The organism is Vibrio sp. Vb1127, assembly GCF_033338735.1.
Classification (GTDB): Bacteria; Pseudomonadota; Gammaproteobacteria; order Enterobacterales; family Vibrionaceae; genus Vibrio; species Vibrio alginolyticus.
In genome coordinates, this window is sequence record NZ_JAWOTF010000001.1 from 461372 (window position 1) to 576714 (window position 115343).

Genomic DNA, 115343 nt, shown 5'->3' on the forward strand with positions numbered 1-115343 from the left:
ATGCCGTGTTGACCGCTGCGAGACAAATGACCCTCGCAAAGCACGGCATCATTTACGTTTTGGACCAGACTGGGCAGGCGTTGATTCCAAGTACCGCTCACCATAACGATAAAACTATCGTTTCCCACCCTTGGGAAGCATTACAGTTAGACTCAGCCAGTGAGAACGATCCATTCAACTTTGCCATTCGTAATGGTGAAGTGGTGTTGATTAACGAGTTGTATAAGTACAACGGCTATGACTGCGAAAGCATCTATCAAACAGAACAGACACTGGGATTAAAAAGCGAGAACTTACTGGCTTGGCCTTTGATTGATAGCGAAAGCAAAACCATTGGGCTGTTAGTCTTACTCGATTTGAACGTCATCGACAACGAGGCAGCCTTGACGGAGTTTTGTCGAATGGCAGCGAGTAATATTCGCCAAGCCGTTTGGTTAGAGCAATATGGGCAAGTGATTAAAAATCTCAATGCCGACAATCAAGCCCTAGTGCGCGAGAACACTCAGCTCAAAAAACGTACTCAGAAAGCCTATCAAGGTCCTATTGCAGAGAGCGAAGAAATGCTCAATGTCTTGAATCGTCTTGATAAGGTGCTATCTCTTCCTGTCGACGTTCTGTTGCGTGGTGAAACGGGCGCAGGTAAAGAGGTGATCGCGAAATACATTCACGAAAACTCTAACCGTTCAGAACAGCCTTTGATCGTACAAAACTGTGCGGCAATTCCCGAACAGTTGTTAGAGTCTGAACTGTTTGGGCATAAGAAAGGTTCATTCACGGGCGCGGACAAAGACAAAGTCGGTTTGTTTGAAGCAGCCAACGGCGGCACGCTTTTCCTAGATGAAATTGGCGATATGCCAATGCTACTGCAAGCAAAATTGCTGCGTGTGCTACAGGAACGTAAAGTTCGCCCAATCGGCACTAGCAAAGAGATTGAAGTGGACGTTCGCGTTATCGCCGCAACCCACTGTAATCTTATGCAGCAAATCAAAGATGGCGGATTCCGTGCCGATTTGTTCTATCGTTTGAATGTGTTCCCTATTACATTACCACCATTGAGAGCTCGCAAGTCAGACATTATTCCCCTTGCCGAACATTTCGTGCAACACACCACCAACACGCTAGGTTTGCCGCAAGCACCAGGGTTAAGTGCCAACGTACGTAAACAGCTCCTTGCCTACCAATACCCAGGGAACGTGCGTGAGCTTAAGAACATCATTGAGCGCTCGGTGCTACTGTCCGATTTTGAAACTATTACTCACATCGAGTTTGGCGAACAAATCCCAGAAAGTGTGCCAAGTATCGACATGAAAGCAGCTTCATCTACCCCAGAGCAACCTACTTACGAGCAGCAAGCACAAGCGGATTTAGAAGACGTTTCAAAGAGCCTTAAGGACGTTGTCAGCCAATACGAGCGTACAGTAATCATCGATTGCTTAAATGCTTGCAATTGGCACACCAAGAAGGCCGCTGAGCAATTGGCGCTTCCAATGAGCACTCTCAACCATAAGATGAAGAAATACGATATTTCTGCAGCGGGTTAAGCGAGAAGCGAGAAGCGAGAAGCGAGAAGCGAGAAGCGAGAAGCGAGAAATCTTACTTCAGTTTCCATTGATAAGAAAAGAAAAACCGCCCGAAGGCGGTTTTTTTATTTATTGAGAATCGACGCTTCAATGATAGTTGCTAAGTATGGGTCTCTAATCCAAGTTACCAAACGTTCTGTACGCTCTTCAGGTTTCAGTTTTGCCCAGTTGATGTACATATCTTTATCAACTTTATAGCTTGGGTCTTCACAATCAGAAAAATAAGATAACTCATCTACATTTTTGTACTGCCTGCCCAACGACATCTCAAAGCTTTCAAGTTTAAACGGCGTTTTTTCCGCTGTATTACGTTGTACTAGAGAGGACACCTTTAGAACTGCTTCTTGGAATCGACCAGATGTCGAGACAACGGGTCCAAATGGTCGAAGCCCCTTGATTTCTTGCCCGTTCAGCGCTTTAAATGCGAACTCGAAACGAGACGCGTAGACCACCTTACCATCGAAATCTTCATCCATGTCTATGTTGGATAGAGCCTCAGAGACAAAATCTGCGTCTATATTTTTGTTAATCACATCGCTGTCATCTAGCGTCCATTTAGAACCGTCTTTCTTTAGTATCCCAATATAAGTAAGGTTACTTAGATACTCAGGACCAGCGGTAGTTTCAGATCCGAATACGGCTTCATTATCAAAAGTAGTAGATAGCTTTAGTGAAACTGGAACACTTTGCCATTCGAGGTTTTGTCCCTCATACGACTCTTTTCTGTGCTTGCCACCAATAAGCATAACTTCCATAGCGAATGACTTATTCGAAGTCCAATCAAAACCTTTGAGCTCATCAGCAGTAGTGAACATACTGTCTTCGTTCATAAACTGTCGTTTATTTCCGTAGTTGACCGCAATCGCACTGTGCTTAATGTCATCGATAACAGGCTTTGTCGGGCCTTTATGAACTTTACTATGTAAGACAAAATCTAGCGTTAACAAATCTTTCTCTGACACACTATTTCCGTTCGCAATAAAGCCCGATTTAGCAGAGAGTGTATAGTTATGGTTTGTATCGACTCCTACAGGAATCTGTCTAGGTGACGTAATAAATCGTCCGACTGTCTTGTCCACTCGTACTGGTAGCTTATAGTTGCTTCCAGATAGAGTGAACTCATAGGTCATATTTTTGAAGCCACCGCTGTTTACATATTCTTTGAGTACATCTTGTTGGGAGTCAATTTTTATCACCTGCCCAAAAATCGGACCGAGAGCAACTTGAGATAAGTATCCGCTATAATCGACTAAATCGTGCTTAGCGATCAAAGGCTTCACTCCAGAGAAGACATCATCGCCAAAGTAAAAATACGGTTCAAACTCACAACCAATAAGGACTTTGCCGTCTGCTTTTTCCGCCTCAAAAAATTCGGCCAACTCACCTTTGGGATCTACACTAAATTCCTCGTGTTTCATCGGCTTGAACATCAAATTAAACTTAGGTCCACTGGTATTAAGTAAACCGTCAGTGCGCTGATAAGACATCTCACACTGAAACACATTTGACGTCATCTGTTTCAGACTTTGTTTGCCTAACACCATTTGCCACTTCAAACGGTGGAAAGGCGATAATCGCACCTTTTTATTTGCTTTTAATCGTACCTTCTCCCACTCATCAAAGGTGACCCATTTAGAGTTGTCATGAGGCTCAGAGACTAATAACCTAACGAACCCTAGGTCCTCTTCTGATAATTTTTTAGACTCAACATTAAACTGTGTCGCAAACTCCACTAAGCCTCGTTGTTGATCGCGATTATAGAGCTTGTCTTGCACTGGAAACGCGACATTAAACGCCCCAGAAACGTCTTTCCTTTTTGGAGCAATATAGTTGGCTTTGTTACGAGTAATGATTTGTTCAGCTATTTCTTCACCGTAACTTTCAACTAATTGCTTGCGTCCCTCACGACGCATGAGTTCTTGGATCCACAAGTTGCACAAGTTTTCTTTTAACTCTGTGTTTAATATCCAACCATCGGTTTCAATATATCGCTGAATGTATTCATCGATAGCTAATATTCGCCACTGTTCTGTGAACTCTTGTTCGCCCTCAGCACAAGCTCTTTGAATCAAAAGCACCAAACCATTAATAGCAAGTGCACGGCGTTGATAGCGCTTAATCAGCTCCTTTGCACCCGTAGCTTTTCCTAAGTGCTCAACTAACGCATCTGATGACGTAAAATACACCTCAGTCAATTGCGTATTAATCTCAGCCAATGAATCAATAATCTCTGTGGTTTCATGGCTAAGTTGTTCAATTGCAGATACGCTTTTTCTAACCTCGTTGTAAGAAGACAAGTAATAATCAAAGAGTGCAGAGTCAAGCAACTGGGCACCACTCATCAGCATTTTTCCGCCTTCTTTGACAACGAAAAAGCCTCTTGCTGCCTGCCCTATTATCGGAACATAGCAAGCCATACCAACGATCATCTCGAAGATAGCTAGCTTGAGCTCTTTTGCAATTGCTTCTTCTCCCAAGTTCGCATTTAACTGAGCTAAACGCGCTTGCTCCATAGCCTTAAAGCCGAGTCGACTCGGTGGAATTCTCGCCGCAAACTCTTGTAGGTAGATTCGAACCTCAACACGTCGGTTAATATTAAGTTGCGCGTTTTCGCGTTTGATTTCGTTGTTTGGTACCTCGACTATCGGTCGACGTTCGCCAAAAAATCGAATGTCACTAACTGAAGAAAAGAACTCAGCAACATGCTGCGCTCGCTGTTGCGAAAGGTTTTGGTTATATTCTGAATCACCGTTTTGACAGGCATGCCCTTCGATTTCAACAACGGCATTTGGAATCTTAGATAATTCTTTATCGACAGCAGCCAAATATGACAAGTGAGGGGCTTGAACCTGATTGTTATCAAAAGGAAAAACCAAGCGTAAACCGGCACCTTTATGGTCTTTAACAAACATTGCACTGTCTTCAGCAACGTCATTCGGAATGCTGTCAGTAAACGTTACATTGTCGCCTAACTTATCTATGATTTGCTTAAGTAGTAATTCCCCGCTCTTCAGACTTTCTTTCCAGACTGGTACCCAGTTCAGATAATCGCGTGATACCTGCTCAAAATAACTTTTCCTGAGTTTAGCTTTCTCTTCTGCTAAGCGTAATTGCTCGCTTTTGTCAGTGATCTCTTTTATCTCATAGAAGGTGTTGATTGCATTGAGCCCTGCACCAGCAAAGGGCGACAAAAAGCTTTTGATACTGCCGTTACCTGTCAACCACGTTCTTGCAGCACTCCCCGCCACAACGTGGGCATTACCATTTCTCGCAGGTTCAATAACCTTGGTAAAGAACTTACTTTTGTCAAACCCCTTCTCTTTGAGGAGCACTTTTAAGCCCACTTGTGCTGCACGCTCGGATTCCGATGCCGCTTGGCGTAAATCTTGAAGAGTTTGGTAAGCTGCTGCGGTAGCCGATACCCCAAATGAAAACTCCAATGCCGAAATCATGGCTGGAGGTAATGCGCCCTTATCTACTTGCCCCCAAAACGTGTTTGCTAAACTTCCAACCACGTCGTGTTTACTGGAGGGATTTTGATGAATATTAATGCCAGCATTAACCAAACTTGGCGTAACTTTTGTACCAATCTCCCACAGCGCAGCACTCATACTGGCAGTCGTTCCGCTATTCTCTAGTTTTTCAAGCTCTCCCATTCGGAAGGCTTGTAGAGCTTTAAACTGCGTAGGAAATTGGTATATCAAAGACTCTTCAAGTGAGATCATGTCGCCCGCAACAACCGCGATCTTACCAAACGGTGTCGTTTGGCTAAGCGTGATGTACTCTCGTAGCTCGTAGGTGACTCTGGAGATAAGTCCAAACTCATCATACTCTTTGGTTACATTAGTGGCAGTCTGGGCAAATTCGGGAATTTTACCTGCTAACTCTCGGTCGAAAACCACTTCAATGGTGTACATGCCATCAGTAAAATCCTCTGACGCCAACGGAAACAACGCGATTGGACGATGCGAACCGCTGATTTTATCAAGTTTAGCCTGCGTTACAGTGTCCTCTTCTTGTAAGCTTTTATGTGTACTCGTTGTCTCGTCGAAACGCTTTACATCAACAATAGCGAGGTCATAATCATCGGTTGAAAACGCTACAGCGAGAAATGAAAAAGTTGGCACGATAAAACCACGAATGGGCTTATCTTCAGGTACAGAGTCATACCATTTGTTATATGTAACTTGCTCATCAGTTAGCGCTTGAGTACCTACTTCATATTTTGGTGCGAGCTGTGAACGCTTTACTTCTGTAACAGCATATTCCACTTTTTTTTCTAGCGAGTTAAGCGTTTGATCACCGCCATACCCCTTTAGCTTTTCTAAGATAGAAGCGAGGTCTGCGCACGCCTTTTTGATTGGGCGAGCCTTACTCTGCGCACCAATCGCCAACTCTGTAAGCATTGACCATTCAGGAAAAGACAGCTTATACGTCTTCTGTGTTAGTTCATGTACGGGCGAACGCAGTGCCAAAACCTGATTGACGTTGGTTTTTGGGTTTTTCTGCGTTGAATCACCGAGTACATGTAAACGGCCTAAATCGTCTGTCGCCCAAAGAGCAGCGCTTTCCTCACCTAAATTTATGGCAATAGGAAGACGTGACATAGGGCGGATATTTTTCAACTCTTCTAATGAGGTCAGATCTTTTTCGATATTAATCGCTCTATATTGAGGGTTCTGTGCATCCCCAATATTAGGAAAATCGACACCGAACAAATAGACATCTGTTGGTAAATACTTAAAGTTATTACTCATCGTTATCTACCTCCAGAAAGCGTCCATAATTAGCATCGGCATTATATAACACTGGTGTTATCGTGTTTTGACCAGATTGAATCACCTTCCATGACTGAGCACCATTTCCATTCATTTCATAACGGAGATCTGGCCCATAACGTCTTATGGTTATTATTGCTGCTCCTCTTTGTGTTTCATTACCGTTGTTACTGATATTGCCCACTTTAGCATAAACGTTCTTTTCATCGCCTTCCTTAGAAAACGCAAGCCACGTTTTTTCTTCAACGTTGATCAACACTTTACGGTACGAGTTTACTGCCCACACGTATTTTCCATTAGGGCTGATGGCAATTTGGCGGTAGATACGCTTTTCAATATCGACGGAGTCTTCAAACTCTTTTTCAGGTAAAATCGTGTATAAGCGTTTGAGTGTCTTGGCGTCATAAACTCCCACCCCCAAGCCCGCGGCATTGATTAACTTGCCATCTACAATGACCGTATCTTCAGACAACGGTACATCTACCTCTTCTTTGGTTCCCGTAGCTAGTGTGTATTTAAAACGCTTAAAACCATCTGAGAAATAGATGTAACTAGAGTCGTCCGCCCAGACTAAATATGGCTTGGTGCGCGCACTGCCCAACTGAATGGTCTGTTGCGTTTTTAAGTCAAAGATCGCTTTTATCAGAGGCTCGCCATAACTGTATGCGTATGCCACATAACGATTATTAGGGGAACGGCTCGTCACAAAGGTCTGAGGTGACGCCATACTTGGCATATCATCCGTAACTAAACGTAAATCTGTCCCATCAATTTTCACGCTCCAAATTTTGTAGCCATTTTCGTAATCGTTTACGAGAGGGTCTCGTGAGCTGACATTATTCCACCAAAACTGAATTCGAGGTTTGTCATAAGAGCTCGCATCAGACAAGTCTTCACGAGGCCACTCTTTTGCTCTGCGAACAGCATAGCCTGGTTTTACGGGAAGTGTACCTGGGTATTCAGGCTTGGACAGATCTTCAGAGTAAACAATAAAGTTGTGCTCACTTTGCCATTGGCAGCGTGGTCCGGTTACATCTATGCGATCGAGTGACGTTGTTTCACCGACATCGTAACAAGCCTTCTGAGTAGGTTCTTTTTCTACGGATTGTGTTGTTACCGTATTCGAAGTTTGATTACTTTCTTCACCACAGCCATTTAATAACATAACTGTCGAAAGAAGCGTGATACTTAACGTTGTTCGTTTCATTTTATAATAGTTCCGTGAGTTCAATGTCTTGATAAATAACTGATATTAAGACCGTTTTATCTGAGTTATGAGATCGGCAATGACGAGTGAGATTGACCCTTTTAACTTCTGGTAACCAACCGCTAAACACGACTTCTTTACAATACTCATCCACAAACTCAGCCTCGCGCAAAAAAATCTTTTGGCTCCATGTTTCATCAACACACGCCAGTTGGAAAAAATCATCCGGTTGATCGCACTGAGGGTTACTTTTATATGTGATTACAATGCCTTCACTTGGTGAGTTAACAACAGCGGCAGCAACACCTTGCTCGTTTTGGCTGATGATATTGTAATCTGATTTGCTTGGCGCTTGAGTATCTAGATTCGGCAGCGAAATCACAGGTTCAGAGCTCGCATCAAAGTTGTGAGCGGAAGAATAATCACTGAGGTTAACTTTAACCGCTTTTTCATTATTTCCACTCTTTAATTCATTGAGTTGCTGAGTATTGAGTTGAGTCCGAGAATAGAAGAGAGCAACATCACTTTGTACGCTACCGTTTATTTTGTATGGAAGCCAAATATGAGGCAAAGGAACACCAAGATGCTCTCTCTTTGTTTTACTTCCAGCCTTAAATGGACTCAATTCGGTTTGAAGTAATTCTGTGTATGTTTCGCCTTCGTTGGGCCAACTCGCAACCACTACCTCAACTTCTTCTGCAGTAAGACCAAAAACACGGGCGCAAGCATATTCGTCCAACACACCCTCAAAGACTTTTTTACCGTCTTGGTACAACTGAAACGCTTCCCCGGACAGAAATGCTTCGGAGTCTTCGTCATATAAGCTAATATCGACTGATCTTTGAGGCGAGGACTTAGTGCTTTGGTAGAGTGATAGATCGACATCAGAAAAGCGTCCGTCGTTTTGAACTTGGATTTCTCGCCAAACTTCTGATTGCCAAACGACATAAATATAACCGCGATCGATAGATACATACCCTGAATCACTCTTATGAACTGGAACCACAGGCACCAACACGTTATCCCACTCATCCATTTGAGTTTCTTTATCAACGGGTTGCAGGTCTTCGGCGAGTTTAAGCAAAATTGGCTGAGGCTGGTCAGTGCAAGGGATTTTGATATAGAGCGTTTTGCCCTCAGCTTCGAGATCTTTAAATATCGCGAGGCTGCGGTGTTTGTTTTCTGTATCAGCCTTGCCTACAGTCACTTTTTCTTTTTGAGCTTCGGTTTTTCCCAACATCAAACATGCCGCGTTGCTAGACCACTGCCCTGCAAACTCGACAACGATTTTTTGATCTGGGCTTGGCTCAGAGGGGACATGCGTGTAACTACGAACTAAAGCAACATCGTCGGTAACCTGCTTGTATCCTGCTTTAAAAGCTTTGCTTTCATTCGAAGCAGATACAGAGTCAACGAGTGATTTAAGTCTAGGGAAGCTTTGCAGCTGAGAGTCCGTCAATGGCGAACGACGAGCAACGGTAGATAATGACACCCAATTGCCTTTCCCCAATTCGATTCTTATCGCAGCTAGCAATGCGCTGGTCGTGTTTTTGGCAGAGATGGAAATCTTTTGCGCCAATTCTTTAGGGAGGTTTCTAAGGATGTCATCTGAATTTCGCAAACGCGAAAGCTGTCCTATACACTCGTCCGGTGTAAGAACATAAGATAGCTCGTTGGAGGATAGCTTCGAGCTAGGTATAAATTTGCAAACTAAATGCATTTGAATTCTCCACAACCAACATCGTAAATATGGCTGCGGTGACAATTAAGCTGATAAGGCTTACAAGTACGATTTGGTCTGCGTATCCTACTTACTTAGCCATTTATTTTCAACGAGATAGAAAAATCGCCCGAAATCAAAAACACCAAAAAAATGGCGACTTTTACTATTAAAACATGCGATTTAACCACAATAAAAGCCAGTAACATCACCCACTCTGTCAAAATGGTAAAATCTTACTATCTAAAAAAATTTAATTTATGGACTGAAGTTAACAAAAATTGTAGTCACGTGCGCTTCAGGTAAGCACGAGGAAATTCAGAAGTTTATGAGGTGCCCTCCTCAGCAACAAACAACAAATTGACTGTTACTGAGGAAGTTTAAATAAAAAGGTGAGCGCATTACGCACTCACAAAAGTAACTGCTCTGAAGCTTGCTAGGATTAAATTTGCTTCATCGCGAGTTAAAGAGGCGAGGTATTACCCATCGACCTCATGCAGAACACTATACTCAGAGTATAGAAACGAGCGTAAATATATAATATTTAAAAAGATTTTCAACGCGACACATTCACCACAGCACCTGCCGAGCGACCATCACAATCACTTCATACACACCTAAAAGCAACATTGGCCTAGTTATTATAGTTATTCAGCCTTGTATTAAGACGATTCATTAATTCGAGTAACTTATCAATAAAGGCAATTATTTTGATAAATATCACAAAAAATCCCAAAGAAATAAAGCGAGCTAAACGCTCGCTTTATTTATGCCGCATTTTTTAAAGTTTTGTTCTCACTAAAATATCGGTTGTAAACAGCACCTAAGGAGGCTGTACTTGCGAAACGATCATAGTTAAATGTTGCTTGAGCCTCTTCGGCAGAGGCGGAAAGCTTATTGGTACCATTTACATAAATCGTCACTACCCCCTCCTTCAGTCCTGAAAGATCTAAATCAGTTGTCCATGAGTCTGAAAGCACGGTAGCCATGCCTGTGGCTTCTGTACCATCAGCGTCGACTGCTTTAATATCTATGAACTCACCATCTTCAAACCGTTCACTGCTACCACTTACTGTCACGCTTTCCACTCCAGTAACATCGTTGATAACGTCTAGGTGTATTGTCGGTGTAATTGGCATGGAGTAAGCCGTGTTCTGGCCACCGGTATTTCCTGATAAGTCTTGGTAGTCACGAACAAGCAACGCCACATTGAGCTCTGACGTGCTTGGTACCACCACATCACCAGTCCAAACACTTGGGTCCGCGGTTGCCACTAATGAAGTGATCGTCGTGCCACCTAACTCCGCTGCGGCGGATTGCAGATCTTTATCGAATTCCAGCGTTACCGTCACGCTTTGGCCGATGGCTTGGTGCTCAGGCGTAAACGTCACGTTAGTCAACGTTGGCAGAGACTGCGCGAGTGTAAAGCTCTGGCTTTCACTCACTTCAATGCCCGCTGAGTTCGTCCCCTTCACCATCACAGTATAAGTGCCATTGGTTTGGTGACTCATATCAATCGCGTCACTGGTCCAAGTGCCACCGGCTTGTACCGTTGCACTGCTGCTTTTCAATACCGTCGCGCTGCCTTGGGCTTTCACGTCAACACGCAAGGACTGACCATCAAAACGTGTTGACGTACCTTCGAATTGTAGCGTGGCGGCATGCGTTTCATCCACACTGCCCACTGGCACAATAGCTAAGGTTGGCGTGATCGGCATGGAGTAAGCCGTGCTCTGGCCACCGGTATTTCCTGATAAGTCTTGGTAGTCACGAACAAGCAACGCCACATTGAGCTCTGACGTGCTTGGTACCACCACATCACCAGTCCAAACACTTGGGTCCGCGGTTGCCACTAATGAAGTGATCGTCGTGCCACCTAACTCCGCTGCGGCGGATTGCAGATCTTTATCGAATTCCAGCGTTACCGTCACGCTTTGGCCGATGGCTTGGTGCTCAGGCGTAAACGTCACGTTAGTCAGCGTTGGCAGAGACTGCGCGAGTGTAAAGCTCTGGCTTTCACTCACTTCAATGCCCGCTGAGTTCGTCCCCGTCACCATCACGATGTAAGTGCCATTGGTTTGATGACTCATATCAATCGCGTCACTGGTCCAAGTGCCACCGGCTTGTACTGTTGCACTGCCGCTTTTTAGTACCGTCACGCTGCCTTGTGCTTTCACTTCAAGACGCAGGGACTGACCGTCAAAGCGTGTCGACGTGCCTTCGAATTGTAGCGTGGCGGCATGCGTTTCATCCACATTGCCCACTGGCGTAATAGCTAAGGTCGGCGTGATCGGCATGGAGTAAGCCGTGTTCTGGCTACCGGTATTCCCTGATAAGTCTTGGTAGTCACGAACAAGCAACGCCACATTCAGCTCTGACGTGCTTGGTACCACCACATCACCAGTCCAAACACTTGGGTCCGCGGTTGCCACTAATGAAGTGATCGTCGTACCACCTAACTCTGCTGCGGCGGATTGCAGATCTTTATCGAATTCCAGCGTCACCGTCACGCTTTGGCCGATGGCTTGGTGCTCAGGCGTAAACGTCGCGTTAGTCAGCGTTGGCAGAGACTGCGCCAGTGTAAAGCTCTGGCTTTCACTCACTTCAATGCCCGCAGAGTTCGCCCCCGTCACCATCACGATGTAAGTGCCATTGGTTTGGTGACTCATATCAATCGCGTCACTGGTCCAAGTGCCACCGGCTTGTACCGTTGCACTGCCGCTTTTTAGTACCGTCGCGCTGCCTTGGGCTTTCACTTCAAGACGCAGGGACTGACCGTCAAAACGTGTCGACGTGCCTTCGAATTGTAGTGTGGCGGCATGCGTTTCATCCACATTGCCCACTGGCGTAATAGCTAAGGTCGGCGTGATCGGCATGGAGTAAGCCGTGTTCTGGCTACCGGTATTCCCTGATAAGTCTTGGTAGTCACGAACAAGCAACGCCACATTCAGCTCTGACGTGCTTGGTACCACCACATCACCAGTCCAAACACTTGGGTCCGCGGTTGCCACTAATGAAGTGATCGTCGTACCACCTAACTCTGCTGCGGCGGATTGCAGATCTTTATCGAATTCCAGCGTCACCGTCACGCTTTGGCCGATGGCTTGGTGCTCAGGCGTAAACGTCACGTTAGTCAGCGTTGGCAAAGACTGCGCCAGTGTAAAGCTCTGACTTTCACTCACTTCAATGCCCGCTGAGTTCGTCCCCGTCACCATCACGATGTAAGTGCCATTGGTTTGATGACTCATATCAATCGCGTCACTGGTCCAAGTGCCACCGGCTTGTACTGTCGCGCTGCTGCTTTTCAATACCGTCGCGCTGCCTTGGGCTTTCACTTCAAGACGCAGGGACTGGCCGTCAAAACGTGTCGACGTGCCTTCGAATTGTAGCGTGGCGGCATGCGTTTCATCCACACTACCCACTGGCGTGATGGCTAAGGTCGGCGTGATCGGCATGGAGTAAGCCGTGCTCTGACTACCGGTATTCCCTGATAAGTCTTGGTAGTCACGAACAAGCAACGCCACATTGAGCTCTGACGTGCTTGGTACCACCACATCACCAGTCCAAACACTTGGGTCCGCGGTTGCCACTAATGAAGTGATCGTCGTACCACCTAACTCTGCTGCGGCGGATTGCAGATCTTTATCGAATTCCAGCGTCACCGTCACGCTTTGGCCGATGGCTTGGTGCTCAGGCGTAAACGTCACGTTAGTCAGCGTTGGCAAAGACTGCGCCAATGTAAAACTCTGGCTTTCACTTACTTCAATGCCCGCTGAGTTCGTCCCCGTCACCATCACGGTATAAGTGCCGTTGGTTTGGTGACTCATATCAATCGCGTCACTGATCCAAATGCCACCGGCTTGTACCGTTGCGCTGCCGCTTTTTAGTACCGTCGCGCTGCCTTGGGCTTTCACTTCAAGACGCAGCGACTGACCGTCAAAACGTGTCGACGTGCCTTCGAATTGTAGCGTGGCGGCATGCGTTTCATCCACATTGCCCACTGGCGTAATGGCTAAGGTCGGCGTGATCGGTAATTCGTGAGCGGTGTTATCCTCACCTATGTTGCCAGTCAAATCTTTAAATTGACTAACAACCAAGTCGACACTTAACAGCGCGGTGCTCGGAACTTGTACATCACCAACCCAGACCTTTTTATCTGCCGTTGCTGACAGAGAACTAATGCGATTTCCGCCAAGCGTAGCGGTCGCCTCTTGGAGCTCTTTGTCAAACTCAAGCGAGACACTCACGCTTTGCCCCACGCTCTGATGCTCGGGGTTAAATGTCACATTGGTTAGTTTTGGTAAGGTTCCTTCAACCGCGATACTTAAGCTGCTTCCTTTTCCAGGAATTGTGTTGGTACTTTGATAGCTATCATCCTCTACCTGTATTGTTATGTTTTTATCTTGCTTTTCTGGACTGATGTAATTAACCGTCCACGTAACGTTGTCTGAAGTGGACCACGTATCTTGCTTTAACGTTCCTGTTGCGCCGTTATCACTAGCGACAAGATGGACATCTGAGATATCAAAGTTCGTAACTTCTTCTGTAAAGTTAAACGCGAGCGTAATCTCTTCGCCTCCAAAAAGAGGGGCGCTTGAAGCAGCAGATATACTTAGCCCGGGAACGGTTGCAGCTTCCACATGTGCGTCAATAGAACTCTCGTTCTTATTATCCACTTTGTCTGTTGCTGCCACCGTGATCGTATGATCGCCTTTCGGTAACAAATAGCTTATAACATAAGGCCCCGCTTCAGTTGTCGGCTCAGTAATCGCTTGAGGAGCCACAGTGCTGCCACCACTCACCGCTTTTGACGTGACGAGGTTTAAATTTTTATCTGTAATGTATGCGCTAATTTCTAGCTGATACTTATCGTTTGTCGGCACCTTAGAGGTTTGATTAGCACTTAAGCCCGAAATACTTGGAGCGTCATAATCAACAATAGATTCGATAACCTTTCCATCATAACTTTTGCCTAGTAATTCAAAGCTTGTATTCTCTCTTCCAACTGAGTCCGTCACCGTCACCTTAAGGGTATATGACCCTTGGTTATCGACGGCAAAGTTCATCATTCCATTACCACTAGATGAGATAACATCACCTGAGTAACGCAAGGAATCACCGAGGCTTGGAATAAGCTCCACAGAATATTGTGAAGCTTTCACTCTTTCTCCTTCCACCGTAGATACCGTAAACGGCTGGCTTGCCTTGGTTAAAAACAGTTTCCCACCCTGCAAACTCGTAATTCCATCGAAATCAACTGTGACTTTAGGAACACTAATATCAATGACTTTTCTGATATCAGAATACAGTCCGACGCTATCTGTCGCTTTGATGTCTACTGTGATTGAACCACGCCCCTCTAACTGAGATTTCGGTAGTTCAAAGTACGTAGATGAACCATTCCCATCCTCTACTCTTTCTTCTTGATAACTCGGGTTTAAAACCGAGTAGTTTACTGTTGCCAGGCTGCTACCAGTGTCCGTTATGTCAAAACGAAAACGAACATTATCAGGATTTGTTGGCGATTCGGTTACGATAATCTCATCGCCAACACTTGGAGGTGTGTTGTCAACTTTAATATCAACGGTCGCTTCACCGACTCTCGACCACACATCCGTTGCGGTAATCGTTGTCCTGATCGTTTTTCCATCCGCATCGCTAGGAAGTTCACTTGTAAATGTTGAACACTTGTAGGTTGGATCATCTGCACACACCTCTAATTGTGCAAACTTCTCCGGATTATCTTTATAGTTGTAGGATTCCGTTCCAAACCTGGCCATCACATTGTCTAGTCTAGAGTTTTCATACAGCTTAATTCTGAATTTGGCGACAAGCTGCTGACCATTAATGGTTGTGTTTCCGACCGGATCAGTAATTTCAACGACTACCGAACCTTTAGGTAATTCAAGCAGTAGATCGTGCTCTGGCGTCAAGTTTCCTGCTAAATCAGATAAGTTCTTGATTTTGTATTCTTGAGTTGTACTCAGGCCATCAATAATATCGGCATAGGATTCAGAATACGTACACTTGATATTTCCAACACCTTTGGCACAAGTCGTTGGTGTATAAGCTTTGTTGCCAAGATTACGAACCAACTTTGGATATTCATCTGAACTTTCGGTATTCACGCCTGATAAAGCATCATTGAAAGAGAGCTCAAATGTGAGCATCTTCTTCTTCAAAGCTTCATCAAACCAAACATCACTTCCTTTAAAACTGTATGAGTTACCATCTACGACTGTCGGTGCATCAATATCCACCATCGAGAAATTGAACTTGTTGATCGTTTCACGTCCATTTGTAGCCAAGGTTTTAGTGATCAAAGTAACAGGTGCTTTGGTCATGTTTTGCCCAACATTGACACTACAACTGTAAGGTTCTTGCGATACGTTGATAACACCAGAAGTTGGTTGCTCATTAGTTGGTGGCGCATCTAGAGAGTTGTATTCTTCACGAACCCAACACTCTAACGTTTTGGCTTTGACCGCACTCAATGTAGTAAAGGTGACATCAAGAACACCATCAGATAAGTAATTTTGGAAGTCCAGCGGGCTTTCAACTGTTAGAACCACGCCTTCACGCTGTACGCTAAAGGTTTGGTTTACTTTTCCAACCTTTCGGTCTTTTTCATCAAGGTAACGAACTTTGTTATAAACTTTGATATCAAGTTCATAATTACCATCTTTGGCAATTTGTGTAGAAAGCAACGTTGCAGTCCAAGTGCCATCTGCGGTTTCTGAGAACGTAAAGTTAGTCCCGTTTTGCTCTCCAGAGAATCTATAAGTTGAGTCAATTCGATCAACGCCACTATCATCAACAATATCAAGCGTAAGTACGATATTCCCATCTTGATAGATGGTGTTATTTGTAATTGGCGTTCCATCCGTGTAACTCATCGCCAGCGTCACCTGCGGGATTGAGTTGTACACTTTGACGGTAAAATCTTGCTCATCACTGGTTAAGGTTGTGTTGCCACGAACATCAGACCCTTTTAAACGAATCTTGTGTGTACCCGAACCTAAATCACCAAGACTCACTTTGAGATCCTCATTGATTTTTGTACCAGGAGAGCCAGGTAATGGTTCCAGATCGCTAAACGTCCAATACTCTAGGCTTTCTCTATTTACGCCATTAATTGAAACATCACCGTTTGCATTTAGGTCTAGCGCCGTTAGGTCAAAGACATAGTTACCTAAGTAGTAGTCATTCGCATTGAAACCACTTAATCCTAATGTTGGTCCATCACGATCAAGAATAACCTTGTGCGCGTTAGAACTAGACTCAAAACCATAAATATCGGTTGCTTTTACATACAATGACGTTGTTTTTTCATCTTCAGAAATGTCTATTTTATCTGTGTCACTCTTGATAAGAGACATGACAAACTCTTTAGATGAATCCGTTGGCACAATTGTCTTAATTGGCGAATCTTTACCACTTTGATACAGCGAGACTTGCTCAAGGTCTGAATCGTCTATTACGGATTTAAATCGCACGTTGAACTCACGCCCTATAACATAGTTCTCTTTGGACAATGTGTCTTCAACCCAAGGCGTATTTAGGATGATTTCAGGGCCTTTGTTATCGACTTGGAAGGTAAATTTCCCTGTTGTACTAACATTGGCAGGGTAAGCGTTGTCCGTCGCAGTGACGTAAAATTCATTCCATTCATCGTAATCAAATGCTTTTGAAACCAGTTGGACTTTGACGTCAGGCTGTTCACCAACTAGGTATGGTACGTCACACGCCTCTGTTAGAGGGTCACAGCTTTCTAATGTCAGAGCCTGACCAGATCCGCGGCGCAAATCTATTTTTACGTTATTGCCAGAGCTTAACGTCCCCCAATCAATGACAGGTGTCCATTGGTTATTACCACCTAAACGGCTTTGAACCTGCTCACTTTTTACAATAGGGGCTTCAGAGTCGATACGAATATTGAATCTCGGAGCGGTGCTAGTTAACTCTGAAACGGAGTTACCTAAGTTGTCCTCTGCTGCTGCAACAACTAACCAATCTCCATCACCAGGATAAATCGTAGAGCCTTGATTTGAACAAATCTCGCCCGTACATAGTTTGACTTTAAACGCGTCTTTCGAGTTACTTGCAAAGTTTTCTGGTGTATATGTTACTTTTTCACCGGTTTGCTGGTAGAAAACAAGGCCCCTCGAGGCAAGCTTATCACCAACAATATCCTCAACCTTGAAGGTTAATTCATGAGTATTGTTCGCATTTAAATAAATACCGTTTTCTACAGGTTTACCATCGACATCATTCGGTGGAAGGTAACTGGCCTTAGGGAAGTCGTTATCAATAAACACCGATTCTATAAACGGAGATTTACCATTGTAACCATACGCATTGCCATGTGGGTCCATAGCACTGGTCTCCACGGCAAACTCTATAATGTCTTTTAGTTCACTAGACTGGGAGTTGAGGGTGAAGAAGTACTCTTTTCGATAAGCATTGCTGCTGCCTGAGTTTTCTACGATGTTGATGTCCAGTGGTATTTCAATATTTGGCTCATTAGCTTGATACCACATCGTGCTAAACTTCGGGCCGTAAGCGTCGGTTCCTACAATACCAGAAGGATCGTCTAGGACAATTTTAGAAACAACCTCGCCAGCGATATAAAGCCTATTACCAACCATCGTCTCTCTACCGCTTTCAATGGTTAATTTTGGCTGCGGAGGCAAGGTATCGATACTGCTACCCTCTGTATCAAAAATGTTCTTACCATTTAAGTCAGGATTAGCCATCGAAATATCATCAGCATAGAGCTGCGCGATATTGGTCTCAATACCGTATTTGCTCGCCATGATTTCATAATACGATTGCGCCAGGTCTTTTCGGTAAGTTTCAGCGCCAAACGTGTAAGAATCGAGCGTAACTTGACTTCCTCCTGCCCCTATACCATTTGCTTTTCCATCGTAGCTAAAATCATCGTAAATAGCAGATGCAAAATCTAATGAGTTATTTCTTGGCATTCTCTCGGCAATACTATCAATTGCTTCAACAAGGAATCGGTGTAGATAGTCATTTGATGGCTTGTCTGGAATCGCTTTAGTTGTAAGCATTTCATTGGTTGCATAAGACACAACCGTTGGGTCAAACCCAAAGAATGAGTTGTTATTCGTACCTGATAACGCGTAGCGCACCTCATCAAGAATTTGAATCGCACGTTCTGAAGTTTTCTCTCCCGCTGTCACTTGATCCCACTGGAAATCAAACAAACCAGTCTGATATGTCGATAGTTCAGTAATATAGTAAGTTTGAGAACCTTTGAGCTTAAAATACACACCAATATTGGCCTTGTTTAAGTCAACCGTTACTTTCTTGGTCCCTGGATCTCTTTTCCATTGGTAATAGTATGGCTCACTGCCTTCGATACCAATTAAACGAACACGCATGAAATCATAATTCACTACGTCAGTTGTGGTTTCACAGCTCGCTACGTCAAGAGCCATAGACTGGTCACTTTCCAGTTGCTGGATAGTGGTACAACTTGCAAGTGAAGTGAATTCACCACTTGGGCTCAACCCTTCAAGTTGAGCTCGCGCACCAATAAATGGTGTCACCACTTTTATGGTTGGTAGGTCAAAGCTACTTCTAAAATATACTTCTCTTGGAGTGCTTTCGTTATCAGACTCATCGACGGTTTGAATGACTAACTTTTGACTACTGTTTTCTGATACCGATTTAAAGCTGTCACCCAAAATATCTCTTACAAAAGGAATGTAATAGATGACATCCTCTACTCGCCCATTGCTATCTAACAGCGTTTCGTGCGGAATTTTTGCGATGTAATCGTCATCGGATGCGGTTGTGTCAATAACTTGCTGAAGTGAGTAGTTGTTATCGTTGTTTTGGCTTACGTAGTACTTGACGACGAGCTTAAGCTTATTAGCGTTGGAGCCTAAAACCGTATCGGTGTTTACGTCTGATACTTTCACACGAACATAAGGGATTTTATTCTCTTTCAATAAATTAGCGTTGAAGTTACTAAAATCTATCCCTTTTAATGAGCTCTGAATCCCTAAACTTGCGTACGCATAGTCAATCTTCAGGAAATCGCGGCTTGCTTGAACATTGTCTGGGGTGTACGTATCTTGAGAGTAGATACCATCGTAAGTGGTTCGTTCACCATCTAAACCCACATTTACGTACGTCATTGACGTACCTTCAGGATAGGTTATCGTCTGTGCTGGCGCTTGATCGTCACGACTTACTGCATGCTGCGCAGAGCCCGTATTGCCTTTGCTATCCTTCGCTCGAACCTCAAAGACCGTCGTAGATAGGAATTCATCAGTTGGGTAAGCCTTACTAAACTCACAAGCATTTCCAGACTCTACAGTGACAGGAGAACATGTGACGCCCTCATGTAAGCCATCTTTAAATGAAATACTGACAGAACTAATCTCTTGCGAGCTTTCTTTTACAACCCCTTTCAGAACGTATTCTTTAAGTTGGTTATTAATTGCACTCGCCGATGTAATATCGATAACAGGCGCATCGTTATCCCATTCAAAGTTGATATGAAGACCCGAATGGCTGCCTGGAATTAACTCATTACCCAGTACATCCGCTGTATATAAGACTAACCGTGCTGCTGTTACGTTTGAGAGCCCTGTGGCAGGGTTCATATCTACACTATCGATCTCTTTAGTATTAATGTTAACTTTAACGTTGGTCTCTCGAAGGCCAACTTCAAAATCATCAAATTCAACCGAACAGAATGTGCTTCCAAAATCTTGTATGTCGTTACATTGAAATTCACCAGACCAAGAGCCATTAATCTGATACTGAATAAAGGCGGATACGTCTTCTACACCGATATCATCAACAATTTTTAGGTCAACTTTATCGGTGCCTGCAAGTACATCACGGTCAATGCGTGTCACGATAGGCGCTGTGGTATCAATCTCCGTCCCATCTCGCGGTGGAATGATGCCATCTGTACTGCCATATGTACCTAAGTCATTAAGCTTCTTACTAAAGTCGACATAGTCGGCAGCATCAGTACCAGAAATATTGATACTTGGGTCGTTTACCACGATCAAAACGTGCTGAGATAAGTCACGTGTGTAAACGTCGCTGTTTATCTTTTTCTGTCCAAAGCTGAGGGGAGTCACTGCTCCTGAAGTCTTGCTCACTTCAAGACCATCAAGAACACCATCTGCAATAACATCCCGATATTGGATGTCAGCGAAGTGCATCGAAGTGTAGACGTTATCGCTGTTGCCGTATTTTTTTATAAGATCGTAAGAGTAAGACGAGTATGCTGTTAATAAAGCACCGTATTGATGCCCAGCACTAGCAAAACTGCTTTGCCCACCTTTGGTAATATCAATAGGTTTGGTCTCATTTACGTCAAAACCATACATGCTATTGATACTATCCAAAGCGGTTGAAAAGGCACTTTCATCTGTGGCCCCCTGAGAAATTTTGTACTTTGCCAAGCCTGCTGCCAAGTTCGACAGCGGAGTAAGCATTAACTTTTGCTCACTCCCCTCTTTAAAGTTCACAACACCTTCAAATTTAAGTGTCTTCGCATTACTCACAGATACCGTTTCATTTGTAAACGGATCGGTATAACTCCCCTCTTTTGCAACAACAAAAAGAGGCATTGACGAAGATTCAAACTCTAGCAGATAGTTTCCGAAGGCATCAGACGTCGTGTTAGCCAACTTCCGACCTAAGTTTCCATTTTTGAACTCGAAAACCTCAATCTTGGCGCCATTGACTGGGGCGTCAAACACCATACCGGAAATGCTTCCTTTGCTTCTAGCTGGAGGTGTGTTGTCTCCTCCATCACCACCACCACATGCACTCAATAAAAGAGATGTAAGCGTAAGACCTAATGTTAATTTCAGCGTATTTTTAGCGAACATAGTAATTTGGCAAAATATATTTTCCCAAGATTATATTATTGAAAAATATTTTCTCAACGTGACATTAACACCAACAAAATAGGCATAAACACCAAGCCAACCGTCACTTTGACTGAATTATTAAAATTATTTTTACATCCTATAATTATTAACTTAGTGAAAACAGAGGAATTACTCATGCTTTAATGCTAGTTTTTATTTAAAATATTATACTCTACGCACAACTGTCAGTATTGATAAACCAACAAAACTAATGACTATTTTAATAATAAAAAGGAGTGTGCAAGCTCCTACCGTAGCCCTTATCACTACTGCGTTAATCATATTGATTAGCGTATCGCTTTCTCACTACTTCCTCACTCCTGTGGATAGGCTACCTACCATCAAGCCTTTAGAATTCGAAAGTGAGAATGTGCAGCCACCAATTAATAAGAATACTCGTAGGCAAAAAATCACTATCGGTGTTGTTGAATACTCTTTTGTCGCTTCATTATTAAAATCAGGAGTGAGTCAAAAAGAGATCAACTTGCTATTAGCACATATCAAAAGCAAGTTTAATATTATTGACTCTATTAAAAGAGGTGATAACTTTATCTTAAGAACTAAATTAAATAGTAAAAACGAAACTTACATTAGTTCTTTTTACTATTTAGGCAGTAAAACTGATTTATTTATTATCAATGATGGTCACGGTAACGTATTTGATGAGCATGGTGTGTCGATAAATAATCAGTTCATGTTTTCTTCACCCTTTGATAAAAACTACAGAGTGAGCTCTGACTATGACTTAAAGCGAACACATCCAGTGACCAATATAACGACTCCGCACTTAGGCACTGATTATGCCACACCTGTAGGTACACCGATTCGTAGTATTGCTGATGGCATCGTTTTAAAGTCCCGCTACAACCGTTTTGCCGGCAACTACATTAATATCCGCCACACAAATGGCTCTGTATCACGCTACCTACACTTATCTCAGCGCAACGTCCATGTTGGTGAGAAGATCAGCCGAGGACAAGTGATAGGGAAAACGGGTAACACAGGAAGAACAACAGGGCCGCATTTACACCTTGAACTGCACATCAATGGTATTCCAATTGATTACGAGCGATACATTCAAAGGCACCCAAACGCTGACGTAAATATAGAAATGCTGATTGCAGCGAGAAAAGAAAAAGCAGAGTTAACAGCGGAATGGCAACGGTATGAGCAGTCAAATAGGTAACAACAGTCACTTCGATTCGTGTATTCTTCCTACTGCCATTTATCCGCAACTACAGTAGACCATAACTTTGCTCTAAATCACATAAAACCTTTTCAAATAAGCGACTTTTACTGAAATTACATGTGGTCAATAAAAAATGATAATTTATCGATTTTACTGAAATAACCCAAGCATGTTCATACGCATGATGTTTTCTTGGATTTCTGAATCGTGCAAGTTACAGGTTGAGCACTTCTCTTTGCCTTCAATTTTGTATTTCAGACAGCACGTTTCTCTTCTCACGTAGAGCTTTTGAAAGCCATTAAAGATCACCTTTTTCACTGCGTTTAATTCACCGCCTTTTGGTGTAACCGCGTTAAATAGGTTTTGCTGCCACTTTGATGCCGCTTGCACATCTAGATCTAACGTGTCATTGGCCAATGGTTGATGCGCAAGTTTAGAAAATGCTAAATCACACGCGTACAAGGCATTCCCCCAAAACACTTTCGGGCTGACTTTCTGCTTTTTGTACAACGGCACCAATGGTTCTGAGAGCGTCTTAATGACTTGCGCGAGTTTCTCATCTAACGCCAGTTCCGATTCCACTTGCATCGCTTCGTTGTCACTTTCAAGAGAAAAGAAAAGTGTTGCACTCGACACTTCAATGCTTGCGACACGATGGTCTTCACCAATGGTCAGATACAGGTCATCGAGTGTTAATTGCAGCACACGATCAAATACTACCCGATGACCGACCAGCGACGTCAGCAAAATCGCGTTAAACACTTTCTGCCAGATCGGTACGGCAAATGGCAGCTTTGCCTCAATAGAGTTTGCGTAATCTTGCACAACAGCAGGAAACTCACGCTCAAACCATTCACTGGCTTTGATGCCTTTCGGCTGTTCAACAAAGCGCAAGCGGAAGAAAGGTTCATGTCGATTCAATAGGGCTTGCTGCTCTGCGATAGTCAGCGTTTTAACATTCTCAGGCAAAGCCACTAAAGTACGAAACTGATTAAACAGGTTTTCCATTAACGCACTTCCTCACGAACATAAGCTTTTGGTAAACAGTAAACGTAGCCATCAATGACTTCCATTTTTCCTTCCACTTTAAACACCGATTCAAGGGTCGATTCAGTGAGCACATCCAAAGGCGCTCCCTGTTTTAAGATCTGACCTTTTTTCATTAGTACCAGTTCATCGCAGAACTGCGCAGCTTGGCTCAGTTCATGCAGAACATAAACGATGGTTAAGTTGCGTTCCTTGTTCAACTTATCGAGTACTTCGAGTAACTCGAGTTGGTGACCTAAATCGAGATAACTGGTTGGTTCATCTAGCAATAACCACTGTGCTTCTTGCGCCAAACACATCGCCAGCCAAACGCGCTGACGCTCACCACCCGACAACGTGCTAACCACACGCTTTTCGTAGCCAGCCAACCCGACAGAAGCAAGTGATTCAGTAATCACTTCTTGGTCACGCTCGCTGTTGCCCTGATACCACTTGCGATGAGCAACACGACCAAGCGCAACAAGTTGCTCGACCAATACGCCCTCTGGTGCCGTAGGATGTTGAGGCAGAATCGCAATGTGTTTAGCGAGATCTTTAAGCTTCCATTGGTTAAGCGCTTTGCCTTTAAAAGTCACGTCGCCTTTTTTCGCTTTGATCGCACCGGTTAAGGTCTTCATCAGCGTACTTTTACCGCACCCATTTGGACCAATGAACGCCGTTACCTTACCTTCTTGAAGACGGATGTTCACATCGTTCAAGATCATCGTATCGTTGTAGCCTGAGGTGAGCGATTGCCCTTCAAGCCCTTTTGAAGATAGGGTCATTATGAATGTTTCCTTAACAAGAAGAGGAAAAATGGCACACCAAGCAGTGCGGTAATCACGCCCGCTGGAATTTCGGTTGGGAACAGTAAGTGTTTGGCTAAAACATCCGAAAGAGCGAGGAAGCCAGCGCCGAAAATCAAAGTCGTAAACATGGTTCGCAAAGGATCATTCGCACTGAGCAAACGTGCAATGTGCGGAATCACCAATCCCACAAAACCAGTTGGCCCAACAGCTGAAACGGCGGGCGCAGTAATAAATACCGTACCTAACAAAATCCCCAAACGCAGCAGATCACCATTGATACCAATACCACGCAAAATCGCGTCATCGTAGCGTACCCATTTCAATGGCAAATACACCAAAGCGATGAACGCTAAACAGGCCAAGAACCAAGGCAAAAGATAACTCACTTGCTCCCAACCTCGGCCATACATGCCACCTGCCATCCATTGCAATGCGATGTCGGTTTTACCCTGACCAATAGTGAAGATCAGCGCCGAACTCAATGCGCCAAGAATCGCCGTGATCGCCACACCTGTGAGTAGAGTTAGACTGGTATTTCCGATTCGGCTCACGATCAAAACAGGAATCGCACTGAGCAAACCACCCGCCATTGAAAACAGCAGCAATGCGCTTTCTGTGGTGATATTCCAATTAAACCAAGCGGGCAACAAAATCGCACAAACGGCACCAAGAGAAGCACCAGCGTTCACACCTAAAATACCGCTGTCTGCCAACGGGTTTTTAAGGGTGGTTTGCAGCAATAAGCCTGAAACTGCCAGCATCATACCCGCCATTATCGCCAGCAAAAATCTTGATAAGGTTAGCGACCAAAATGGGTGATAAGTACCATGAGTAATAAACAGCTCGCCTACTTGTCTAAGCTCTGAGTTAGAGGCGATAAACAGCGCAGGAGCGAACACCAGCAAAGCCAAGCAAGGGAATAAGAAACGTGTTTTCATTAATTCCCTCTCAGCTTACGGACAATCAACATAAGAAACCAAGGCGCACCTAATGTCGCGGTAATGACGCCAATAGGAATTTCCAGCGGCATAAGCAGGGTTCGAGAAAGGAGATCCGCTGCGGTGACGAGTGCCGCACCAATAACAGCTGCGCCGCCAAGCCCCAATCCCATCATGCGTGCGAGATGAGGGGCAACAAGGCCAACAAAACCAACAGGACCAAATGCACCAACCGCAACCGCAGTAAGCACAACAGAAACAAAACCAAACGCCAATCTATAACGGTTAATTGCGATACCTAGACCACGAGCAACCGTGTCATCCAGCAGTAAGTAACCACGCTGTCGATGTGTAACCGCAAGCAAGATAAACGCCGGAATGACGGTGTAGATAAGCGGCGTAAACACCGACCAATTCGCGCCCGCGTTACTGCCCGTTAACCAGAAAAACAGTGACTCACTGTCTACACGATCCGACAGCAGAATGTAGGTCACCGCAGCTTGGCAAAATGCACTCACAGAAATGCCAGCTAACGCCAACCGCGCTGGTGTGACGCCCTGTTTCCAACTGATGGATAAGGTAATGGCACCGCCAAGCAATCCCCCCACAATCCCCCAAAACAAAGTTGGCAATGGCAGCAAGAACATGGTCGCCGTCAACACGCTAAGCGCTGCGCCAGACATAACACCAGTCAGGTTTGGAGACGCTAACGGGTTGCGAACGATGTCTTGCATGAGCGAGCCTGATACCGCCAACGCCGCCCCACCAAAGAGTGCGATTAAGGTACGAGGTAAACGCAATTCCCAAAACACTAAAGATGCTTGGCTGCTTGAATCAGAAATCAAAAACGCCATGATTTGCAGCGCATCAAAACGGTAAATCCCACTCGACAAAGACGCATAAACCACTGCTAGCAGCAAAACCGTCGTCAAGCTGCGAACCATCACCGCACTTGGTTTGGTTACCCTAAGAGCATGAGCCATTGATCACCTCATAAACTCGTTCAACAGAAGGCGCTGGGAAAAGATCGGGATACACTTTGTGGGCGATATCCATCGCGACCCAAATTCGTGAAAGTGGCCCTTCTGGCTCTCGCCATGTCATATCAACCAAGTAAACTCGATTGTTCTTCACCGCTTTTAAGCTCTGCCAAATTTTCGATTCGGTAAATTGTGGCTCGGCGTTCTGGTACATGAAAATCACATCTGGATCGAGTTTCACCAACCACTCAAGACCCACTTGCCCAGAAAACGGCGTTTTCGTCGCGTACGGCGAGTCACCATTCGCACTTCGGATATTCAATTTTTCCATAAGAGCCACGGACATAAAGTGTGAGTAGTATGCTCGCGGAGTGACGCCTGCGCTTGTCAGAAATAGGCCAGAAAGCTGTCTTTTACCAAGCTTTGATTGCATCTCATTAAGAAAACCCTGAAAACACATATTTAGTGCATTGCCCTGCCCTTCTCGCCCTATTGCCATGCTTGCACGCTCTACCGCAGAAAAACTGTCTTCTAACGTAATCAAATCAAAGCCTAGAGGCGGTGCAATTTCGACGAAACGCTGATAATAAGGCTCTAACATTCGCCCCAATCCAACGACCAAATCGGGCTTCACATCGTACAAAGCTTCAAAGCTGGTTCTTGAGCGATTACCAAGACTTGGCACGTCATTTAAAGCGGAAAGATAAGGAGGAAATCCACCAGGGTAATCAGACACGCCAACAGGCGTCTCACCCATTGCTAATACTAGCTCCGCGCCAAAGGTAGATACGCTTGCAACACGCGGGAAATGAGTCACATTTGATGTTGAAATTGTATGGTCTAGATCATCGACGACCGATGCGTTCAAGCCACTTGCATAAGAAAGCTGAATAGACAGCATTTGGCTAATTATTGAAATGATAACGACTGCTGTAAAATTGCCCATTAAATTACAAATGATAATTATTGATATTTACATTACTTCTTTGCGTGCTAGACTACCACGTAATTACAAAGTGCTCAATAATCGCTAGCTAAATCAATTTATTAACAAGTTTACAAAAGACAACTTTTAGTTGCAGGAAGTTATGAAACTCAAACTATCTAAGCTAAATATTGCAGTGGTAAGTGCAATTACTCTTTCACCTTTCGGCGTTTCAGCGGAAAGTAACGACCAAGTCCAAGCAATGGAAACAATGGTTGTTACCGCAAGCCGTTCTCAACAGCTGCTTAACGACGTTCCTCGCTCTGTGACCGTTATCGACCAAGCACAACTTCAATCTCAATTGAACCAAAGCCGCAGCATCAACGATGTGCTTTCAACCTTGGTTCCAGGTATGGGGACTTCTGTTCACGGTAACCTGAGCAGCAAAGGTCAAAACCAAATCCGTGGTCGTCGCGTTTTGCTATTGATTGACGGTGTTGCACAAAACAACAGCTTCCTAGATTTTGGCCAAGAGTTGTCGGCGATAGATCCACAAAATGTTGAACGTATCGAAGTTATCCGTGGTGGTTCTGCGGTTTACGGCCTTGGTGCGCAGGGCGGTATCATCAACGTGATCACAAAAATGCCAAAAGAAGGCGCAGTAGAATACCGCACTAAAGTTGGCACAAGCTTCCAAGAGTTTGGTAGCGATGCGTTCACTTGGAACGTGTACCAAGAAGCGACAGGCGGTGATGAGAAAGACCAATGGCGTCTGGGTCTGGGTTACGAGCAACGTGGTGGCAGCTACGATGCTAACGATGACCGCCTACCTTCGGTAAACAACGAAGATGACATGGACAACCTAAACGTAAACGGCGTTTGGAACCATAACATCGACGAAGATCGTTCGCTTACTTTCACTTTCGGCGTTCGTAACATTACTGATAACGACGGCTGGTGTGCAGCGAATGGTGACGCAGCTAACGGCAAACCTGCAGAAGCGGTTCACTGTGGTTCAGGTTACAACAACGGCGTTGCAGGTAAAGATGGCGCGAAACCAAACGATGCAACACGCACGTTCGCTAACTACCAAGCACGTTACCAAGATCTGGGCTTTAGCCTAGGTATGCTAGATGTAACAGGTTACTGGATGACTCAAGACACTGAGACATTCACGCTTGCGATGAAAGACAAGAACCCAAATTCTCCAACCTTTGGTCAAACACTATACGGCCACAACGAGACAGATTTTGATCGTTTCGGCGTGAAAGCTAACATCTCTAGCCAAATTGATTGGGCATTCGTTACTTGGGGTATGGACGTTGAACAACAGTCGTTCAAACAGCCAAACAGCGTCGGTTTCTACAACAACACACCGGATGTAGAGCAATTTGCTATCGCACCATTCGCTCAGTTCATCACTGATGTAAGCGACAACACCGTTCTTTCTTACGGTATCCGTTACGAGTACGTACGTCTAAGCGTGGATGATTTCACTGTAGGTAACACGCACAACAACGCAGGTGACCAAGTTCAAGGCGGTGATCCGTACTTTGACGAGTTCCTATTCAACATTGGTGTGACACACGATCTGACCGACAACCACCAGCTGTTTGCGTCTTTCGCGCAAGGTATGTCAACGAACGAAGCACTACGTGACATTCGTTCTGGTAACAGCTCGACCGTTGAAGGTGCTATCAAGCCAATCACTACAGACAACTACGAAGTGGGTGTGCGCGGTTTCCTTGGTGAAGCAGACTACTCTCTTGCTGCGTTCTACAGCGAATCTGACCTAGGTTCGACACTGAACGTAAACGAAGCAGGCGATGCGCTAGAAAGTACTCGTGCACCAGAGAAAGTTTGGGGCGCGGAAGCAACGCTTGGTTACAGCATTCTTGCTAACCTTCGTACAGACAGCACCATCTCTTGGCAAGAAGGTGAGCGTAAGCTTAACGAAGACAGCGGCTGGGAACCACTAGACGGTACACGTATCGCACCACTGAAAGTAACGTCTGTTATCAGCTACGACACTTACGAATTCGGTCGCTACAACATGACGCTGGTTTACTCAGGCAACCGTGATAAAGAAGATGAAATCACTTCTGGCGCGAAATACGCAGTAGACAGCTACTTCGTTGCAAACGCAGGTGTGGACTACGATCTTCCATTCGGTACGTTAAGCTTCGCTGTAGAAAACCTATTCAACGAAGACTACATGACGGCGTACGCGCAATCAGAGCGTAACAACTCACGTTACTACAACGCACCGGGTCGTCGCTTCCACTTGAACTACGAAGTGAAATACTAAACTTAAAACACAGAAAATGCGCTTAATCAGATTAAGCGCATGTCTTTCACTTCTACTGTTAAATTCGTGATTTATTACCTTAAAATTCAAATTAGTGCCGGGTACTAGCTTTGTTTCCTAAATCAGGCAACTAAATCTTCAACCCATGAGCTGAGCAGCTAAGTTCACTCATATACTTAGGCTAACAGCCAGCCTCGCTACAGAACAACCAATTGGAAACACAACAACCAAGCTTTAATCACCCGCTGTTAACAGACATTTTTAATTAAGAGACTGTTCAGCTATGGAAGCAAATCAAGCAAGGGAACCAACCTGGAAGACCTCGCCTATTTAATGACTTAGCGATTACGATGGCTCCTATGGTTAAGCATGTATTTTCATTGCCGCTTAGTTAAGTTTGAGAAATTACAATGCTCAAGTTGGAAAAACCTACGCCATGATAGAAGTGTTAAGCAAACTCACTTAGCTAGGTATTTCATCCTAAAGCAGATATAAAATAGCCCCTTCAAAAATGTCATAAACTTAAAAAGCAATAGACTTATGAAGAGGCAATATCAAATTATGGTTGCACCAAATATCAATATATGGTTGCTTTTACACTTGTTACATTCAGTCGATTTACTCTTTACCGAACACGTTGTTCTCTTGTTCTTGAACGCGGATGAATGTAGTACGCTTGGTTAGCTCTTTAAGCTTTGCTGCACCTACGTATGTACAAGTTGAGCGAACGCCTCCAAGGATGTCTTGAATAGTACCGTGAACGCTACCACGGTATGGCAATAATACGGTTTTACCTTCGGCCGCACGGTAGCCAGCGACACCACCTGAGTGCTTATCCATCGCGCTCTTCGACGACATGCCATAGAATTTCATGAACTTCTCGCCGTCTTTCTCGATCACTTCGCCGCCTGACTCTTCGTGACCCGCTAGCATCCCGCCTAGCATTACGAAATCCGCGCCACCACCGAATGCTTTCGCTACGTCACCCGCACAAGAACAGCCACCGTCACCGACGATCATGCCACCAAGGCCGTGCGCTGCATCGCCACACTCGATGATTGCAGAAAGCTGCGGGTAACCAACACCCGTTTTTACACGAGTTGTACAAACTGAGCCTGGGCCGATACCCACTTTAACGATGTCTGCACCAGCTAGGATTAGCTCTTCACACATATCACCAGTAACCACGTTGCCTGCAGAAATGACCTTGTCTGGGAACTCTGCTCGCACGCGTTCAACATACTCGACCAAATGCTCTGAGTAACCATTTGCAATGTCGATACAAATGAAAATAAATTCATCTGAAAGTGCCATGATGTCTTTGGTTTTTTGGAAGTCTGCGTCAGATGTTCCCGTAGACACCATAACGTTATTCATGGTTACTTTATCTGCTGATTTAGCAAACTCAGCCCAATCTTCTACCGTGTAATGTTTGTGAACAGCGGTCATTACACCATGCTCAGCCAGCGCTTTAGCCATTGCAAAGCTACCAACCGAATCCATGTTTGCTGCGATTACTGGCACACCAGACCATTGACGACCACTATGCTTGAATGTAAAATCGCGGGTTAAATTTACTTGAGAACGGCTCTTAAGGGTAGAACGTTTCGGGCGAAACAGTACATCTTTAAAACCTAACTTAAGTTCTTGTTCGATACGCATTGTGTAATTCCTTGATTCATATGTATATGTGTCATTTCAGAGTGCGTAGTGATTTCGTTGGCAGACGAGTTCACTGTTCTTCGGACACAAAAAAACCGGAGCGTTGGCAGACGCTCCGGTTTTCAGCATTATAGGCTGTGATTTATTTCCTACAAGTCTGATATTTGAATTTTTTTTGTGATACCATCTTGATAATCGCATATCAAAAACGCTCCCCAAGTCATCAAAACCTCTTATTATTTATATCTATCAACAACTTGAGAAAGCACTTAAGTTAAACCTTTGCGTTATATCTTAAAAATCAAAACGCATCACCTCTCAAATCTGCCTAAAACTCAATCACCTAATACTAAGATGCCCTGCTAATTCGAAAAAAGTACTCAAAAAAATCGACGAATTTTCTCAGCAATGCATGAAATCTAATTAAACTCGATAGAGCTCTTGGGTGATAGCGGTACGAAGAGTGCTAACGACATCACTTGCCAAAAGACCAATTTGACCATTCTGACTCACGTTTATATCAGCAGCATGACTGTGAAGTACCACACCTAAACGTGCGGCAACAGAAATTGGTAAACCTTTGGCTAGTAATGCACCAATGACTCCAGATAACACATCTCCCATTCCCCCCGTCGCCATTCCGGCGTTACCCGCTAGACAGACGTACATTCTCGTTCCATCGTAAATAAGCGTCCCCGCGCCTTTTAAAACCACTACACCGCCATAACGCTCTTGCAGTTGTCTTGCAGCAGAGTATCGGTCACTTTCTATTTGTTGAATGGTTACATTTAGTAGTCGAGCTGCCTCTCCAGGATGCGGCGTGATCACTCGATGGTTGTCGCACACTAGAGTGCCATCGCATCGCTGGCTCAGCATCGCTAGAATATTGAGGCCATCAGCATCAACAACTTTAGGTTTCTGCTCTTGAGCCAGATATTGATAGGCTTGATAAGCCCACTCATCATCTCCAAAGCCAGGACCAAACACTAATACGTCAGCCCAGCGTATGCGTTTAGTTAAGTCGTTCTCAGTATCCCTGAGCAAGTCAGTGGTGATGCTCTGGCTCATTACTTCTGGGCAACCAACCTGCAGTGGAATAAGGCTACTCGTGTGAGTAATTGCGGCAGTTAAACCCGCTCCGGTTCTAATCGCTGCGGAGGAACATAAACGAATCGCCCCAGACATCCCTTGGTTGCCACCAACACAAAGCAACTTCCCGTTGTCACCTTTATGGACCGTTGGATTTGGCTTGGGCATTAATCTTGAAACAACCTGATGATCAATACCTAATGCACTTTCTACTTCGATAGTATCAAACTTAGTATTGACGCCTAAACCACAAAAGTAGAGCTCGCCAACGCGATCTCTCGCTTGTCCAGTGCATAAGCCTTGCTTAACCCCAATGAAGGTTACTGTATGCTCGGCACGAATAGCATCACCTAAAACTGCACCTGTATTAGCACACAGACCAGAAGGAACGTCGACTGCAATCACAGGGGTATGAATTTGATTAATTTGGTCAATATAGCGACGATACTCCGAACGAACCTCACCGCTTAAACCAGTACCTAACATGGCATCAATGATCACATCTGCCTCTAACAATGCGGTATTCCATTCATCCCAATCATTGTTAACACCGTCGATTGACTGCCAATCTTGGTATGCGCGCAAAGCATCACCTTTTAGCGCAGATACATCACCAATTTGGAAAACATGTACATTGAGTTGAGCTTGTTTCGCAAGAGATGCAAATACGTAACCATCGCCACCGTTATTCCCTTTACCGCAAATCACTAAGATATTTTTTGATTTAGGATACAGATGTAAAAAGCGCTCATACACGGCCATACCAGCGCGTTGCATTAAGCTATACATAGAAACACCAGCCATTTGCGCAGCCAGCGTTTCACCGTTTTTTACTTGCTCTGCGGTGTAGAGTTTTAGGGCGAGATTAAAGTCCATGTTCACGTTCTACGCATTGGGAAACACAATTATAAGTATACAAAAAAGCCAAGGCGGACCTTGGCTTTTGAGAAAGTTTTTTATCGCTATTGATTCTGAGACATCAGAGCTTCAGCAGTCGCATCTTGTATAGACAAAAACAACGAGTTGATTTTTCCAGTCGGTGTGCGCATTGGGTTCAACGTAACATTCTGGTACATAAACTCCGCTTGCTGCGTAACTGGTCGAACATTGCGACAGCAGAATAAGTAAGGTCGTTGTCGCCATGTGATGAAGCTGCGACAGCCTAGGTCATACACTGGTTTTGTTTTTAATTTAAACCACTCCTGTGGGATTTCAGGGAAGATATCAAATATAGAACGACCTATCGCATCATGAGACTGCAAACCACTGTGATGAGTCATAAACCCATTCCAGACCTGTACATTGTAATCTCGATCAATGACCACTAAGCCCATGTCAACGTTTTGTACCATATCCACCATCCAATGGAATTGTTCAAACTCTGCTGGCATATTCAACATTAGAACTCCTCCATTAGATAAGACAGTTTGTTATCAAGCAGCGGCAAGGATTCGTCCACAAACATAAACAACAAGTCACAACGAATCGACGTTCCTTCAATGTTGTAGCTCACTTCGAATGTCATCGTGCGGCTGAATGCTCCAGTTGTAGATTCAATGATCGAGTCAATTGAGATGTGCTGACCAAGGAGTACCGGTGGACTTTGGAAGAATCGGACTTCAGACTGCTCGCCTAAACCATTTAAGAACGACCCCACCAAAATATTAGAAATATCCATTAGCAGCTCAAGCTCTTCTAGCTCTTCGCTGTCTGCTGGTACTTTCATCAACTTTTTGAGATCAGATACGCTTGAATCACTCAAAATCACTAGCGCTTCGCCAGCAATACCTTCGCCACAAAATCCCTGACAAACACCCGATACGTTGTCATGCGACGCCAAGTCGCGTAGGGCCATGTGAAGTTCGCTCACTTCAAAGATATTGACGTTCGGCAGAGGTAGTTGCACAAACACATCAAAGTGACGCGCCAATGCATCGGCTGCTCGACCAATTGAAACGTTAGCCACTTCCATGTAAATATCGCGACGACGTAAAATCGGTAACTCAATAGAGACAGGCGTGATAATTTGAGGACGAGGTTCTGGCTCGACCAACTCTTTAAGCGCCTTCTTGAGTTCATCTTTGGCGATCGGTTTTTGAATAAACGCTTTTGCACCCAGTGCGAACACGCGCTCTTTCGCTTTAGGTTGGATATCCCCCGACACAACAACCACCGGAGTTTTATCCCCCAACCGTTGCATGTGCTCTAGTGTTTCAAAGCCATCCATTTCTGGCATGGTCAAATCAAGAAACATCAATTTAAACTCGTTTTTTTCGAGTTCTTCTAGCGCGTTTTTTCCGTGGATAGCAAACGTAATATCGGCATTCAATGTGGCTGGTAGTGATCTCGCCATCTGTTTGCGTGCTAACGCTGAATCATCACAGATGAGTACGGGAAAAGACATTCAATCACCTTTTTATATTCCACAATCTGCGCCGGAGTCTAACAGATTGTTACAGCATGTAATACGAGAAAACTGACGAGTTTTTTATTTCTTTATTATTCAATAAGCATACGCAATATGAATGAATGAGTGAACAAAATGACTAAAAAGCAAGCATCACATTCGCTGTTTAGTGACATAAAACAAACATGGGTAAAACTCCTCCACCCAAAGTAAGCAAAAAGTTGCAGCTAACATCCAAAGCCCATTTTTGCTCGAATTTCATTCTTTCCATTTCCATAATGGGTAAACAGTAACGCGCTAAAACTAAAAAGGCACCCTGCTAGAGGATGCCTTTAATAATAATTTCATCGATAAGATATCAATTCTATGGCACACCATGGCCTTTAGAAGCCACCCATACGCGATACCATTGCTCTCGAGTAAGTTCGATGTTCAATGCATTAACTGCAGTTTGCACACGCTCGATTTTACCAGAACCAATGATTGGAACAGGGTTAGATGGCAAACGACGTACCCAGGCATAAATTACTTGGTCAATACTCGCTGCGCCCACTTCTTCACGAATTGCTTCTAATTCGTTACGGACACGAACAGCTTGCTCAGTTTCACCGCTAAAAATTGAACCACCACCGAGGCAAGACCAAGCCATTGGTCGCGTGCGCAACATTTGCATTTGATCAAGCGTTCCATCGTGAGCAACCTCAAAGTTAAGTGGGTTGATTTCCACTTGGTTAGTAACCAACGGCTTACCTAAGCGAGATTGCAGCAGTTCAAACTGGCGTGGAGTGAAGTTAGACACACCAAAGTGCTTCACTTTGCCGACTTTGTGAAGCTCAGAAAATGCTTCTGCAACCTCGTCTGCATCCATTAACACGTCAGGACGATGAATTAAAAGTACGTCGATTTCATCCACATTCAAACGTTCTAGCGAGCTATTCACCGATTGGTAGATATGTGCTGAGCTCGTGTCGTAGTGATTGATCTTACGCTCTGGCGTTTTATCGCCACACAAATTGATGTCGCATTTCGTCACGATCTGAATTTGTTCACGAACACTCTTGTCTAAAGCTAGCGCTTCACCAAACAACGCCTCACACTCGTAATTACCGTAGATGTCGGCGTGATCGACTGTCGTAATGCCTAACTCAATGTGTTGCTTGAGGAATGACAAACGCTCTTGAGCCGTCATTCCCCACTCAACTGCACGCCAATATCCTTGAACCAGCTCTGAGAACTCTGGGCCTTTTGGTGCAGTTACTACTTTTGCAACCATGGGTTTTCTCCTTCAATTGATCTGCATTCATCGTAGTCTTGTTTTCGTACCGGCTCAACGGGTAAACTTTCGCAATTCGAACTGGAGTACGAAATATGTCTTTTGCCCAACGCCTAGCCACCCTGATCGGAGAAGAAAGCATCAGCGGGTTCGCTCGACGCGTCGATGTGTCTGAAGCTTTAATACGCAAATACCTTAAAGGCAGTGAACCTAGCCTAACTAAAGCAAATCAAATTGCAATGCGCGCCAATTGCTCTCTCGAATGGTTAGCAACGGGATGCGGTTATTTATATCGCCGTGCTGAAGTCGTGGATATGGATGCGTACAAACTTGCCTTTCAACACGTTATGAATCAGCCGTTGTCAGACGATGCAGAAGAGCTACACCGCAAGCTAATTGCAGGATATCAATACCTGCGCGCTCACAAAAAATCGGATGGTTTTTTGGATGAATCAGCAATGGCGACCTTCCTATCTCTCCATAAAGAATCTAAAAACGAGTCACTTTGACCTCGATAATTTCGCCATCACTGCGCAAGTGCACATTTAAGGACGGTGATGGCGTCAGAAACTCGTCCGGTTTTACCCAAAGCAAACTTCGAATCGTTTCTTGTGGATAGCGGTTCATCAACAAAATAACTTCTTTATCGACAAGCTCGGAAGATTTCTTTTCCAGAGCTTCAACGACATCATATTGCTCTTTTCCGATAGTGACTCTGCGTAAAACTAACCCATCCTTTCTTAAGTTGAGAAGTAAGTCATTCAGACGCTGCCACTCGTATTCAGTAAGAAACGAGAACTGAGCACTTTCTCTTCTCAAAATCACTTCACCATACAAGTGCTGCTGGTAGTACGAAAAATCATCCAAACAAAATGCGTTGATAAACGTTGAGTTGTCTCGCAACTGCACTTCGCAACCATACCAGCTTCCACTTTTTTCTATACGTTCTTTTAAATTGGAATATGGCATTGCTGACAACGTGTCTTGCCACCAGCTCGGCGTTGAAAGTGCCGGAAACGTTACCGAACAACAACATAAAGAAAGTAAGAGTCGAAGATAAAAGCGCATGCACTGCTCTAGTTGGTTGACATCGAACCAAGACATTACTAACTGCAAGAAAATGTTCAAGAGAAAAATAGTGGCAGGTGGCGATGAAAGTTATGGTGATGAAAGTTATAACGCAGAAATTAAGAAGGCGCACATGTTCGTGCGCCTCTACCTCGTTACTCAATCGTGAGTGTGCGAATCGGCGATGTCTATTGATGCATCCCGAACATAAAACGAGGACTTACCGTAGGGTTTGAATCCATCCAAATTGTGTGTAAAACCTCACATCCCTCCTTCTGAAGCAGTCATGTTGCTTTACAATTAAAGCATGGTTCATTTTTCTCAAAAAACAAGTTTTTTATCCTAAATTATGAGAGCAATAGCACAATCTGAGTGAATGAATAATATCGCGACACTTCGAACACTCAATAGTGAAAAGCTAAATTGCATCTTTATTGATTAGGTCTAGACTCTGCGAAGCGTATACTTTCTTTCGTCCCTTCCCCCAGCAACAGGAGAGCTTGTTAATGACCAAACGCGAGAGAATTGTGAAATCTGTGTTGGCGCACGTACCGAAAGATGCGATTAACCAGTTTGTCTCTCGAGGGTCAACACCATTTTCTGTTCTCATTATGGCCGCCATTGTGGGTACGTTGGCTGGTTTTGTCGGTACGTATTTCGAGCTTGCCGTTCATTTCGTTTCTGAAACACGAACAGAATGGTTAAGAAGCGAAATTGGTAATGTTCTACCGTTGTGGCTGGCAGCGGTTCTCATTAGCGCACTTTTAGCTTTTATTGGCTATTTTCTTGTGCACCGCTTTGCGCCAGAAGCGGCAGGTTCTGGTATTCCTGAAATCGAAGGGGCAATGGATAATATTCGTCCAGTGCGCTGGTGGCGAGTTCTACCAGTAAAATTCTTCGGCGGCATGGGCGCACTTGGCTCAGGTATGGTGCTGGGTCGTGAAGGCCCAACCGTTCAAATGGGTGGTGCTGTAGGTCGAATGGTGACCGATATATTCCGGGTAAAGGATGACGATACCCGCCACTCCCTGCTCGCTTCTGGTGCTGCTGGCGGTTTGGCTGCGGCTTTTAATGCCCCACTCGCAGGCATTATGTTCGTTGTGGAGGAAATGCGACCTCAGTTTCGCTACTCTTTGATCTCAATTCGCGCAGTGATCATTTCTGCCATTATGGCGAACATAGTGTTTCGCGCCATCAACGGGCAAGACGCCGTTATCACTATGCCGCAATACCAGTCGCCAGAGCTTCAAACCCTATGGCTGTTTTTATTGCTTGGCGCATTGTTTGGCGTGTTTGGCGTGATCTTCAATAAACTGATTACCGTGGCACAAGACAGTTTTGTCGCAATTCACAAAAACGATCGTAAGCGCTACTTGATTGTAGGTTCGTTACTGGGAGGCGTGTTTGGCTTGCTTCTTTTGTACGTACCCCAACTAACTGGTGGTGGTATCGGCCTTATTCCTGACATTACTAACGGTAACTACTCGGTATCCATTTTAGTTTTGCTTTTCTTTGGTCGTGTAATTACAACCCTGCTCTGTTTTGGTTCTGGTGCGCCGGGAGGCATCTTTGCACCTATGCTTGCTCTGGGAACCTTATTTGGCTATGCGTTCGGAGCAAGTGCTGATGTCTTACTCCCTGCGCTTGATATCGAGCCTGGTGTATTTGCGATTGCGGGCATGGGTGCCCTGTTTGCAGCAACGGTACGTGCACCGATTACAGGTATTCTGTTAGTGATTGAAATGACGAATAACTACTACTTAATCCTGCCATTGATCATTACTTGTTTGGGCGCTGTGATTATTGCTCAATTGTTGGGTGGACAACCTATTTACAGCCAGCTGCTGCATCGCACAATCAAAAACGAAAAGTTACGCCAACAGGATCTACCGGAGAATCAATCAACATAACATTCTCTTTGTTATCACTTCGCTCCAGACTATCGAAGGGTTTGGAGCGATAAACTCTGCATTTTTACATCTTTTCCCAAATATTCGATACCAAACTCACAAAATTATCATTCTCTGATATTTGCTCACCACCTTTCATGAGAAACCCCTCTCCATACTTGTTAGTATTCGCTACTTAAATAGAGCATTTCATCCAAATCGTCATGTTTCGTTTCATTCAGGCAAAAATCAAATGGAGTAGATTTGAACTGGAGAAGACTTGTGCAGTTTTATAGTGTCCCGCCGTCTCAAGCCGCGTTGGCACTAGGTATGATAGGTTTAGGGCAAGCTTGGGCACTCTATGTTCCTGAGATTGGTGAACCGATACGCCCATTTTTGGCGTCACTCGGCGCACTTTTACTCGCCCCTGTACTCATAAAATATGCCGCTAATCCACGATTATTCATGGTCGACATTCGTCACCCGCTGAGTGGTAGTTTAATGGCACCAATGAGTATGGCGTTACTGATCCTTGCAGATTATCTTGCCGCTGTAGCGCCTATCATCGCTTATCCACTTTGGTTTATGGCGCTTTTGCTGCATTTTACTATGATGGTGCTGTTTTTTAGCTTTCAGCTAATGAACTTTAAAATGTCCAATATCGTACCGAGTTGGTTTCTTTATCCGGTGGGGCTGATCAGTAGTTCACTAGCCGGTTCTCAACTAGGTCACAACTTATTCTCCGAAACGTTAGCGATGATGTGCATCGGCATTTATTTCTTCATGCTGCCACTCGTGTTGTATCGTTTAGTGTTTTTCGGCTCTCTACCAAGGCGAGCAAGACCGACCCTCGCGATTATGGCCGCGCCGGTAAACTTGTCATTAGCAGCATACTTGGTGAACTTTCCCTTACCAGATCCGATACTGACAGGCGCATTGGCCGGGATCGCCATCACTATGACGTTATTGATCTACTTATGTTACTTCCGCTTACTTCGCTTGAAGTTTCAACCTTCTATCGCGGCAGTAACCTTTCCTTCCGTGATCAGCGCCATCGCAATGCATCGCTTAACCTCTTTTTTTGCCGAATCGCACCCTCACTGGCACTGGCTACACGACTTTGGTTTTCTAGAGCTCAGTATCGCGACTGTATTGGTTGTTTGGGTATCGGCAGGTTACGTCAAAATGTATTGGCCAGAAATCATGAAGTCATTTTCTAAACAAGCATAAAAAAGGATGGCGTTTGCCATCCTCTTAGAATAGTGCTTGGTTACCTAACGTAAACCGTGCAGAAACTCGGCACGCGTTGCTGGGTTGCTTTTGAAGATACCGCCCAATGCTGTTGTCGTGGTTTCGCTGGTTGCATCCATCACACCGCGAGATTTCACGCAGTAGTGTGTTGCGTCAATCGTCACTGCCACATCATCGGACTCAAGCAACGTTTGAAGTGCAACAAGAATTTGCTGAGTCATACGCTCTTGAACTTGTGGACGCTGGGCAAAGAAGCGAACGATACGGTTGATCTTTGATAGGCCAATGATCTTGCCACGTGGAATGTAAGCCACTGCAGCCTTGCCATCAATGGTCACAAGGTGGTGTTCACAAGTGCTGGTCACCGTGATGTCCTTCACGCGAACCATCTCGCTCACGTTCATCTTGTTCTCAATCACCGTGATTTTAGGAAAGTTGGAGTAATCCAGACCAGAGAAGATTTCGTCAACGTACATCTTAGCAATGCGGTGAGGGGTTTCTTCTAGGCTATCGTCAGTGAGGTCAAGTTGAAGTAGACCTAAGATCTCACGCATGTGGTGTTCGATCTTCTCTTTCTTCTCTTCACGACTTACGTTGTTTGGACGCATTGGCGTTTCCAAACCGCGTTGCTCTAGCGCTTCTTTTACTAACTTCGCTGACTCGCTAAGACCTGACATTCCACTTCCTCTTTTGTTTTACTTCAGCCTTCGTACAAACCCAATCAAAATTGCATTCATACTTTTCGCTTTGAGTTGCTCAGTTCGTGTCTTTACACCAAGTCACATCAGATGAAGGTACTGAGCTGATTTTCTTGAGCTCCGCAGGTTTTTTACCCCTTTTGGATGGCTGACAAGGATACTCGGATTTTTGAATAATTACACCCATATTTTATAGGTGGACATTCTTACTCAGTCCCCTTTTATGGTAAAGTTGCCACAAAACAAAAGAACACAGGATTTTCTCAATGGGCTGCTGCGACGCACCTGGCTTGATGCCAATTGAAGAAGCGATGGACAAAATGTTATCGCGAATCAAACCTATCCAAACAACGCTTTCTCTTCCACTTGCTGAAGCACTCGGTTTTGTACTGGCAGAAGATATCTTGTCTCCTATCCACGTACCGCCATTCGATAACTCAGCAATGGATGGCTACGCTATTCGCATTCAAGATCTTGAGTCATCTTCTGTATTGCCTCTGGCAGGTAAATCATTTGCAGGACAACCTTTTGAAGGTGAATGGCCTCAAGGTACCTGTGTTCGCATCATGACTGGCGCAAAAATCCCACAGGGTTGTGATGCCGTTATCATGCAAGAAAACACTGAAGTAACAGATGCTGGCATTCAGTTCAACCAAACCGACGTGAAGCCACAAAACAACATCCGCCCAACAGGTGACGACATCAAACAAGGCGACATCGTACTGGCAAAAGGTGCACGTTTGACACCTCGCGATATTCCGATGATTGCGTCGCTTGGTGTTAGCCATGTGACAGTAGTACGTAAGCCAAAAGTTGCTTTCTTCTCTACTGGTGATGAACTTAAACCACTGGGCGAACCGCTAGACGAAGGTCAGATCTACGACAGCAACCGTTACGGTATTAAACCACTTATCGAGAACTTCGGTTGTGAAGCCGTTGATCTTGGTATCATTCCAGATTGCCCAGAGACTCTGAAAGCAACCTTTGAACAAGCGCAAACATTGGCAGATGTGGTTGTAACCTCAGGCGGTGTTAGTGTGGGCGAAGCGGATTACACCAAAGACATTCTTGAAGAGCTTGGTGAAATCGGTTTCTGGAAGTTAGCAATCAAGCCGGGTAAACCTTTCGCATTTGGTAAGCTAAGTACAGCTTGGTTCTGTGGGCTGCCGGGTAACCCTGTTTCTGCAGTTCTTACTATGTACGTGCTTGTTCAACCAATGCTGGCAAAACTTGCAGGCCATACAGAATGGAAAGCACCCGAATCTATTCCAGCAACAACCAAAACCGCCTTTAAGAAAGCGCCAGGTCGTACCGATTACCAACGTGGTATCTATACATTGGAAGATGGCAAGTTTGTCGTTGAAACAACCGGTAACCAAAGCTCTGGTGCATTCCGCTCAATGAGCCTAGCGAACTGTTTTGTTGTATTGGAACGTGAACGCGGCCGAGTTGAAGTGGGCGAAACGGTTCAGATTCAACTATTCAACTCAACCCTTTACTAGGAAGACGTTGTGGATATTCTTTCCGATCAGGAAATGTTGCGTTACAACCGCCAAATCATTCTTCGTCAGTTTGACTTTGAAGGACAAGAAGCACTCAAACAAGCATCGGTATTGATGCTTGGTGCTGGCGGTTTAGGCTGCGCATCAAGCCAATATTTGGCGACTGCTGGTGTCGGTAAAATCACGCTGATTGATGATGATATCGTCGAGTTGTCTAACCTTCAGCGCCAAGTGCTGCACCACGATGCGGATATTGGTCGTAAGAAGGTAGACTCGGCGGCCAATGCACTACGTGAACTTAATCCGCACATTGTCGTAGATACCATCGCAAAACGTCTTGATGATACCGCGTTAGAGAGCCTGATTAAGCAACACACTATTGTTGTCGATGCATCAGATAACGTCGATACGCGCAATCAACTTAACCGCCTATGTTTTGCGACTAAAACACCGCTAATTTCAGGCGCGGCTATTCGTATGGAAGGCCAAGTGAGTGTGTTTACTTACGACGACCCAACTCAACCATGTTACCAGTGCTTAAGTGCCCTCTTCGGCAGCGGTGCGTTAAGTTGTGTCGAAGCCGGAGTCATGGCTCCTGTTGTGGGTATTGTTGGCGCAGTACAAGCGATGGAGACGATCAAAGTGATTGCTGATTACGGCCAACCAAAGAAAGGCAAAATTCTGATTTTGGACGCGCTCAGCATGTCTTGGCGAGAAATGAATCTGATGAAAATGCCAACCTGTCCGGTTTGTAGTTAGTTCTAAACCTCTAATCATTCCCAAAAAGCCCAACTCGATGTTGGGCTTTTTTCTCATTTTGACAATCAGATTTAAAACCCTTCTTCTTACAAATTTTAACTTCATAAAATTCAACAATTTAAAAGTTGGCACATTCCTTTCATTGCATATATCACGAACCAATGAGAGGGCGAATTATGAAAAGGACATCACTACTACTTGGGTCTCTAATAGTGAGCGCTTATGCACAAGCGGCGCCATTTGATACGTGCCCAAGCCAAGCATACCTATTCCAATCAACCCCGGTTCAAATCTATGGCGTCAATTTGGTTACAGGCTCTACGACTCTTTTAGAGGACGACACAGGTTTGGCTTCGGGCATCAACGGTGTAGGCTTTAACTTCACTGACCGTTATATCTACGGCTACGACACCACAAACAAAAAGATTGTTCGTCTTGGTCAAGACTTCCAAGCAGAGACGCTTGATGTTTCGGGCCTTCCTACCGACCACACGTTTTACGTAGGTGACGTTTACAACCACGTCTACTACTTGTACCGCAAAGGCAAAGGACTTTTCTCCATTGACCTTTCTCCGCTCGATTCTGATCCAAATGCGACATTGAGCATCGTGAAAATTAGCTCAACAGCGACAGTGAACCTAACCGACTTTGCATTCCATCCAGGTGATGGCTCCCTTTACGGCATCGACAACAACTCTGGTGTGCTATATCAGTTCAACCCATCAAACGGTAGCGCAACTGCGATAGGTGACACAGGTGAGAAAGGCACATTTGGTGCTGGCTACTTCGATGTAAACGGCAACTACTACATGTCACGTAACCAAGATGGCAAAATCTATCGCGTTGACCTTTCGGAAGGTAACGCAGCCAATATCGCAGCAGGTATCGTTCCTGCGGTTGAGTTTGTATCCAACGGTCCAAGCTCAAGCCAAAATGACGGTGCACGTTGTGCAAATGCTCCGGTGATTAACGAAGACGAGCCAATTGATTTCGGTGATGCTCCAGACAGCTACCACACAACACTTGCGTCAAACGGTCCTCGTCACGAAGTGGACGGTGTAACTTGGCTTGGTTCCGTCGCTCCAGATGGTGATGCCGACGGTCAAGCAAACGACAACTCTGTGGGCACAGCCGATGAAGATGGTGTTGGTTTTGTATCCGCACTTGATCCAGGCTTAAGCTCAATTGTGAATGTGACAGCTTCTACTTCTGGCTACCTATCAGCATGGTTTGACTGGAACCGCGATGGTGACTTTGATGATGAAGGCGAACAGGTCTTTACTGACCAATTACTGTCTGCGGGTAATAATCCCCTACCGTTTGTAGTTTCAACCGCTGCAACGGAAGGGTCTAGCTGGAGCCGATTCCGCTTTAGCCAACAAACCGGATTAAACTACGATGGTGGTTCGACGTCTGGTGAGGTGGAAGATTACCCAATTACCATCACTGGTAATGGTTACTCAGTGGAGTATTTCCCGAGTGCAGAAGATTACGCCACCGTGGCTTACGAAGATAACTGGCCATACACCGCAGACTACGACATGAACGATGTGGTCGTGAAATTCCGCATCACTGAAACCAGTCTTGCTGGTCATGTTGAGAATATCCAGATTACAGGTGACCTAGCGGCCTACGGCGCAAGTTACAAAAATGGCTTCGCAATCCGACTACCGGGTGTATTGAGAAGCTCGATTGAAAACGGATTAACAACGCTATCCTTCAATGGTGTAGAACAAGCATCTAATGGTTTGGAAAGTATTTCTGATGAAGCAATTTTCATCATCAGTGAAGACTTAAGCACACACGCGGCTAGCAGCTGTAGCTACTTCCGTACCGAGTCTGGCTGTGATGATAACGTTTCACTCACCTTTACCTTGAATGTGTACTTCACCGAAGGCTCTGACCGTTCAGCCATTCAAGCCATGCCATACGACCCGTTCATCTTCGCAACGCCGGGGACTTACCATGGCGACGGGATTACCTTCCAACCAGGTCGTAAATGGGAAGTTCACTTAGCAGACCAAGCACCAACAGAACAGTTTGATGACCAAAACCTCTTCGGTGTCGGCGTCGATGCAAGTGACCCTGCACAAGGTGTGTACTTCAAAACAGCAAACAACTTACCTTGGGCACTGTTAATAGTAGAAGATTGGGATTGGCCGCTAGAGCGTGTAGACATGGTCGATGCATACCCTCACTTCCAAACTTGGGCTGAGTCTGGTGGCGAACTAAGCACAGATTGGCACACCGCTCCAACACCTAACAAATGCTACATTCCATAGGGAGATAACATTATGAAAGCACTTATCACAATCATCATGGGATTAGCACTAACGGCTTGTGGCGGCGGCGGTGGCGGCGGAGGTGGTAACAGTACACCACCTCCACCAACCCAAACCACCGTTGCAGAGGAAGACACAACCCAACAGGAAGAAACAACCGTAGAAGAGACTACCGTAACTGTAGAAGATGCAACCATGCAGGATCTAGTAGTACCAGATGGCTTTAGCTACAACCCAGTGACGGAAGGTACGCTCAATGTAGACATCAGTGGTTTCTCTTCACAACGAGCACACCTAAGCGTGTACAAAGAGTTTGTCGAGAACAGTTCAGGTAACTACGATGCAAAATACCCAAGCAAAGTCGCATCGGTTCCACTCAACAATGGTACAGCAAATGTCGACTTTAATGTTTCTGATAGCCAAGGTAGCCTACTTGTTGAAATTTGGTTCTATGACGGTAGTGACCCAATACAGAAAGTGATTACTTCTGGAGACAACACTTGGACCATGTAACTGGGTAAATCGAAAGCTGTCTTTCAGAACAAATCTTCAATCTTTAACTTAAAAATCGCATCGTTCTTTTGAACATGCGATTTTTTTGTTGTAAAACAGTAAGATTATCCACCTAGCAAACTAAAGACAATGCAAGCACTGATTAGTACTGATGAACTCAATAGCCTTCTCGGCCAACCTAACGTCAAGCTCCTCGACGCTAGTATTGCGTTTCAAATCCCTTCTGAAGGTAAAAAGATTCAAGATAAGTGGATTCCAAATACTTTACGCTTTGATTACGACAATGACTTTTGCTTACCCGGTTCTTCCCTGCCGCATATGATGCCAACAGAAGAAGGCTTCAACCAAAGTGCGCAAGAACTCGGTTTGAACAACGAAGATTTGATTGTGGTTTACGACAACTCTGGCACTTTAGCCGCGCCAAGAGCTTGGTGGATGTTCAAAGCTATGGGACATGATAATGTTCGAGTCTTAAATGGCGGTCTTCCAGCTTGGATTGAAGCCGGATTCCCTGTTGAAAGTACCCTATCGCAACCAAGCGAAAGAGGTAACTTTGCGGGTAAGCTCAACCAAAATGCCTTTTTGAGTGCACAAGATGTTCTTGCTCATTCAACCAATAAAAGTGCCAACATCATCGATGCCAGAGCCAAAGCACGATTCCTTGGTGAAGTGCCTGAGCCACGAGAAGGTCTACGTAGTGGTCACATTCCAAATTCGGTTTGCTTACCGTTTCAAGAACTCTTGACCAACGGTCACATTAAACCAAATTCAGAGTTGCAACAGATATTTAGCGCACTAACGATAGATAGTGACAATTCGATTATTTTTAGTTGCGGTTCCGGTGTAACCGCATGCATTTTGTTACTCGCGGCGTATCAAATTGGTCTGGACAATCTGTCGGTGTACGACGGTTCTTGGACCGAATGGGGTGCTGACCACTCTCTACCTATCGAGCGTTAAGACAAGTGTCTGTTTAACAAAGTATCTTACGTTTATCTAAAGATGATGTGTTCCAATAAACTAAACGCAGCTTCTAAACCAAACTTGTCATTTCGAAATAGAAACTGGCTATGAGTGATTTGTCACCCCTCATAGCCTGACTACATCAAAAGCCGACTATTTCCGTTAGCGTTCAGATGTCGCGTTGCCGTGCATTTGCTCATCTAAGTTGAGCACGGTTAATGCGTTGCTAACGCTCGTGGCGATCACGTCTATCGCTCCAGTTCTTAATGCTCCGAGTAGAGCGAGCGGCTTGCTGTTCTCTGCTGCGATCGCAATGACTTCCGAGATCGACCGAAACTCTTCAATACCAAGTCCAATTACTCGGTCACTCATTACCGTGTTCGCTACATTACCGTGAATATCAAAGAAGTCATAACCTGCAAAATCCCCTACCACACCTTGTTGAAGTCTCGACTGAACCACTTCATCAGGCGTAAACCAACCTAAGTCGACCATGTAACTGTTTTCGCTCATGTCACCAATACCAACCAAAGCGACATCGGCTTTACGTGCTAGGTCGAGCGTTTGTTTCACGGTTGCATTTTGCATAAAGGCCAACTTCTGTTCTCTGTTTTCTGCGTAAGCCGGCGCATAAAGTGTTTCAGAGGTCCCCCCATATTTCTTCGCCAACTGACGACAAATATGGTCGGCGTTATACATACCGCCACGCGGGTGAATACCACCAATGCCACACACAAATTTACAGTCACGCGGCGTAATAACACCAATATGGTGAGCGACAGACGACACGTTGCGCCCTTGTCCGACCGTCACCACCATGCCGTTTTTGAGCGTGCTAGTGAGATAATTGGACACCAATCCCGATACCTGTAGTCGTTGCGCTTCTTCATTCGGTTGATCAAGAGCAACAAGCGCGCGCTTAACGCCGAATCGCTCGATCAAACGTTGTTCAATCTTGGCGCTAAACACCGGATGGTATTTAACGGTAATTTCAACAATGCCTTCATCACGCGCCTGCTTTAGCATTCGCCCGACCTTTGCGCGTGATATGGCAAATTTTCTCGATATCTCTTCCTGAGTCGCACCGTCTTGATAATACGCGACGGAAATCTCTGTCAACAAATCCGTGTTTTCAATGGAAATATCTTGATTAGAACTGCTCATGGTTTCTCTCGCCCTTTAAGAGGATCGATATTGTATGCAATAAGTGAACATATGCTCATTGACTTAGCATATGTTCTTTATCAATTTAAACGCTACATTTGCTCATCGCAATAACATTTTCTCACTACAATTTTTTACCCTCTTGGATAACGCTCAAGCTTTGAACAATAAGGGCAAACGTTTATTTGGGTTAACCACTAAACACACAGTAAAAAAACGTTGATGAAGTTCACTATAAGTCCATTTCAGCGATTGACTTTCAGCATAGATAGGATAAATATGGACACATCATTTACTCAGCTATCGATCAAATGTTCATAGCATTTGTTCGGTAACGAAATTTTCCGTAGTTGGCTGAGCAGATGTCTCATTAAATGCGATGAGACGGTTAGCTAACTCGCTTGCAAATGCACAAGCTGTGATAACAAAAATCACGCTTAAGCCCATTTAAATAGGATGATCGATTATGAGCAACAAGTTAGAGCAACTTCGTAAACTAACGACTGTAGTAGCAGACACTGGCGAGATTGATGCAATTAAAAAGTATCAGCCAGAAGACGCAACAACTAACCCTTCTCTTATCCTTAAAGCCGCTCAAATCGCAGAGTACGCACCTCTAATCGATGCTTCAATCGAATACGCTAAAGCACAGAGCAACGACAAAGCTCAACAAGTTCAAGATACTTGTGACATGCTTGCAGTAAACATCGGTAAAGAAATCCTAAAAACTATCCCAGGTCGTATCTCTACAGAAGTAGACGCTCGTCTATCTTACGATATGGAAGGCAGCGTAGCGAAAGCTCGTCAACTAGTGAAAATGTACAACGATGCTGGCATCACTAACGACCGTATCCTTATCAAACTGGCTTCAACTTGGGAAGGCATTCGCGCAGCTGAGATCCTAGAAAAAGAAGGCATCAACTGTAACCTAACGCTTCTATTCTCGTTCGCACAAGCACGTGCTTGTGCAGAAGCGGGTGTATTCCTAATCTCGCCATTCGTTGGTCGTATCATGGACTGGTACAAAGCGAAAGAAGGCCGTGACTTCGAAGCTCAAGAAGATCCAGGCGTACTATCTGTAACTAAGATCTACAACTACTACAAAGAATACGGCTACAAAACTGTAGTTATGGGCGCAAGCTTCCGTAATATCGGTGAGATCTTAGAGCTAGCTGGTTGTGACCGTCTAACTATCGCTCCTGCTCTACTTGCAGAACTAGAAGCAGCTGAAGGTGAAGTAGTTGAGAAACTAGTTGATTCTAAAGGCGCAGCTGAGCGTCCAGCACCAATGACTCACGCAGAGTTCCTATGGGAACATAACCAAGACCCAATGGCTGTTGAGAAGCTGGCTGAAGGTATCCGCAACTTCGCCGTTGACCAAGGCAAACTAGAAGCGATGATCGAAGCTAAGCTTTAATTGCTTACCAAAAGCGAGTAGCCCGTCTACTCGCTTTTACCATCAGCACTATTTTCAAAAAATTCTATTTGAACTTGTTTCGGCGAGTTCCCTCTATTTAAATCAAATATCGAGAAGTAATCACTATGGATCGTAAACATCTAGCAAATGCAATCCGTGCGCTAAGCATGGATGGTGTTCAACAAGCTAACTCTGGTCACCCAGGTGCACCTATGGGTATGGCTGACATCGCTGAAGTTCTTTGGCGCTCTCATCTAAACCACAACCCATCAAACCCTGAGTGGGCAGACCGCGACCGTTTCGTACTGTCTAACGGCCACGGCTCAATGCTGATTTACTCTCTACTGCACCTTGCAGGTTACGAGTTGTCTATCGACGATCTGAAAAACTTCCGTCAGCTTCACTCTAAAACTCCTGGTCACCCAGAGTATGGTTACGCGCCAGGTATCGAGACCACAACGGGTCCGCTAGGTCAAGGCATCACTAACGCGGTTGGTATGGCTCTAGCTGAAAAAGCGCTAGCAGCGCAATTCAACAAAGAAGGCCACGACATCGTTGACCACTTCACTTACGTGTTCATGGGCGACGGCTGTCTGATGGAAGGTATTTCGCACGAGGCATGTTCTCTTGCAGGTACTCTTGGTCTAGGCAAGCTGATCGCATTCTGGGATGACAACGGCATCTCTATCGACGGTCACGTTGAAGGTTGGTTCTCTGACGACACACCTAAGCGTTTCGAAGCTTACGGTTGGCACGTAATCCCTGCAGTCGATGGTCACGATGCTGACGCAATCAACGCAGCAATTGAAGCAGCGAAAGCGGATCCACGTCCTACACTTATCTGTACTAAGACTATCATCGGTTTTGGTTCACCAAACAAATCTGGTTCACACGATTGTCACGGTGCGCCACTAGGTGCAGAAGAAATCGCAGCAACACGCAAAGAACTAGGTTGGGAGCACGGTCCTTTTGAAATTCCGCAAGAAGTCTACGCAGAATGGTCAGCGAAAGAAACAGGCGCAGCTAAGGAAGCAGCGTGGAACGAGAAATTTGCAGCTTATGAAGCAGCGTACCCTGAGCTGGCAGCTGAATTTAAACGCCGCGTAAACGGTGAGCTTCCTGCACAGTGGGAAGAGAAAGCAAGCCAAATCATTGCTGATCTTCAAGCTAACCCAGCAAACATTGCATCACGTAAAGCGTCTCAAAATGCTCTAGAAGCATTTGGTGCTCTACTACCAGAGTTCATGGGTGGCTCTGCTGACCTAGCACCTTCTAACCTAACCATGTGGTCTGGTTCTAAGTCTCTAGAAGCAAGCGACTTCTCTGGTAACTACATCCACTACGGCGTACGTGAATTCGGTATGACAGCGATCATGAACGGTATCGCGCTACACGGTGGTTTCGTTCCTTACGGCGCAACATTCCTAATGTTCATGGAGTACGCACGTAACGCAATGCGTATGGCTGCGCTGATGAAAATTCAGAACATCCAAGTGTACACGCATGACTCTATCGGTCTTGGCGAAGATGGTCCAACTCACCAACCAGTTGAGCAAATGGCATCGCTACGCCTAACACCAAACATGAGCACATGGCGTCCATGTGACCAAGTTGAGTCCGCTGTAGCTTGGAAGTTGGCGATTGAACGTAAGGATGCACCGACAGCACTTATCTTCTCTCGTCAAAACCTTGCGCAACAAGAGCGCACAGCAGAACAAGTAGCAGACATCGCGAAAGGTGCTTACATTCTGAAAGATTGCGAAGGCAAGCCAGAGCTAATCCTTATCGCAACAGGTTCTGAAGTTGAACTAGCAGTAGAAGCAGCAGCACAGCTAACTGCTGAAGGTAAGAAAGTACGCGTTGTTTCAATGCCATCAACAGATGCATTTGACAAACAAGACGCCGCTTACCGTGAAGCTGTACTGCCATCAGACGTAACAGCACGTATCGCAATTGAAGCAGGTATTGCTGACTTCTGGTACAAGTACGTAGGCTTTGACGGTCGCATCATTGGTATGACTTCATTCGGTGAATCTGCACCAGCTGGCGAACTATTCAAAATGTTTGGTTTCACGACTGAAAACGTAGTGAACACAGCAAAAGAGCTACTCGCGTAATTGCAGTAAAAAGATAGTCAGTTTTCTCTATTGCGAATGTGAAAACTGAAAAGCCCCACCAGCAATGGCGGGGCTTTCTTTTATCTGGCTCCTATTCGTGTAAACGCAGCCAGGACATAAACATTACAACTTTCGTTACGACTATTTGTCTTCAAATCGAAGTGCGAGCTGATAGAAATCTTGTACTTGGTCTTTTAACTGCCGGCTGTTTTGTTCCACTGAATGTGTTGCTGCCAAGTTTTGTTCTGCGGTCGAAGCGATAGAATGAATGTGCTGGTTTACATCACTAGATAGCTTTAACTGGTTATTCGCCGCTTCTGCTACATCAACCATCAGCCCACTCATGGTTTGCATCATCTGTTCAACTTCAGACAAACGCAACGCGCTTTGTTCTGCTACTTGAGAACAGGCATCGGTTTGCTCTTTGTTTGCCAGAATATCTTTCTGCCAACTTTGAATCGTTGCCAACATAGTGGAGATAGAAGCTTGGATTTGTTCAGTTGCATTGGATGTACGCCCAGAAAGCGCGCGGACCTCATCAGCTACAACAGCAAAACCACGACCTTGCTCCCCTGCCCTTGCTGCTTCAATCGCCGCGTTAAGTGCCAGTAAATTGGTTTGCTCTGCGATCCCACCAATCTCTTCCATCAAATGGTTCACCTTCTGCGCCTGATCACTCAGTTGATACGTCGTTTCCGTCGCTTTTTCAGCTTGAAGGCTTAATTGCGCTAGATTGGTGTGCGTTTGATCAATGGTCTCCTTCGCCATCAAGCATGACTTCAATGTATCATCAATCAACATATGGGCATCATTGGTACTCGAAGAAACCGAATTTGCCGACAACTCCACCTCTTGGGTAGCATCTCGCACACGATGAATATCGGTATTTTGCTGATTTAATGCAGCCGAGACTTCTGCCGTTGTTTGACTGAGCTCTTCGGCGCAATGCTGCAAAGGCAATGCAGAGTCAGTCATTCTTCCTAACACGGTTCGAATTCTTGCGGATAGCATTTTGATATGGAAATCAGCAATCGAAAATGCCGTGTTACCGGAATAGATCAAGCGACTTACGCTGTCATATTGCTTTTGTAACTTTTTAAGTTGCTGAGGTGTATCAATTAACTCTTGGCGGAATAACAGAGCCAGAACACTTGCAGGTAACGCACTTGCAAGCCAAGCCAACGGCCCTTCAACAGACAACGCATATGCGGTTGCAGGTGCGGTTAGTGCACCAAGTAGAATCGCATAGCGAATGGTTTCATTGATTTTCAACGACCAAGTTCGGCCAGACTTCTCTGCAGCACGCATGCTTTTGTAGGCTTTTGTCGCAATATCAACCCACTCTCGCTTTGGTTTCACGCGCACTGATTGATACCCAACAACATGGTTGTCTTCGTAGATAGGGGTGACATAAGCATCAACCCAATAGTAACCGCCAGACTTAGTGGCATTCTTAACCATTCCACGCCAGGCTTTACCTTGTTTAAGGCGTGCCCACATGTCACCGAAAGCGGCTTTAGGCATATCATTATGACGAACTATATTGTGGTTCTGACCGACAAGTTCTTCGTGAGTGTATTCAGCAACGCGGCAAAAGGCTTCATTACAATATGTAATAACACCTTGTAAGTTCGTTGTTGAGACGAGTTCCTCAGACTCCCTCACGAGAGTTTCTTGAGCTTTATGAGAAATATTGGCTGACATAGACGAAACTTCTTTAGTTTTTATTGATTTTCGGCAAGATATATACAGGATTTTTATTTTTATTACAAAAAGTTAGATAAAAAGTCTTATCAAATCGACATTTTTATTGTGGGAATTCACATTATCGATAAAAACATAAAGAAGAGATTGTTGATTTGAGCTAATAAACAAACCCGACACGATCGGCCGGGTTATATATTAAGCCTTAATTAAGCGGTTTGTGATTCTGGCTTTTTATTCGTTTTTAACGCAAACATCGCGATAACGAGTAACACAAATGGAAGAACATACAAATTAAGATTCTGCCAACCTACGGTAGACTCAAGCCAACCAGATAGTAATGCGGTGATGGTGACACAACTGAACACGAAGAATTCATTAAACGCTTGAGCCTTGCTTCTGTTTTTCGCTTCATAGCTTTGACTAAACAGCCCGGTTGCTGCGATAAACATAAAGTTCCACCCTATTCCTAACAGGATTAAAGCAAGACTAAAATGCCAGATAGACACTCCATGTATATTAATTCCAATACAAGCAACAAATAGCAATCCACCCGCCAAAATCATATTCTTAGCGCCAAACCGCTCTATCAGACGGCCCGTGACAAACGCAGGTGCAAACATACCCAACACGTGCCATTCGATCACTCCCGCCGCTTTATCAAAATCAAAGCCACAACCAATCATCGCTAAAGGAGTTGCTGTCATTAAAATGTTCATCACCGCGTACGCAACCATTGCCGCGATAACGGCCAGCATGAAATTAGGTCGACGAATAATCAGTCTCAGCTTATCCGCCTTAGCGTGTAGCGCCTGCGTGTGTGCAGGTGGAAAACGAATGGTTTGTAGCACAACCAACGCGGTTATATAAAGCACGACAAGCACAGCAAATGCACTAATGTATAAGCCATCACCTGACCACTGCTGTGAGTACACCGCCAAATTAGGTCCAAGGATCGCCGCTAACACCCCACCCGCCATAGATATCGAAATCGCCCTATGCCTTGCCGACTCTTCACACACTTCAATGGCAGCAAACCTGTATAGAGTACCGAAACCTATACCAACACCAAGCAAAAACGTAGACATGCAGAACAGATAGAAGTTTTGTTGACTTAATGCATACGTCGCTAGACTAGCACCCAAAATGCCAATGACATTACCAAGGCTAAAACCAAGGCGACGCCCTAACTTGCCCATAATTAGCGACGCGGGAATTGTCGCGGCCATCAGTCCCAAAAACTGCAGTGCAACTGGTAATGTGATAAAACTTGATGACGGCGCAAGTGTTTTGCCAATAAGGGCAATAACAGATATGAGTAAAATATTCCCTGTCATTAATAAGGCTTGGCAGAGGGATAGAAGCCATACATTACGATTCAATTCCAAATTCCTTTTGGTTACAACGTATACAGATAACATATAGGAAAGCAGAAACAATAGAAAGATATGAGAGTAATTCTCAACAAAAAGAGCCAGAGGCATAGTACCTCTGGCTCTTCACTATTCACTTTTCGCTTTTAAAAAGTTTTTCTGTTGAGCTTACTTGTTGCGGCGCGCTTTTACTGCATCAGAAAGCTGACGAAGTACCGTTTCCGTATCTTCCCAACCAATACATGCATCAGTAATCGACTGACCATAAGTGGCTGCTTTGCCATCCACTAAGTCTTGGCGACCTTCAACTAAATGAGACTCGATCATCACACCAAAAATGGCTTCTTCGCCAGCAGAGATTTGTTCGGATACATCATCAGACACCAGCATTTGACGCTTGAACTGCTTCGAGCTGTTAGCATGGCTAAAATCAATCATCACTTTTTTCGGCAGACCTGCGGTGTCCAGCTCATCTTTAATTTGAGCTACATGTGCTGCACTGTAGTTTGGTTCTTTACCGCCACGTAGAATAATATGGCAGTCTGGATTACCAGCGGTTTCTACGATCGCGGAATGACCGTATTTTGTTACTGAAAGGAAGTGATGGGAAGCGCTTGCAGAACGAATCGCGTCGCTCGCTATTTTAATATTCCCGTCTGTACCGTTTTTGAAACCTACAGGACAAGAAAGACCAGAAGCTAGCTCGCGGTGAACCTGAGATTCTGTCGTACGAGCACCGATAGCGCCCCAACTGATCAAATCCGCCACGTACTGAGGTGTGATCATATCTAAGAATTCACTTGCCGTTGGCAAGCCCATATCGGTTAGATCAAGAAGAAGTTTACGTCCGATACGTAGACCATCATTTAGCTTATAGGTGTCATTTAAGTAAGGGTCATTGATAAGGCCTTTCCAACCAACGGTCGTACGCGGCTTTTCAAAATAAACTCGCATAACAACCTCAAGCTGCTCGCCCAGTTCATCACGTAATACTTTTAGCTTTTTACCGTACTCAACCGCGGCAGCCGGATCGTGAATAGAACACGGGCCAACGATCACGAGTAATCGATCGTCTTTTCCTTCAAGAATATTGTGAATGGCGTTACGGCAATCAAAAGTGGTCGAAGAAGCGGTTTCAGTCGCTGGGAACTTCTCTAATACTGCAACAGGTGGCAATAACTCTTTTACTCTATTTATTCTTACATCATCAGTTTGAAACATTACTTCTACTTCCTGGTTTTATTTCCGACCTCATTTTTACCAACTGAACTCATTGCAACATTGTTCACAAAGCGAGCAGCATCAAGGGCTGTGGTCATTTTCTGTCTAGCGTTTAAGTAACTTATCGGCTTAGGCGTAGACTTGCAATCAGTTTTTGCAAATAAATGCAAATAAAAACCACCTGTTAACCACCGCGCACAATGTAAAGTAAAGTTTACGAAAAAAAGTTCAAAATAATCATCAATTTTCTTATGCACCAAAAAATCTTTACTACAATGTAAGAAATATCAGAAGTTTGTGAGGTATTTTTGGGTAGTAAATGTTGATCAAGTTCAAATATATTGTTGCTTGATATGAAATGATTAGAATATTAAACTAATTTCTTATAAACGCTGGTTTTTTCTAATTTTTTGATAAAACGAAGTAGAAGTTAATATGCAATCAATACAAGGAAACATTATGAACAAAGTAGCAATTGCAGTAGCAGCAGTGGTAGCTGGTAGTAGCGCGCTTTTAAACTCTGCTCAAGCTGAAATGTACATCGGGGGCAAAGTGGGCATGACTACACTTGACGACGCTTGCTATCTAAATAGCCCTTGTGATGATGAAGCGTTCGGTGCAGGACTACATATCGGTTATGACTTTACCGATATCATTGGGCTAGAGTACGGCGTAGACTTCTTAGGCGACTACAAAGCTAACTCGATGTCAGGGGCTAACACGGTTAATACGATTGACGGCAATCTAACGGCTTTAACACTTGCACCTAAATTCAACTGGCACTTAAACGACTCTTGGAATCTGTTTGCTAAGATCGGTGGTGCTTACATGATGTCTGATGACGAAACAGACTTTGTCCCAACAGGTTCTTTGGGGGCTGAATACTCGATCGATAGAAACTGGAGTGTTCGCGCTGAATACCAACGCTACCAAGACATGTCTGACGACGTGTGGGACGACATGGATGCTAACTTCTTTGGTATCGGTGTTAACTACAAATTCGCAGCAGCTCCAGTTGTTGCAGCAGTTGTAACGGAAGAAGTGATCGAGCCAGATCCAGAACCAGTGATGATGAGCAAGGTGCACAAAGAAGAGTACGGTACAGGTACGTTTGAATTCGATAGTGCTAAGTTAACAGATTCCGTTTCTGAACGTCTGGACAACTTTGTTTCATTCTTGAACGAATATCCTCAAGCTCAAGTAGAGATTACTGGTTACACGGATAGCTCAGGCCCTGCGGCATACAACCAAAAACTGTCTGAGCGTCGTGCTCAATCTGTTGCTGATTACCTAACCGCAGCTGGCATTGGTTCAGATCGTTTGACAGTTAAAGGTATGGGTGAAGAAAACCCAGTTGCTGACAACAGCACTCGCGAAGGTCGTGAGAAAAACCGTCGCGTAGAAGTTGTGGTACCTTCATTTGAATACCAAGAGCTAGTTCAGCCTGAATAAGCATCTATGATTCATGATCGATGATGTGGTAAAAATTAATGGGGTGCATTTGCACCCCGTTTTGATCTCATATTAAGGGATATTGCCACTATGGTTTTGGGAAAAAGATCAACTCATTATCTTGCACCATAACGCAATCCATACCAGCTGCATGCGCCGCTCGCTTCCCCAGCTCAGTATCCTCGAACACAAGACACTGTGACGCCTCCAAGTCGAGTTGTTCCGCGGCCACCAAAAAGGTATCTGGAAAGGGTTTATGGTTCTCTACATCACTCGCGGTTACTACAACATCCAACTTGTCTAATAAACCTGCATGACTTAATAAGCGCATGGCACTTTCTCGTTGGCTGCCAGTCCCGACTGCAATTTTCTTATGGCCTAAATATTCCTCTAACACGATGTTCGTGCAAGGAATAACGTCACCATGAAGCTCCATAGCAGCGAATGTTTCCATTTTAAATGTCGCGACAGTTTTAGGATCTAACGAAAGCTCATGCACACGATTTAGTTCCTCAACAATTTTAAAGCTCGGCATCCCTCCCAAACTGTGAAACCATTCCTGGCAAAACGGAAAATCAAAACGCTCAGCAGTTGCTTGCCAAGCTGCCAAGTGGGCTGGCATGGTATCGATTAGAGTACCATCCATATCAAATATGAATCCCTCATAGGGTCTAAAATCAATCGTGCTCATGTCTTTTCTTCTATTTGTGCATCTGTAATGTTAATTTATCAGCTCTTTCAATCGTCCTTACCGGCATTTACTTATCATGCTCAAAATTTCGAACTCCGTCACAATTCAAGAGTGGGAAATTCAATTATCCCCAATTAGAGCTCAAGGAAATGGTGGCCAGAACGTTAACAAGGTAGCGTCCGCTATACACCTGCGCTTTGATATCCGGCATTCAAGCTTACCTGACTTTTACAAAGAGCGATTACTTGCACTTTCTGATAGTCGTATAAGTAAAGATGGCGTGATCATCATCAAAGCGCAACAATTTCGGACACAAGAACAAAATAAGGAAGACGCCCTAAATCGGCTTCAAGCATTGATAAAAGCTGCCGCTTTACAGGAGAAGAAGCGTATGAAAACGAAACCAACCCGCGCTTCTCAACGCCGACGACTTGATACAAAAAACAAGCACGGAGCGAAAAAACAGCAACGTAAAAAAGTGCTGTATTAGTGCATGTCGTTTTCTCGACATGTTAGTTGAACAACGTTTGCTAGCCCTTGGAAATCTCATTGGATTTCTCTTTTTAGTTACTTATTCAGGAAACAACAATATGACTATTAGGCAAAAACTCTACTTCCTCGGAGTTATCGCCATTTTAGGCATCGTGGCCCTTTTGGGTACGTCATCCCATTTTGAAAATAAGAGCAATGACCTTAATCACGCCATCAAACTCGTTGGTGATCTAGAAATACGCTTACTCAACTTACGCAGAAATGAAAAAGATTTCCTACTACGTAGTAATGACAAATATCTAAATAAGTTTGACGCCAATGTTGACAAGTTTATAGACACAGAAAAAGAGCTTGCGAATATACTCAAGAGTAATGAATTACCTTCCAGTCAACAATTTAAGCAAGACTTGCTCGCATACCAAAGGGGCTTTCAGAATCTGGTCAGCGCTTACCAACGATACGGGCTTGATTCAAAGAGTGGGCTTCTCGCTGGTTACGAACAAGCACTATTAGAAGCAAAACAACGTTCAGACCACCAGCAGTTATTGGCATTAGTCCGTTTTGACTCTGCGGTAAAAGCAGGACTATTCAATAGTGACTTGCTTGAGGGGCAATATGCTCCTGAGCTTATCAAAACAGGTAAGCAATTGGCGGCCCAAAAGCAAGTTGTTGGGGTTGCTTATGACAAAGGCCTACTCGGTGAAACTCGCGCATTATCTCATGCCGTAGAAGAGCAATTTGAAACCTTTTCCACAGCCCTTAGCTCTGCTGCCGCACAACGTGATGAACAAATGTCGACCATCAAGCAGGTCATTACAGCTCTGATCTTAGTCGTTATTTTCGCATTGATTTGGCAAATTTCACGTTCAATCAATACGCGAGTGAATAGCTTACTTGGCACCATTCGAAGTATCAGCGAAACGAACAACATGGGACTTCGATCTGATTTGAAAGGTCAAGACGAGCTATTTGATATCAGTCATCACCTCAATGACCTATTGGATAAGCTTGAGCATCTAATTAGTAGTACCCAAGAAAAATCGGCGCAACTCACTGCAAGTACCGATAATATGCATCGTGAGTTAGAAGGCGTTATGGAGCAATTCCACACTCAAACTGACCACACTGCATCAATGGCGACGGCAGTTCAGCAAATGGTTGCCACAATAGGTGAAATCTCTGAAAGCACATCAGTTGCGGTAGAAGGCGTTCATCAGGCAGCGAATAATGCCGAACAAGGTCGAGGAGTTGTTGAGGCGACGGTAACCAACATCGGTCAACTAACCACGATTTTATCAAACAGCCAGCAGCCGATTGGCTCGCTGAATCAGCATGTAGATAAAATTGGTGGTGCCGTGAACATCATCCAAGAGATTGCAGAGCAAACCAACCTACTAGCTCTCAACGCAGCAATTGAAGCCGCGCGAGCAGGCGAACAAGGCCGCGGGTTTGCAGTTGTTGCCGATGAAGTACGCGCCCTAGCTAGCCGAACTCATCAATCCACAGAGGAAATCACGCGGGTAGTTGCAGATATTCAAACTCAAATGTCTACAGTTGTTGCTGATATTGATCAATGTAACGATCAAGGGCAACAAACACTTAATGCTTCTGAAAAACTGGATTCTAGCCTACAGCAGATCATCACTGACATGCATTCAATTCAAGGTAATTCGGAGCGCATAGCTTCAGCAATTGAAGAACAAGGTATCGTTATGAACCAAGTTAGCGGTTCAATCACCGAGCTAAACGCAATATCTGAGAATAACATGCAATCCGCTCAGGAATGCTTGCATGAAGTGAACTCTGTCTCTGCTCAAGCTCATGATATGGATGAAGCCGTTGCACAATTCAAAACTGCGCTAAAATAACCCTTTTCAAAATAGAAAGCCCGAGGCAATCATTGCTTCGGGCTTTTTTCAATTGTCACTTCGTGCTTACCGCGCACTTCGGATGTGATTACTCATCATCAAGAGGAACCAGCTTGGTGTTGCCGCCATGAACTTTCTCACGCTGTCTTTGCACCAGAGCGTAGAAGCCTGGGATCAAGAATGTACCTGCTAGAAGCACACACAATAGACCACCAATCAGCGACACGCCGAGTGAGTTTTGACTCACGTGCCCCGCGCCAGCGGCAAAGATAAGCGGGAAGATACCTAGGATAAATGACCAAGATGTCATATTCACAGCGCGGAAACGTAACGTGCCTCCTTTAACCGCTGCACTATCGATATCAGCATCTTTTTCTTCACGCTCTTGCTTGGCGAACTCCACAATCAAAATTGCGTTTTTCGCCGCCAAGGCTATGAGCAAGACAAGACCAATTTGGGCATACAAGTTAAGCGGCGTGCCAGTTAGATTTAACGCAAGGAAGGAACCTAACGTGGCTACTGGGACCACCAAAATAATAGCCAGTGGAATACTCCAACTTTCATACTGAGCCACCATAAACAAGTAAATGAAGATCAAAGCCAGCGCAAACGCATAAATGGCTTGGTTGCCCGCAAGCACTTCCTGATAAGCCATACCTGTCCATTCATACGTGTATCCTTGTGGAAGAACTTCAGCAGCAACGCGTTCCATTGCGGCAATCGCATCACCACTAGAGTAACCCGGAGCTGGTTGGCCTTGAATGATAGCACTGCGGTACATGTTGTAACGCCATGCCACATCAGGCTCAAACACTTGCTCGTAGCTCACTAGCGTACTTAACGGGACCATATCACCGTTCGAAGAACGAACATGGAAACGCTCTAGATCTTCCATGCTGCTACGGTGCTGGCTATCAGCTTGCATGGTTACGCGGAAGTTCTTACCAAACATGGTGAAGTCATTCACATAAAGCGAACCTAAGTTGCCTTGCAAGGTTTGAAAAATAGACGACAGCGAAATACCTAATTGCTGCGCTTTCTCACGATCGATATCAACGTAGTAGTGCGGAACATTCGCGCGGAACGTGCTAAACGTGTAGGCAATTTCAGGCGCTTGGTTGGCCGCTTGGATCATTTCTCCCATGACCATCGACAAATCGGTACGACTTCGCCCTAGCGTGTCTTCAAGCACAAACTCAAAACCAGACGCAGCGCCCATACCAGGAACCGCTGGTGGTCCCATCGCAAAAACAACCGCTTGAGGTAACTCTGTCGCCGCTCGACCGTTAATACGTGCCGCGATAGCATTAGCAGAGTGCTCTCCTTGCAGCGAGTTACGAGTATCCCAATCATGCAATTTGATAAATACAGAAGCACCGTTTGATGCTGCTGCGCCTGTCATAAACGAGTAACCGTTCGCAACCGTCACACCATCCACACCAGGTTCTTCACCGATCATCTTCATTAAATCATTGGTGACTTCTTCAGTGCGTGATAAAGAGGCTGAATCTGGTAGCTGTACGTTAACCAGCAAAATGCCTTTATCTTCTTGAGGAACAAACGCTGTAGAGGTGGTTTTCGCAAAGAAAGTGACCGCTGCGATAGCAACTATAAAGAACGTCACGAGCAGTAAAGACTTCTTCACCAAGAAACCAGCGATCTGGCCATAACGCGTAGTGATGCGCTCTAAGCCTCGGTTGAAAGCCTGGAACCAGTTAGCGGTATTGCCCCCACCCTGCTTCAATACCAGAGAACAAAGTGCTGGAGACAGCGTCAATGCATTGATGGATGAAATCACAACCGAAATACAGATGGTCAAAGCGAACTGGCGATACATGATACCGGTGATACCTGGCAGCATGGCGACGGGTATGAATACCGCAAGTAGAACCAAGGTCGACGTGATGATTGGTCCCGTTACTTCTTTCATCGCTAGCAACGTCGCTTTACGCGGTGAAATGCTTGGGTCTTTCGCCATGGTAGTATCGACGTTTTCGATAACCAGAATCGCATCGTCCACCACGATACCAATCGCAAGGATCAAGCCAAACAAAGTAACCGTATTAATGGTGAAGCCCGTTGCCTGCATGATGGCAAACGTACCAATCAGAGAAACGGGGATCGCGACAACAGGAATCAACGTTGCACGCGCACTACCCAAGAACAAGTAAGTTACAGCAATCACCAATAGAATCGCTTCAATCAGTGTTTTTACTACCCCTTTGATCGATTCAGATACGAACACGGTTGTATCGTAGCTGGTCTCGTATTCCATTCCCTCTGGGAAGTTTTTGCTCAAGCCTTCAAGGAGCTCCATGACGGCCTGACCACTTTCTAACGCATTCGCATCCGATTGAAGAGACAACGCAACGATTGACGCGTCCTGGCCACGGAACTTACCGTTACCATCGTAGAACTTTTTGCCTAGTTCAACGCGAGCAACATCTTTCAGATAAACCGTAGAGCCATTGGGATTAGCTCGAAGGACTACGTTCTCAAACTCACTCACGCTTTCCAAGCGACCTTTGGTCACAAGGTTAAACTGAACTTCTTGCGGATTGTTGTATGGTGCTGCACCTACACGCCCTGCCGCAACTTGAACGTTCTGTTCAGCCAAAGCGGCGTATACGTCTGACGTGGTTAGCTTAAGGTTGGCCATTTTTTCAGGATCTAACCAAACACGCATTGCGTATTCGCCACCACCAATCACGTTAACTTCACTGATACCTTTCGCACGAGCCAACTGATCTTTTACATTCAAGTTAATGTAGTTAATCAAGAACTGATCATCGTATTTGCCATCAGGTGAATAGAAGTTAAGTACCATCAGCAAGTCAGGTGAACGCTTTTTCACCGTCACACCAACCATGCGAACTTCTTGAGGCAGTTTTGACTCAATCTGTGACACGCGGTTTTGCACGTTAACTTGCGCCATATCTGGATCGGTGCCAACATCGAACGTGACGTTTAGGCTGTAAGAGCCATCGTTCGCGCTCTTTGAAGACATGTATATCATATCCTCAACGCCGTTGACTGAGGTCTCTATGGGGTCCGCAATGGCCTGCTCGACAACTTCCGCACTCGCGCCAGTGTAGTAAGCCGAAACGCTTACTGATGGCGGGCTTATCTGTGGGTACTCAGCCACTGGCAAAATCGCCAGTGAGATCGCGCCGGCTAGCGTTAATATGATCGAAATAACCAGCGCGAATTTAGGTCTCTGAATAAAGAAACGACTTAACATAGTGCCCCCCTACTGCTTATCTTCAGCAGGTGCTTGAAGGCGCACTTCTACACCATTACGCACACGTTGTAGGCCTTGTGTAATAACCGTATCTTCCTGATCGAGCCCTTCTCGAATGATAATGCCTTGTTCAACCTGAGGGCCAAGCTCGACGTTACGACGCACTGCCACACTTCCCTCAGCCATCACCATCACAAAGTCACCTTCTAAGTCAGTCTGTACGGCACGTCGTGGGATAACAATAACGTCTTTCGTGTTCTTATCTCTCAAGTTCACTTTGATGTGTTGACCCGGAAGTAACTTCTGCTCTGGGTTTGGCACTAGCGCGCGCATAGCAATCGTACCCGTTTTGGTGTCAATACGATTACCTAAGAAATCAAGCTTACCAAGATGCTCAAAAAACTGTCCATTTTCCAGTTCAAGCTGAACTTCAACGCGGTTTGATTCAGCCGAGCCATCACCTTTTACTTGATCCATACCCATAGCTAAACGCTCACGCTCACTCACACTAAATGAGGTATGAACTGGATCTAAACTCACCAGAGTTGTCAGCACGCCAGATGATGGAGAAACCAGATCACCCGTACTCACTTTGGTATCACTAATACGTCCGCTAAAAGGTGCTCGGATTTGAGTATAGGAAAGGTTAACTTCAGCAAGTTTAAGTTGAGCATTTGCCGCTTCTAGCTCTGCTCTCGCACCAAGAAGTGCCGCAGTTAAAGCATCAAACTCAGATTGAGAGATACTACCGCGAGGCAACAAGTTTTTACCTCGAGTATGATCTAATTCGGCTTTTTTTAGCGCCGCTTTAGCTTGTGCAAGTGCGGCTTTAGCACTCGCGACTTGGGCTTCAAAAGAAGATGGCTCGATAGAGTAAAGGAGCTGCCCTTTTTCTACCATTTGCCCCTCTTCAAAGTGACGAGCTTTTAAGTAGCCAGAAATCTGCGCGGTAATATTGGTATCTTCTATTGCTTCAATGCGACCGATATAAGACTTGCTCGGTTGGTAGTCGATAACCGTGACATCCTGAGTCACTACGAGAGGCGCTTGACCTTTCGTTTGGGCATTATTAGCTTCCCCGCACCCAGCGAGGATTGCTGTAGCCGCCATTAGTGCGACAAGTGGTTTCTTTTGCATGTATTTACCGTCTTTATAGAACAGGATATTGTTGAATTCCTATCAACCTTACTCCTTGCTGCCACTGAAAACTTCACTGAAAAGCGCCCAAGGTGTTTCTAAATGTAAACATGAGAAACAAAAGGAAAATAAAGTAATTTAGTTAACAGTGGTATTCAATGAGCAATATACATACAACTCAATCATAACTATTTAATATACGCCTTAGGAGATCGCGAATTTTAGCGTGTGCTTGGAAACACTAACGGGAGTATTGTATTCGGGCGTAAAGTGAGATTCAGTGCTCAAGATAAGAACGTTTTGTGGCTAAAAAGGTAAAAAGTGACGCCTTCATACTCAAGACCCCGATTTTGACTATTTTTTTAATATAAATGGGTTATCATTCAATTAATTCAACGCCTTCGACAGAGAGGATGACTATGATTTCTAAATGGGCGAAACGCTTTTACCAGATGGCAGAACTAGTGGCGTCTTGGAGTAAGGACCCATCAACACAAGTCGGTGCCGTTATTACTAAACAGAATCGCATTGTATCTGTTGGATTTAATGGCTATCCGCATGGTGTTTCTGACAGTGTCGACACCGATGAGCGCGAGTTGAAATACCTTAAAACACTGCACGCGGAAGAGAACGCTATTTTGTTCTCAAAACGTGACTTAGACGGATGTGATATTTGGGTAACGCATTTTCCTTGCCCTAACTGCGCGGCAAAGATCATTCAAACAGGGATCTCACACGTACACTGCCCTGAGCAGTCTGAAGACTTTTTATCTCGCTGGGGAGATAAAATCCAAGTCAGTCAAGATATGTTCGATCAAGCGGGTGTGAAAGTCGACTGGTTACCACTAGAAGACATTGAAATTGAAGACAAAGACGTGCGCTAGTATTCCATCTTAATATTTAAATAGCCCAGGAAGATCTGGGCTATTTTGTTATTAAATCTGCAAGAGGTCTCGACGTAGTCTTTTAACTGTGTTTTTTCGCTGTGAGCTCAGCAATTTTGACAATAACGAGTACTGATTTTTCCATCATTTCAACAGAAATAAACTCATGAATTCCGTGGAAGTTAAAACCACCGGTGAAGATATTCGGGCACGGCAAACCCATAAAAGATAAACGAGCACCATCTGTACCACCACGAATAGGTTTTATAATCGGTTCCACATCACACGCTTCCATCGCTTGCTTTGCCAGCTCAATGATATGAGGGTAAGGCTCAACCATTTCTCTCATATTGTAATAGCTGTCTTTTATTTTTAGCTCTACAGAACCATGGCGTAAACCCGTGTTCATTTCATCGACGAGTTTCTGCATAAAGGCTTTTCGATCCTCAAGTCTTTGACGGTCAAAGTCTCTAATAATGTAACCTAGCTCGCTTCGTGCAACGCCCATTTCTGCCGATTTTAGATGGAAGAACCCTTCGTAACCTTCGGTTGTTTCCGGAGTTTGATCTTGGGGCATTTGAACTTGAAATTTCGCAGCCAAGTTCATCGCATTGACCATTTTGCCTTTTGCAGTACCTGGATGAACGCTAACACCATGAAAAATTACATCAGCGTTTGCTGCATTAAAGTTTTCGTATTCCAATTCACCTTGCGGGCCACCATCTATAGTGTATGCCCATTTCGCGCCAAATTTTTTAACATCAAACAAATCTGCACCACGACCGATTTCTTCATCCGGAGTAAAGCCGATACAAATGTCGCCGTGTGGAATGTCTGGGTTTTCCAGTAGCAGAGCTACCGCGGAAAGAATCTCTGCGATACCGGCTTTGTTATCCGCGCCAAGTAATGTAGTGCCATCGGTAGTAATAAGATTGTGGCCATGTAGGTGATGTAAATCTGGGTATTGCACGGGAGATAACACTTCATCCCCCAACCCTAATGCAATATCGCCACCCTGGTAATCTTCGATGAATTGCGGCTTTACGTTTTTGCCAGATGCATCCGGCGCGGTATCCATATGGGCAATGAAGCCGATAGGAGGAACCGCATAATCAACATTGGCTGGCAGTTTAGCCATCAAGTAGCCATTTTTATCCAAAGTCACGTCACTTAAGCCAAGTTCGAGCATCTCTTTTTTAAGTAACTCAGCAAACACAAGCTGGCCAGGTGAACTTGGGCAAAGCGTCACATGTGGATTGGATTGGGTATCAAACGTGACGTATCGAAGAAATCTTTCAACTAAATGTTTCATATTTATTCTCATTGTTTTGTACGATGAGGCCTTATCACGCATTGATAATCTGACGTTGCCTCATCAAACCTCACGCTATGTTACGCTCATAGCTCAATAAGAATTTGCTTTGAATCATTTTTTGATAAGAAAGGCTTTTGCGCTTTGCTTTCGCTCATTGAAGCATGAATTTAATCTAAAAGTTCCTCAGCCAGTACTCGCCACTCTTTAACCTTTTCACGAAAATGACGCCATTGCTTATCGGTCATCGAACGAGAAACATCTAATGTCAGTTGATCAACCAATGCAAAGTTAGAGTCAATATTCAGAGAAAGCTGCTCACTATAATAACTCTCTGGTTCGAACAAGAGTCGCATAAATATATCTTGATAAGTCACAACATTAGATTTGTTGTCGAACAAGTATTCGAGCTCTTGATATACCGTGGCTCGATAATCTCTCCATAAAGGGCTGTTTAAAATAACTTGCTGAGAAAATGTTTGAGCTAATTGACGCTGATTTCCTGATAGATTCCCTAGCCATTCTTCCATCCACTCTTCAGTGTTATCCAGAATAATTTCACGCACTTCGTCTTCTGTCTTATCGGCATATTTTGCGTTTCGCTCTTGATAATGTTCTTGTACATTACTCAAAAACTCGCGTTCTTGATCTTTCGTTAATTGCAAACTTAACGCAAAAAGATCTGGTGCTGCTTTGCTGACCACTCTATCGTAATGCGCTCGCATTCTATCTCGATTTTGTTGCAAGTAATTTAAGGTGATATCGCTCGCTTTTAATCTCTCAAGGTCTTTTAAATGTTCGATATATATTGGTAACTCCTCTTTCTTGTGCCAGTCTGCCAACAATAATAAGCGCTCTTCCACCAGGACTTCTTGTTCCCCTTGCAACGAGACATAGTCCTCTAAGTAATCGAGCACGAACCAATCGATATTGCTGTATAAAAACTTTTTCGCACAACCGGCAAGCAGAAATACGAAACAAAATAGAAGGCCATAACGAAGCGCCTTATTAGATACATCCTTTAATTTAGTCACTTATTCGTATTCCCTTTTCTGTTGATTAAGTTCTATACTCAACCTGTATCACTTAGTATTGCGGCAAACTTACACCAGTGTGACAAATATTGATTGCCACCTTAATAATATATAGAGTTTGAAATTAACTTTTTGATCACAGCTATCCGCAAAAAAGTGAGTTAGAGCGCAATTATCGGCTAAAAAACGTACCGAACGACGCTCCCTATAACGGCATATAATTTGCATGGATGTTTTTTGGATGGTTTATGGAGGCGAAGTATGGCAGCCGCTGAGCAACTTGATACCAGTGTAGAATATGAGATTCGATATTTTGAACAGGGGAAAATGCACTGCATGAGAGTCATTGCTGAAAGCAAAAAAGTGGCTTATCAGTACTATTTGGAGTGTGGTAAGCACAACAGTGACTTGTACTCTATTCGCCCAGACAAGTAAAAAAAACCGCCTAACAGGCGGTTTTTTTATTTGTCAGAATAAATATAACTGTTTGATTTTATTTATTATTACAGATTCAAATCCAACAATGTTATTTGATGTCGCCAAAGCGCTCAAGATAAAGGACGGTTGCTGCAGTACGAGAAGGAACTTGAAGCTTTTTAAGTAAACTCTTCATATGTACTTTAACCGTAGACTCAGAGATAAAAAGACGATCGGCAATTTGCTTGTTGCGGAAACCTCTTGCCACCTCTCTTAAGATCTGCGATTCACGATCGGTCAGTGTATCAAACACGTCCTCTTGCTCTGAACGTTCACTCAAATACTTAGAAACTTCTTGGCTGTATGCCTTGTCCCCTTGATGCGCTTGTTTTAGCAACTCAACCAACTCATCAGGCTCAGTGTCTTTCAATAAATAGCCATCGGCACCACTTCGAACTATTGCTTCTATATCTGCTGGGCTATCCGAAACGGTTAGAATGACAATTCTGGCTTCACAGCCATCTGCACGCAGTGCTTGCAAAGTATCAAGGCCAGACATGCCTTTCATATTAAGATCAAGAAGTACAAGATCCAGTTCCAGCTCATGCGCTTTCGCTACTGCATCCGCGCCATTACTTGCTTCTGCAGTGACCTCAAACTCTGGCTCAAAGCTTAAAAGCTGGTGGATACCTCTTCGCATGAGTGGATGATCATCCACCAGCATTACTTTACACACTGTCACTGTTTACTTCCTTACTATGTTGGAATTCTAATTTTACGGTACAACCTTTGTTTATCGATGCTTCGATGTGCAGATCGGCATGCAGTCTAGTGGCCCGCTCTTGCATGATACTCATACCGTAATGATTTAATTTTTCGTCTTGATGTTCAAAGCCTATTCCATCGTCGCTAACGGTTACTGTGACTTTTCCATCATTATCGAGACATTGAATGTGAATATTATCTGCTTGCGCATGTTTGATAGCATTAATTGCCGCTTCTCTTATCAACTGTAGTAAATGAACCTGCTGATGTGCATCCAGTTCAGTTGATGAAAGTCTATTTTTTAGCGTAATGTCCGCAGCAGTTTGTTCACTGAGCGTTTCAACCATGTCTTGCAATGCTTGGCCAAAACTGCCCTCTTTAATCGTAAGACGAAACGTCGTCAGTAACTCGCGTAACTGCGTATACGCGGCAGATAAGCCCGTATCTAGCTCAGCAATAACTTGATTAGCCTGCGCGATCGCCTTTTCGTCAGGCAAGTTCTTTACGCTTCTCTTCAACAAAGCGACCTGAATTTTTAAGTAAGAGAGTGCTTGAGCCAATGAATCATGCAACTCCCGAGCAATAGTGGCTCGCTCTTCCATCAGCAGAATTTGTTCTGCTTGGCGCTGCGCCCGATTGTAATACACAGCGCGTGATAAAATCTGCACGAAGTTGTCAATAAGAGCCTCGTTCGGACAAGGTAACCCTGCTTTCCAATATAAATAGCCCAAGTGCTCACCATCTAGCATCAGGGCTTTACCGTGGCAATCTTCATCACAATCTTGGCAGCATTCTTCTCCTTCCATCAATATCCAGCTCGGTTCTCCCAGCTGCTCGATTTCAAGTTTGACCGCTTTAATGCCCTCAAGACTGACGATATGCTGCAAAATCGCCTGGAAATTGTCTTGATTAATACGCGACGCCGTGAGTTCTTTTGACGAGTCATACAGCACCTCTAAAGACTGGTTGGCATGCTGCAATTTACGTGTTTTCTCATCAACCGCTTGTTCTAATCCTCGGTACAACTTACCAAGGTCTGTCGCCATCCGATTAAAGGTTCGAGTCAGTATTCCCATTTCATTATCGCTGGATACATTGAGCGATATATTAAATGAGCGATTTTTAATTTGCTCGCTAGCAAAAACTAAAGCACGCAGAGGCCGAACAACTTCGAGGCGCACAAAATGAACGACAAACATACTGACACAAAGAATGCCACCCAACCCTAACCCACCAATCCAGGCTAAGTTAATCAGTTTTTGCTCCGAAAAGCTCTGCAGCTTAAATACAAACTCATCGATTTGTTCAACAAAACCGGCCACTAGGAGTTGATATTCTGCCGGGTTGTCTCCTCTCAGCACCGCCTTGAGTTCATGCCATCTGATAATAAGACGGTAGTAATCGTGAGTGATGTCTTCTGGCACAGACCAATGCTGAAGCGCTTTCATTGAAGGTGAATATATCGAATGTTCAAATGCGTCAATATGTGAAGAATAGTCAACAGATTTAACCTGAATATCATTCGCCAGACGGTAGCTTTGCATTCGCATCGAGCCAGCAACATTGACGGCTTCAGCATCGTTCAAACTGGACGCTAACGTAAAAATAGCAAAACCAGTCGTAGCGACTGAGAGCAGCAAAATAAGAAGCATCGCGGACGCAATCGTGCGCGTCACTGACTTTTTCACATTTTTAAACAATCTGAGTTCCTCGCCCATTAACAATCCTATTTGTACGTGCAATGAACCCATTACCTTTCAACTTTATCAATATGTGATCACCTGCGACGGAATTTATTGATCCAAAACAATATTGCATACCATTTACCCCCTAAGAGGTATTTATACAAATATGTCAAAAACTACAATTTCGTTAGTTTAAATGACAGTTTATTAATGAAAATTGTGGACTATGCTTAGTTTGGGTTCCAAGTTTCGAGGTGACTAAGTGGTAGACCTTTCCAGAAGAAGACTCTTTGCAAGAAAAGCGCACCCCGACAACGCCGTACGTTTGCCTTGGTTAACTAAACCGCAACAGTTTACGGACGATTGCACTCGCTGCGGTAAATGCATTGAGGCCTGTGAAACAAAGATTATAACCAAAAGTGATGGCGGATTCCCCTCGGTCGATTTTTCCATCGATGAATGCACATTTTGCTATCAATGTGCAAACGCCTGTCCTGAGCCCCTTTTCTTGCCAGAAACAGAACAACCTTGGCAAGCAAAAGCAAGTATCAACGATAACTGCTTAGTAAAACAAAATGTCGAATGCCGAAGCTGTGGGGATATGTGCGACCCGATGGCAATTCAGTTCAAATTAGAACTGGGGAAAGTAGCACAACCCAATTTAGACCTTGATGAGTGTAACGGCTGCGGCGCCTGTGTTTCAGTGTGCCCGACTTCATCCATCAATGTGAGCAATACAACAGCCTAAGCCGAATGTCGTCGGCCAAAGGCAATAAAAATAAATGAGAGAGCTATATGTCACTAAATGAAGTGCATATTTCAAGTTTGGTAGTACATGTGCTGCCGGAACATTTGGACGAAATCAAACAAAAGATAGAAGCACACGAAAATGCGGAAATCTATGGTGACAGTCCTGAAGGCAAGATTATCGTCGTACTTGAAACTGAGAACCAAGGTTTCATCACAGACACTATCGATGCCATTAACAATTTACCGAACGTCTTAAGCACGGTATTGGTTTATCACCAAATCGAAACTGGGCTTGAAGAAACGGATGAAGAAGACACTGGAACACAACATTCCCAAATCGAGGGTGAAGTATGAAAATGACAAGACGTGCGTTTGTGAAAGCAAACGCGGCTGCATCAGCTGCTGCTGTCGCAGGTGTGACACTACCAGCATCTGCAGCCAACCTGATTGCAAGCTCTGATCAAACCAAAATCACATGGGACAAAGCACCTTGTCGTTTCTGTGGTACAGGCTGTTCTGTTCTTGTTGGCACTCAAAACGGCAAAGTGGTAGCAACACAGGGTGACCCAGAAGCACCAGTAAACAAAGGTCTGAACTGCATCAAAGGTTACTTCCTTTCTAAGATCATGTACGGTCAAGACCGTCTAACTCAACCGATGCTACGAATGAAAGATGGCAAATTCCACAAAGATGGTGAATTTACACCTATCTCTTGGGATGACGCTTTCGACATCATGGCTGAGAAATGGAAAGCTTCCCTCGAGAAAAAAGGCCCAACAAGCGTAGGTATGTTTGGCTCAGGCCAATGGACAGTAATGGAAGGCTACGCTGCATCAAAGTTAATGAAAGCAGGCTTCCGATCAAACAACATTGATCCAAACGCTCGTCACTGTATGGCTTCTGCCGTTGTAGGTTTCATGCGCGCATTCGGTATCGATGAGCCAATGGGTTGTTACGATGACTTTGAGAACGCAGACGCTTTCGTTCTTTGGGGCTCAAACATGGCAGAGATGCACCCGGTTCTATGGACTCGCATTACTGACCGCCGCCTAAGCCACCCTCACGTTAAAGTGAACGTGCTTTCTACTTACTACCATCGTTCATTTGAGTTGGCAGACCACGGCTACATTTTCAATCCTCAGTCTGACCTTGCAATTGCTAACTTCATCGCAAACTACATCATCGAAAACGATGCAGTAAACTGGGACTTCGTGAACAAACACACGAACTTCACTCAAGCAGACACTGACATCGGCTACGGTCTACGTGACGATGATCCGCTACAAAAAGCAGCGAAGAACCCGAACTCTGGCAAACTCACTTCTATCTCATTCGAAGAGTACAAGAAATCAGTAGCGCCATACACGGTAGAGAAAGCATCTGAAATCTCTGGTGTTGAGAAAGAGAAGCTTATCGAGCTTGCGAAGCAATACGCTGATCCAAACACGAAAGTAATGTCTCTATGGACGATGGGTATGAACCAGCATACTCGTGGTGTATGGATGAATAACTTGGTTTACAACATCCACCTACTAACCGGTAAGATCTCGACTCCGGGGAACAGCCCATTCTCACTAACGGGCCAACCATCAGCATGTGGTACCGCTCGTGAGGTTGGTACGTTTGCTCACCGCCTACCAGCGGACATGGTGGTTGCTAACCCTAAACACCGTAAGATTGCAGAAGACATCTGGAAACTGCCAGAAGGTACGATTCCACCAAAACCTGGCTTCCACGCCGTATTGCAAGACCGTATGCTGAATGACGGCGTTCTGAACTGTTACTGGGTTCAATGTAACAACAACATGCAAGCCGGTCCAAACATCAACACAGAACGTCTTCCAGGTTACCGCAACCCAGAAAACTTCATCGTTGTGTCTGACCCATACCCGACAGCAACAGCACAAGCAGCAGACCTTATTCTTCCTACCGCAATGTGGATTGAAAAAGAAGGTGCTTACGGTAACGCAGAGCGTCGTACCCAAGCTTGGTACCAACAAGTGGGCACAGTCGGTCAAGCAAAATCGGACCTTTGGCAACTAATGGAGTTCTCGAAACGCTTCAAAATGGAAGAAGTATGGCCTGAAGAGCTTCTAGCGAAAGCGCCTCAATACCGTGGTAAAACAATGTACGACGTACTTTACCGCAATGGTAACGTCGACAAATTCCCTATCGAAGAAGCTCGTGAACTGAATGACGATGCTCACCACTTCGGTTTCTATGTTCAAAAAGGTCTGTTTGAGGAATACGCAACATTTGGCCGTGGTCACGGGCATGATTTGGCTCCATACGACCGCTACCACCAAGTACGTGGTCTACGTTGGCCTGTTGTTGATGGTAAGGAAACACAGTGGCGCTTTAAAGAAGGTTCAGACCCATACGCGAAAGAAGGCTCTGGTTGGGACTTCTACGGCAATGCTGACGGCAAAGCGAAAATCATTTCCGCGCCATACGAAGCGCCACCAGAAGTACCGAACGATGAATTTGATATGTGGTTATGTACTGGTCGTGTTCTTGAACATTGGCACACAGGCACCATGACTCGTCGTGTACCTGAATTATACAAAGCAGTACCAGACGCAGTGTGTTACATGCACCCAGAAGACGCAAAAGCACGCAATGTTCGTCGTGGTGAAGAAGTACTCATGGCAAACAAACGCGGTGAAGTACGCGTTCGTGTTGAAACTCGCGGTCGTAACCGTCCGCCAAAAGGTTTGGTATTCGTACCGTTCTTTGATGCACGTATTTTGATTAACAAGCTTATCCTAGATGCGACTGATCCACTGTCTAAACAGACAGACTTTAAGAAGTGCCCAGTCAAAATCACTAAGATTGCTTAACCTTCAGATACTGAATGCTACGGCCGTCATTATGGCGGCCTAATAAAGAATTTAAGCCATAAAGGCGGAGATGAAATGATGAAAAAATTACTTGTCGCAGTTTTATCTGTAGGTGCGTTAGTGACAGGCATTGCGCAAGCTGAGTTGGATAATCCAGGTGGTATTGGAGGTCTAGAATCTTTACGTGGAATGTCTCAATTGGAAGATACGCGTCCAGCAGACGAGTTCAAAGACTTCCCTAAAGATCAAATTGTTGAAGACAGCTATGTTTATCAACCACCGTTGATCCCACACAGCATTCGTCACTACGAAATTTCGTTAAATGCTAACAAGTGTCTTGCATGCCATAGCTGGAAAAATGCAAAAGAGTCAGGTGCGACTAAAATTAGCGTAACGCACTATGTAAACAGAGAAGATGCGGTACTGGCAGATATGTCTCCTCGTCGTTACTTCTGTTTGCAATGTCACGTTCCACAAACGGATGCAAAACCACTAGTGGAAAACGAGTTTAAGGCAGTCGATTCGCTTCAGTAATTGAAACGCGAGTACTAAGAGGTTACTTATGAAAATACTTAAAGCGTTTTGGAAGAGACTGTCGAGCCCGAGTAAAGCTGCCGCTGGTGTGGTTTTATTTCTAGGCTTCGCTGGTGGCCTTCTATTTTGGGGCGCATTCAACACAGGTATGGAAGCAACCAACACAGAAGAATTCTGTTCTGGCTGTCACGCGCCGATCGTTGCTGAAATTCAAGAAACAATTCACTACTCCAACCGATCTGGTGTTCGTGCGATTTGTTCAGACTGTCACGTTCCTCATGAATGGACGGATAAGATCGTTCGTAAAGTACAGGCATCTAAAGAGCTATTTGCACACTTCGTAACGAAGACGATCGATACGCCAGAGAAGTTCCAAGAGCGTCGTGGACACCTCGCAGAGCGAGAGTGGGCACGTATGAAGAAGAATGACTCTCTTGAATGTCGTAACTGTCATGAGTTTGATTTCATGGATTACTCTCAGCAAGGATCACGTGCGGCAGAACAACACTCCACCGCTCTCGCTTCAGGCGAGAAAACATGTGTAGACTGTCACAAAGGTATTGCGCACAAACTACCAGACATGAGCGGCGTTGAAGGCTGGCACTAAGGAGACTTACCATGAGTACATTAGAATCTGTAATTTGGCATATCCTTGGCTACAGTGCTATGCCAGTGATTATTCTTTCCGGCTTTGTGGCGGTAGCAGCAATCTCTCTCTGGCTGCTGTCATTTGGTAAGGATAAAGAGGTGTAACGTAACGCATCTCTACTCGTCAACTAGCCTATTTGTTGACACTGAGCGCCGAGCAAATGCTCGGCGCTTTTTATTTATTACTCAATGGTACTTGCCAACAATAAACAAGCAATCATACATAAAAAAGCGACCATAAAGGCCGCTAAGATTTACTGCTATAGGGAGTTGTTTAAGATTCTTTTACTGGCAGAACCTGTTTGACGTATTGTCCTGGCGCCTCATCAATAACCGGATGGTTTTCTGAGCCAATAGGGAAAGGCTCAACTTGCTCTTTAGGGTTGAATTGGAGTAACCACTCGTTCCAGTGTGTCCACCACGATCCCTCTTTGTGTTCCGCGTTATTCAACCACTCATCAGCAGAGTCATCCAAATTATCGTTCAACCAATAACCATACTTATTTTTAGCTGGAGGGTTCACGATGCCCGCAATATGACCAGACTCACCGAGGACAAACGTTTTGTTACCACCCGTGTTCAGCGCACCACGGTAAGTTCCCTGCCATAACGCAATGTGGTCTTCTTTCGTTGACACAAAATAGCTAGGAATTTTGATCTTATTTAGATCAATCCATACTCCACCAATTTTGACGCCTTTATCTTGCACCAGCTTGTTCTCTAAATAGAGCTCGCGAAGCAAGAAATTGTGAGATGCAGCGCTGACGTTGGTGCTATCGCTATTCCAGTACAACAAGTCGAAATCAACCGGACTGTTACCCTTCAAGTAATTGTCGACGTAGTAGTTCCAGTACAAGCTGTTTTCACGCAGTAAACTAAACGTCACGCTTAAGGAACGGCCGTCCATATACCCTTTTGCGTTATTTTGCGCTTCAATTGCACTAACAATGGTGTCATTGATATACGCGCCGACTTCACCTGGTTGAGAGAAGTCGAGCAACGTGGTGAAGAAAGTGGCAGACTTGATGCGCTTCTTCATACGTTTTGCAGCGTAGTAGGCAACCGTGCTTGCTAAAACAGTACCACCGATACAATAACCAGCAGCATTGATTTGCTCTTGTCCTGTTATATCTTCAATTGCAGCGACGGCTTTCACTACGCCTTCTGTCACGTAGTCACCAAACTCTATGTGCGCTTGTGCCTTGCCTGGATTGCGCCAAGACATCATAAATACACTATGCCCCTGCTCTAACAACCATCGAACCATTGAGTTCTTTGCTGTTAAATCAAGGATGTAGTATTTATTGATGAAAGGTGGGACGATGAGCAGCGGCGTCGCATTCACTTTCTCTGTTAGAGGTCGATATTGAATCAACTCAAACAATTCGTTTTGAAAAACCACATTGCCCTGTGTCGTCGCAACGTCATCGCCCACGCGGAATGCATTGTTATTCGTCATACGAATTTTTAAAATGTCTGCGCTCGACTCAACGTCTTCTTTCAACTGCTCTAAGCCTGCCAGTAAGTTTTGACCGTTTTGCTCAAGTGTCAGCTTCAAAAGCTCTGGGTTAGTGGCGATGAAGTTGGAAGGAGAAAGGGCGTTAATGGCTTGGCGAGAGAAAAAAATAATACGTTCTTTCGTCTTTTCATCTAAGCCTTCCAAAGACTCGATGGTGTCCAGATAGGTCTTACTAAATAAAAGGTAGGATTGTTTGATGAAGCTATACATGGCTTCATTTTGCCACGCTTCGTTTGAGAAACGCTTATCCCCTTTTTCAGCTTCGACGATTTGTGCTTGGTTCCCTGCCAATGCAACATTCTGCCAAATTTGCAGCTGCTGTTCCCACCACTGTGCTTGCAGCTTTAAAATCGCAGCAGGCTGATTCGCAGCTTGTTCGAACAGTTTGGCAGTATCCTCAAAGTTCACTTCTTGCATGGCCTTGTTTAAAGGAGAGTTCACGACTGCCTTGTTCACTTCGAAATCATGCCACCACTGATGATTGGTTTCCTGAAGCTTCACAAGATAGTCCGAAAAGAAGTGTTGAAACATAGTCTTACTCCTATATTCGGAAAAAACAACGCCGCCCAAATCTAGGGGCGGCGAGAATCGGACAAATTACGCTGGAGTAACAGTCTTTAGATTTTCCGAAGTCATTTTCTCAACGTCTTCTTTGAACTCTTTTGCAATCGCTTGAAGCTTGTTGCTGTCATCCATCATTTGTTGAGAAAGTTTAGTAAGTACGCTTAGTTGCTGACTGTTGAAAGCAGTCAATGACGTTACGTCTTTGATTTCTGTCGCTGCTTTCATCTGGTTTAGACCCACTTCACTGTATGTGCGAATGGCGTTCAATTGAAGCTCGGTCAACACTTCTACGTTTTTTGTCACTAGCTTGTTGAACTTCAAGTAAGGTTCTAGATTTTTTTCAGTTTGATCGCTAAATGTTTTGAAGAAATCTGTGTACATGGTTTGTCTCCTAGAGAAAGAATTAAAAATGTCCGTTTAAATAATTACTTAACTGTCTTTACAACCACAGCCGTGCCCATGCCGCCGCCCACACAAAGTGAAGCAACGCCATATTGACCATTTTGTTTATGAAGCTCGTGAACCAGCGTGACTAAGATTCGGTTTCCAGATGCACCAAGCGGGTGTCCTAGCGCGATAGCACCACCGTTAAAGTTCGCTTTATCTTGAATCGCGTTAACTGGAACTTGGTTTGTTTCCGCCAACTGATGAATCACGCCAAGTGCTTGCGCTGCAAATGCTTCGTTTAACTCGTAAACGTCGATGTCGTGTACACTGAGTTCTGCTTTTTCGAGTGCTTTATTGACCGACTCAACAGGACCTAGGCCCATGATCTTCGGATCAAGACCCGATTGCGCATAGCTTACGATCTCAGCAAGCGGCGTTAATCCATGCGCTTTAACTGCGCTTTCAGACGCCACGATAATCGCACTCGCGCCATCGTTAATGCCTGATGCATTACCCGCAGTCACAGTGCCTTCGCGGTCAAAAGCAGGACGTAGCTTGCTTAAGGCTTCCATTGTCGCGTTCGCTTTTGGGTATTCATCCGTATCAAACATCACGGTTTCACGGCGTTGCTTTACTTCCACTGGCACAATTTCGTCTTGAAATTTGCCAGCTTCGATAGCGGCTACCGCTTTCTGTTGGCTAGACAGCGCGTATTCGTCTTGCTGCTGGCGAGTTAAGCCGATTTGTTTTGCTACGTTTTCTGCCGTCACACCCATGTGATATTGGTTGTAAACATCGGTTAAACCGTCCGCTACGAGCAGATCTTTCAGTTCCAGATTGCCCATTTTGTTGCCATCACGAATGCTGCTTGGTGCAGCAAATGGAATCTGAGACATGACTTCAACACCCGCTGCAACAACGATCTCAGCATCGCCACTACGGATATGGGACACGGCATCCATGACCGTTTTCATGCCACTACCGCAAACCATGTTTACGCCATATGCAGGAACAGATTCAGGAATCCCCGCAAACAGTGCCGCTTGGCGGCCAACACCCATTCCTTGACCTGCACCAACAACGTTGCCAACAATCACTTCGTCAACCTTGTCGCCAGGCAACTTTGCCGCTTCCAACGCGCCTTTAATCGCTACTGCTGCCAGATCGCCAGCAGAAGTATTTTTCAGGCTGCCACCAAAAGCACCAATTGGAGTACGCTTCGCCGCTACGATAAATACTTTTTCCATCATCTTCTCTCCTTAGTGCATGTATAGGCCGCCGTTCACCGACAAAGTCTCTCCGGTGATGTAGGCGCCCGCATCGCTGACCAAGAAGCTCACTGATGCTGCAATTTCTTCTGGTGTCGCAAGACGTTTCATTGGAATTTGGTTCGTGATGGATTCCAGCACTTCTGGCTTCATTTGCTCAACCATTGGCGTACCCGTGTAACCCGGAGCGATAACATTAACTGTCACACCCGAGCGAGCACCTTCGTATGCTAAGGCTTTAGAGAAACCGATCATCCCAGCTTTCGCCGCCGAGTAGTTTGCTTGACCAAACTGTCCTTTAAGACCATTGACTGAAGAGATATTGATGACACGACCACCGCCTTTTTCGCACATTGCAGCAAAGAGGGGTTGCGTAACGTTGAATAAACTATTGAGGTTGGTATTGATGACATCATTCCAAGCTTGCGCAGTCATCTTTTTAAACACGCCATCACGTGTGATTCCTGCGTTGTTGACAACAACATCAATGGTTCCTTCCTCCCCAAGCAATTGCGCCAATTTCTCTGCACACTCTGTCGTGTTTGTTACATCCAACTCAAAAAGGCGAACCTGATCTTTGGTAAACCCTTTGCTGTTGAACCACTCCAGCGCACATTCGTAGTTACCTGTGAAATAAGTAGCGATTACACGGTAACCGTCATTGACTAATTGAGAGGAAATAGCAGAACCAATTCCGCCTTTTGATCCAGTGATCAAAGCGACTTTCTTCATTGAAGACTCCATTCTTAACGGCATTTAAAAAGCAAACTTAATACACTGATGAAATAGTTCACCAACTGACGTGTTTATTTATTCTTTTGACAACCAATCCCGTGCTGCCTTTATTTTAAGTTAACCTAGAAATATTACATTTCAAATAAAAAACTCACCCAATTGCATAAGATTGATTTAGATCTCATTACCCGTGAAATGTTATAAAATGGTTAATTTTACATAAGTCATTGTTTTAAATCACACTTCCACAAAAGCCACACCAACAGAAATAGAAACATAATTATTAAATATCATGCACTTACATACAGAATGGTAGACGTTACATTATGTCATGATTTAAGATCTGAATTTTAAGCCTATATGATTACAACAAACTTGAGATTAGAATAATAATTCAATTATCAGTAAAAATAATTATCAAACATATCATTTAATTACTGCATTTAATGATAACTTAGTTATCAATTCGATTATTTTAATACAGTGATAATTAATACCGATAAAATATAATAAATTAAATATATTTAATCTAAAAATGATATAAGAGCTTGTCTCATATTGGTGCAATACGCACTATTATGACGCATAGATTAAAATATAATTTCATTTTAAATTTATATATTTGAAGAACATCAACTAGCTACTAGTGAAAGTAATCATTCGCTTTGTAGTAGCATCCTTTTCCACTTTGCACTATCTTTGTGGCTTCTCTTTAATCACTAAATCATCAACAGATATGAATCTTGCATTGCTCAGTATGTTCATCCCTACTTTCTTTTTTGTCTCAATCACGCCTGGTATGTGCATGACTCTCGCCCTAACGTTAGGTATGAGTATCGGTTATCGTCGCACGTTATGGATGATGATAGGAGAGCTTCTCGGTGTTGCGCTGGTGTCAGTCTCTGCGGTGTTAGGTATCGCTGCGATTATGCTCAATTATCCTTGGATGTTTATCGCGTTAAAGTTCATTGGTGGCGGTTATTTACTCTATCTTGGTGTTGAAATGTGGCGATCGCGAGGGAAACTTGCGATTAATGTCGACAACTTAGAAACACCAAAGAGTGACAATATCGCACTTATCATGCAAGGCTTCGTTACCGCAATCGCAAACCCAAAAGGCTGGGCATTTATGATTTCTCTTTTACCGCCTTTTATAGACCAAAACGCAGCGCTTGCACCGCAACTGATCATACTTGTCTCCATTATTTTACTGTTTGAGTTCATTTGCATGTCTCTGTACGCTACTGGTGGTAAAGGGTTGAAACACGTATTAGGTCAGTCTAAGAATGTACGTCTAATGAACCGTATCGCAGGCACTTTAATGATGGGAGTTGGTGTCTGGTTGCTACTAAGTTAAGGCAAACTGGAAACAATGAAAAATATTCTGAATAAAATCGCTAAAGTCATGGGTGAAGTATTGGACTTTCAAGCCCGAGTTTGGGTTGTGAACGTCTATAGCGGTGAGCATAAAGGCGAGTCTTATGTCGTTAATGAAGATACTTTCTCTGTACCTCTTCAGTGGATGAAGAAGAAAGGCTACCAAGAGCCAATGTTGAATAAAGTCGAAGCAATGAAGCGCTCACAGATCTTAGAGTTCGATTTGGGACGAGTAAAACATCGTCTGATGCGCGTGAAATAAGCACAAAAAAAGCGCCACTCAAAATGAGTGGCGCAAGCACTTTTACCTTAAAAGAACGATGCTATGGCGCAGCGTCGATCTCAACAGGCAGATAATGTTTCGGCTCCAGTTTCAACCACTCAGGCAGCACGGTACCAATCGAAATCGATGACCATGTACCAGACAGAACACCAATAAACATCGCGGTTGAGAAACCAGCCAAAGGCGCTCCTCCCATAATCCATAATGCACCAACAGTGATCAATGTCGTACCAGATGTCACCATGGTGCGTGAAAACGTCGCGATAACAGCTTGATCATTGATGTCTTCTGTTTTCCAACTCTGTTTCGCAATCAACAGCTCACGGATTCGGTCTGCAATGATGATAGAGTCATTCAATGAGTAACCTAAAATTGCTAACACCGCTGCAAAAACGGTTAAGTTGAACTCCATTTGAGTAACTGCAAAAAAACCAAGCACTAAGATCACATCATGGGCCAAAGCAAACAGTGAACCACTGGCCAAACGCCACTCAAAACGGAAACACAAGTAACCGAGAATACTCAACACACAAATCAACAATGCTAAGCCACCTTGTTCAAACAAGTCTTGGCCAACTTGAGCGCCAACTATACTGTTGCTGACAACATCAACTTGGTGAGAGATTGGCTTCAACACCTCTTCTACACTTGGCAACGTTTGTCCATCTTCCGGCGCAGAGTAACGAATCACCCAACGGCCATCTTCACCAGAGCGTGTCACTGACGCAGATTCACCAAGCTTTGGTTGCAGAACGTCAAGCAGATCATGGTTAGTTAGCTGCTTATCTACCTTTACTTCTGTCACCATACCGCCAGTGAAGTCCAAACCTAGGTTCAACCCTTTAAAGCCTAGAGCGACGATCGCGATCACCGTTAAAATGATGGAAACTAGCGTAGTAAAGTAGCGAATTTTACGAATATTTTGTTTTAGCATTTCGACCATGATTAAACCCTCACATCACGACGGGCATCGCGGCCCCAAATTAAATTGATCATTGCTCTAGAGGCAAATACGCCTGTAAACATACTGGTTAACAAACCTAATCCGAGTGTTAAGGCAAAGCCTTGGATTGGGCCATTACCGATGGCGTACAAAATCACGGCGGTGATCATGGTAGTAATGTTGGCATCAAGGATGGTCGAGAATGCGCTGTCAAAGCCAAGATCAATCGCTTGAGCGAAGCTGCGGCCTTCACGCATTTTGTCCTTAATACGTTCAAAGATAATAACGTTGGTGTCTACTGCCATACCGACGGTTAACACTAAACCGGCAATACCCGGAAGCGTTAGAACCGCTCCTGGTAACAAGGCGATTAAGCCAAGCAAACAAAGCATGTTGGCACAAAGCGCCACGTTTGCTACCCAACCTAAGCGGCGGTACCAAAGTGCCATAAAGGTCAGTGTTAGTCCCATACCTAAAGCCAGTGCTGCAAAACCGTTTTCAATGTTTTCTGCCCCCAGAGAAGCACCGATTGTTCGCTCTTCCACAATAGTAACCGGCGCGGTCAGTGACCCCGCGCGAAGCAATAGCGCCAACTGCTGCGCATCGTCCATGCTACCTGCCCCAGTAATACGGAACTGGCTACCAAGCTGAGATTGAATAGTCGCGACGCTGATAACGCGCTCACTACGCTCAGTTACACCGCGATCGTTTGTTTTGTATTCACGGTAAACGGTCGCCATTGGCTTGCCGATGTGAGTTGCTGAGAAGTCACTCATTTTCTTACCACCAGCGTGATCAAGAGAAATATTGACTTCTGACATGCCCATTTTGTCGACACCAGCACGAGCGTTCACGATGTGCTCGCCCGTTAGAACTGGTCGTTTTGACAAAATCACAGTACGACCATCATTATCTTGAAGAACAAGATCTTGGCTGCTGTGTGCTTGGCTCGCATCTTTCACTTCATAAAACGCCAAGCTTGCTGTTGCACCAATAACGTTTTTCGCTTGAGCAGGATCTTGTACACCAGGGAGTTCAATTCGAATGCTCTCTTTACCTTGGCGTTGCACTAGCGCTTCTGTGATACCAAGTTCTTCAATACGACCACGCATGATCTTCAGGTTTTGTTGAAGAGTCGACGATTGAAATTCTTGGATATTTTGTTCACTCGGTTCAAGCACAAAGCCACGAGATGAACTTTTTGAAATCCAGCCCGGGTAATTTTGACGCAAAAACTTGTTCACTTCCGACAATGCTTGCTCGCTGTCACTGTTTACCGTAATTCGGTTGCCGCTTTCTGCTCGAACTTGCACACCACGAACACGTTGATCACGTAGGTTCGCTTTGATTTCATCAATCAATGCATCACGTTGTTCTTCAAACGCTTTATTCACATCAACATTCAACAAGAACTGAACGCCACCACGAAGGTCAAGACCGAGCTTAATTGGGCTAAAGCCCATCTCATTCAACCATTCTGGCGCAACCGATACGTATGAGAAAGTGATGCTGTCGTCTTTATTTAGCTCTTTGTTTAACAACGCACGAGCTTTACTTTGCGCATCTTCACCATCGAATACAATGGTTGTTTTGCCGTCTTTTTCGATGATTTTGTCTGCTGAAATATGGTTGGTTTTTAGCAGTTGATTCAGATGAACAACCGACATTTCACTGTTGTTTTGATCCGCAAACGTCAACTGGATAGAAGGCTGTTCGCCAAACCAAGTTGGTATAGCACTTAGGGTTAAAATAATGACTGTCGTAATTAATACGACATATTTCCAAGCTGAGTAGTGATTCATCAGCTTTCTGTTCTTTTGCTGCTTTGGTGTTTTTTTCATGTAAACATCATCCCTTCACGATGAAGTGAAGCTTTTAATAACAAGGCTTAACACACGACAGATGCTCCCAGAATAAATTCAGGGTATGAAATGCTCAGAACGCTCACGTCCTGTCGAATACAATCGTCGTGTTAAGAGTGCACAATGGTGCAAATAGATGGTGTTTAGGCAGAAAACTGACTATTGAGTGCGACGTACATGGCATTGGTCTCTTTCCAACCAGAAATGCGATGATCGCTTGTGAAATGATAAAATGTGGACTGGTTGTGACGCCAGTTAATGTCCATCAAGCTGTATGCGTAACCCGCATCAGCGTAAAACGGAGTAGTGAGATCGCCGACAAAATCTACGTGCTCGTCATCAAGCCCTTCCCGTAAGTAAGACGTCCAGCGCTGAGAGTTAAACAAAGCAACGGAATCGAGACTTGCATGGCCTTCAGATACTGGAGATTGAGAGCTTTCTTCTGAAACTTCAGAAAAATCGACGGAAGAGTTTGGCGATACACTTACGGCTACAAAAGGTTGTAGCTTAGAAAAGTGCGGTACGTGAGCCTTGTGATCGATTTGCGCAGCAGATACATGCACTGGTAGCAATACCATTGCAAATAGCAGCAAAATCAACTTTCTAAGGTAAATCCAAGACATAGGAACTCACTAAAAACACAAAGAGCCAAGTTAGGTCACTTGACTCGTTGATAGTATTCCTATTGATTATGGTTAACAACTAAAAAGTTATAAATCTCTGATTTCAGGTTTGCATCGTTATTGCATTTATCAAAACGTCTTTAGAGAACTAGTGTAATTGGTGGTGAGTTATCGATAAAAAATATCGCCCTTATCAACATCTAAGTAGATCTTGTTCTCTTGCTCCAAACCGCCACAATAGATGAAGTAAACGTTGCGCTTTTTGAACGTCACAGAACGAACCCAGCCTCCGAGCTCCTCAAAATCACTCGGATCACAGGTTTCATCGTCTAACAATTGCTGTGTTTTCTTACGGAAAATATCCAAGTGAACTTTTAAATCATCCGACTTCTGTAGGTATTCATCCAATATCTCTAAGCGCTCTTGCTCTTTAATAACTGGCTCTGCATCCGATAACCCTTCAGCATTCAACCATTCGGCTTTTTCTTCTCCACCCTCTTCATAGACAAGATAGCCGGAGATTCGGTACCACCCATCTACTTTTTCTAACACCGATACTTTTTCTCCCTTATAGAGCGTATCGACAACTAAAGCATTAAGGTTAGGCTTGTTGTAAACATTGACACGACGCTCAATAACGTAGTACTCGGTAACTTCCGGGGGAGCGGCTTCTAAATCCAGAATCGGTTTGGATGTTTCTTTTTGCAGTGACGATTGCTCGACTTGTGTAGCCTTTGGTGCTTCAGGTTCATCTTTCTGCATAAAGAAGAAATAGTATCCAGCCCCCGCTCCGCCGAGCAACAGCATGACAATCAATGCGACGAGAATTTTCTTCATGCCCTTTTCCTTTTCATTCTTTATTCTTATCCCACCAGCAGCACGCATGTCGTAGAAATTTGGGTATATACTCAAAAGAGCAGGTCAACTAACGCGAGCAATAATGATCAACAGACTCAATTGGATACTACTATTTCTTCTGTTCCCGATAACGGGGCACGCCAATATTCAATGTAACCCATCGTCGTGGAATGACAATCTTACCCAATTCAATCGTTTAGAGTCCAATTACAATCAGCATGTTGAGGTATTCAATACACTTTTAACCGAACATAAACAGCGTCAGTTATTGTCCGAAACCTTTTCACTGCATGAGCTCGTGCTACTTTGGCGTGCCAAGTCGAACCAAAATGTGTTCAAAGCGCAATTAAAAGCATCGATTCAATACAAAGAAGAGCTCACAACTAAAGCGAATCAACTGCTTAAATTGAGCACACAATCCCAATGGTCAGCTAATGGGTGGGAGATCCTGGCCCAAAAGTGCCGCGAGTCAAACAAAACAGCCAATCAAATAACTGCGGAATGGTATAACACCAACGCTTTGGAACTTGCTGAAGATTACAAGCGCCTCTCTTCACAATATCAAACTCTGTCACAAGTCTATGATAAAGAAGCCCGAGCGCTTCAATACGCTCAAGATGTTTCGAAGTAAAAACAGAGCCAGTTTTGAATAGACGATGTTGGTTTTTCACTCCAATATTGGACGTTATTCGTGCTTTTTATCTTTCCTTAGTCGTGAATGATATCAAATGTAAATAATGGGATTGTTCCCTTTGACAAACTTGACTAAACCATGACCAAGACAATCAATTTATAGAGACATGCGTCACATTAATGCTTTACTTATGGACATTTTTTGGTTAGTTTAGCCATTAATAAAATTTAATAAAAAGTCACATTTGGCTGGAGATGATGCTACAAACATGGTTATCAATCGATTAAGTAACAGGGAATGTCCTAATGCTACCAAAGCCAAGTTTTTGTCAGTAGTTAGGCACGTAAAAGAGTTCGGTTCAATCAGTGATTTGGATCTGTGTAAAATCTTCGGAGAAACAATATGGAGTGATGGGAGGGAATACCATTCAGCCGCGTTCTCATTCAAGGTTGATAGATACACAGGTAACTGTGAAATCTCACAATACAAAAACCAATAAGGCTTAAGAATTTATTAAGCGGAGTCAGGAAACGGACTCCGCTTTTTTGATCATGGCAATCGTAAAGTCGTGCTCGGAGTACCCCTCAATCAATCGTGTATTCGGACACAGCAACCGACAATAGCGAAAGACACCTTCTTTATTGTGCGACGCTAACATTTTCATGCTGGGTAGTTTGGATTCATCCAACAAGTTAAACACACAACCTTTCTCTGTCGCTCGGTACATTTTATCAATCATTTCAATGGTATGATTTGGGTTGGTGGATTGATAGTTCAATGATCCGGAAGCAAAAACAAAGTCGCAACGAGGCAATACCAACGTTGAAAAGTCGCCACATATAAACTTACTTTGCGTACGAAAATCTCGTTTTCTGGCTTCAGAGATAAACTGTTTTTGCTGATCAATGCCAATATAGCTTTGAGGAAGCCCCCCCGTAAGTTCGATAAACGCTAACAAGTCTCCGTAGCCGCACCCAATATCTAAAATACTTGAACCGTCTAACGTTAACCCTCGGCACAACGCCTCAAAACGGCTGATCTGACTATACTTATCTGCCCATCCCAGAGTTCGGGCTCTGTCTTTACCAAACTGTCTATATCGCTTTCGATGATAGTGGGCAATCTTAAGTCTATCGAAAAATTTCATCTTTCTTATGCATAAATCGGCAAACTGCCATTTCCTTTCACTTGTCTAATCGCCAGGTGGGTATGAATATCTTTCACATTTTCTAATCGCTGTAACTTTCTAGTAAATGTTTCATAACCAGCGAGATCTTTACTGACCACCTCTAACAGGTAATCATAGGCCCCTGATACGACATGGCATGAGATCACTTCATCCATCTCAACAACGGCATGTTCAAACTCATCAATCGAAGAAGCTTGGTGGTTATTTAAACTCACTTCAACAAATACAGTCATCGCGATGCCTACAGTGTCTCTGGACACAATAGCTCGATAACCACTTATTACACCTTCCTGCTCCAAACGCTTAATGCGTCTTGCACAAGGTGATGCCGATAGCCCTACTTGGTCAGCAAGTTCTGCCGTTGTCAGAGTGGCATCCTTCTGCATTAGGTTGATAAGTTGCCTGTCAATTTTATCCATTTATTCTTCCGTGCCTTTAATCACCAACAATTAACACTTATACGCAATTTATCACCAACATCAAGCCTAATTACGTCAAACTTTGCCTCCCTTTGGCAAGAGTTTTATTCAACAATTAACACATCATTTACAAATGGACATGTCGATAATGATCTTGGGATACGCAGCTATATTAACGACCTTACTGCTTTGGTCTGGTTTCTTTATTTCTTTAAAAGGGGGCGCAATTTCTGCCTTGCAGCCAGCCGATATCGCGTTAGTTCGCTTTCTAATCCCAAGTATAATTTTATTACCATTTGTGATTAAGCATAAACAGTCGCTGCGCGTGGTGCCTAAACGCTACCTGGTTGGTGTTGTGGTTGGAAGCGGCCTTCCCTATCTTCTGGTCGTCGGAACGGCTATGCATTTCGCTCCCGTGGCGCACGGCAGTGCATTAGTACCTGGCACTTTGCCATTGTTTGTTTCTGCTATCGCGGTACTTTGTTATCAACAGTCGCTGAGTGCTCACCGCTTAATCGGGCTTTCTACGGTGTTGTTAGGGATTTTCGTATTCCTTCTTTCTAATAGCGGCGCAGAGTACAACTGGTCTCAGTTGCAAGGGCATATCCTGTTTCTAACTGGCAGCATCATGTGGGCTGCTTTCACCATCAGCGCTCGTGTCGCTAATCTTAATGCACACGTCTGTGCAGGATTCGTTGCAATCGCGTCTTTGGCTCTACTCATCATCGCCGTTGGTTTCGGGTGGGTAGACAGTTATTTGGTGGTAACACCGTTCAGCCAGTGGCCATGGGAGGAGTTATTTGGCCACGCGATGCTACAAGGTGTTGGCGCAGGTTTAATCGCTTCTTTCACTTTCATTTATGCAATTAGGATCATCGGTGCCGAAGCCAGCGCTGCTTTTGGTTCATTAACTCCAGTCGTCGCGACACTTCTTGCCGTTCCAATTTTTGGTGAACAACCAGATTCTCTCACTTGGTTAGCGCTGATGTTGGTCACATGCGGCAGTATTGTGGCAAGCCAAATCTTTATGAAAGGTGGAATGAGCCAAACTTATCGCCCACCACTTCACAGATAGCGATGATTTTACAAAAACTTATGCCTTACTATCTTGAATAACAAAATGGCGTTTTGATAGCCTCAGCTTAACTAAAAATTAAAACGCCAATGTGATGCCAGCCACTCATACTAAAGATGAACTGCATAGGTTTCTCAAACCGGGAATGAAACTTTCTACTAATTTCGAATTTGGGCCTAAGGATCAATATACGTATTCCACCACTTATCTTGGGATGAAAGAAAATGCTTATTTGATTCTTGATATACCAATGCGTTTGCTTGAAGAGCAAGTGATGAGAAAACTCCCCAACGCCGATATCATCGTGCGTGGAGTATCAGATACGGAGTTAGGCCATGTCATTGCGTTTAAGTCCAGCGTGCTGACGACGACCGTTCGACCATCCCCCCTTTTGTTTATCCGCATTCCAGGAACATTTGCAACCAAACCAGTTCGGGAACATGAGCGTTACAAGTTGCAAATGGACTGTAACGTTATTCATGCAGGGAATGTCTACGACGGTAGCCTTATCGATTTTTCTCTAGCAGGTGTTGGTATATCAACCTTGATTGAGCCCGAATTCAACGTGGGTGAGAGTGTTACCATCGAATGCCCGTTAAGCCACTATATCGGAGAAGAAAATCGATGTGTCATTGCCAACATTAAGAAATTGGTGAAGGGATGGGTAGTTGGAATTAAGTTTGCCAGTCCCATTGCGATGACTCACGAACTAAAAACAGAGTTACTGGAGCAATCCTTTCTAACCAGTAACGTCTGAACTTACTGCTCGCTAAAGCGCGTCGCCTCAAAGCTGTTGAGTATTCTGTGAACCGTATAGGTCACAAGCAGCGTCGCAACAATAGCAAACAAAATACTGCTCACGCGATACAGCGCACTGAACATTAAGTCACCATCCGGAGTAAGATATTGGCCGAACAAAATGCCTAATGTGGTTAAGCCGCCAAATCCGGCTCCCGAACCGCTAGACTCTTTCACGTGCATATAGCTGAACATCATAGCCCCAATCCAAAGCAATGGGACGATAAACAATAAGGTATCCGACCAATCGTATAATACAAGTTGTCCGACGATACCAAAGGTCACCCCCATCAAGGTCCCCATTGCTCTTTTTCGCGCATACCCTAAAGCACCGTTCCAATGCATAGGAAACAATAAAAGCAAGGTTGTCGCCTGAGCAGACATAGAGTCACTGAGGTCAAATAGCTGGAATACAAGGAAAGACATTGTAGCGATACTCGCCCCCATAAGGGCTTCATGACGCATGCGATGACTCTGTTTAGGCTGCGTCGGTTTCGCTGGTGGCTGACGAGGTTCCGCATCGGGAATCAAAAATGTCACCACATAAGCAACGATCACTGAAATAACATTCGCTTGCAGATTGCTAAATATTAGGTCATTTAAGTCAGTGGTTGGATAACTCGCAAAATGCAGCATGATGCTTAAGCTCAGTACGCTGTTCGCTCCAAATAAGAATAAGCTCCCTTTTGACATACAGGCGAATTTATACAGAAACAACCCGAATGCAATGATTGTCATCATGCCAGGGTGCCCACCAAATAACCCACCAAGAACACCAACTTCTAATCCACACACAACCGCTGAAAAAATCAGTTGTCGTGCGGCATGTAGACTCATGACTGGCACCATTCCAAGTAACAGCATCGGGGTTACAGTAAAGAATACGCCATAGTTCCAACCAAATACTTTACATAAAGTGAAACCAATGGTCGCACCAGTTGCAATGCGCAAACACTGACGGAAGTCGTTTTCCGACATGGGGTGGTCCCATAACTTCATATCGCCTCCTCGTTAATAAATATAATGAAGAAGACTCAAGAATTGGATCTGGCACCTCGCTAACCAGCCAGATAATGCGTTTTCTGGCAACAACTGCACGGTTGCTCGTGCCCCTGCTGGAAATGCGCGCTGCTGAGGTTCATCGATAGCTAAATGTAAACGTAAGCGCTGCGCGTCTCTCACCCAACGGTTTGAGTCAGTTGGTGTTGCTAAGCGACCATCCGCATCGAATTGACCCGAGCTGACCCCGGCATCCACACTCGTAATACGAGCTTCAAATACATCACCAGGCAAGCTATCAAAAGCCACTAACGCACGGCTGTTCTGATTAAAGTGTCGTAAACTCTTTTCACGAAAGTCGGCAATGATATCCACGTCATCGGAGACTAAAGCGACAAGAGGTGTACCAGCTGCCGCATAGGCCCCCGTCTCCAGCTGCAAGTTAGCGACAACGCCATCATGTTCCGCCGAGACTTGAGTGTAAGACAGATTAAGTTCCGCTTGTTTTAGCTGGTTTTGCGCCACGCGGATATTCACATTCGTCGCGCCTAAATCACCGCGGTTTACTTCCAACTCTTTTAAACGAGCACGTGCGGCCAGTAAGTTCGCTTTAGCTGCCGTTGCGCTGCTCTGTGCGTCATCGCGCTGTTGTTGCGAAGTACCATTACGGTGAAACAGGGTATTAAGACGTTTCGCTTCGCGAACTTTTTGTTCCGCCACGATTTTGCTCGCTTCAACGTCTGCTTTTGCCGCCGCAATAGAAGCATCAAGTTGTTCGTTGTTTTGAATCACACGCTCAAGGTTAAGTTGAGCCTTTTCTACGGCGAGCTGATAAGGCTGGGGATCAATCTGAAATAGTAGATCGCCTTGGCTTATTTCTTGGTTGTTGGCAACATAAAGATGTGTAATCTGCCCACTCACACGGGGGGCCACTTTAGTTACCACACGCGTTGCCATTGCCTGAGGCGTCAACGGCATGGCGAGATCTGCAACTAGAAAATAGGCAAAGACAAGGACAAACGCGACGCAAGAATATTTGATCCAACGTGCGAATTTTTGATCTGGAGTCATAGGCGTTTACTTCTCTTTTTATTCGGTTTTCTGACTTATTCGCTAAGTGAATCAAGCGCATTGTGAGCAATCTGATCAAGAATCAATGAAAGCTGCTGAAGTTCCTGGTCGTTGATGTCCGTTAGGAGCTTGCTTCGAACTTGAAGAATCCGAGCCTCCATTTGCTTTAGTAGGGTTTTCCCCTCTTCTGTGAGGCTAACAATACGTGCTCGCTTATCGTGTTCACAGCAATGGCGAGTGATCAGAGATTGCTCTTCTAATAATTTTAATGTTCGCATCAACGACGCTAACTCGATCTCAAGCGCTTCAGCCAAATGCTTCTGACTGATGTTGTCACCCATTCGATAAAGCTTCCATAACGCAGTCCAACGCGGATACGTCAGGTTTAAAGGCTCTAACTCGCGATCTGCAACCATTTTCCACAAACGAGCAACACGAGATAATTTTTCAGCCAGAGAAAGGTCTCGCAAACTGTTGATGTCTTGAATCATAAGATCTACTCAATTACTTAGCGTGCTAAGCAATATAAAATAGTTAGCACGCTAAGTAAATATCTTTTTGTGATTGAAATCACATTAGGTGTGTCAGTGAAGGGGGATAAATCTAAGTAACACAACACGATGTTTGAATTTGAAATGCAGCGATGTACACAACAAACGTCGAGACCAATAAAGTCTGAAAAGTCTGATTTGTATAAGAGTAAAAGGGTCAGATACAAAAAAGCACAACCCACAGTCATGATGTTGTGCTTTTCAGATAATGAATAATTGGGTTATCCCGTAGTGAGCCAATTATTCATGTTCGCTCAACTAAGAACCGCTGTTTAAAATCCACAAATGCTTCATGGAGCGCATTTTCTTTAATCGGCTTGAGAAGCACGTAATTCGCACCCGATTCCATAAAGGCGTCACTGGTTTCTTTCGCGGTGTCAGCAGTACACGCATAAATTGGCGTGCCTAGTTTCAGCTTTTGTCGGATCTCTTTGGTCGTTTCAATTCCACCAAGATGCGGAAGTTGGTTGTCCATCAGTATCAAATCGTAAGTATGATCTTTTAAGAATTCCATTGCTTCTAACCCATCTTTCGCCCAATCAACCTGCATTTTGTACTTGTTACAAAACGCTTTTAGAATGAATGCGTTAGTATGGTTATCCTCTACCAACAACACTTTGAGACTCTCTGCAAATAGTTCACCTGGCTTAACACGCAAACTCGAATCAAGAGGGGTGAGTACTCGCTCACGATCTTTCACTGGCATTGTAATGACAAAAGTCGTTCCTAAACCTTTCTGACTGCGGACTTGAACATCACCTTCCAGCATGTCGACAAGGCTCTTCACAATGGTCAGCCCTAAGCCACTGCCACCGTATTCTCGAGTCGTTGTTGCTTCTTCTTGAACAAAAGGTTCGAACATTTGGTCGAGTTTGTCAGACTCAATGCCGATACCTGTATCCGTAATTTCCACGACCAGCACGCTATTGTCAGCACCATAGAACTGCTCCAGTTCAGCATGCAAGCGCACGCTACCCGAGGGCGTAAACTTTACTGAGTTACTGACTAGGTTGAATAAAATTTGGTTCAGACGAACTTGGTCAGTAAAGATTTCAACATTGGGATCTATTTTGTTTTCAATGACAAGGTTGACGCCTTTACTTTCACAAATAGGACGATAAATGTTTTCTAACGTTCGAATTGTATCAGTGAAAGAAAACGGGTGCTTTTGGATATTAAACTTACCCTGCTCAATCTTCGAAAAGTCCAAAATATCATTCAAAACAGCAAGTAAGTGCTCACCACTATGTCGAAGTACGTCAATTTGGTTATTCTGCTCTTCTGTTTCCACAGAGTCTTTTAGCAATTGAGCAACCCCTAAAATTCCATTGATTGGCGTTCGGATCTCATGGCTCATTTTAGCCAGAAAGTCGGCACGGGCTTGAGCAGATTTCTCTGCTTCTTTGCGCGCCAAGTTACTCTGTTTTTCCGCCTCAATTAGCGTGGTTATATCCTGACCTTGAACAATAATACCGCTAATATCTCCATCAACTCGAATCGGCGATAAGTTCCAGCGATATACTTTGTCTCCAATTGGCACATTAACGCCTGTCAACGTAGCTCCCTGAGCCGCCATGCGAAGGTGTGGCATCAACTTTTCTTTGAAACCTTTGAACACTGGGTGCATGGTTTCAATATCGTTTTCCATGACTAACTCTTTGCGTGCTGCCGGATTGATTTGGATAAGTACACCCGATTCAGACCACACCATAATAGGTGATAACGCAAAGTTAAACAGGTCTCGGAAAGACCGCTTTTGTGCTTCAAGCTCTTCAAAAGTGTTTTCTAGTGTCGAACCAATATGATCGAATTCCTCAATATCTGACCCCTCAAAACGCTCAAATCCTTTTTCTTCACGAGCCGAGCGGGTATATGCCATCAGGGATCCTAACTCTTCAACTACTCGATTCTCGATCCATTCTTTAGTCATCAGCGCAATCATGACCATACCGATAACTGAGGCTAGCATTGCTAGCAGGTGTTGGATTTGCAATGTCACCACGCTCTGATTGTCTTGCACAGTAAGCAAGCACAAGTCAGTCTCGGCGGCATTTACCTCAATAGGGGTTTTGATGATCAATAATTGGTCAAGCTTGTGCTGGGACTCTCGTCGTTTGAGTACGTCAAATATTTGATAAGCCTCATCTCCTACTAATGAGCTTGCCAATGGTGTGTTGTTAGCGACCAACACAACATTGTCGACGTTGCCTTCATTTTTTAACCTTTCCATCAACCCAAAGTTATTATCTAAAACAACAACATTGTAAGAGTACCCCATCACTTCACCGGTTTTAGGTTGTAAAACGGGTACGCGACGAAGTAACAGATGGCGAGTTCCCATCGGGGTCTGTGAGGGTAGATAATACCAGTTGTTGCTAAAGGTCACCTGACTGGCAAGTCGGCTAAGTATCAGATTGTTGATGCCATAGAAATGCGCGTTACCATCGTCCCAAATAATACCTTGATGATCGGTTAGGAAACGAAACTCTGGTGTATGGGAAGGATCACTCTGGTCAATACTCATGAAAAAGTAATTGAGTGCCTCTTCATCACGTTCTGTATAAAAATCCAATACAACATCACTTTTCGAATTGCTGTTGTGATGAATCTGAATCGCTGCAAAATGGCTATCAAAAATGTTCAGGATCAGGGCAGAGGTCTGCTGCTTGGTTCGGTCGACTTCCTGCCAAATAATCTGCTTCGAGAAGTAATAACTCTGAACAAAGATGCCTAGAATGATCGGAGCAAGTACGAGAATAATTATTTTGGTAATAAGCGTCGACAGTGAGCGACGCTTTCTTGTTTTTGATGTAGTTGTCATCAATTATCTGAGTATCTAAATGCACGTTTTCTTAATGCTTCAATTCTTTCTGGAGAGTCCGATTTGGTAACGACTTCAAAATCACCAGAGTAAACGGTGGGAACTGGCTTTCCTTCTAAATCCCACTTAATGGCCTCAGCCATTGCAATACCTGTATCATCGTTCATACGCATAACGGTAACGTCTAACTCCCCTTTAGAAAGCGCCTCTAACTCTGCTGAACCGCCGCCCCAACCATTGATCATGACATCATCACGACCTAACTCTTTAAGAGCGTCAACAGCACCTAATGCTACATCGGTAGAACACGCGTAAATGAAGTCAACGTCCGGATACTTCTCCAAACTGGCTTTTGCAGCTTCATACCCAGATTGCTTTGTTGCTTTGGTGTAGTAAGCAGATTGTAGTTCAAATTGATTATCGCGGTTCACTTGGTTGATAAAAGTGTTGCCTCTGATGTCACTAATGTAGCCCTCTGAGAAGTAGAGAACACTATAGTGGCTATGTTTAGGGAAACGCTTGCCAAACTCAACGGCCAATTCACGACTTCCTTCTGCGTGGTCGAAACCAACATAAAGAAACGGCTGATGATGTTCCCAATCCCTAACAGGTGTGGTGATATTTTGTAAAATTAACTTGGTTTTCTTTGAATCTAAGACATGCTCAACAAACTTACGATGTCTTGTGGTATCTAGAGTAAAGATCAAGTAATCGGAGTTGCTTTTCAGCGCCTCCATTAAAGACAAACTTTGCTGCTTTATATCTGCATTAGGACGAGTAAACACTTGATTTAGTTGATAGTCGATATCAAGCTTATCTAGGCGTTTTTCAAACGCATCGATGTTTCGAATCCAATAATCAGAGATCTGCTGCCCTGGATAAACAACAGAAATTTTCAGTGGACGCTTTTTGTCTTTTGCTACGGGTACAGGGGTTTCTCTTACCACTTCAGCCAACGCACTAGTTAACTGCTTCTGTTGTGGAAACTGGTCTAAAAACTCTTGATATGCCCAATACCCATTAAGAACTTGGGTGGCCTGCACATTCGGCGCAAAAGCGGCCATTGAAATCAGGGAGAATACTAACGCTTTTTTCATCTACTGCTCTTTTAGCTTTTTTATGAGCCTAATTCAGCTCTATTCATTACCTAGCCGAGTCATCCTATACTCTTGTAATCTACCTTCCTCTTAGTGCCTGTTTCAATAGTAAATTAGTTCTTGGTCTGAGTGGATGCAAATGAAAGTACATTGAGTCGCTTCCTTTGTCTCGATAACGTAGAGACATTTCGCGCTTTTCATATTCAGGCCCTTTAAACAGAACACCAGCCCATTATGCGTCAGTTTATTCCTACATGGTACTCCAAAAACAAAAAGAAACCGCCAATGTGACATAGGCGGTTTCCGTGTATCTTTGCGTAGCAAGGGCTTATCAGAGTGCCACTATCTCTAACATCATTTGTTGATGTTCGTCGACGACAATATTTGCTTTTGACATAACGAGCAGCTCTTTTTTCGCTTTAGTTAGTTGCTTAATATAGTACTCTGCTCGCATGGCAAGCGTCTTTGACTCAAAATCCGATGACCATTCCAATATCAAAGGGCCTTTTCCCTTCAAAGCTTTCGCTCCTTTTCCGGTTTGGTGCTGATTGAATCTTCGTTCAACATCATTGGTAACACCACAATACAACGCGTTGCGGTTATTTCGTATCAGGTAGACACTCCAACGCTGCGTTGTATTTTCCATCATGAAAGCAGTAACTCAACCTTAGCTTTTAATTCATCCAGCTCTTCTTTAAGCTGAGCGACTTCGAGCTCTAGCTGACTTACTCGATCGGAGCTCGAGCTTGCAGCAGACACAGGCGCTGCAAGTTCGGACGCATCAACATCACCACAGAACAAATGCATATAACGCGACTCCCGCTTACCAGCCTCACGTGGTAATTTGACCACTAATGGTCCTTTCTCTTCACTTGCTAAATGCTCAAGAACCGTTTCCACTTCTTTTACATCATGAAATGTCGCGAGACGATTAGTACGAGTACGAATTTCCCCAGGCGTTTGAGCACCGCGCAAAAGCATACAGCATACAATGCCCTTCTCCTGCTCTGTCAGCTTTAAATCACCAAATTCCGTATTACAGAAACGGTGTTGATACTTGCTGACGCGGCTGTTGAACGCACTTTCGTCACTGACGAGCCTGCGCTCAATAAGAGCATCAACGGCATCGAGTACGTCTGACTCTGAGAGTGACATCACGGGATCACGGTTGCTTTTTTGATTACACGCGTTGGTTAATGCGTTCAGGCTGAGGGGGTAAAGATCTGGGGTAGTGACTTCTTTTTCGATCAAGCAACCAATAACTCGTGCTTCAATTGCCGTTAGCTCAACTTTCATAATGCATTTCCTTATTATTTTTGCATTTGACTTTGTACCTAAATCGCTTCGAAATCATACGCCATAAATTCACACAGCAGTGCAAGAAGCGTTAGCGGTTCAGGTGTTGGTGTCAGGCTAAAGCATAGCGTAAGACCTGACACCCCTTACGAATAGGGTCAGGTATCAATGCTCCGAGAGAATCGGCACTCTCGTCAAATTGCCATCTTGGTCGACCATCATTATTTTTGAACGATTAAGCTCAACTTCGATGATTTCGAGTTGCTCGCGAGCGTTGATATACGCCGTTTTTAACTTTTCAGCCACAGAGCGAGTGACTTGCTCATTATCTTGACTATTTACTTGCTCCGCAGTGTTACCAGAGTCCATATCAAGTTCATCATTTTGCATTCAATGGTGTTGATAATATAGTGAAGGCCACGTTATGACAATGAATCGATGGATTCTACGATGTTGGCCAAAACTCGAAGAAAGCAGCACGATTATATGGACACAGCGCAATTGGTTGAGAAATGTTCAACTCTGCATTGCTATTGATCTAAAGACTGTTATGCCACTGGATGTTGTGCTTTAATCGAGGAAGATATTCATAAAATTAGGAAAGAGAACTATGAGTAGCGTATTTGAAATCGTTAACCAAGCTCGTCGTAAAAACAAACTAAAACGTGAGCTTCTTGATAACGAGAAGAAAGTTCGTGATAACCGTAAACGTGTTGATCTTCTAGAAAACCTTCTAGACTACATCAAACCAGAAATGACTCACGATGAAATCGTCGCAATCATCAAAAATATGAAAGCAGACTATGAAGATCGTGTTGATGACCACATCATTAAAAGCGCTGAGATCTCTAAAGCACGTCGTGACATCAGCCGTCGCATTCGTGAGCTGACTGAAGAAGACAAGCAAACTAGCGGCAAAAAATAAACGCGTAAGCTAGATTTTCGAACCCCGAGCAAGAATATCTTCCTCGGGGTTTATTTTTGTCTCTAAACTAACCGCCGTGTACAATCAATCTAACTCTTATTTCTAACGCATTCAGCTTTCTATGTCTTCAACTACGACAAGTACACAACCAACGCTTGCAAAACAATTATTTACGATGACCTGGCCAATGCTTTTTGGCGTTCTGTCTTTAATGAGCTTTCAGCTTGTGGATAGCGCGTTTATCGGTCAGCTCGGCGTTTTACCGTTAGCCGCTCAAGGTTTCACTCTGCCTTTGCAAATGGTCATTATCGGCATTCAAGTCGGTCTAGGAATCGCAACGACAGCGGTCATTTCTAAAGCTCTTGGAGCGAATGAAAGTCGGTATGCCAAACAACTTGGCGGATTAGTATTGATGATCGGCTCAATTGGTGTCGCTATTTTTGGCGGGCTAATTTGGCTTTTGCGCTACCCCATTTTAGCTCTATTAAGCGCTCCAGAATCTGTTATGCCGATAATCGACAGTTACTGGCCTTGGTGGTTATTAAGCTCATGGACTGGTGCGGTTTTGTATTTTTATTACAGTATCTGCCGAGCTAATGGCAATACAATGTTACCTGGCACAATGATGATGATAACCAGCGGCGTGAACCTTGTACTCGATCCGCTATTTATTTTCACGTTTGACTTGGGTATTAACGGAGCGGCAATAGCAACCATCGTCGCTTTTGGGTTTGGTATTTTAGTCGTCGCTCCTCGCGTGAAAAAGAATCACTGGGCAACGACACAATGGCAAGATCTTAACGTAGCCAAAAGTGTTGCATCTATCGGTAACATTATGGGCCCCGCGATGATTAGCCAACTGCTACCACCGTTGTCTTCCATGCTAGCAACAAAATTATTGGCAAGCTTTGGAACCGCAGCAGTCGCCGCTTGGGCGCTTGGTTCACGCTATGAGTTCTTTGCTATCGTTTCGGTCTTGGCGCTGACAATGTCTATGCCTCCAATGGTTGGACGCTTACTTGGAGCAAAGAACTATGAAGATATCCAAAGGCTCGTCAGTATTGCCGTAAAATTCATTCTAGGTTTCCAACTTTTGATTGCTGCCACTACATTTGCCGTGGCAAATCCACTCGCATTATTGATGACAAGTGATGTGCAAGTGGAGCAAGTCTTGGAAATGCATTTACTGATAGTGCCGATCAGTTTGGGTTCGTTAGGGGTTTGTATGCTAATGGTTTCTCTTTGTAATGCATTAGGCAAATCTTACACCGCGCTCACTATTTCAGCGCTGCGCTTGTTTGTCTTTTTCCTACCGTGCTTGTGGGTTGGCGCTCAAATGGATGGAATCCGAGGTTTACTCTTAGGCGCTTGTATCGGCAACCTGTTAGCTGGTGTTTCCGCATACCTAACCTATCGCCAAACCATACGCAAACTCGCAGGCGCTCAAGCCAACGCACAACAATGAATAATCAGAACTAAGCCCCTGAAGTGGGGCTTTATCGTTTTGACGCCTTGTCTAAGTTGAAATGTTAGCTAGGCGAGTTTTAATTCACTAAAGAGCTCAAATAACTGGTTCGATTTATACGGCTTAGGTAAATAAGCATCCATGCCTGCCGCAAAACAGTTGTGGATGTCTTCTTCCAAAACACTCGCAGTGAGTGCGATAATCATCGTTTTTTCACGTCCTGCTTTCTTTTCCCAACGACGAATTTCTTTCGTCGCGGTCAGTCCATCCATCACGGGCATCATGCAGTCCATTAAAATTGCATCGAATTCTTCTCCCTTTGTGATGGCTTCTAACGCTTCTTGACCGTTGCTTGTTATCAAATAGTCATAACCTGCTTTATCCAGAAAGAAACTCGCTATTTTCTGGTTCATCAAGTTATCCTCCGCAATTAAGATCCTCCGATGAGAGCGCGACGCTCGATATTCAGAGCTGACAACATTATTGGTGACATTGTCACTTGATATAGTCTTTTCAACCTTAGCTAAATCATCAATGACATGCTTAAATCGATTGCCAAGGAAAGGTAATGTGAGTGCGGCATGTACTTTTTCTGCATTTTCGTAGGGAGTGGATAAATGATGCTGGCAAATAATCACACGGCGAAGATCGTAATTAAATGATAGATTATCCAAGATTTCATCGGTATTAGCGTCGTTACTGTGGCACAGAAATATGACATCAAAGTCATCATTTATCGCTTGCACTTCATTCACATTATTAACACCAAAGAGATTGATTTTCGCTAAGCGACACTCTTTTAATACTTGGTCGGCGTAGTCGTAATTTGAGCAGATCAAAAGCCCTTTATTAATCACCTCCGAACGCCAGCCAAACACCGGAATTGCTTCAACCTCAATCGAGAATTCAAAGCATGTGCCCACTCCTTTTGTAGATGTTGCTACGAGCTTGCCCCCCATCATCGACACAAGCTGACAACAAATTGCCAAACCCAACCCTGTACCGCCAAATTGCCTCGACACTCCTTCATCTTCCTGAGTAAAGGGTTCAAAAATCGTGGTTAACTTATCTTGATCAATGCCTATTCCGGTATCTTCTACTTTAAACGTCAGCACTCCACGTTCTTTCTCAAGTAACTCCTCATAACTAACATCAACGCATACATGCCCACTTTCGGTAAACTTAACCGCATTCGATACCAGATTCGTAACGACCTGTTTGACACGATGATCATCGACCATCACGCGAATGGGGATATTTTCAGCTAAATTAATACCTAACTTTAGCTGTTTAGATGTTGCTTTGGATTGGAATAAAATCATCGACTGATACACGACTTCTCGGATATCCGCTTCTACTAGTGACAGCTCCAATCGTCCAGACTCGATTTTAGAGAGATCCAATATATCGTTAAGTAAAGTAAGCAGTGTTTGAGATGAGGAGTCAATGTCATCAACAACTTCTTGTTGATGCGAAGACAACTCACTTTGAGAGAGTATTTCTGTCATGCCCATGATCCCGTTAAGGGGCGTGCGTATTTCATGTGACATGTTGGCAAGAAACACAGATTTTGCACGATTAGCCGATACTGCTGACTCTTTTGCATGCAGTATTTCTTCAGTTTGTCTCTGCATTTCTTCAACCACTCGATTCACTTGCTGAGCAAAAATGGTCAGTTCATCACTTCCATCAACTTTGACTTTTGTTTGCTTCTCTTCGGAGTTGATCAACGCGTTTAAAGTATGAATGATCGCATCGAGTTTGCTGTTAACTCGGAACCAAGTACTAAATCCGAGCCAACAAAGCAGGATAACCACTAAGGCAACGCCAAAACTGATCACCGCTATATTGGCCTTTTGTTCATGAACCTGCGTGAGAAGCGACTGCTCAGTTTGTTTGGTGAACCCATCAATGAGCACTTGTAAGCGCTGCACACGAAAATCGAGTTCTTTTAAATATGCGGCGTAGTCACTTTGTGACATGTCTCCTGACATTAATTGTCCACGAGACGCCAAGTTTCTCTGATATCTCGGCGAAGTAAACAAGCCAAGCAATTTATCCACTTGCTCGTATGACCCACCTAAGTTTAAAAACGCATCCAAATTTTGCTGCTGTCGGTCAATCGCCTGATAAAACATGCTTTGACTTAGCCGACTCTTAGGGTCTTGGACTAAACGGTTCGTCAGCCAAGCTTCTTTCTGTGTCCAAAAAGAGAGCTGAGCAAGGTAGGCAATAAAATTTTGCATGCGAATGCCATCGTCACTGCCATACCATTGATGATTTTGCAACAAAGAGCGCGACATATTTTGGAGCTGTTGAAATGCCCAATCACCCAGGTCGTCCATCTCACTCAATCTACCTGACAATACCCCCAGCATGGCTTCTTTCAGTTCATCAGCATACTCAGCAGTATTAGGGTTACTCACAAACTTTTGATGCAAAGAAGAAATAACTTCACCTTGTTCTTCAATATTAATGGCTGCAGAGACTTGAAGATCAGGCTGTCGGCGTACTTTCTCTATGGAGTAAATAAAGTGGGAGGCCTTGGATATCAATTGGAAACCTTGAATATTGCTAACCGTTTGATTGAGACGGCTCACGCGCAACGCATTATCAGAAAACTGCTGAACTGCAAATACCACTATTACCACAGCGGGTAGTAGTGCGAGGAGTGCTAAGCGTGTTTTTATTGATAATCTCAACATCCATCAGCCTAATGGTTGATTTCATCCGTTTATTTAATATTAGACTAGTTTCTTACATTGAAAGGCATATACGACATTGTTACTTTCAAACAACATTCACCTACCTAGATTATGGTTATTGTGACTATTTTATCATCGGCTAATGCAGTAGAAATTGTGATTTAAGTCATGTTTTTTGATCTTAAAGTTGGATGCAAACAATAAAATTTCACTCACAACTAAGAGTCGCATCACTTTTCAGGAAATCATCTATTGTATGTTTACCTATTGAGTTGCCTTATCGAGTCAAATCACACAAAAATGCAAAACATCCATTTTTGTCAACAAAACTAATTTGAAAGCAAACGTTATCATCGCAAAAAAAGTAAGTTACTTTCTAAATGTCAATACGTGAAAACCACTGCTTTAGTCACATTAATCCACCACTAACGTCCCCTTAAGTAGTGTTTTACACTGGATTTAATTTTCCTAGCAGAATAAGGACTCCGACCTTAGAATCCGCACACATAACTATTACAACCCGATTACATAACCCACCACACTCTTGCACGCTGCCGAAGAGGCAACAGCAGAGAGTATGGTTAGCCCCCAAAACGTGAAAGGTCTAATACAACAATGAGTCCAGAGAAATATCTCCAAGACTGGCAAACTAGCCAAACGATTGCTGAATCTATTTCCCCTCTAATTGGTAAGCTATATCGTCAAAAAGGAATCGAAGTGGTTCTGTTTGGTAAAACGCTTATTAATGCTACTACTATAGACATTCTCAAAACTCATCGCGTTGCAAGACGTTATACCGGTAACCCACTTTCGCTTGAGCACACGATGCCTATTATTCAAGCGCTTTGTGAAATGAGCATTTCTTCATGCCGTGTCGATGTTGGCCAATTGGCAACTATGTACTGGAATGAACATGACGATACAAGCTCTCTAAACGATTTCCTTATCACTGCACTTGATGGCGCTCGCGACGCAGATTCTTCACTGAAAGCGCGTGATGTGGTTCTTTACGGGTTCGGTCGCATTGGTCGACTACTTACTCGCCTTCTCATTGAGAAAAGTGGTCCAGGTTACCCACTAAGACTACGTGCGATTGTGGTTCGTGGCGGTAAAAAAGGCGATTTGGAGAAGCGTGCTAGCCTGCTGCGTCGTGACTCAGTTCACGGCCAGTTCAACGGTAGTATTGTTATCGATGAAGAGCGTAAAGCACTGATCGTTAACGGCAACTACATCCAAATTATCTACGCAAATAACCCAAGCGAAGTAGACTATTCAGCTTTCGGTATCAATAACGCGCTAGTTGTTGATAACACAGGTGTTTGGCGTGATTCTGAAGGCCTGAGCCAACACTTAGCGTGTCAAGGCGCAGAGAAAGTACTGCTAACAGCACCAGGTAAAGGTGACATCAAAAACGTTGTATTCGGTGTAAATGAGTCGGTAATTAAAGAAGATGACACCATCATCTCTGCGGCAAGCTGTACAACAAATGCAATCACGCCAGTCCTTAAGGCTCTGAACGATAAATATGGTGTTCTTTCTGGCCATATTGAAACCGTGCACTCATACACAAACGACCAAAATTTGATCGACAACTTCCACTCTGGTGACCGTCGCGGACGTAGTGCTTCACTAAACATGGTTCTGACTTCAACAGGTGCGGCAAAAGCAGTTGCTAAAGCATTGCCAGAGCTTGCAGGCAAGCTAACAGGCAACGCGATTCGCGTACCGACACCAAACGTTTCTATGGCAGTCGCTAATCTAAACTTAGGTGAAGACGTAGACCGTGATTCACTGAACGATTACTTGCGTGAAATGGCGTTGAACTCTGAGCTTTCGGCACAGATTGACTACACCGATTCAACAGAAATTGTATCAACTGACTTAGTTGGCTCTCGCCATGCAGGCGTCGTAGATGGTCAAGCGACTATCGCACAAGACAAGCGTTGTGTACTTTACATCTGGTACGACAACGAATTCGGTTACAGCTGCCAAGTTGTGCACTGTATGGAACAAATGATGGGTGTTCGTTACCAAACATTCCCTCGATAGGTGAACTTTGCTCCACAACGTTAACCACATAGCGTAGCGGACAATATCTCATATTTGTTCTAAATAATAAGCGCCATGCGCATTACTAATATTTTTCCCCGTTTATACGCCTGATCACCCTCAGGCGTTTTTTCGTTTCATTCATTTGACACTCTCCGGACAAAGTGAACGTCAGCATTCATGTTTTGTTCATGTTCACAGCATTAATCTGAGCACATAAATTACAGAGAGGTCATGATTATGAATCGGATTATTGTAACTGCACTAGCACTGATTACCGGCTTTTTTACGTTAGTATTTAGCTTGATCATTGCGATTCCGTTGACCATCGCAGCATTAATTACCGGCAAGCGTATTGAAAATCGCGTCAAGAAAATGCAGAGAGAAATGCACGAAGAATATGAATTTAATACAGGTAAAGCAGATGCGATTGAAGGTGAATTTGAAGAGGTTCGCCGGTAAGTAAATAAGATTTAGATGAGTTTCTCTCCCCCGACCGCTCCTGAGAAACTTCTTGCTTTCACCCTGTCCTTAAAATGGCAGGGTGCTTTTTTGAAAAGCACAATATTGAATAAACACCTAGCGGTTTATTGCTTTATCTTTTTGTTGTAGGAGGCTGTGTAACCAGCCTCCCATAAATCACCATCGACACCAGAGTATGGGTTGGATTCTTTCGGAGCGCCGCTTAGGCAAGCATCTTTGCCTTCCTTCTTAATTTCATCGATGTGGTTTAAAACAAAGTCAAAGTGTTTAGGATCAGCCTTTTGTAGTAACCCGTACAAAAGGCCAAAGCCAAGCATCGTAAATACAAACAGTTCAAAAAACACCCAAATGCTCTTTGTTGAAAAGAATATCCAAGCAACGCTGCAAACACTGGTCAAAATTACTACTGGAGCTAAATCTACTATTCTTTGCATATTGCTCTCACCTTCTAAACGGTCATGGAGTCTCTACCCCTTTCATAGGGTAAGTAAGAGGAAAGTCCGTTTTTATCCAATAAAGCACTCTCGACTTAATATGCGACACTGTTAGTATTAACGTTAAGTGGCTATCGTTCTCATTATAACAATGCGTTGGAAAGTAGCTTTCACAGCAAATGAGAATATGAACCAAAGTAACACTATTGATAATATTAATTTTAGCAACGTTTAGCGTCAGAATTACGTAAATTGTGTAAGGGTTACTGAGAGTAGACAAAAAAGCAGCCACACGGGCTGCTTTTAGTATTTCTGTCTTGCGAGCTTGTCTATACCGTTACGACCACTCTAAGAGCCAGCAGCATGAGTACTACCCCTGACAAACGATCAATCAACACTGCCTTAGAGCGAATTCTGTCAACGACTTTAGAGCTCGATAGCACTAGGGTAATAAAAGTGTACCAAAGCCCATCCACAACAAACGGCGTGGCAACAATGATCATCTGATTACTCAAATCATTACCGAGCGCGACAAACTGACTGAATAATGCGATAAAAAACAAAGCAATTTTGGGACTTAAAATCGAGATAAAAAAGCCTTCTCGCGCAGACTGGATTACCGTTGTCTCCTCACCTGACTCCAACTTCGCAGCCACACCACCTTTTGAACGCAAAGCATTAAACCCTAAATACGCAAGATATGCCGCACCCACAAGGCTAATCGTCTTGAACAGCATCGGGCTTTGCTGCAAAACAACAGCGAGACCAATCAAGGTAATAAACGCATATATACCAATGCCAAACGCATGAGCCCAAGCCGTAGCTAATCCATGGATACGTCCACCAGCCAACGAGTGCTTAGCGACAATAGCTAAGCTGGGACCTGGTGACATAGCCCCTAATAAACACACGGTAAAAAGTGATAACCAAACTGTTAGTGTCATAAGAATCTCCCCTCTTTGAAGCTCACTCTATCAACGGAAGAGGTATAATTAGAAATCAAAGTTATTCATACTAATCATGACTTCAAGTCATAGCTAAACGGTGTACGTATTAGCGAATGGAATATTCAGAAATTTGCATTACTGAGCGAATCTCTTCTCGCACCCATTTATGCGCAGGATCCGTGTCGTATTTGGGGTGCCACATTAACCAATATTGATGAATAGGTGTTTCGAGTGGTAATGCTTTATGGGTTAAGTCCCAATGCTTAGCGAGGTTAACGGCAATATGTTCAGGAGCCACCATCAGGTGCTCACTTGCAACTAAGCGATTGATCGCAGCAGAGAAGAATGGAACCTTAAAGGTAACGTGGCGGGTGTGCCCTAGCTCTTTCAATGCTAAATCAGTGTAGGAATCTTTGTCTCCGCCGCCAGTCACTTTGATGTGTGAATATGAAATCAAGTCTTCAATACTGATCTGGTCCTGCTTTGCTAACGGATGAGAAGATTTCATCAAACAAACTGATGAATCCTCACCAATTTTAACGCTCGACACACTCTGTGGTTTTTCTGGATACATAGAAGACGCGATATGGATGCCCGTCTCATGAAGTTTATCAAGAAAGTTGGGTTGCCACAGTCGGTACGCCATATCTAACTGTGGCGCTTGTTCACCCAAGTGAGAGGCAATATCGGGCAATACGTATTGCGCCACGTAGTCACTAGAAGCAATAACAAGCTCACCTTGCCACTGCCGCGGCTCAAAAGGTTGGTCATCGAGTAAATGGTCAAACTCAGCCAGTAATGCATCAAGCTTTGATTTTAACGCTATTGCTCGTGGCGTTGGTATCAGTTGATTACCTTGACGAATAAGCAGTGGGTCACCACACAGATCGCGCAATTGTGCAAGCTGTCGACTGACGGCAGACTGCGTAATGTGCAAACGGTCTGCGGTCCGGCTGACATGACACTCCTCTAAAAGTACATGCAAGGATCTAAGTAGATTCAAATTAATGTTGTTTAACATATTCGCTCAGAAGGGTTTTCAACATGGCATCCATTCATGGTCACTTCACAAACAGGTTCCCAGTCGTGTTAAAGAATTCAGCTAAGACGGTATGAGTCATCAGGTTTCGAAGCTCTGGATATCGTTGAATTTGATCTCTGATTTCGTTCAAGCGAGCCATCGTAGGCACTTCGACAAAAACCATCATGTCCGTCTCACCGCTGATCGCATGACACCATTTTACGCCATCAATTTTGTATAACTCGTCCGCGTATGATTCGCAATAATACGTAGAGGTTGATTTATCGAACTTTAAGGCAAAATAGGCGCAAATCGAATCCCCACCCGAAGGTGCAATTTCAGCGTGATACCCTAGAATCACTTTGTCATGCTCTAGCTTACGAATACGGGCCGTTACCGCAGAACGAGAAAGGTTTACTTTATCCGCAATTTCAGTCACCGACAGCCGAGCGTTGTGCCTGAGCAGATCCACAATCTTATGATCAAACTTGTCCATACCGTTACCAAGCTTTCCTTATTTTTCTCATTCTATACCGATTCTAACTGCATAAGAAACCAACATTTTGTTGGAATTATTTAAAACAACCGTCATATTGACGGTTTAGTAAATCATTTTGTTATTAACATTTTGGATATGCTATTTGGCGGGCATGAGATGAGTGCTGTTATCCATTTCAACAGAAAATAGATAACACATTGAAATCAAATTCCCAACTTAAGTGCTCAGCACATAAATAGCATCGCTTAAACACATAAAACGAAATAACCAGAAGCCACAAGCTTTTTCGTAATAAGCCTCATAACATTGGATGAATCAATTCGCATGGAAGAGCTCAAAAAAGACATTTCACTCACATCAGGTATCGCACAGTTATCCACCACATTAATGGGAACTGGGCTGTTTATGATCCCGGCTATCGCAGCAGGTATAGCTGGCCATTTTTCACTATGGGCTTGGATTTTATTGTTCATCGCGATTTGTCCTATTGCGCTGACTTTTGCTCAACTGGGTAAACGATACCCCAACGCGGGCGGAACAGCCTTTTTTGTACGCAAAGCCTTTAACGCCAAACTGGAAAGTAGTGTCGCTTGGCTATTTGTTAGTGTCATTCCGGTAGGGGTTCCGGCCGCGATTGCACTCGCCGCAGGCTTCCTACAACAAATATTGCCAGAGCCTATTAGCAACAATCTGTTTGCACAAATTCTGACGGTAGTACTACTTGTGTTCGTCAACTTGATGGGCACAAAATCATCAGGTCATTTACAAACTCTTATTGCTTTGAGTGTCTTCGCACTTGTTGGCGCATTTTTATGGAAAGGCGACGTTAACAGCGCCGATCTTGTGATGCCCGCCATCACACAAGAGTCAATTTGGCCTATTACCGCAGCGTTAGGCGTGATGTTCTGGTGTTTTGTTGGCATAGAGGCTTTTGCCCATATGGGGGAAGAGTTCAAAAACCCTCAAAGAGATTTCCCTATTGCCATTGTGGTCGGTTGTTTTGTAGCAGGGGCTACCTATTGGGCATGCTCTGTCGTTATTTTAAAATTTGGCGCGTATGGTAACGCTCAATTTGATAACGCATCCATCCCCTGGCTTAGTGCCCAACTACTAGGCGATGGAGCCAAATGGATAATCAGCTTGATAGGTTTCTCCGCTTGTTTCGCGAGCGTTAACTTATACACACAGAGTCTAGCGCGAATGGTCTGGGCTCAAGCTCGTGAACATCGTCCTTCTAGTCCACTAGCCAAGATTTCACGTCGTGGTGTCCCTTTCTCAGCCACCATATTAGTTGGCGGTATATTATTGATATCTTGTGTGATAGGAACCCTATCACAGCTCGATCTGGAGTTTTTCCTAAAACTCGCAAACAGTGTATTCGTTCTGGTTTACATGTTGGCGATGTTAGCCGCTTTCAAATTGCTTCGAGGATTTGGTAAAACACTTGCGGGACTGTCCCTACTGCTTTGTACCGGTGTTTTTATATGTTTAGGCTGGTCAATGTTTTATGCACTTGGCATTTTTACTCTACTTTTACTGCCTTGGAAACAGTGGCGACATAAGCGACAAACACGTGTAGTTGAATAGTCATCGCTTCCCATTTCGAAATATGTGAGCTAAACGTTGGATACCAGCGTCTATGTTCTCTAACGCGATATTGCCGTAACCAAGCACGGCACCATGCCAGTGACGTGCTTGAAAATCTGGGGGTTCATAATAGCTCAAAGGTCGCAAGATGATCCCTTCATGCTCTGCCATTTTTGTAAAACGCTGCTCATCCATACCGTCTTGCCATTTCAACGTAATATGAAGCCCCGCCGCTTGGCTAACGACGCAAACACGGTCGCCAAAATACTGTTGAATGGATAAATGCATCTGTTCATGCTTAGTTTTGTACAGTCGACGCATTTTTCGAATATGACGTAATAACCCACCTTCAGTAATAAAATCTGCCAATGCTTCTTGTGTATGCGTCGGCGAATCACCACTTAACGCGTCCTTAACCACTAAGCATTGCTCTACTAAACGTTCAGGAACTACAAGGTAGCCAAGCCGCAATCCGTTAAACATCACTTTACTGAAGGAACCCACATACAACACGCGATCATCTCGACCCATTTGAGCTGCTAGCCCCTGTAAACTGGTATAGGGACGATGAGCAAACTGAAATTCGCTGTCATAATCGTCCTCGATGATCCAACTTGATTGTTCGACCGCCCAGTTGATGATCTTTCCTCTTTGCTCGGTATTGAGTGTGGTGCCCATCGGATATTGATTACTTGGTGTAATATACAGCGCATCGGCATCGCTTGAGGTCACCGCTTCCACATCAAAACCTAATTTCTCTCTTACGAACAAAGGCTCAAATTGATAGTTTTGGAACTGAATCAACTTCCGCATTTGCGCGTAACCTGGTTGCTCCATCAGAACCTTATCACCTTGTTTGAGCACTACCATCGTCGCAATTGACAACGCTTGCTGCGCCCCAGAGGTAATAATAATGCGCTCTGGAGAACAATTCACTGAACGGCTAGATGCAAGGTAGTCAGCTAAAGCACAGCGTAATGTCCAACTGCCCTGAATATCTTGATTCCCCAACAAGCAAGTACGAGACATATGGCGAGTGAGTAACTTTTGCCATTGCGCCATCGGAAATGCGTCCAAATCCGGCACACCCGGTGCAAATGCGCGGTTGATATCAAAGTGAGCTTTCGGTGATGAGTCTCTCTGAACTGAACTAGGTTCAGGCAAGTACTGCTCTGGCAGTTCTACGGCAACATAAAAACCAGAACCTTTTTGGCTGTTCAAGTACCCTTCCGCCACTAACTGTTCGTAGGCAGAAATCACGGTATTCCTACTTAGATTAAGCTCTTGTGAAAGCTTCCGCGTAGAAGGCAGCTTCCCATTCTTCATCCACAGTCCTTGAACAATTTTCTTGCGAATAGCAAAAAACAACGCTTGCTGACGCGTTCCATCACTGTCTTTTAAATGCAGGTCACCGATATCAATCAAAGACAAACTGGATCCATCCATTAGTTAAAAGTGGCTCTCTTTAAGCTACCAGTTAAACGCTACATTGCAATCAAAGAATGAGGATCAATCGCTCGTAATCGTGAGCAAACAAGGAGAGAAAATGCTATCCAACACCAATAGAACGGAAATTAAGAAAGGCGCACATAAAGCCGTCTCTGATGTTAGCAAACTGCACGCCATCATAGATGAAAGCCTAATCGCTCATATTGCGATAACCAACGAGTCAGGCCCTGTGGTCATCCCTATGCTGGCATGGCGTGTCGATGATTACGTGTATATCCATGGTGCCAACAACAGTCGACTGTTACGCTCACTCAAACAAGGAGTGCAAACGTGCTTAACCTTTACTTTGTTTGATGGTTGGGTATTGGCTCGAAGTGCGTTTCACCACAGTGCGCATTATCGCAGTGCTGTGGTCTTTGGCCAGTTTGAGGTGGTGGAAGATAACCAAGAGAAAGACAGGTTGCTGAATCACTTTATTGAACAGATCGCTCCGGGGAGAACAGAACAAGTCCGTTTGAGTAATGAAAAAGAACTCAAAGCCACCATGCTACTGCGTATCCCGCTCACGGAGGCATCAGTGAAAATCAGCAATTTTGGCGTCAACGACGATGCGGAAGACATGGACATCCCTGTTTGGGCAGGTGTCCTACCCTACCGAACCGTCGTAGGTCCACTGCAAGCTTGTGACGATTTGTATGAAGGTATCGCAGAGCCAGACTACCGCAGTGCCTACTCTAACCGTTGGCAGGAATAAGCACCGTAAAACGTGCGCCGCCTAAGTGACTCTCGCCGACAGAAAGCTCCCACCCCAGTTGCCGCGCTGCACTGGTAGCGATGGCAAGCCCTAAACCAAAGCCTTTCATGTCGGCGTTGCGGCTTTTGTCTAAGCGCGAAAATGGCATAAATACTTCTTCTCGCATCGCCTCAGGGATGCCCGGACCATCGTCCTCAATATCGATGCTCCAGCAATCCGCTACCGTTCGAATCGTCACCTCAACGCAGGACTCACCATAACGCTTGGCGTTTTGCAGTAAATTATCGAGGACAAGGTTACCCAAAGTAGGCTGAAAGTGAATCAATTGGTTCGCGAGTTTATTTTCTGCTCTCAACATGGCGGACTCTAAGCCTAGGTAATTCATGCGGCTTTTACACCAAAGTGGCAGTTCCATGGTTTCAACAGAATCGATCCATGAGTGGTTTTTCACACTCAAGCGAGACAGCATGACAATGTCGGACGTTAAATCCGTCACGACATCAACGTATCGTTCAATATCGTCATGTAACTCTGCCTGCATTTCACCACTCGTGCGTCGAGCTAAATCCGTCGCTAGCTGAATACGACTCAGCGGAGTGCGCACTTCATGAGGAATAGCTTGAGTAAAGATGTGTGTTTGGCGCACTCGTCTCTCAATCTCTTCAGACATGCAGTTGAAGCCTTGGGCGAGCTCTTTCACGGGTTGCGAAAATTGCTTTAGCTCGACTCGCGTATTCAACTCACCAGAACCAAATTGTTGTTGCGCAGCCGTTAGTTGCCGAATTTGGCGGTCAAGACGTCGTACAGGTATGTAAACCATAATGCCTAAACTGCATACAACAACCAAAAGTAGAGTAAGTATAAATACAATCTCAGAATCTTCATTCCAATCAACGTGTGGGCTAAAGAAATCCGTTTTTTCTTTGAAAACTAAACTCTTCGAAGTGTTAGGCAAAGGGAATACCGCAGCATAGGTACTGCCATCAATAAGATAAACAGGTATCCCTTGCATACGGTACAGCAGATTACAATCTCGACAAGGCGGTGATCCGTCCCAGTTTTCAACCAATGTTAAATCAAAGATAAAGAAATCTTGCTTGCCGTTTTCGGTTAACTTCTTGTAGAGAGAATCCGGAGTGCCTCGTTGCTCAATGTATTGATCGACAAAATAAGCACCGTCACTCAAAAAAACACCGACTTCTGTTTTGCGCATGTACTCTTCCCCCATAAAGAGAAACAAAGCAACAGTCAGCGCAAGGCCAGTAACTAACCCCACATATAGACGAGTAAACAGGGAAAACATGCGTCATTTACCTGTCAGCATATAGCCGTGGTGACGTATGGTCTTAATGGTAGCAGTATGGATATGAGCCTTAGAGAATTTCTTCCTTAGTGAGGATATACGCATATCAATCGAACGATCAGTAATGCAGTATTCAATGCCTCTGGCAAGACGGCAACATGATTCACGAGATACTGGTTTATCGACATTCAGCATCAGGAGCTCTAGAATTTCAAACTCAGAGCTCGTTAAACCAATATCTTTTTGCAAATAAAATGCTTGGGAGCGACGAAGACAAAGACTAATGCCATATCGGCTCAGCTTTTCTTCTTCAACGATATCAACTTGACGACAATAGCGACGCAACGCTGCTTCAATACGGGCGAGAAGGATATTGCCTTTTATCGGTTTGGTAAGGTAATCATCAGCACCGAACTTAAATAAGCTCACCTCGCTCATTTCATCATCGGTCGCAGTCAAAACAATGATAATACCATGATAAAACTTACGCGCCTCTTGGCATATTTCTGCGCCATTTTTTCCTGGTAACATCAAATCTAACAGCACTAGGTCCGGCTTGAGCCCCTTAATCGTTTCTAATGCATTTTGACCGTTATCGATGACAGTTACCGTATATCCTTCGGCTTCGAGGTACATTTTGGTTAATCGAGCAATCTCTGAGTCGTCTTCTACCAGTAAGATTGTATTACCCACCATGAATCATTTACTCCACCAATATGATGGAGGGAGTATATCGCTCGTCCTATACTGCGCAACCTACTTAAATGATAATTTTAATAAAACGCAGGCTTACATACGCTTACAAACCATACATATACGATAATCCTAATCATTCTATACCCCTAAAACCATGCAATAACCTGAGGTTTTATTCATTATCAGAATATAGCTTCACATAGAAAATAAAATTCGGAATAAAAATCCACTATATTTTTAAATATATCGAATAATAGGTCTTACCAAAAAACAATATCAACATATATGACTTAGTTTGCTTATATAGACAGGACTTTATGTTGCTTCTAAGTTTCCTGCTCTAATAAAGTCTACGAGTAACATGAAATGAGATATTCCAAATTAACACCTTTAGCCATATTTTGCGCGATAAGTCTAACTGCTTGTGGCGGCAGTGAATCTAATTCGAAACCATCGACAACGACACCTCCAACACCACCAATGCCAACATTGAGCACTGTCACAATCCCAACTGTCGTTTCTACAGAGTTTCCGGCCAAGTTAAAAGTGGCTGCTGATTCGGGCTTCACCCACTATGTGAAAATCTCCCTTTCCGAAGCAAACAACAACGATACATTTCACATTGTGGCTGTTGATGACGGTGCGAATAATGAAAAAATCTTTCGTGCAGCCAAAATCATCCAACACCTTCTCACAAACCAACCAGACTCTAAGTACGGTGCTGACAAGTCTCGTATCGCTAAGACATTAGCCGAGCGTGATGCCACACTAATGCTGACCGAAAACGACGAACAGAATGATGAGATGTTAACCAAAATCTTTATCAACGAACTGATTCGCCAAGGCAAATTGAACGATGCAGTTACAAGCTCGGGCTTAGCACACTCTTTTGATACTAGTTCTCTAGAAAAGTTTGTTGTAAGCATGATGGTACTTAACGAAGATGATATGGATACACTTGTCACATCTATCGCGTCAACATTAGTAACTAGTAAAGAAACACCAAACTGGCTAAGGAATAGCCAATCTTTAATGTATCGAGAACTGACAGTTGAAGGCGATTGCCATTACATGAGTAATTTTGCCGATTACTGCGCCAATCTTGGTAAAAAAGCCGAACGAGACGCCGCTTTTGAAGAAATTTTACACTTGGTCCAAGCGCAAG

General features: G+C 44.2%; 89 protein-coding genes (2 of these 89 running past the window's edge). 36 read left to right on the forward strand and 53 right to left on the reverse strand.

All coding sequences use genetic code 11. The features are described from left to right. Positions 1-1541: the 3' portion of a sigma-54-dependent Fis family transcriptional regulator gene (locus R7H07_RS02015; protein WP_065275206.1), read on the forward strand. It extends 91 nt beyond the left edge of the window; only the last 1541 of its 1632 coding nucleotides appear in the window; its start codon lies beyond the left edge, outside the window; the stop codon is at positions 1539-1541. Positions 1542-1645: 104 nt separating this feature from the next. On the opposite strand, the gene R7H07_RS02020 is transcribed toward R7H07_RS02015, so the two are convergent. From R7H07_RS02020 to R7H07_RS02035, 4 genes are all read right to left on the reverse strand, one after another. Then, complete coding sequence (locus tag R7H07_RS02020) at positions 1646-6337, reverse strand: OmpA family protein (RefSeq protein WP_065275205.1); 4692 nt, start codon at positions 6335-6337, stop codon at positions 1646-1648. Further along, positions 6330-7565 (reverse strand): TolB family protein, encoded by a 1236-nt coding sequence (locus R7H07_RS02025; protein WP_054574686.1) that lies wholly within the window; start codon positions 7563-7565, stop codon positions 6330-6332. The genes R7H07_RS02020 and R7H07_RS02025 overlap by 8 nt, the downstream gene beginning before the upstream one ends. Before the next feature lies 1 nt (position 7566). Further along, positions 7567-9285, reverse strand: a complete 1719-nt coding sequence (locus R7H07_RS02030) for a hypothetical protein (RefSeq protein ID WP_206958774.1) — start codon at positions 9283-9285, stop codon at positions 7567-7569. Positions 9286-10052: 767 nt separating this feature from the next. Next, entirely contained in the window at positions 10053-21173 is an 11121-nt protein-coding gene (locus tag R7H07_RS02035) for a tandem large repeat (protein ID WP_242539559.1), read from the reverse strand. Between the two features lie 253 nt (positions 21174-21426). On the opposite strand from R7H07_RS02035, the gene R7H07_RS02040 reads away from it, so the two are divergent. Next, positions 21427-22401 (forward strand): peptidoglycan DD-metalloendopeptidase family protein, encoded by a 975-nt coding sequence (locus tag R7H07_RS02040; protein ID WP_065275203.1) that lies wholly within the window; start codon positions 21427-21429, stop codon positions 22399-22401. Positions 22402-22554: 153 nt separating this feature from the next. Here R7H07_RS02040 and R7H07_RS02045 read toward each other — a convergent pair whose 3' ends face one another. Genes R7H07_RS02045 through R7H07_RS02065 form a run of 5 tightly spaced genes read right to left on the reverse strand, consistent with a single transcriptional unit; the run spans position 22555 to position 27103 of the window. After that, positions 22555-23412 carry a (2Fe-2S)-binding protein gene (locus R7H07_RS02045; RefSeq protein ID WP_065275202.1) on the reverse strand — a complete coding sequence of 286 codons (858 nt, stop codon included), beginning with the start codon at positions 23410-23412 and terminating at the stop codon, positions 22555-22557. Further along, the gene (locus R7H07_RS02050; protein WP_009705685.1) at positions 23412-24215 is read right to left on the reverse strand and encodes an ABC transporter ATP-binding protein; all 804 of its coding nucleotides are present in this window, start codon (positions 24213-24215) and stop codon (positions 23412-23414) included. The genes R7H07_RS02045 and R7H07_RS02050 overlap by 1 nt, the downstream gene beginning before the upstream one ends. Beyond that, positions 24215-25177 (reverse strand): FecCD family ABC transporter permease, encoded by a 963-nt coding sequence (locus R7H07_RS02055; protein ID WP_206958773.1) that lies wholly within the window; start codon positions 25175-25177, stop codon positions 24215-24217. The genes R7H07_RS02050 and R7H07_RS02055 overlap by 1 nt, the downstream gene beginning before the upstream one ends. Continuing rightward, complete coding sequence (locus tag R7H07_RS02060) at positions 25177-26160, reverse strand: FecCD family ABC transporter permease (RefSeq protein ID WP_065275200.1); 984 nt, start codon at positions 26158-26160, stop codon at positions 25177-25179. Before R7H07_RS02060 ends, R7H07_RS02055 begins: the two co-directional genes overlap by 1 nt. After that, a complete protein-coding gene (locus R7H07_RS02065) occupies positions 26144-27103 on the reverse strand; it encodes an ABC transporter substrate-binding protein (protein ID WP_065275199.1) in 960 nt (319 codons plus the stop codon). The genes R7H07_RS02060 and R7H07_RS02065 overlap by 17 nt, the downstream gene beginning before the upstream one ends. 142 nt (positions 27104-27245) lie before the next feature. On the opposite strand from R7H07_RS02065, the gene R7H07_RS02070 reads away from it, so the two are divergent. After that, positions 27246-29390 carry a TonB-dependent receptor gene (locus R7H07_RS02070; protein ID WP_065275198.1) on the forward strand — a complete coding sequence of 715 codons (2145 nt, stop codon included), beginning with the start codon at positions 27246-27248 and terminating at the stop codon, positions 29388-29390. A 618-nt stretch (positions 29391-30008) separates the two neighbouring features. On the opposite strand, the gene R7H07_RS02075 is transcribed toward R7H07_RS02070, so the two are convergent. From R7H07_RS02075 to R7H07_RS02095, 5 genes are all read right to left on the reverse strand, one after another. Continuing rightward, a complete protein-coding gene (locus R7H07_RS02075) occupies positions 30009-31052 on the reverse strand; it encodes a GMP reductase (RefSeq protein ID WP_005373458.1) in 1044 nt (347 codons plus the stop codon). A 423-nt stretch (positions 31053-31475) separates the two neighbouring features. After that, positions 31476-33017, reverse strand: a complete 1542-nt coding sequence (locus R7H07_RS02080; RefSeq protein WP_206958771.1) for an NAD(P)H-hydrate dehydratase — start codon at positions 33015-33017, stop codon at positions 31476-31478. Between the two features lie 86 nt (positions 33018-33103). Beyond that, positions 33104-33541: a PAS domain-containing protein gene (locus R7H07_RS02085; RefSeq protein ID WP_005373463.1), complete on the reverse strand. Its 438-nt coding sequence runs from the start codon at positions 33539-33541 to the stop codon at positions 33104-33106. Next, positions 33541-34545 carry a response regulator gene (locus R7H07_RS02090; RefSeq protein WP_005373466.1) on the reverse strand — a complete coding sequence of 335 codons (1005 nt, stop codon included), beginning with the start codon at positions 34543-34545 and terminating at the stop codon, positions 33541-33543. The genes R7H07_RS02085 and R7H07_RS02090 overlap by 1 nt, the downstream gene beginning before the upstream one ends. A gap of 367 nt (positions 34546-34912) precedes the next feature. After that, the gene (locus R7H07_RS02095) at positions 34913-35821 is read right to left on the reverse strand and encodes an aldo/keto reductase family oxidoreductase (RefSeq protein WP_206958769.1); all 909 of its coding nucleotides are present in this window, start codon (positions 35819-35821) and stop codon (positions 34913-34915) included. Between the two features lie 95 nt (positions 35822-35916). On the opposite strand from R7H07_RS02095, the gene R7H07_RS02100 reads away from it, so the two are divergent. After that, a complete protein-coding gene (locus R7H07_RS02100; RefSeq protein ID WP_005387686.1) occupies positions 35917-36330 on the forward strand; it encodes a helix-turn-helix domain-containing protein in 414 nt (137 codons plus the stop codon). Here R7H07_RS02100 and R7H07_RS02105 read toward each other — a convergent pair. Further along, positions 36311-36925 carry a hypothetical protein gene (locus tag R7H07_RS02105; protein ID WP_080996737.1) on the reverse strand — a complete coding sequence of 205 codons (615 nt, stop codon included), beginning with the start codon at positions 36923-36925 and terminating at the stop codon, positions 36311-36313. The two genes, R7H07_RS02100 and R7H07_RS02105, sit on opposite strands and share 20 nt — an antisense overlap. A 470-nt stretch (positions 36926-37395) precedes the next feature. Between R7H07_RS02105 and clcA the strand changes: the two genes are divergently transcribed. Continuing rightward, positions 37396-38799 (forward strand): H(+)/Cl(-) exchange transporter ClcA, encoded by a 1404-nt coding sequence (gene clcA / locus R7H07_RS02110; protein WP_005373473.1) that lies wholly within the window; start codon positions 37396-37398, stop codon positions 38797-38799. A 261-nt stretch (positions 38800-39060) separates the two neighbouring features. Further along, the gene (locus R7H07_RS02115) at positions 39061-40008 is read left to right on the forward strand and encodes a TDT family transporter (RefSeq protein WP_005373475.1); all 948 of its coding nucleotides are present in this window, start codon (positions 39061-39063) and stop codon (positions 40006-40008) included. 44 nt (positions 40009-40052) lie between these two features. Here R7H07_RS02115 and folE read toward each other — a convergent pair whose 3' ends face one another. Further along, the gene (gene folE, locus R7H07_RS02120) at positions 40053-40706 is read right to left on the reverse strand and encodes a GTP cyclohydrolase I FolE (protein ID WP_005373478.1); all 654 of its coding nucleotides are present in this window, start codon (positions 40704-40706) and stop codon (positions 40053-40055) included. A 287-nt stretch (positions 40707-40993) separates the two neighbouring features. On the opposite strand from folE, the gene moeA reads away from it, so the two are divergent. The 5 genes from moeA (at position 40994) to R7H07_RS02145 (ending at position 46743) form a co-directional block, all read left to right on the forward strand. After that, the gene (gene moeA / locus R7H07_RS02125) at positions 40994-42229 is read left to right on the forward strand and encodes a molybdopterin molybdotransferase MoeA (protein WP_017635208.1); all 1236 of its coding nucleotides are present in this window, start codon (positions 40994-40996) and stop codon (positions 42227-42229) included. 9 nt (positions 42230-42238) lie between these two features. Further along, entirely contained in the window at positions 42239-42988 is a 750-nt protein-coding gene (gene moeB / locus R7H07_RS02130; RefSeq protein ID WP_053349250.1) for a molybdopterin-synthase adenylyltransferase MoeB, read from the forward strand. A gap of 176 nt (positions 42989-43164) precedes the next feature. Then, complete coding sequence (locus tag R7H07_RS02135; RefSeq protein WP_206958766.1) at positions 43165-45270, forward strand: LruC domain-containing protein; 2106 nt, start codon at positions 43165-43167, stop codon at positions 45268-45270. Between the two features lie 12 nt (positions 45271-45282). Then, complete coding sequence (locus tag R7H07_RS02140; protein ID WP_053307245.1) at positions 45283-45783, forward strand: hypothetical protein; 501 nt, start codon at positions 45283-45285, stop codon at positions 45781-45783. Positions 45784-45912: 129 nt separating this feature from the next. Continuing rightward, positions 45913-46743, forward strand: a complete 831-nt coding sequence (locus tag R7H07_RS02145; protein WP_065275193.1) for a sulfurtransferase — start codon at positions 45913-45915, stop codon at positions 46741-46743. Positions 46744-46908: 165 nt separating this feature from the next. Here R7H07_RS02145 and R7H07_RS02150 read toward each other — a convergent pair whose 3' ends face one another. Then, positions 46909-47910, reverse strand: a complete 1002-nt coding sequence (locus R7H07_RS02150) for a sugar-binding transcriptional regulator (RefSeq protein ID WP_065275192.1) — start codon at positions 47908-47910, stop codon at positions 46909-46911. 466 nt (positions 47911-48376) lie between these two features. On the opposite strand from R7H07_RS02150, the gene tal reads away from it, so the two are divergent. Both tal and tkt read left to right on the forward strand, forming a co-directional pair. Further along, a complete protein-coding gene (gene tal, locus R7H07_RS02155) occupies positions 48377-49327 on the forward strand; it encodes a transaldolase (RefSeq protein WP_005373488.1) in 951 nt (316 codons plus the stop codon). A gap of 125 nt (positions 49328-49452) precedes the next feature. Beyond that, the gene (gene tkt / locus R7H07_RS02160; RefSeq protein WP_042522667.1) at positions 49453-51444 is read left to right on the forward strand and encodes a transketolase; all 1992 of its coding nucleotides are present in this window, start codon (positions 49453-49455) and stop codon (positions 51442-51444) included. A gap of 141 nt (positions 51445-51585) precedes the next feature. On the opposite strand, the gene R7H07_RS02165 is transcribed toward tkt, so the two are convergent. The 3 genes from R7H07_RS02165 to aroG form a co-directional block, all read right to left on the reverse strand. Next, a complete protein-coding gene (locus R7H07_RS02165) occupies positions 51586-53148 on the reverse strand; it encodes a methyl-accepting chemotaxis protein (protein WP_065275191.1) in 1563 nt (520 codons plus the stop codon). A 209-nt stretch (positions 53149-53357) separates the two neighbouring features. Next, positions 53358-54530 (reverse strand): MFS transporter, encoded by a 1173-nt coding sequence (locus R7H07_RS02170; protein WP_025767923.1) that lies wholly within the window; start codon positions 54528-54530, stop codon positions 53358-53360. 159 nt (positions 54531-54689) lie between these two features. Further along, the gene (gene aroG, locus R7H07_RS02175; protein ID WP_017635200.1) at positions 54690-55742 is read right to left on the reverse strand and encodes a 3-deoxy-7-phosphoheptulonate synthase AroG; all 1053 of its coding nucleotides are present in this window, start codon (positions 55740-55742) and stop codon (positions 54690-54692) included. Between the two features lie 459 nt (positions 55743-56201). Between aroG and R7H07_RS02180 the strand changes: the two genes are divergently transcribed. Further along, the gene (locus tag R7H07_RS02180; RefSeq protein WP_017635198.1) at positions 56202-57194 is read left to right on the forward strand and encodes an OmpA family protein; all 993 of its coding nucleotides are present in this window, start codon (positions 56202-56204) and stop codon (positions 57192-57194) included. 88 nt (positions 57195-57282) lie between these two features. Here R7H07_RS02180 and R7H07_RS02185 read toward each other — a convergent pair whose 3' ends face one another. Further along, the gene (locus tag R7H07_RS02185) at positions 57283-57885 is read right to left on the reverse strand and encodes a beta-phosphoglucomutase family hydrolase (protein ID WP_017819896.1); all 603 of its coding nucleotides are present in this window, start codon (positions 57883-57885) and stop codon (positions 57283-57285) included. 76 nt (positions 57886-57961) lie between these two features. On the opposite strand from R7H07_RS02185, the gene arfB reads away from it, so the two are divergent. Together arfB and R7H07_RS02195 are read left to right on the forward strand one after the other, a co-directional pair. Further along, on the forward strand, positions 57962-58375 hold the full coding sequence (arfB, locus tag R7H07_RS02190; RefSeq protein ID WP_065275189.1) for an alternative ribosome rescue aminoacyl-tRNA hydrolase ArfB: 414 nt from the start codon (positions 57962-57964) through the stop codon (positions 58373-58375). A gap of 100 nt (positions 58376-58475) precedes the next feature. Continuing rightward, positions 58476-60245, forward strand: coding sequence for a methyl-accepting chemotaxis protein (locus tag R7H07_RS02195; protein ID WP_206958764.1), 1770 nt, complete (start codon positions 58476-58478; stop codon positions 60243-60245). 88 nt (positions 60246-60333) lie between these two features. Here the strand turns inward: R7H07_RS02195 and vmeZ are convergent, their stop codons facing one another. Beyond that, the gene (vmeZ, locus tag R7H07_RS02200; RefSeq protein WP_005373507.1) at positions 60334-63486 is read right to left on the reverse strand and encodes a multidrug efflux RND transporter permease subunit VmeZ; all 3153 of its coding nucleotides are present in this window, start codon (positions 63484-63486) and stop codon (positions 60334-60336) included. A 9-nt stretch (positions 63487-63495) separates the two neighbouring features. Continuing rightward, on the reverse strand, positions 63496-64623 hold the full coding sequence (gene vmeY, locus R7H07_RS02205) for an efflux RND transporter periplasmic adaptor subunit (RefSeq protein WP_206958762.1): 1128 nt from the start codon (positions 64621-64623) through the stop codon (positions 63496-63498). Between the two features lie 419 nt (positions 64624-65042). Between vmeY and R7H07_RS02210 the strand changes: the two genes are divergently transcribed. After that, positions 65043-65507: a dCMP deaminase family protein gene (locus R7H07_RS02210; RefSeq protein ID WP_005373515.1), complete on the forward strand. Its 465-nt coding sequence runs from the start codon at positions 65043-65045 to the stop codon at positions 65505-65507. 82 nt (positions 65508-65589) lie between these two features. Here the strand turns inward: R7H07_RS02210 and pepT are convergent, their stop codons facing one another. Together pepT and R7H07_RS02220 are read right to left on the reverse strand one after the other, a co-directional pair. Then, the gene (gene pepT, locus R7H07_RS02215) at positions 65590-66819 is read right to left on the reverse strand and encodes a peptidase T (protein ID WP_017819893.1); all 1230 of its coding nucleotides are present in this window, start codon (positions 66817-66819) and stop codon (positions 65590-65592) included. Between the two features lie 170 nt (positions 66820-66989). Then, on the reverse strand, positions 66990-67853 hold the full coding sequence (locus tag R7H07_RS02220; RefSeq protein WP_017819892.1) for a DUF6279 family lipoprotein: 864 nt from the start codon (positions 67851-67853) through the stop codon (positions 66990-66992). A gap of 261 nt (positions 67854-68114) precedes the next feature. Between R7H07_RS02220 and R7H07_RS02225 the strand changes: the two genes are divergently transcribed. Then, positions 68115-68288, forward strand: a complete 174-nt coding sequence (locus R7H07_RS02225) for a hypothetical protein (RefSeq protein ID WP_005373524.1) — start codon at positions 68115-68117, stop codon at positions 68286-68288. Between the two features lie 91 nt (positions 68289-68379). On the opposite strand, the gene R7H07_RS02230 is transcribed toward R7H07_RS02225, so the two are convergent. Both R7H07_RS02230 and narQ read right to left on the reverse strand, forming a co-directional pair. Then, the gene (locus R7H07_RS02230) at positions 68380-68994 is read right to left on the reverse strand and encodes a response regulator (protein ID WP_206959057.1); all 615 of its coding nucleotides are present in this window, start codon (positions 68992-68994) and stop codon (positions 68380-68382) included. 4 nt (positions 68995-68998) lie between these two features. Beyond that, positions 68999-70735 (reverse strand): nitrate/nitrite two-component system sensor histidine kinase NarQ, encoded by a 1737-nt coding sequence (gene narQ, locus R7H07_RS02235; protein WP_206959056.1) that lies wholly within the window; start codon positions 70733-70735, stop codon positions 68999-69001. Between the two features lie 247 nt (positions 70736-70982). On the opposite strand from narQ, the gene napF reads away from it, so the two are divergent. The 6 genes from napF (at position 70983) to R7H07_RS02265 (ending at position 75597) form a co-directional block, all read left to right on the forward strand. Beyond that, positions 70983-71468, forward strand: a complete 486-nt coding sequence (napF, locus tag R7H07_RS02240) for a ferredoxin-type protein NapF (RefSeq protein WP_206958760.1) — start codon at positions 70983-70985, stop codon at positions 71466-71468. A gap of 47 nt (positions 71469-71515) precedes the next feature. Further along, positions 71516-71824, forward strand: a complete 309-nt coding sequence (locus tag R7H07_RS02245; RefSeq protein WP_005373535.1) for a chaperone NapD — start codon at positions 71516-71518, stop codon at positions 71822-71824. Next, on the forward strand, positions 71821-74310 hold the full coding sequence (gene napA, locus R7H07_RS02250) for a periplasmic nitrate reductase subunit alpha (protein WP_005389060.1): 2490 nt from the start codon (positions 71821-71823) through the stop codon (positions 74308-74310). The genes R7H07_RS02245 and napA overlap by 4 nt, the downstream gene beginning before the upstream one ends. A gap of 78 nt (positions 74311-74388) precedes the next feature. Further along, entirely contained in the window at positions 74389-74844 is a 456-nt protein-coding gene (locus tag R7H07_RS02255; RefSeq protein WP_005389061.1) for a nitrate reductase cytochrome c-type subunit, read from the forward strand. 28 nt (positions 74845-74872) lie between these two features. Continuing rightward, the gene (locus R7H07_RS02260) at positions 74873-75451 is read left to right on the forward strand and encodes a NapC/NirT family cytochrome c (protein ID WP_005373542.1); all 579 of its coding nucleotides are present in this window, start codon (positions 74873-74875) and stop codon (positions 75449-75451) included. 11 nt (positions 75452-75462) lie between these two features. Beyond that, positions 75463-75597, forward strand: coding sequence for a TIGR02808 family protein (locus R7H07_RS02265; RefSeq protein ID WP_005373546.1), 135 nt, complete (start codon positions 75463-75465; stop codon positions 75595-75597). A gap of 169 nt (positions 75598-75766) precedes the next feature. Here R7H07_RS02265 and phaC read toward each other — a convergent pair whose 3' ends face one another. The 4 genes from phaC to R7H07_RS02285 form a co-directional block, all read right to left on the reverse strand. Next, a complete protein-coding gene (gene phaC, locus R7H07_RS02270; protein ID WP_017819891.1) occupies positions 75767-77542 on the reverse strand; it encodes a class I poly(R)-hydroxyalkanoic acid synthase in 1776 nt (591 codons plus the stop codon). Positions 77543-77608: 66 nt separating this feature from the next. Then, positions 77609-77956 carry a phasin family protein gene (locus R7H07_RS02275; RefSeq protein ID WP_005373550.1) on the reverse strand — a complete coding sequence of 116 codons (348 nt, stop codon included), beginning with the start codon at positions 77954-77956 and terminating at the stop codon, positions 77609-77611. A gap of 44 nt (positions 77957-78000) precedes the next feature. Next, positions 78001-79209, reverse strand: a complete 1209-nt coding sequence (locus R7H07_RS02280; protein ID WP_005373553.1) for an acetyl-CoA C-acetyltransferase — start codon at positions 79207-79209, stop codon at positions 78001-78003. Positions 79210-79221: 12 nt separating this feature from the next. Next, complete coding sequence (locus R7H07_RS02285) at positions 79222-79962, reverse strand: SDR family oxidoreductase (RefSeq protein WP_005373555.1); 741 nt, start codon at positions 79960-79962, stop codon at positions 79222-79224. Positions 79963-80701: 739 nt separating this feature from the next. Here R7H07_RS02285 and R7H07_RS02290 point away from each other — a divergent pair. Beyond that, positions 80702-81322: a LysE family translocator gene (locus tag R7H07_RS02290; RefSeq protein ID WP_021035942.1), complete on the forward strand. Its 621-nt coding sequence runs from the start codon at positions 80702-80704 to the stop codon at positions 81320-81322. A 15-nt stretch (positions 81323-81337) separates the two neighbouring features. Beyond that, positions 81338-81604: a hypothetical protein gene (locus R7H07_RS02295; RefSeq protein ID WP_064354857.1), complete on the forward strand. Its 267-nt coding sequence runs from the start codon at positions 81338-81340 to the stop codon at positions 81602-81604. 61 nt (positions 81605-81665) lie between these two features. Here the strand turns inward: R7H07_RS02295 and secF are convergent, their stop codons facing one another. From secF to R7H07_RS02315, 4 genes are all read right to left on the reverse strand, one after another. Then, positions 81666-82568: a protein translocase subunit SecF gene (secF, locus tag R7H07_RS02300; protein ID WP_054577769.1), complete on the reverse strand. Its 903-nt coding sequence runs from the start codon at positions 82566-82568 to the stop codon at positions 81666-81668. A 2-nt stretch (positions 82569-82570) separates the two neighbouring features. Then, entirely contained in the window at positions 82571-84409 is a 1839-nt protein-coding gene (gene secD / locus R7H07_RS02305; RefSeq protein WP_053349261.1) for a protein translocase subunit SecD, read from the reverse strand. Positions 84410-84573: 164 nt separating this feature from the next. After that, on the reverse strand, positions 84574-85053 hold the full coding sequence (locus R7H07_RS02310) for a hypothetical protein (protein WP_064354858.1): 480 nt from the start codon (positions 85051-85053) through the stop codon (positions 84574-84576). A 168-nt stretch (positions 85054-85221) separates the two neighbouring features. Next, complete coding sequence (locus R7H07_RS02315) at positions 85222-85890, reverse strand: SH3 domain-containing protein (protein WP_005373574.1); 669 nt, start codon at positions 85888-85890, stop codon at positions 85222-85224. A gap of 103 nt (positions 85891-85993) precedes the next feature. Here R7H07_RS02315 and R7H07_RS02320 point away from each other — a divergent pair, with 103 nt between their 5' ends. Beyond that, a complete protein-coding gene (locus tag R7H07_RS02320; protein WP_017635183.1) occupies positions 85994-86542 on the forward strand; it encodes a hypothetical protein in 549 nt (182 codons plus the stop codon). Positions 86543-87068: 526 nt separating this feature from the next. On the opposite strand, the gene R7H07_RS02330 is transcribed toward R7H07_RS02320, so the two are convergent. Together R7H07_RS02330 and R7H07_RS02335 are read right to left on the reverse strand one after the other, a co-directional pair. Next, positions 87069-87692: a class I SAM-dependent methyltransferase gene (locus R7H07_RS02330; RefSeq protein WP_005373579.1), complete on the reverse strand. Its 624-nt coding sequence runs from the start codon at positions 87690-87692 to the stop codon at positions 87069-87071. Positions 87693-87697: 5 nt separating this feature from the next. Beyond that, entirely contained in the window at positions 87698-88153 is a 456-nt protein-coding gene (locus tag R7H07_RS02335; RefSeq protein WP_005373581.1) for an Lrp/AsnC family transcriptional regulator, read from the reverse strand. Between the two features lie 148 nt (positions 88154-88301). Between R7H07_RS02335 and R7H07_RS02340 the strand changes: the two genes are divergently transcribed. Together R7H07_RS02340 and R7H07_RS02345 are read left to right on the forward strand one after the other, a co-directional pair. After that, entirely contained in the window at positions 88302-89228 is a 927-nt protein-coding gene (locus R7H07_RS02340) for a DMT family transporter (protein ID WP_017635181.1), read from the forward strand. Positions 89229-89322: 94 nt separating this feature from the next. Continuing rightward, positions 89323-89985 (forward strand): flagellar brake protein, encoded by a 663-nt coding sequence (locus tag R7H07_RS02345; protein WP_054576118.1) that lies wholly within the window; start codon positions 89323-89325, stop codon positions 89983-89985. A 2-nt stretch (positions 89986-89987) separates the two neighbouring features. Here the strand turns inward: R7H07_RS02345 and R7H07_RS02350 are convergent, their stop codons facing one another. The 8 genes from R7H07_RS02350 to R7H07_RS02385 all read right to left on the reverse strand — a co-directional run bounded on the left by R7H07_RS02350 (position 89988) and on the right by R7H07_RS02385 (position 98230). Then, positions 89988-91025: a DUF2955 domain-containing protein gene (locus R7H07_RS02350; RefSeq protein WP_206958758.1), complete on the reverse strand. Its 1038-nt coding sequence runs from the start codon at positions 91023-91025 to the stop codon at positions 89988-89990. Between the two features lie 12 nt (positions 91026-91037). Then, a complete protein-coding gene (locus R7H07_RS02355; protein WP_005373588.1) occupies positions 91038-92096 on the reverse strand; it encodes an HlyD family secretion protein in 1059 nt (352 codons plus the stop codon). A 35-nt stretch (positions 92097-92131) separates the two neighbouring features. Continuing rightward, positions 92132-92587, reverse strand: coding sequence for a transcriptional regulator SlyA (gene slyA, locus R7H07_RS02360; protein WP_005373589.1), 456 nt, complete (start codon positions 92585-92587; stop codon positions 92132-92134). Between the two features lie 304 nt (positions 92588-92891). Then, positions 92892-95468, reverse strand: a complete 2577-nt coding sequence (gene luxQ / locus R7H07_RS02365; protein WP_158155831.1) for a quorum-sensing autoinducer 2 sensor kinase/phosphatase LuxQ — start codon at positions 95466-95468, stop codon at positions 92892-92894. Continuing rightward, positions 95468-96565 carry an autoinducer 2-binding periplasmic protein LuxP gene (locus R7H07_RS02370; protein WP_005385634.1) on the reverse strand — a complete coding sequence of 366 codons (1098 nt, stop codon included), beginning with the start codon at positions 96563-96565 and terminating at the stop codon, positions 95468-95470. Before R7H07_RS02370 ends, luxQ begins: the two co-directional genes overlap by 1 nt. 331 nt (positions 96566-96896) lie before the next feature. Continuing rightward, on the reverse strand, positions 96897-97214 hold the full coding sequence (locus tag R7H07_RS02375) for a GIY-YIG nuclease family protein (protein WP_053349265.1): 318 nt from the start codon (positions 97212-97214) through the stop codon (positions 96897-96899). After that, positions 97211-97861, reverse strand: a complete 651-nt coding sequence (locus R7H07_RS02380) for a YceH family protein (protein WP_054577764.1) — start codon at positions 97859-97861, stop codon at positions 97211-97213. The genes R7H07_RS02375 and R7H07_RS02380 overlap by 4 nt, the downstream gene beginning before the upstream one ends. A 165-nt stretch (positions 97862-98026) precedes the next feature. Then, positions 98027-98230 (reverse strand): hypothetical protein, encoded by a 204-nt coding sequence (locus tag R7H07_RS02385; RefSeq protein ID WP_031777159.1) that lies wholly within the window; start codon positions 98228-98230, stop codon positions 98027-98029. A 241-nt stretch (positions 98231-98471) separates the two neighbouring features. On the opposite strand from R7H07_RS02385, the gene R7H07_RS02390 reads away from it, so the two are divergent. Continuing rightward, positions 98472-98786, forward strand: a complete 315-nt coding sequence (locus R7H07_RS02390; RefSeq protein ID WP_005373603.1) for a DUF496 family protein — start codon at positions 98472-98474, stop codon at positions 98784-98786. A gap of 121 nt (positions 98787-98907) precedes the next feature. Further along, positions 98908-100251, forward strand: coding sequence for an MATE family efflux transporter (locus R7H07_RS02395; protein ID WP_206958756.1), 1344 nt, complete (start codon positions 98908-98910; stop codon positions 100249-100251). Between the two features lie 68 nt (positions 100252-100319). On the opposite strand, the gene R7H07_RS02400 is transcribed toward R7H07_RS02395, so the two are convergent. Beyond that, positions 100320-102956 (reverse strand): ATP-binding protein, encoded by a 2637-nt coding sequence (locus R7H07_RS02400; RefSeq protein ID WP_206958754.1) that lies wholly within the window; start codon positions 102954-102956, stop codon positions 100320-100322. 615 nt (positions 102957-103571) lie between these two features. Here R7H07_RS02400 and R7H07_RS02405 point away from each other — a divergent pair. Then, a complete protein-coding gene (locus R7H07_RS02405) occupies positions 103572-105005 on the forward strand; it encodes a glyceraldehyde-3-phosphate dehydrogenase (protein ID WP_005373606.1) in 1434 nt (477 codons plus the stop codon). Between the two features lie 240 nt (positions 105006-105245). Beyond that, a complete protein-coding gene (locus tag R7H07_RS02410) occupies positions 105246-105467 on the forward strand; it encodes a hypothetical protein (protein WP_021035939.1) in 222 nt (73 codons plus the stop codon). 125 nt (positions 105468-105592) lie between these two features. Here R7H07_RS02410 and R7H07_RS02415 read toward each other — a convergent pair whose 3' ends face one another. The 4 genes from R7H07_RS02415 to R7H07_RS02430 all read right to left on the reverse strand — a co-directional run bounded on the left by R7H07_RS02415 (position 105593) and on the right by R7H07_RS02430 (position 108386). Then, complete coding sequence (locus R7H07_RS02415) at positions 105593-105922, reverse strand: hypothetical protein (RefSeq protein WP_005373609.1); 330 nt, start codon at positions 105920-105922, stop codon at positions 105593-105595. Between the two features lie 329 nt (positions 105923-106251). Next, on the reverse strand, positions 106252-106866 hold the full coding sequence (locus tag R7H07_RS02420; RefSeq protein WP_017819876.1) for a LysE family translocator: 615 nt from the start codon (positions 106864-106866) through the stop codon (positions 106252-106254). A 109-nt stretch (positions 106867-106975) separates the two neighbouring features. Continuing rightward, positions 106976-107890 carry a LysR family transcriptional regulator gene (locus R7H07_RS02425; protein ID WP_017819875.1) on the reverse strand — a complete coding sequence of 305 codons (915 nt, stop codon included), beginning with the start codon at positions 107888-107890 and terminating at the stop codon, positions 106976-106978. A 40-nt stretch (positions 107891-107930) separates the two neighbouring features. After that, entirely contained in the window at positions 107931-108386 is a 456-nt protein-coding gene (locus R7H07_RS02430) for an Lrp/AsnC family transcriptional regulator (RefSeq protein ID WP_005373615.1), read from the reverse strand. A gap of 327 nt (positions 108387-108713) precedes the next feature. Here R7H07_RS02430 and yjeH point away from each other — a divergent pair, with 327 nt between their 5' ends. Further along, positions 108714-109976 (forward strand): L-methionine/branched-chain amino acid transporter, encoded by a 1263-nt coding sequence (gene yjeH, locus R7H07_RS02435; RefSeq protein WP_017819874.1) that lies wholly within the window; start codon positions 108714-108716, stop codon positions 109974-109976. On the opposite strand, the gene R7H07_RS02440 is transcribed toward yjeH, so the two are convergent. After that, positions 109977-111422, reverse strand: a complete 1446-nt coding sequence (locus R7H07_RS02440) for a PLP-dependent aminotransferase family protein (protein WP_065275178.1) — start codon at positions 111420-111422, stop codon at positions 109977-109979. Positions 111423-111522: 100 nt separating this feature from the next. Between R7H07_RS02440 and R7H07_RS02445 the strand changes: the two genes are divergently transcribed. After that, complete coding sequence (locus tag R7H07_RS02445; protein WP_005385609.1) at positions 111523-112179, forward strand: pyridoxamine 5'-phosphate oxidase family protein; 657 nt, start codon at positions 111523-111525, stop codon at positions 112177-112179. On the opposite strand, the gene R7H07_RS02450 is transcribed toward R7H07_RS02445, so the two are convergent. Together R7H07_RS02450 and R7H07_RS02455 are read right to left on the reverse strand one after the other, a co-directional pair. Next, on the reverse strand, positions 112160-113482 hold the full coding sequence (locus R7H07_RS02450) for an ATP-binding protein (protein WP_005373622.1): 1323 nt from the start codon (positions 113480-113482) through the stop codon (positions 112160-112162). The genes R7H07_RS02445 and R7H07_RS02450 overlap by 20 nt on opposite strands. 3 nt (positions 113483-113485) lie before the next feature. Continuing rightward, positions 113486-114178 carry a response regulator transcription factor gene (locus R7H07_RS02455; RefSeq protein WP_005373624.1) on the reverse strand — a complete coding sequence of 231 codons (693 nt, stop codon included), beginning with the start codon at positions 114176-114178 and terminating at the stop codon, positions 113486-113488. 366 nt (positions 114179-114544) lie between these two features. Here R7H07_RS02455 and R7H07_RS02460 point away from each other — a divergent pair, with 366 nt between their 5' ends. Beyond that, positions 114545-115343: the 5' portion of a hypothetical protein gene (locus R7H07_RS02460; protein WP_031777160.1), read on the forward strand. It continues 743 nt past the right edge of the window; the window shows 799 of its 1542 coding nt (coding positions 1-799); it begins with the start codon at positions 114545-114547; its stop codon lies beyond the right edge, outside the window.

Bases quoted from the DNA above. Each gene is read 5' to 3' on its own strand.
- R7H07_RS02020 (WP_065275205.1), bottom strand. From the start codon at position 6,337: ATGAGTAATAACTTTAAGTATTTACCAACAGATGTCTATTTGTTCGGT.
- R7H07_RS02025 (WP_054574686.1), bottom strand. From the start codon at position 7,565: ATGAAACGAACAACGTTAAGTATCACGCTTCTTTCGACAGTTATGTTA.
- R7H07_RS02030 (WP_206958774.1), bottom strand. From the start codon at position 9,285: ATGCATTTAGTTTGCAAATTTATACCTAGCTCGAAGCTATCCTCCAAC.
- R7H07_RS02035 (WP_242539559.1), bottom strand. From the start codon at position 21,173: ATGTTCGCTAAAAATACGCTGAAATTAACATTAGGTCTTACGCTTACA.
- R7H07_RS02040 (WP_065275203.1), top strand. From the start codon at position 21,427: ATGACTATTTTAATAATAAAAAGGAGTGTGCAAGCTCCTACCGTAGCC.
- R7H07_RS02045 (WP_065275202.1), bottom strand. From the start codon at position 23,412: ATGGAAAACCTGTTTAATCAGTTTCGTACTTTAGTGGCTTTGCCTGAG.
- R7H07_RS02050 (WP_009705685.1), bottom strand. From the start codon at position 24,215: ATGACCCTATCTTCAAAAGGGCTTGAAGGGCAATCGCTCACCTCAGGC.
- R7H07_RS02055 (WP_206958773.1), bottom strand. From the start codon at position 25,177: ATGAAAACACGTTTCTTATTCCCTTGCTTGGCTTTGCTGGTGTTCGCT.
- R7H07_RS02060 (WP_065275200.1), bottom strand. From the start codon at position 26,160: ATGGCTCATGCTCTTAGGGTAACCAAACCAAGTGCGGTGATGGTTCGC.
- R7H07_RS02065 (WP_065275199.1), bottom strand. From the start codon at position 27,103: ATGGGCAATTTTACAGCAGTCGTTATCATTTCAATAATTAGCCAAATG.
- R7H07_RS02070 (WP_065275198.1), top strand. From the start codon at position 27,246: ATGAAACTCAAACTATCTAAGCTAAATATTGCAGTGGTAAGTGCAATT.
- R7H07_RS02075 (WP_005373458.1), bottom strand. From the start codon at position 31,052: ATGCGTATCGAACAAGAACTTAAGTTAGGTTTTAAAGATGTACTGTTT.
- R7H07_RS02080 (WP_206958771.1), bottom strand. From the start codon at position 33,017: ATGGACTTTAATCTCGCCCTAAAACTCTACACCGCAGAGCAAGTAAAA.
- R7H07_RS02085 (WP_005373463.1), bottom strand. From the start codon at position 33,541: ATGTTGAATATGCCAGCAGAGTTTGAACAATTCCATTGGATGGTGGAT.
- R7H07_RS02090 (WP_005373466.1), bottom strand. From the start codon at position 34,545: ATGTCTTTTCCCGTACTCATCTGTGATGATTCAGCGTTAGCACGCAAA.
- R7H07_RS02095 (WP_206958769.1), bottom strand. From the start codon at position 35,821: ATGGTTGCAAAAGTAGTAACTGCACCAAAAGGCCCAGAGTTCTCAGAG.
- R7H07_RS02100 (WP_005387686.1), top strand. From the start codon at position 35,917: ATGTCTTTTGCCCAACGCCTAGCCACCCTGATCGGAGAAGAAAGCATC.
- R7H07_RS02105 (WP_080996737.1), bottom strand. From the start codon at position 36,925: ATGTCTTGGTTCGATGTCAACCAACTAGAGCAGTGCATGCGCTTTTAT.
- clcA (WP_005373473.1), top strand. From the start codon at position 37,396: ATGACCAAACGCGAGAGAATTGTGAAATCTGTGTTGGCGCACGTACCG.
- folE (WP_005373478.1), bottom strand. From the start codon at position 40,706: ATGTCAGGTCTTAGCGAGTCAGCGAAGTTAGTAAAAGAAGCGCTAGAG.
- moeA (WP_017635208.1), top strand. From the start codon at position 40,994: ATGGGCTGCTGCGACGCACCTGGCTTGATGCCAATTGAAGAAGCGATG.
- R7H07_RS02135 (WP_206958766.1), top strand. From the start codon at position 43,165: ATGAAAAGGACATCACTACTACTTGGGTCTCTAATAGTGAGCGCTTAT.
- R7H07_RS02140 (WP_053307245.1), top strand. From the start codon at position 45,283: ATGAAAGCACTTATCACAATCATCATGGGATTAGCACTAACGGCTTGT.
- R7H07_RS02145 (WP_065275193.1), top strand. From the start codon at position 45,913: ATGCAAGCACTGATTAGTACTGATGAACTCAATAGCCTTCTCGGCCAA.
- R7H07_RS02150 (WP_065275192.1), bottom strand. From the start codon at position 47,910: ATGAGCAGTTCTAATCAAGATATTTCCATTGAAAACACGGATTTGTTG.
- tal (WP_005373488.1), top strand. From the start codon at position 48,377: ATGAGCAACAAGTTAGAGCAACTTCGTAAACTAACGACTGTAGTAGCA.
- tkt (WP_042522667.1), top strand. From the start codon at position 49,453: ATGGATCGTAAACATCTAGCAAATGCAATCCGTGCGCTAAGCATGGAT.
- R7H07_RS02165 (WP_065275191.1), bottom strand. From the start codon at position 53,148: ATGTCAGCCAATATTTCTCATAAAGCTCAAGAAACTCTCGTGAGGGAG.
- aroG (WP_017635200.1), bottom strand. From the start codon at position 55,742: ATGTTTCAAACTGATGATGTAAGAATAAATAGAGTAAAAGAGTTATTG.
- R7H07_RS02180 (WP_017635198.1), top strand. From the start codon at position 56,202: ATGAACAAAGTAGCAATTGCAGTAGCAGCAGTGGTAGCTGGTAGTAGC.
- R7H07_RS02185 (WP_017819896.1), bottom strand. From the start codon at position 57,885: ATGAGCACGATTGATTTTAGACCCTATGAGGGATTCATATTTGATATG.
- arfB (WP_065275189.1), top strand. From the start codon at position 57,962: ATGCTCAAAATTTCGAACTCCGTCACAATTCAAGAGTGGGAAATTCAA.
- R7H07_RS02195 (WP_206958764.1), top strand. From the start codon at position 58,476: ATGACTATTAGGCAAAAACTCTACTTCCTCGGAGTTATCGCCATTTTA.
- vmeZ (WP_005373507.1), bottom strand. From the start codon at position 63,486: ATGTTAAGTCGTTTCTTTATTCAGAGACCTAAATTCGCGCTGGTTATT.
- vmeY (WP_206958762.1), bottom strand. From the start codon at position 64,623: ATGCAAAAGAAACCACTTGTCGCACTAATGGCGGCTACAGCAATCCTC.
- R7H07_RS02210 (WP_005373515.1), top strand. From the start codon at position 65,043: ATGATTTCTAAATGGGCGAAACGCTTTTACCAGATGGCAGAACTAGTG.
- pepT (WP_017819893.1), bottom strand. From the start codon at position 66,819: ATGAAACATTTAGTTGAAAGATTTCTTCGATACGTCACGTTTGATACC.
- R7H07_RS02225 (WP_005373524.1), top strand. From the start codon at position 68,115: ATGGCAGCCGCTGAGCAACTTGATACCAGTGTAGAATATGAGATTCGA.
- R7H07_RS02230 (WP_206959057.1), bottom strand. From the start codon at position 68,994: ATGCTGGTGGATGATCATCCACTCATGCGAAGAGGTATCCACCAGCTT.
- R7H07_RS02245 (WP_005373535.1), top strand. From the start codon at position 71,516: ATGTCACTAAATGAAGTGCATATTTCAAGTTTGGTAGTACATGTGCTG.
- napA (WP_005389060.1), top strand. From the start codon at position 71,821: ATGAAAATGACAAGACGTGCGTTTGTGAAAGCAAACGCGGCTGCATCA.
- R7H07_RS02255 (WP_005389061.1), top strand. From the start codon at position 74,389: ATGAAAAAATTACTTGTCGCAGTTTTATCTGTAGGTGCGTTAGTGACA.
- R7H07_RS02260 (WP_005373542.1), top strand. From the start codon at position 74,873: ATGAAAATACTTAAAGCGTTTTGGAAGAGACTGTCGAGCCCGAGTAAA.
- R7H07_RS02265 (WP_005373546.1), top strand. From the start codon at position 75,463: ATGAGTACATTAGAATCTGTAATTTGGCATATCCTTGGCTACAGTGCT.
- phaC (WP_017819891.1), bottom strand. From the start codon at position 77,542: ATGTTTCAACACTTCTTTTCGGACTATCTTGTGAAGCTTCAGGAAACC.
- R7H07_RS02275 (WP_005373550.1), bottom strand. From the start codon at position 77,956: ATGTACACAGATTTCTTCAAAACATTTAGCGATCAAACTGAAAAAAAT.
- R7H07_RS02280 (WP_005373553.1), bottom strand. From the start codon at position 79,209: ATGGAAAAAGTATTTATCGTAGCGGCGAAGCGTACTCCAATTGGTGCT.
- R7H07_RS02285 (WP_005373555.1), bottom strand. From the start codon at position 79,962: ATGAAGAAAGTCGCTTTGATCACTGGATCAAAAGGCGGAATTGGTTCT.
- R7H07_RS02290 (WP_021035942.1), top strand. From the start codon at position 80,702: ATGAATCTTGCATTGCTCAGTATGTTCATCCCTACTTTCTTTTTTGTC.
- R7H07_RS02295 (WP_064354857.1), top strand. From the start codon at position 81,338: ATGAAAAATATTCTGAATAAAATCGCTAAAGTCATGGGTGAAGTATTG.
- secF (WP_054577769.1), bottom strand. From the start codon at position 82,568: ATGGTCGAAATGCTAAAACAAAATATTCGTAAAATTCGCTACTTTACT.
- secD (WP_053349261.1), bottom strand. From the start codon at position 84,409: ATGAAAAAAACACCAAAGCAGCAAAAGAACAGAAAGCTGATGAATCAC.
- R7H07_RS02310 (WP_064354858.1), bottom strand. From the start codon at position 85,053: ATGTCTTGGATTTACCTTAGAAAGTTGATTTTGCTGCTATTTGCAATG.
- R7H07_RS02315 (WP_005373574.1), bottom strand. From the start codon at position 85,890: ATGAAGAAAATTCTCGTCGCATTGATTGTCATGCTGTTGCTCGGCGGA.
- R7H07_RS02320 (WP_017635183.1), top strand. From the start codon at position 85,994: ATGATCAACAGACTCAATTGGATACTACTATTTCTTCTGTTCCCGATA.
- R7H07_RS02330 (WP_005373579.1), bottom strand. From the start codon at position 87,692: ATGAAATTTTTCGATAGACTTAAGATTGCCCACTATCATCGAAAGCGA.
- R7H07_RS02335 (WP_005373581.1), bottom strand. From the start codon at position 88,153: ATGGATAAAATTGACAGGCAACTTATCAACCTAATGCAGAAGGATGCC.
- R7H07_RS02340 (WP_017635181.1), top strand. From the start codon at position 88,302: ATGATCTTGGGATACGCAGCTATATTAACGACCTTACTGCTTTGGTCT.
- R7H07_RS02345 (WP_054576118.1), top strand. From the start codon at position 89,323: ATGCCAGCCACTCATACTAAAGATGAACTGCATAGGTTTCTCAAACCG.
- R7H07_RS02350 (WP_206958758.1), bottom strand. From the start codon at position 91,025: ATGAAGTTATGGGACCACCCCATGTCGGAAAACGACTTCCGTCAGTGT.
- R7H07_RS02355 (WP_005373588.1), bottom strand. From the start codon at position 92,096: ATGACTCCAGATCAAAAATTCGCACGTTGGATCAAATATTCTTGCGTC.
- slyA (WP_005373589.1), bottom strand. From the start codon at position 92,587: ATGATTCAAGACATCAACAGTTTGCGAGACCTTTCTCTGGCTGAAAAA.
- luxQ (WP_158155831.1), bottom strand. From the start codon at position 95,468: ATGACAACTACATCAAAAACAAGAAAGCGTCGCTCACTGTCGACGCTT.
- R7H07_RS02370 (WP_005385634.1), bottom strand. From the start codon at position 96,565: ATGAAAAAAGCGTTAGTATTCTCCCTGATTTCAATGGCCGCTTTTGCG.
- R7H07_RS02375 (WP_053349265.1), bottom strand. From the start codon at position 97,214: ATGATGGAAAATACAACGCAGCGTTGGAGTGTCTACCTGATACGAAAT.
- R7H07_RS02380 (WP_054577764.1), bottom strand. From the start codon at position 97,861: ATGAAAGTTGAGCTAACGGCAATTGAAGCACGAGTTATTGGTTGCTTG.
- R7H07_RS02385 (WP_031777159.1), bottom strand. From the start codon at position 98,230: ATGGACTCTGGTAACACTGCGGAGCAAGTAAATAGTCAAGATAATGAG.
- R7H07_RS02390 (WP_005373603.1), top strand. From the start codon at position 98,472: ATGAGTAGCGTATTTGAAATCGTTAACCAAGCTCGTCGTAAAAACAAA.
- R7H07_RS02395 (WP_206958756.1), top strand. From the start codon at position 98,908: ATGTCTTCAACTACGACAAGTACACAACCAACGCTTGCAAAACAATTA.
- R7H07_RS02400 (WP_206958754.1), bottom strand. From the start codon at position 102,956: ATGTTGAGATTATCAATAAAAACACGCTTAGCACTCCTCGCACTACTA.
- R7H07_RS02405 (WP_005373606.1), top strand. From the start codon at position 103,572: ATGAGTCCAGAGAAATATCTCCAAGACTGGCAAACTAGCCAAACGATT.
- R7H07_RS02410 (WP_021035939.1), top strand. From the start codon at position 105,246: ATGAATCGGATTATTGTAACTGCACTAGCACTGATTACCGGCTTTTTT.
- R7H07_RS02415 (WP_005373609.1), bottom strand. From the start codon at position 105,922: ATGCAAAGAATAGTAGATTTAGCTCCAGTAGTAATTTTGACCAGTGTT.
- R7H07_RS02420 (WP_017819876.1), bottom strand. From the start codon at position 106,866: ATGACACTAACAGTTTGGTTATCACTTTTTACCGTGTGTTTATTAGGG.
- R7H07_RS02425 (WP_017819875.1), bottom strand. From the start codon at position 107,890: ATGTTAAACAACATTAATTTGAATCTACTTAGATCCTTGCATGTACTT.
- R7H07_RS02430 (WP_005373615.1), bottom strand. From the start codon at position 108,386: ATGGACAAGTTTGATCATAAGATTGTGGATCTGCTCAGGCACAACGCT.
- yjeH (WP_017819874.1), top strand. From the start codon at position 108,714: ATGGAAGAGCTCAAAAAAGACATTTCACTCACATCAGGTATCGCACAG.
- R7H07_RS02440 (WP_065275178.1), bottom strand. From the start codon at position 111,422: ATGGATGGATCCAGTTTGTCTTTGATTGATATCGGTGACCTGCATTTA.
- R7H07_RS02445 (WP_005385609.1), top strand. From the start codon at position 111,523: ATGCTATCCAACACCAATAGAACGGAAATTAAGAAAGGCGCACATAAA.
- R7H07_RS02450 (WP_005373622.1), bottom strand. From the start codon at position 113,482: ATGTTTTCCCTGTTTACTCGTCTATATGTGGGGTTAGTTACTGGCCTT.
- R7H07_RS02455 (WP_005373624.1), bottom strand. From the start codon at position 114,178: ATGGTGGGTAATACAATCTTACTGGTAGAAGACGACTCAGAGATTGCT.